The organism is Chromobacterium phragmitis, from assembly GCF_003325475.1.
Classification (GTDB): Bacteria; Pseudomonadota; Gammaproteobacteria; order Burkholderiales; family Chromobacteriaceae; genus Chromobacterium; species Chromobacterium phragmitis.
In genome coordinates, this window is record NZ_CP029495.1 from 115,343 (window position 1) to 223,774 (window position 108,432).

The 108,432-nt window shown below is 64.9% G+C and carries 115 protein-coding genes, 12 tRNA genes and 2 riboswitches (2 of these 129 only partly in view); of the genes, 71 read left to right on the forward strand and 56 right to left on the reverse strand.

Features of this window, described 5'->3' with window-relative positions; all coding sequences use genetic code 11:
- From fliQ to DK842_RS00620, 17 genes are all read right to left on the reverse strand, one after another.
- Nucleotides 1-196 carry the 5' portion of a flagellar biosynthesis protein FliQ gene (gene fliQ, locus DK842_RS00540; protein WP_114059613.1) on the reverse strand. 74 nt of this gene lie to the left of the window's left edge, so only the first 196 of its 270 coding nucleotides appear in the window; its start codon is at nt 194-196; its stop codon lies beyond the left edge, outside the window.
- Nucleotides 193-693: a GNAT family N-acetyltransferase gene (locus DK842_RS00545; RefSeq protein ID WP_114059614.1), complete on the reverse strand. Its 501-nt coding sequence runs from the start codon at nt 691-693 to the stop codon at nt 193-195. Before DK842_RS00545 ends, fliQ begins: the two co-directional genes overlap by 4 nt.
- Complete coding sequence (fliP, locus tag DK842_RS00550) at nt 690-1,442, reverse strand: flagellar type III secretion system pore protein FliP (RefSeq protein WP_408608689.1); 753 nt, start codon at nt 1,440-1,442, stop codon at nt 690-692. Before fliP ends, DK842_RS00545 begins: the two co-directional genes overlap by 4 nt.
- Nucleotides 1,442-1,852: a flagellar biosynthetic protein FliO gene (gene fliO, locus DK842_RS00555; protein ID WP_198414604.1), complete on the reverse strand. Its 411-nt coding sequence runs from the start codon at nt 1,850-1,852 to the stop codon at nt 1,442-1,444. Before fliO ends, fliP begins: the two co-directional genes overlap by 1 nt.
- A 56-nt stretch (nt 1,853-1,908) precedes the next feature.
- Entirely contained in the window at nt 1,909-2,352 is a 444-nt protein-coding gene (gene fliN / locus DK842_RS00560; protein WP_114059615.1) for a flagellar motor switch protein FliN, read from the reverse strand.
- Nucleotides 2,349-3,353: a flagellar motor switch protein FliM gene (gene fliM / locus DK842_RS00565; RefSeq protein WP_114059616.1), complete on the reverse strand. Its 1,005-nt coding sequence runs from the start codon at nt 3,351-3,353 to the stop codon at nt 2,349-2,351. Before fliM ends, fliN begins: the two co-directional genes overlap by 4 nt.
- A gap of 7 nt (nt 3,354-3,360) precedes the next feature.
- Nucleotides 3,361-3,879, reverse strand: coding sequence for a flagellar basal body-associated FliL family protein (locus tag DK842_RS00570; protein WP_114059617.1), 519 nt, complete (start codon nt 3,877-3,879; stop codon nt 3,361-3,363).
- A gap of 108 nt (nt 3,880-3,987) precedes the next feature.
- Nucleotides 3,988-4,935: a flagellar hook-length control protein FliK gene (locus tag DK842_RS00575; RefSeq protein WP_114059618.1), complete on the reverse strand. Its 948-nt coding sequence runs from the start codon at nt 4,933-4,935 to the stop codon at nt 3,988-3,990.
- A gap of 54 nt (nt 4,936-4,989) precedes the next feature.
- Entirely contained in the window at nt 4,990-5,442 is a 453-nt protein-coding gene (gene fliJ / locus DK842_RS00580) for a flagellar export protein FliJ (RefSeq protein ID WP_114059619.1), read from the reverse strand.
- A gap of 9 nt (nt 5,443-5,451) precedes the next feature.
- Complete coding sequence (fliI, locus tag DK842_RS00585; RefSeq protein ID WP_114059620.1) at nt 5,452-6,849, reverse strand: flagellar protein export ATPase FliI; 1,398 nt, start codon at nt 6,847-6,849, stop codon at nt 5,452-5,454.
- The gene (locus tag DK842_RS00590; RefSeq protein WP_114059621.1) at nt 6,830-7,708 is read right to left on the reverse strand and encodes a FliH/SctL family protein; all 879 of its coding nucleotides are present in this window, start codon (nt 7,706-7,708) and stop codon (nt 6,830-6,832) included. Before DK842_RS00590 ends, fliI begins: the two co-directional genes overlap by 20 nt.
- On the reverse strand, nt 7,689-8,687 hold the full coding sequence (gene fliG / locus DK842_RS00595; protein ID WP_114059622.1) for a flagellar motor switch protein FliG: 999 nt from the start codon (nt 8,685-8,687) through the stop codon (nt 7,689-7,691). Before fliG ends, DK842_RS00590 begins: the two co-directional genes overlap by 20 nt.
- Complete coding sequence (gene fliF / locus DK842_RS00600; protein ID WP_114059623.1) at nt 8,680-10,416, reverse strand: flagellar basal-body MS-ring/collar protein FliF; 1,737 nt, start codon at nt 10,414-10,416, stop codon at nt 8,680-8,682. The genes fliG and fliF overlap by 8 nt, the downstream gene beginning before the upstream one ends.
- 53 nt (nt 10,417-10,469) lie before the next feature.
- Nucleotides 10,470-10,793, reverse strand: a complete 324-nt coding sequence (fliE, locus tag DK842_RS00605) for a flagellar hook-basal body complex protein FliE (RefSeq protein WP_114059624.1) — start codon at nt 10,791-10,793, stop codon at nt 10,470-10,472.
- A 2-nt stretch (nt 10,794-10,795) separates the two neighbouring features.
- Nucleotides 10,796-12,172 (reverse strand): sigma-54-dependent transcriptional regulator, encoded by a 1,377-nt coding sequence (locus tag DK842_RS00610; protein WP_114059625.1) that lies wholly within the window; start codon nt 12,170-12,172, stop codon nt 10,796-10,798.
- 24 nt (nt 12,173-12,196) lie between these two features.
- Entirely contained in the window at nt 12,197-12,892 is a 696-nt protein-coding gene (locus DK842_RS00615; protein WP_114059626.1) for a chemotaxis protein CheB, read from the reverse strand.
- Nucleotides 12,893-12,968: 76 nt separating this feature from the next.
- Nucleotides 12,969-13,484, reverse strand: coding sequence for a low molecular weight protein-tyrosine-phosphatase (locus DK842_RS00620; protein WP_114059627.1), 516 nt, complete (start codon nt 13,482-13,484; stop codon nt 12,969-12,971).
- A 567-nt stretch (nt 13,485-14,051) separates the two neighbouring features.
- Here DK842_RS00620 and DK842_RS00625 point away from each other — a divergent pair.
- Nucleotides 14,052-14,393, forward strand: coding sequence for a lectin (locus DK842_RS00625; RefSeq protein ID WP_114059628.1), 342 nt, complete (start codon nt 14,052-14,054; stop codon nt 14,391-14,393).
- Nucleotides 14,394-14,446: 53 nt separating this feature from the next.
- Here the strand turns inward: DK842_RS00625 and DK842_RS00630 are convergent, their stop codons facing one another.
- The gene (locus DK842_RS00630; RefSeq protein ID WP_114059629.1) at nt 14,447-15,358 is read right to left on the reverse strand and encodes a LysR family transcriptional regulator; all 912 of its coding nucleotides are present in this window, start codon (nt 15,356-15,358) and stop codon (nt 14,447-14,449) included.
- 91 nt (nt 15,359-15,449) lie between these two features.
- On the opposite strand from DK842_RS00630, the gene DK842_RS00635 reads away from it, so the two are divergent.
- Entirely contained in the window at nt 15,450-16,418 is a 969-nt protein-coding gene (locus tag DK842_RS00635) for a bile acid:sodium symporter family protein (RefSeq protein WP_114059630.1), read from the forward strand.
- Nucleotides 16,419-16,461: 43 nt separating this feature from the next.
- On the opposite strand, the gene DK842_RS00640 is transcribed toward DK842_RS00635, so the two are convergent.
- Genes DK842_RS00640 through DK842_RS00650 form a run of 3 tightly spaced genes read right to left on the reverse strand, consistent with a single transcriptional unit; the run spans nt 16,462 to nt 20,712 of the window.
- Complete coding sequence (locus tag DK842_RS00640) at nt 16,462-17,205, reverse strand: aspartate/glutamate racemase family protein (protein WP_114059631.1); 744 nt, start codon at nt 17,203-17,205, stop codon at nt 16,462-16,464.
- A complete protein-coding gene (locus DK842_RS00645) occupies nt 17,202-18,395 on the reverse strand; it encodes a DUF917 domain-containing protein (protein WP_114059632.1) in 1,194 nt (397 codons plus the stop codon). The genes DK842_RS00640 and DK842_RS00645 overlap by 4 nt, the downstream gene beginning before the upstream one ends.
- Complete coding sequence (locus tag DK842_RS00650) at nt 18,385-20,712, reverse strand: sigma-54-dependent transcriptional regulator (protein ID WP_114063550.1); 2,328 nt, start codon at nt 20,710-20,712, stop codon at nt 18,385-18,387. Before DK842_RS00650 ends, DK842_RS00645 begins: the two co-directional genes overlap by 11 nt.
- Before the next feature lie 274 nt (nt 20,713-20,986).
- Between DK842_RS00650 and DK842_RS00655 the strand changes: the two genes are divergently transcribed.
- Nucleotides 20,987-21,688: a hypothetical protein gene (locus DK842_RS00655; protein WP_114059633.1), complete on the forward strand. Its 702-nt coding sequence runs from the start codon at nt 20,987-20,989 to the stop codon at nt 21,686-21,688.
- Between the two features lie 3 nt (nt 21,689-21,691).
- Here DK842_RS00655 and bla read toward each other — a convergent pair whose 3' ends face one another.
- A complete protein-coding gene (bla, locus tag DK842_RS00660) occupies nt 21,692-22,462 on the reverse strand; it encodes a subclass B2 metallo-beta-lactamase (protein WP_232538564.1) in 771 nt (256 codons plus the stop codon).
- Nucleotides 22,463-22,641: 179 nt separating this feature from the next.
- On the opposite strand from bla, the gene DK842_RS00665 reads away from it, so the two are divergent.
- Complete coding sequence (locus tag DK842_RS00665) at nt 22,642-24,201, forward strand: hypothetical protein (protein WP_114059635.1); 1,560 nt, start codon at nt 22,642-22,644, stop codon at nt 24,199-24,201.
- A 66-nt stretch (nt 24,202-24,267) separates the two neighbouring features.
- On the opposite strand, the gene uvrB is transcribed toward DK842_RS00665, so the two are convergent.
- A complete protein-coding gene (gene uvrB / locus DK842_RS00670) occupies nt 24,268-26,280 on the reverse strand; it encodes an excinuclease ABC subunit UvrB (RefSeq protein ID WP_114059636.1) in 2,013 nt (670 codons plus the stop codon).
- Between the two features lie 294 nt (nt 26,281-26,574).
- Here uvrB and DK842_RS00675 point away from each other — a divergent pair, with 294 nt between their 5' ends.
- On the forward strand, nt 26,575-27,444 hold the full coding sequence (locus DK842_RS00675) for a serine hydrolase (protein WP_114059637.1): 870 nt from the start codon (nt 26,575-26,577) through the stop codon (nt 27,442-27,444).
- A gap of 41 nt (nt 27,445-27,485) precedes the next feature.
- Here DK842_RS00675 and DK842_RS00680 read toward each other — a convergent pair whose 3' ends face one another.
- Entirely contained in the window at nt 27,486-28,424 is a 939-nt protein-coding gene (locus tag DK842_RS00680) for a LysR substrate-binding domain-containing protein (protein WP_114059638.1), read from the reverse strand.
- A 90-nt stretch (nt 28,425-28,514) separates the two neighbouring features.
- On the opposite strand from DK842_RS00680, the gene DK842_RS00685 reads away from it, so the two are divergent.
- Nucleotides 28,515-29,012 carry a GNAT family N-acetyltransferase gene (locus tag DK842_RS00685; protein ID WP_114059639.1) on the forward strand — a complete coding sequence of 166 codons (498 nt, stop codon included), beginning with the start codon at nt 28,515-28,517 and terminating at the stop codon, nt 29,010-29,012.
- Here the strand turns inward: DK842_RS00685 and yidD are convergent, their stop codons facing one another.
- Nucleotides 29,013-29,399, reverse strand: a complete 387-nt coding sequence (yidD, locus tag DK842_RS00690; RefSeq protein ID WP_168191765.1) for a membrane protein insertion efficiency factor YidD — start codon at nt 29,397-29,399, stop codon at nt 29,013-29,015. It lies immediately after the preceding gene.
- Between the two features lie 156 nt (nt 29,400-29,555).
- On the opposite strand from yidD, the gene DK842_RS00695 reads away from it, so the two are divergent.
- On the forward strand, nt 29,556-30,101 hold the full coding sequence (locus DK842_RS00695; protein ID WP_114059641.1) for a kinase inhibitor: 546 nt from the start codon (nt 29,556-29,558) through the stop codon (nt 30,099-30,101).
- A complete protein-coding gene (locus tag DK842_RS00700) occupies nt 30,101-30,901 on the forward strand; it encodes a helix-turn-helix transcriptional regulator (protein ID WP_114059642.1) in 801 nt (266 codons plus the stop codon). Before DK842_RS00695 ends, DK842_RS00700 begins: the two co-directional genes overlap by 1 nt.
- 14 nt (nt 30,902-30,915) lie before the next feature.
- On the opposite strand, the gene DK842_RS00705 is transcribed toward DK842_RS00700, so the two are convergent.
- On the reverse strand, nt 30,916-31,320 hold the full coding sequence (locus DK842_RS00705; protein ID WP_114059643.1) for a VOC family protein: 405 nt from the start codon (nt 31,318-31,320) through the stop codon (nt 30,916-30,918).
- Between the two features lie 171 nt (nt 31,321-31,491).
- On the opposite strand from DK842_RS00705, the gene DK842_RS00710 reads away from it, so the two are divergent.
- Complete coding sequence (locus DK842_RS00710) at nt 31,492-32,019, forward strand: MarR family winged helix-turn-helix transcriptional regulator (protein WP_114059644.1); 528 nt, start codon at nt 31,492-31,494, stop codon at nt 32,017-32,019.
- Here DK842_RS00710 and DK842_RS00715 read toward each other — a convergent pair.
- The 4 genes from DK842_RS00715 to DK842_RS00730 form a co-directional block, all read right to left on the reverse strand.
- Nucleotides 32,009-32,968 (reverse strand): ABC transporter ATP-binding protein, encoded by a 960-nt coding sequence (locus tag DK842_RS00715; RefSeq protein WP_114059645.1) that lies wholly within the window; start codon nt 32,966-32,968, stop codon nt 32,009-32,011. The genes DK842_RS00710 and DK842_RS00715 overlap by 11 nt on opposite strands.
- Nucleotides 32,943-34,508 carry an ABC transporter permease gene (locus DK842_RS00720; protein ID WP_114059646.1) on the reverse strand — a complete coding sequence of 522 codons (1,566 nt, stop codon included), beginning with the start codon at nt 34,506-34,508 and terminating at the stop codon, nt 32,943-32,945. The genes DK842_RS00715 and DK842_RS00720 overlap by 26 nt, the downstream gene beginning before the upstream one ends.
- Nucleotides 34,505-35,056, reverse strand: coding sequence for a GNAT family N-acetyltransferase (locus DK842_RS00725; protein WP_168194791.1), 552 nt, complete (start codon nt 35,054-35,056; stop codon nt 34,505-34,507). Before DK842_RS00725 ends, DK842_RS00720 begins: the two co-directional genes overlap by 4 nt.
- A 66-nt stretch (nt 35,057-35,122) precedes the next feature.
- Nucleotides 35,123-36,139 carry a thiamine ABC transporter substrate-binding protein gene (locus DK842_RS00730; protein WP_114059648.1) on the reverse strand — a complete coding sequence of 339 codons (1,017 nt, stop codon included), beginning with the start codon at nt 36,137-36,139 and terminating at the stop codon, nt 35,123-35,125.
- Nucleotides 36,140-36,189: 50 nt separating this feature from the next.
- A riboswitch (TPP riboswitch) is annotated at nt 36,190-36,284 on the reverse strand.
- 124 nt (nt 36,285-36,408) lie between these two features.
- Here DK842_RS00730 and DK842_RS00735 point away from each other — a divergent pair.
- Both DK842_RS00735 and DK842_RS00740 read left to right on the forward strand, forming a co-directional pair.
- Nucleotides 36,409-37,854, forward strand: coding sequence for a DUF1800 domain-containing protein (locus DK842_RS00735; RefSeq protein ID WP_232538565.1), 1,446 nt, complete (start codon nt 36,409-36,411; stop codon nt 37,852-37,854).
- A 10-nt stretch (nt 37,855-37,864) separates the two neighbouring features.
- A complete protein-coding gene (locus tag DK842_RS00740; protein WP_114059650.1) occupies nt 37,865-39,043 on the forward strand; it encodes a DUF1501 domain-containing protein in 1,179 nt (392 codons plus the stop codon).
- Nucleotides 39,044-39,094: 51 nt separating this feature from the next.
- Here DK842_RS00740 and DK842_RS00745 read toward each other — a convergent pair whose 3' ends face one another.
- A complete protein-coding gene (locus DK842_RS00745) occupies nt 39,095-39,883 on the reverse strand; it encodes a substrate-binding periplasmic protein (RefSeq protein ID WP_168194792.1) in 789 nt (262 codons plus the stop codon).
- Nucleotides 39,884-40,006: 123 nt separating this feature from the next.
- Between DK842_RS00745 and DK842_RS00750 the strand changes: the two genes are divergently transcribed.
- Nucleotides 40,007-40,834 carry a hypothetical protein gene (locus DK842_RS00750; protein ID WP_114059651.1) on the forward strand — a complete coding sequence of 276 codons (828 nt, stop codon included), beginning with the start codon at nt 40,007-40,009 and terminating at the stop codon, nt 40,832-40,834.
- 87 nt (nt 40,835-40,921) lie between these two features.
- On the opposite strand, the gene DK842_RS00755 is transcribed toward DK842_RS00750, so the two are convergent.
- Nucleotides 40,922-41,431 carry a winged helix DNA-binding protein gene (locus DK842_RS00755; protein ID WP_114059652.1) on the reverse strand — a complete coding sequence of 170 codons (510 nt, stop codon included), beginning with the start codon at nt 41,429-41,431 and terminating at the stop codon, nt 40,922-40,924.
- Nucleotides 41,432-41,580: 149 nt separating this feature from the next.
- On the opposite strand from DK842_RS00755, the gene pxpB reads away from it, so the two are divergent.
- The 6 genes from pxpB to pcp are packed head-to-tail and all read left to right on the forward strand — an operon-like array spanning nt 41,581 to nt 46,223.
- The gene (pxpB, locus tag DK842_RS00760) at nt 41,581-42,243 is read left to right on the forward strand and encodes a 5-oxoprolinase subunit PxpB (RefSeq protein ID WP_114059653.1); all 663 of its coding nucleotides are present in this window, start codon (nt 41,581-41,583) and stop codon (nt 42,241-42,243) included.
- A complete protein-coding gene (locus DK842_RS00765) occupies nt 42,243-43,169 on the forward strand; it encodes a 5-oxoprolinase subunit C family protein (RefSeq protein ID WP_114059654.1) in 927 nt (308 codons plus the stop codon). The genes pxpB and DK842_RS00765 overlap by 1 nt, the downstream gene beginning before the upstream one ends.
- Nucleotides 43,159-43,896: a 5-oxoprolinase subunit PxpA gene (pxpA, locus tag DK842_RS00770; protein WP_114059655.1), complete on the forward strand. Its 738-nt coding sequence runs from the start codon at nt 43,159-43,161 to the stop codon at nt 43,894-43,896. Before DK842_RS00765 ends, pxpA begins: the two co-directional genes overlap by 11 nt.
- Before the next feature lie 28 nt (nt 43,897-43,924).
- Nucleotides 43,925-44,626, forward strand: coding sequence for a DUF969 domain-containing protein (locus tag DK842_RS00775; protein ID WP_114059656.1), 702 nt, complete (start codon nt 43,925-43,927; stop codon nt 44,624-44,626).
- Nucleotides 44,626-45,579: a DUF979 domain-containing protein gene (locus tag DK842_RS00780; protein WP_232538566.1), complete on the forward strand. Its 954-nt coding sequence runs from the start codon at nt 44,626-44,628 to the stop codon at nt 45,577-45,579. Before DK842_RS00775 ends, DK842_RS00780 begins: the two co-directional genes overlap by 1 nt.
- 11 nt (nt 45,580-45,590) lie before the next feature.
- The gene (gene pcp, locus DK842_RS00785) at nt 45,591-46,223 is read left to right on the forward strand and encodes a pyroglutamyl-peptidase I (protein WP_114059657.1); all 633 of its coding nucleotides are present in this window, start codon (nt 45,591-45,593) and stop codon (nt 46,221-46,223) included.
- Nucleotides 46,224-46,268: 45 nt separating this feature from the next.
- Here the strand turns inward: pcp and phhA are convergent, their stop codons facing one another.
- Nucleotides 46,269-47,162 carry a phenylalanine 4-monooxygenase gene (gene phhA, locus DK842_RS00790; protein WP_114059658.1) on the reverse strand — a complete coding sequence of 298 codons (894 nt, stop codon included), beginning with the start codon at nt 47,160-47,162 and terminating at the stop codon, nt 46,269-46,271.
- 129 nt (nt 47,163-47,291) lie between these two features.
- On the opposite strand from phhA, the gene DK842_RS00795 reads away from it, so the two are divergent.
- On the forward strand, nt 47,292-47,771 hold the full coding sequence (locus DK842_RS00795; protein ID WP_232538567.1) for an Lrp/AsnC family transcriptional regulator: 480 nt from the start codon (nt 47,292-47,294) through the stop codon (nt 47,769-47,771).
- A 189-nt stretch (nt 47,772-47,960) separates the two neighbouring features.
- The gene (locus DK842_RS00800) at nt 47,961-48,530 is read left to right on the forward strand and encodes a cysteine dioxygenase (protein WP_168191768.1); all 570 of its coding nucleotides are present in this window, start codon (nt 47,961-47,963) and stop codon (nt 48,528-48,530) included.
- Between the two features lie 58 nt (nt 48,531-48,588).
- Here DK842_RS00800 and DK842_RS00805 read toward each other — a convergent pair whose 3' ends face one another.
- Complete coding sequence (locus tag DK842_RS00805; RefSeq protein ID WP_114059661.1) at nt 48,589-49,935, reverse strand: OmpP1/FadL family transporter; 1,347 nt, start codon at nt 49,933-49,935, stop codon at nt 48,589-48,591.
- A 242-nt stretch (nt 49,936-50,177) separates the two neighbouring features.
- Between DK842_RS00805 and DK842_RS00810 the strand changes: the two genes are divergently transcribed.
- From DK842_RS00810 to DK842_RS00820, 3 genes are all read left to right on the forward strand, one after another.
- Nucleotides 50,178-50,735, forward strand: coding sequence for a peptidylprolyl isomerase (locus tag DK842_RS00810; protein ID WP_114059662.1), 558 nt, complete (start codon nt 50,178-50,180; stop codon nt 50,733-50,735).
- 35 nt (nt 50,736-50,770) lie between these two features.
- Nucleotides 50,771-51,262, forward strand: a complete 492-nt coding sequence (locus DK842_RS00815; RefSeq protein ID WP_114059663.1) for a peptidylprolyl isomerase — start codon at nt 50,771-50,773, stop codon at nt 51,260-51,262.
- A gap of 69 nt (nt 51,263-51,331) precedes the next feature.
- Nucleotides 51,332-52,048: a UDP-2,3-diacylglucosamine diphosphatase gene (locus DK842_RS00820; protein ID WP_114059664.1), complete on the forward strand. Its 717-nt coding sequence runs from the start codon at nt 51,332-51,334 to the stop codon at nt 52,046-52,048.
- 4 nt (nt 52,049-52,052) lie between these two features.
- On the opposite strand, the gene DK842_RS00825 is transcribed toward DK842_RS00820, so the two are convergent.
- Nucleotides 52,053-52,994, reverse strand: coding sequence for a LysR family transcriptional regulator (locus DK842_RS00825; RefSeq protein WP_114059665.1), 942 nt, complete (start codon nt 52,992-52,994; stop codon nt 52,053-52,055).
- Between DK842_RS00825 and DK842_RS00830 the strand changes: the two genes are divergently transcribed.
- The 7 genes from DK842_RS00830 (at nt 52,974) to DK842_RS00860 (ending at nt 58,408) form a co-directional block, all read left to right on the forward strand.
- Nucleotides 52,974-53,705, forward strand: a complete 732-nt coding sequence (locus DK842_RS00830) for an alanyl-tRNA editing protein (RefSeq protein WP_198414605.1) — start codon at nt 52,974-52,976, stop codon at nt 53,703-53,705. The two genes, DK842_RS00825 and DK842_RS00830, sit on opposite strands and share 21 nt — an antisense overlap.
- A gap of 22 nt (nt 53,706-53,727) precedes the next feature.
- Entirely contained in the window at nt 53,728-54,498 is a 771-nt protein-coding gene (locus DK842_RS00835; RefSeq protein WP_114059667.1) for a 2OG-Fe(II) oxygenase, read from the forward strand.
- 1 nt (nt 54,499) lies between these two features.
- Nucleotides 54,500-55,135, forward strand: coding sequence for a LysE family translocator (locus DK842_RS00840; RefSeq protein WP_114059668.1), 636 nt, complete (start codon nt 54,500-54,502; stop codon nt 55,133-55,135).
- A 131-nt stretch (nt 55,136-55,266) separates the two neighbouring features.
- Entirely contained in the window at nt 55,267-56,019 is a 753-nt protein-coding gene (locus DK842_RS00845; protein WP_114059669.1) for a VWA domain-containing protein, read from the forward strand.
- A 26-nt stretch (nt 56,020-56,045) separates the two neighbouring features.
- On the forward strand, nt 56,046-56,636 hold the full coding sequence (locus DK842_RS00850; protein ID WP_114059670.1) for a TerD family protein: 591 nt from the start codon (nt 56,046-56,048) through the stop codon (nt 56,634-56,636).
- A gap of 1 nt (nt 56,637) precedes the next feature.
- Nucleotides 56,638-57,306 carry a hypothetical protein gene (locus DK842_RS00855; protein ID WP_114059671.1) on the forward strand — a complete coding sequence of 223 codons (669 nt, stop codon included), beginning with the start codon at nt 56,638-56,640 and terminating at the stop codon, nt 57,304-57,306.
- Nucleotides 57,307-57,313: 7 nt separating this feature from the next.
- Nucleotides 57,314-58,408, forward strand: a complete 1,095-nt coding sequence (locus tag DK842_RS00860) for a toxic anion resistance protein (RefSeq protein WP_114059672.1) — start codon at nt 57,314-57,316, stop codon at nt 58,406-58,408.
- Nucleotides 58,409-58,434: 26 nt separating this feature from the next.
- Here the strand turns inward: DK842_RS00860 and tilS are convergent, their stop codons facing one another.
- On the reverse strand, nt 58,435-59,778 hold the full coding sequence (tilS, locus tag DK842_RS00865; protein WP_114059673.1) for a tRNA lysidine(34) synthetase TilS: 1,344 nt from the start codon (nt 59,776-59,778) through the stop codon (nt 58,435-58,437).
- A complete protein-coding gene (locus DK842_RS00870) occupies nt 59,750-60,715 on the reverse strand; it encodes an acetyl-CoA carboxylase carboxyltransferase subunit alpha (RefSeq protein ID WP_114059674.1) in 966 nt (321 codons plus the stop codon). Before DK842_RS00870 ends, tilS begins: the two co-directional genes overlap by 29 nt.
- Nucleotides 60,716-60,927: 212 nt before the next feature.
- On the opposite strand from DK842_RS00870, the gene DK842_RS00875 reads away from it, so the two are divergent.
- The 14 genes from DK842_RS00875 to DK842_RS00940 all read left to right on the forward strand — a co-directional run bounded on the left by DK842_RS00875 (nt 60,928) and on the right by DK842_RS00940 (nt 65,419).
- Nucleotides 60,928-61,003 (forward strand) — tRNA-Val (locus tag DK842_RS00875).
- 12 nt (nt 61,004-61,015) lie between these two features.
- Nucleotides 61,016-61,092 (forward strand) — tRNA-Asp (locus DK842_RS00880).
- Between the two features lie 26 nt (nt 61,093-61,118).
- A tRNA-Val gene (locus tag DK842_RS00885) sits at nt 61,119-61,194 on the forward strand.
- Between the two features lie 12 nt (nt 61,195-61,206).
- A tRNA-Asp gene (locus tag DK842_RS00890) sits at nt 61,207-61,283 on the forward strand.
- Between the two features lie 26 nt (nt 61,284-61,309).
- Nucleotides 61,310-61,385 (forward strand) — tRNA-Val (locus tag DK842_RS00895).
- A gap of 12 nt (nt 61,386-61,397) precedes the next feature.
- A tRNA-Asp gene (locus DK842_RS00900) sits at nt 61,398-61,474 on the forward strand.
- A 27-nt stretch (nt 61,475-61,501) separates the two neighbouring features.
- A tRNA-Val gene (locus DK842_RS00905) sits at nt 61,502-61,578 on the forward strand.
- Nucleotides 61,579-61,584: 6 nt separating this feature from the next.
- Nucleotides 61,585-61,661, forward strand: a tRNA-Asp gene (locus DK842_RS00910).
- A 26-nt stretch (nt 61,662-61,687) separates the two neighbouring features.
- Nucleotides 61,688-61,763, forward strand: a tRNA-Val gene (locus DK842_RS00915).
- Between the two features lie 12 nt (nt 61,764-61,775).
- Nucleotides 61,776-61,852: transfer RNA gene (locus tag DK842_RS00920), tRNA-Asp, on the forward strand.
- Between the two features lie 27 nt (nt 61,853-61,879).
- Nucleotides 61,880-61,956, forward strand: a tRNA-Val gene (locus DK842_RS00925).
- Between the two features lie 6 nt (nt 61,957-61,962).
- Nucleotides 61,963-62,039 (forward strand) — tRNA-Asp (locus tag DK842_RS00930).
- A gap of 161 nt (nt 62,040-62,200) precedes the next feature.
- A complete protein-coding gene (locus tag DK842_RS00935) occupies nt 62,201-63,733 on the forward strand; it encodes a FecR family protein (RefSeq protein WP_114059675.1) in 1,533 nt (510 codons plus the stop codon).
- A 9-nt stretch (nt 63,734-63,742) separates the two neighbouring features.
- A complete protein-coding gene (locus DK842_RS00940; protein ID WP_114059676.1) occupies nt 63,743-65,419 on the forward strand; it encodes a CHASE2 domain-containing protein in 1,677 nt (558 codons plus the stop codon).
- 13 nt (nt 65,420-65,432) lie between these two features.
- Here DK842_RS00940 and DK842_RS00945 read toward each other — a convergent pair whose 3' ends face one another.
- The 5 genes from DK842_RS00945 to pmbA form a co-directional block, all read right to left on the reverse strand.
- Entirely contained in the window at nt 65,433-65,930 is a 498-nt protein-coding gene (locus DK842_RS00945; RefSeq protein ID WP_114059677.1) for a disulfide bond formation protein B, read from the reverse strand.
- An 89-nt stretch (nt 65,931-66,019) separates the two neighbouring features.
- Complete coding sequence (locus DK842_RS00950) at nt 66,020-67,159, reverse strand: patatin-like phospholipase family protein (protein WP_114059678.1); 1,140 nt, start codon at nt 67,157-67,159, stop codon at nt 66,020-66,022.
- A 71-nt stretch (nt 67,160-67,230) separates the two neighbouring features.
- Entirely contained in the window at nt 67,231-68,130 is a 900-nt protein-coding gene (locus tag DK842_RS00955; RefSeq protein WP_114059679.1) for a DNA-3-methyladenine glycosylase 2, read from the reverse strand.
- Between the two features lie 4 nt (nt 68,131-68,134).
- Nucleotides 68,135-68,782, reverse strand: a complete 648-nt coding sequence (gene alkB / locus DK842_RS00960) for a DNA oxidative demethylase AlkB (RefSeq protein ID WP_114059680.1) — start codon at nt 68,780-68,782, stop codon at nt 68,135-68,137.
- A complete protein-coding gene (gene pmbA, locus DK842_RS00965; RefSeq protein ID WP_114059681.1) occupies nt 68,779-70,122 on the reverse strand; it encodes a metalloprotease PmbA in 1,344 nt (447 codons plus the stop codon). Before pmbA ends, alkB begins: the two co-directional genes overlap by 4 nt.
- An 84-nt stretch (nt 70,123-70,206) precedes the next feature.
- Here pmbA and yjgA point away from each other — a divergent pair, with 84 nt between their 5' ends.
- From yjgA to DK842_RS00990, 5 genes are all read left to right on the forward strand, one after another.
- Nucleotides 70,207-70,752: a ribosome biogenesis factor YjgA gene (gene yjgA / locus DK842_RS00970; RefSeq protein ID WP_114059682.1), complete on the forward strand. Its 546-nt coding sequence runs from the start codon at nt 70,207-70,209 to the stop codon at nt 70,750-70,752.
- Complete coding sequence (gene mog / locus DK842_RS00975) at nt 70,752-71,330, forward strand: molybdopterin adenylyltransferase (RefSeq protein WP_114059683.1); 579 nt, start codon at nt 70,752-70,754, stop codon at nt 71,328-71,330. The genes yjgA and mog overlap by 1 nt, the downstream gene beginning before the upstream one ends.
- Nucleotides 71,327-72,286, forward strand: coding sequence for a YheT family hydrolase (locus DK842_RS00980; RefSeq protein ID WP_114059684.1), 960 nt, complete (start codon nt 71,327-71,329; stop codon nt 72,284-72,286). Before mog ends, DK842_RS00980 begins: the two co-directional genes overlap by 4 nt.
- A gap of 68 nt (nt 72,287-72,354) precedes the next feature.
- A complete protein-coding gene (locus DK842_RS00985; RefSeq protein WP_114059685.1) occupies nt 72,355-72,891 on the forward strand; it encodes a PaaI family thioesterase in 537 nt (178 codons plus the stop codon).
- Nucleotides 72,888-73,445 (forward strand): hypothetical protein, encoded by a 558-nt coding sequence (locus tag DK842_RS00990; protein WP_232538568.1) that lies wholly within the window; start codon nt 72,888-72,890, stop codon nt 73,443-73,445. Before DK842_RS00985 ends, DK842_RS00990 begins: the two co-directional genes overlap by 4 nt.
- 6 nt (nt 73,446-73,451) lie before the next feature.
- Here the strand turns inward: DK842_RS00990 and DK842_RS00995 are convergent, their stop codons facing one another.
- Nucleotides 73,452-74,612: an HD-GYP domain-containing protein gene (locus tag DK842_RS00995; RefSeq protein ID WP_114059686.1), complete on the reverse strand. Its 1,161-nt coding sequence runs from the start codon at nt 74,610-74,612 to the stop codon at nt 73,452-73,454.
- Between the two features lie 180 nt (nt 74,613-74,792).
- On the opposite strand from DK842_RS00995, the gene DK842_RS01000 reads away from it, so the two are divergent.
- Nucleotides 74,793-75,647, forward strand: a complete 855-nt coding sequence (locus DK842_RS01000) for a dienelactone hydrolase family protein (RefSeq protein WP_114059687.1) — start codon at nt 74,793-74,795, stop codon at nt 75,645-75,647.
- 94 nt (nt 75,648-75,741) lie between these two features.
- Here DK842_RS01000 and DK842_RS01005 read toward each other — a convergent pair whose 3' ends face one another.
- Nucleotides 75,742-76,848 (reverse strand): HD domain-containing phosphohydrolase, encoded by a 1,107-nt coding sequence (locus tag DK842_RS01005; protein ID WP_114059688.1) that lies wholly within the window; start codon nt 76,846-76,848, stop codon nt 75,742-75,744.
- Nucleotides 76,849-77,152: 304 nt separating this feature from the next.
- On the opposite strand from DK842_RS01005, the gene DK842_RS01010 reads away from it, so the two are divergent.
- The gene (locus DK842_RS01010; RefSeq protein WP_114059689.1) at nt 77,153-77,356 is read left to right on the forward strand and encodes a cold-shock protein; all 204 of its coding nucleotides are present in this window, start codon (nt 77,153-77,155) and stop codon (nt 77,354-77,356) included.
- 92 nt (nt 77,357-77,448) lie between these two features.
- Nucleotides 77,449-78,003, forward strand: a complete 555-nt coding sequence (locus DK842_RS01015) for a DUF1415 domain-containing protein (protein WP_114059690.1) — start codon at nt 77,449-77,451, stop codon at nt 78,001-78,003.
- Nucleotides 78,004-78,062: 59 nt separating this feature from the next.
- Here DK842_RS01015 and DK842_RS01020 read toward each other — a convergent pair whose 3' ends face one another.
- Nucleotides 78,063-78,632, reverse strand: a complete 570-nt coding sequence (locus DK842_RS01020) for a lysophospholipid acyltransferase family protein (protein WP_114063554.1) — start codon at nt 78,630-78,632, stop codon at nt 78,063-78,065.
- A gap of 250 nt (nt 78,633-78,882) precedes the next feature.
- On the opposite strand from DK842_RS01020, the gene DK842_RS01025 reads away from it, so the two are divergent.
- From DK842_RS01025 to DK842_RS01045, 5 genes are all read left to right on the forward strand, one after another.
- On the forward strand, nt 78,883-79,104 hold the full coding sequence (locus DK842_RS01025; RefSeq protein WP_114059691.1) for a glycine zipper 2TM domain-containing protein: 222 nt from the start codon (nt 78,883-78,885) through the stop codon (nt 79,102-79,104).
- A gap of 93 nt (nt 79,105-79,197) precedes the next feature.
- Nucleotides 79,198-80,559: a deoxyguanosinetriphosphate triphosphohydrolase gene (locus DK842_RS01030; protein ID WP_198414606.1), complete on the forward strand. Its 1,362-nt coding sequence runs from the start codon at nt 79,198-79,200 to the stop codon at nt 80,557-80,559.
- Nucleotides 80,560-80,578: 19 nt separating this feature from the next.
- The gene (locus DK842_RS01035) at nt 80,579-81,220 is read left to right on the forward strand and encodes a histidine phosphatase family protein (protein WP_114059692.1); all 642 of its coding nucleotides are present in this window, start codon (nt 80,579-80,581) and stop codon (nt 81,218-81,220) included.
- 154 nt (nt 81,221-81,374) lie between these two features.
- The gene (gene msrB, locus DK842_RS01040) at nt 81,375-81,785 is read left to right on the forward strand and encodes a peptide-methionine (R)-S-oxide reductase MsrB (protein WP_114059693.1); all 411 of its coding nucleotides are present in this window, start codon (nt 81,375-81,377) and stop codon (nt 81,783-81,785) included.
- A 214-nt stretch (nt 81,786-81,999) separates the two neighbouring features.
- Complete coding sequence (locus DK842_RS01045; protein WP_114059694.1) at nt 82,000-82,476, forward strand: FKBP-type peptidyl-prolyl cis-trans isomerase; 477 nt, start codon at nt 82,000-82,002, stop codon at nt 82,474-82,476.
- A 354-nt stretch (nt 82,477-82,830) separates the two neighbouring features.
- Here the strand turns inward: DK842_RS01045 and DK842_RS01050 are convergent, their stop codons facing one another.
- From DK842_RS01050 to DK842_RS01055, 3 genes are all read right to left on the reverse strand, one after another.
- Complete coding sequence (locus DK842_RS01050) at nt 82,831-83,352, reverse strand: hypothetical protein (protein WP_114059695.1); 522 nt, start codon at nt 83,350-83,352, stop codon at nt 82,831-82,833.
- Nucleotides 83,353-83,499: 147 nt separating this feature from the next.
- Nucleotides 83,500-83,817, reverse strand: coding sequence for a hypothetical protein (locus DK842_RS22840; RefSeq protein WP_145963947.1), 318 nt, complete (start codon nt 83,815-83,817; stop codon nt 83,500-83,502).
- 359 nt (nt 83,818-84,176) lie between these two features.
- The gene (locus DK842_RS01055; protein WP_145963948.1) at nt 84,177-84,599 is read right to left on the reverse strand and encodes a DUF7684 family protein; all 423 of its coding nucleotides are present in this window, start codon (nt 84,597-84,599) and stop codon (nt 84,177-84,179) included.
- 1,255 nt (nt 84,600-85,854) lie between these two features.
- Here DK842_RS01055 and DK842_RS22845 point away from each other — a divergent pair.
- The gene (locus tag DK842_RS22845; protein WP_168194793.1) at nt 85,855-86,307 is read left to right on the forward strand and encodes a BON domain-containing protein; all 453 of its coding nucleotides are present in this window, start codon (nt 85,855-85,857) and stop codon (nt 86,305-86,307) included.
- A gap of 22 nt (nt 86,308-86,329) precedes the next feature.
- Here DK842_RS22845 and DK842_RS01065 read toward each other — a convergent pair whose 3' ends face one another.
- A complete protein-coding gene (locus DK842_RS01065) occupies nt 86,330-86,812 on the reverse strand; it encodes an Lrp/AsnC family transcriptional regulator (protein ID WP_332835395.1) in 483 nt (160 codons plus the stop codon).
- A 126-nt stretch (nt 86,813-86,938) separates the two neighbouring features.
- Between DK842_RS01065 and DK842_RS01070 the strand changes: the two genes are divergently transcribed.
- From DK842_RS01070 to DK842_RS01095, 6 genes are all read left to right on the forward strand, one after another.
- Nucleotides 86,939-87,556 carry a LysE family translocator gene (locus DK842_RS01070; protein ID WP_114059699.1) on the forward strand — a complete coding sequence of 206 codons (618 nt, stop codon included), beginning with the start codon at nt 86,939-86,941 and terminating at the stop codon, nt 87,554-87,556.
- 142 nt (nt 87,557-87,698) lie between these two features.
- Nucleotides 87,699-88,631: a LysR family transcriptional regulator gene (locus DK842_RS01075; protein WP_114059700.1), complete on the forward strand. Its 933-nt coding sequence runs from the start codon at nt 87,699-87,701 to the stop codon at nt 88,629-88,631.
- Between the two features lie 82 nt (nt 88,632-88,713).
- Complete coding sequence (locus tag DK842_RS01080) at nt 88,714-89,337, forward strand: LysE family translocator (protein ID WP_114059701.1); 624 nt, start codon at nt 88,714-88,716, stop codon at nt 89,335-89,337.
- A gap of 17 nt (nt 89,338-89,354) precedes the next feature.
- Complete coding sequence (locus DK842_RS01085) at nt 89,355-89,807, forward strand: aminoacyl-tRNA deacylase (protein ID WP_114059702.1); 453 nt, start codon at nt 89,355-89,357, stop codon at nt 89,805-89,807.
- A 79-nt stretch (nt 89,808-89,886) separates the two neighbouring features.
- Nucleotides 89,887-90,492: a hypothetical protein gene (locus DK842_RS01090; RefSeq protein ID WP_114059703.1), complete on the forward strand. Its 606-nt coding sequence runs from the start codon at nt 89,887-89,889 to the stop codon at nt 90,490-90,492.
- Nucleotides 90,493-90,581: 89 nt separating this feature from the next.
- Nucleotides 90,582-91,985, forward strand: coding sequence for an MFS transporter (locus DK842_RS01095; protein ID WP_168194794.1), 1,404 nt, complete (start codon nt 90,582-90,584; stop codon nt 91,983-91,985).
- 3 nt (nt 91,986-91,988) lie between these two features.
- Here the strand turns inward: DK842_RS01095 and DK842_RS01100 are convergent, their stop codons facing one another.
- Nucleotides 91,989-92,768 (reverse strand): HAD-IIA family hydrolase, encoded by a 780-nt coding sequence (locus DK842_RS01100; protein WP_114059705.1) that lies wholly within the window; start codon nt 92,766-92,768, stop codon nt 91,989-91,991.
- Between the two features lie 320 nt (nt 92,769-93,088).
- Nucleotides 93,089-93,253: riboswitch (M-box (ykoK) riboswitch) on the forward strand.
- A gap of 78 nt (nt 93,254-93,331) precedes the next feature.
- On the opposite strand from DK842_RS01100, the gene DK842_RS01105 reads away from it, so the two are divergent.
- Entirely contained in the window at nt 93,332-94,357 is a 1,026-nt protein-coding gene (locus DK842_RS01105) for a magnesium transporter (RefSeq protein WP_114059706.1), read from the forward strand.
- On the opposite strand, the gene DK842_RS23760 is transcribed toward DK842_RS01105, so the two are convergent.
- From DK842_RS23760 to DK842_RS01120, 3 genes are all read right to left on the reverse strand, one after another.
- Nucleotides 94,341-94,850: a phage tail assembly protein gene (locus tag DK842_RS23760; protein WP_168194795.1), complete on the reverse strand. Its 510-nt coding sequence runs from the start codon at nt 94,848-94,850 to the stop codon at nt 94,341-94,343. The two genes, DK842_RS01105 and DK842_RS23760, sit on opposite strands and share 17 nt — an antisense overlap.
- Before the next feature lie 139 nt (nt 94,851-94,989).
- Nucleotides 94,990-95,940: an ornithine cyclodeaminase family protein gene (locus DK842_RS01115; RefSeq protein ID WP_114059707.1), complete on the reverse strand. Its 951-nt coding sequence runs from the start codon at nt 95,938-95,940 to the stop codon at nt 94,990-94,992.
- Complete coding sequence (locus tag DK842_RS01120; protein ID WP_114059708.1) at nt 95,927-96,892, reverse strand: threonine/serine dehydratase; 966 nt, start codon at nt 96,890-96,892, stop codon at nt 95,927-95,929. Before DK842_RS01120 ends, DK842_RS01115 begins: the two co-directional genes overlap by 14 nt.
- A 258-nt stretch (nt 96,893-97,150) precedes the next feature.
- Between DK842_RS01120 and DK842_RS01125 the strand changes: the two genes are divergently transcribed.
- Nucleotides 97,151-97,795 (forward strand): helix-turn-helix transcriptional regulator, encoded by a 645-nt coding sequence (locus DK842_RS01125; protein WP_198414607.1) that lies wholly within the window; start codon nt 97,151-97,153, stop codon nt 97,793-97,795.
- A 103-nt stretch (nt 97,796-97,898) separates the two neighbouring features.
- Nucleotides 97,899-99,620 carry a GGDEF domain-containing protein gene (locus tag DK842_RS01130; RefSeq protein WP_114059710.1) on the forward strand — a complete coding sequence of 574 codons (1,722 nt, stop codon included), beginning with the start codon at nt 97,899-97,901 and terminating at the stop codon, nt 99,618-99,620.
- A gap of 278 nt (nt 99,621-99,898) precedes the next feature.
- Here DK842_RS01130 and DK842_RS24040 read toward each other — a convergent pair whose 3' ends face one another.
- Nucleotides 99,899-100,747 (reverse strand): pirin family protein, encoded by an 849-nt coding sequence (locus DK842_RS24040; RefSeq protein WP_114059711.1) that lies wholly within the window; start codon nt 100,745-100,747, stop codon nt 99,899-99,901.
- Nucleotides 100,748-100,865: 118 nt separating this feature from the next.
- Here DK842_RS24040 and DK842_RS01140 point away from each other — a divergent pair, with 118 nt between their 5' ends.
- From DK842_RS01140 to DK842_RS01150, 3 genes are all read left to right on the forward strand, one after another.
- Nucleotides 100,866-101,771: a LysR family transcriptional regulator gene (locus DK842_RS01140; RefSeq protein WP_114059712.1), complete on the forward strand. Its 906-nt coding sequence runs from the start codon at nt 100,866-100,868 to the stop codon at nt 101,769-101,771.
- A 113-nt stretch (nt 101,772-101,884) separates the two neighbouring features.
- Nucleotides 101,885-104,128 carry a M9 family metallopeptidase gene (locus DK842_RS01145; RefSeq protein WP_114059713.1) on the forward strand — a complete coding sequence of 748 codons (2,244 nt, stop codon included), beginning with the start codon at nt 101,885-101,887 and terminating at the stop codon, nt 104,126-104,128.
- 170 nt (nt 104,129-104,298) lie between these two features.
- Entirely contained in the window at nt 104,299-105,054 is a 756-nt protein-coding gene (locus tag DK842_RS01150) for an AraC family transcriptional regulator (protein ID WP_232538569.1), read from the forward strand.
- Here DK842_RS01150 and DK842_RS01155 read toward each other — a convergent pair.
- On the reverse strand, nt 105,005-105,964 hold the full coding sequence (locus tag DK842_RS01155) for a LysR family transcriptional regulator (RefSeq protein WP_114059714.1): 960 nt from the start codon (nt 105,962-105,964) through the stop codon (nt 105,005-105,007). The genes DK842_RS01150 and DK842_RS01155 overlap by 50 nt on opposite strands.
- A 266-nt stretch (nt 105,965-106,230) precedes the next feature.
- Nucleotides 106,231-107,337 (reverse strand): agmatine deiminase family protein, encoded by a 1,107-nt coding sequence (locus DK842_RS01160; RefSeq protein ID WP_114059715.1) that lies wholly within the window; start codon nt 107,335-107,337, stop codon nt 106,231-106,233.
- A gap of 242 nt (nt 107,338-107,579) precedes the next feature.
- Here DK842_RS01160 and DK842_RS01165 point away from each other — a divergent pair, with 242 nt between their 5' ends.
- Nucleotides 107,580-108,432: the 5' portion of a sensor histidine kinase gene (locus tag DK842_RS01165; protein WP_168191771.1), read on the forward strand. It continues 593 nt past the right edge of the window; 853 of the gene's 1,446 nt are visible here — the first part of the coding sequence; its start codon is at nt 107,580-107,582; its stop codon lies off the right edge, out of view.

A 108,432-nucleotide genomic window follows, 5' to 3' on the forward strand; every position in this document is an offset into this window, starting at 1 on the left:
CGGCCAGCACCAGCACCAGAAACATAGACAACAGCTTGGGGATGAAAGTCAGCGTCATTTCGTTGATCTGGGTGGCCGCCTGCAAGATGCTGATCAGCAAGCCCACCAGCAGCGACGTCAGCAATACCGGCGCCGACACGATGATCAGCACGTACAAGGCGTTCTGTACGATGCTGATGACCAATTCCGGACTCATGCGCCCTCCTCCCGCCAGCCGCCCTTGGCCAGCAAGCAATTGTCGATTTCCACGCCAGCCCGCTCGATCCGGTTGGCGCGCAGCAGGACGTAGCCGGCCCGTTCGAAAACCGGCCGCGACGCATGGCTTGCCCAGGCATGCAAGGCCGTCACGCCGCAGGCCGACGCTTGCGCCTCCAACAGCGCCACCATCCGGCCGCCCAGCCCTTGCCGACCCGCCCAGGGCGCGACAAACAACATGTCGAACTCGCCATCGAGTTTCAGCCAAGCGAAACCGGCCAGCCGGCCGTCGCTCGCCACGGCCTTGCACGACCACGCGCCGGCCAGGCGAGCCAGCCATGCCCGCTCCACATCCCCGTCCCAGGCGCGCGGCGGCGCCCAGGCTTCGCACTGCGCCATCGTGTACGCCCCGCCCGCCAAAGCGAGAACGCTTTCGCGGAACAGGCTGAAACAGGCAGGCAGATCCTCCGGCGACAAAGCCTCCAGACGCGCGCTCATCCTGTGTAGAAGCTCTGCACCAGCGAGCCCATCAACAAGGTCCAACCATCCACCAATACGAACAACATCATTTTGAACGGCAAGGAGATGGTCACCGGCGACACCATCATCATGCCCATCGCCATCAGGATGCTGGCGACGACGAGATCGATGATCATGAAGGGGATGAACACCATGAAGCCGATTTGGAACGCGGTTTTCAGCTCGCTGATGGCGAAAGCGGGAATCAGGGTCTTCATCGACACGTCTTCCTTGCTCTGCGGCTTCGGCGACTGCGAGATCTCGATGAAGAAAGCCAGATCCTTCTCCCGCGTCTGGCGCAGCATGAAGGCCTTCATCGGCTTGCTGCCTTCATCCAGGGCCTGGTTGAAGCTGATCTTGTCGTCGGAAAAGGGCACCCAGGCCTTGTTGTAGACTTGGTCGAAAGTCGGCCCCATCACGAACAGCGTCAAAAACAACGCCAATCCCACGATCACCTGATTGGGCGGCGACTGCGTCGTGCCCAGCGCCTGCCTGAGCAGCGACAGCACAATTATGATGCGGGTGAATGCCGTCATCATCAACATCATCGCCGGGATGAAAGTGAGCGACGTCATGAACAGCAACATCTGCAGGCTGAGCGAATAGCTTTGCCCGCCGCCGGCCGCTGGCGTGCTGGTCATCAGCGGCAGCCCCCCCGCGGCGTCCGCCAGCAGCGGCATCAGCAACGCCCCGCCTGACAGCAGGGCGCTCATCATCTTTTTCTTCATCATTTGTCCTGCCGCCGCTGCTGCGCCGCGCGGCTCTTGTCCAGCGCGGCCTTCAGCCAGCGCGCGAAGGGATCGGCCGGCAGCGACGGCTCCGCGTCGGCGTCTTCCGGCCGCGGCATCTTGCTGAGCAGATTGACCTGCTGCGGGGTCACCCCTAGCACTAGCCATTCGCCCTCCAACTCGACGATCACCACGCGCTCCTTCTGACCGACCATGGTGCCGCCGACGACACGGACCCGCCCCGCTCCGCCCAGCACCCCGCCGGACAAACGTTTGAACAGCCATGCCACGCCGACGATGGCGCCCAGCACCACCGCCAGCCCCAGGATCACCTGCACCAAGCTGGCGAATGGTGACGGCGCGGCAGCCGGCACCGGCGCGGCTGCCGCCCATAGCGGCGAAGAAGCCATAAAACAAAGCGCGCCCCGCAGCGCCAGGCGCGCTCTCGCGATTGTGCCCATATCCATTATTTCTGCAATCGCCGTATCCGTTCGGCCGGCGTGATGATGTCGGTGAGGCGGATGCCGAACTTGTCGTTGACCACCACCACTTCGCCCTGCGCGATCAGGCAGCCGTTGACCAGCACATCCATCGGTTCGCCGGCCATGCCGTCCAGCTCCACCACCGACCCCTGGGCCAACTGCAGCAGGTTGCGGATGGCGATCTTGGTTCTTCCCAATTCCACGGTCAACTGGACCGGAATGTCCAGAATCATGTCCAGATTCGGCGGCCCGCCAGAGATCGCGCCCGCGCCGATCTCCTGAAACAGGCCCTGGGCGGGCGTAGCCTCGGACTCAGCCGTCTGCGCGCTGTCCACCACTTCCTGTTCCGCCATCGCGGCGGCCCAGTCGTCCATCGACACTTCCTCTTCGGCGCCGGCCGCGCCGCCCTGCAGCTCTTCTTCGCTCATTGCTCATGCTCTCCGGGGGACTCCAGAAATTCGTTGGTCCCCGCCAGTATCTTTTCCACCTTCAACGCGTAGCGGCCCTGCACCGTGCCGTAACTCGCCTCGAACACCGGGATGCCGGATACGTCGGCCTCCACGCGCTCGGGTATGTCTATCATCACCACGTCGCCGTTCTTCAGATTCAGAATCTGCCCCAGCGTCACCTTGGCGTGCGCCAGGCTGGCCACCAGCTCCACCTCTGCCGCCTGCACTTGATGGGTCATCAGATTGACCCAGCGGTTGTCCACCTCGGTGCGGTCGGCCTGCATGGTGCTGGACAGCAGGTCGCGTATCGGCTCGACCATGGAATACGGCAGGCAGATATGGAAGTCCCCCCCTCCCGCGCCCAACTCGATATGAAAAGTCATCGCCACCACCACTTCGGTAGGCGTGGCGATGTTGGCGAACTGGGTGTTCATTTCCGAGCGCAGGTAGACGAATTCTATCGGGTATACCGGCTCCCATGCCTTCTGGCACTCGGTGAACACCACCTCCAGCAAACGATGGATGATGCGCTGCTCGGTAGGCGTGAAATCGCGGCCTTCCACCCGGACGTGGTAGCGGCCGTCGCTGCCGAACAGGTTGTCGACGATCAAGAACACCAGATCCGGATCGAAAATCAGCAAGCCCGTTCCACGCATCGGTTTGACGTGGACGAGGTTCAGGTTGGTCGGCACCACCAGATTGCGGATGAACTCGCTGTATTTCTGCACCCGGACCGGGCCGACCGAAATTTCCGCGTTGCGCCTCAGGAAGTTGAACAGGCCAATGCGCAAATTGCGCGCGAAGCGCTCGTTGATGATCTCCAGGGTCGGCATCCGGCCGCGAACAATCCGCTCCTGCCGACCGATGTCATAGCCCCGGACACCCTGGCCATCCTGCCCGCCCTCCTCGTCCTCGTCCTCGCCGGAGACGCCCCGTAATAGCGCGTCTACCTCTTCCTGGGACAGAATATCGTCGCCCATGGCGCGCCTACTGCTTCTGGATGATGAAGGATGTGAAGAGGACGCTTTCGACCACGGGCTCGTCGCCCGAGTCCATCGCCTCGTTGATGATTTGTTTGACCTGGGCCTTCAGCTTGACCTTGCCCTCGGCCGTGCTGACTTCCGCCGCCGTTTTGGAGGACAGCAACAGAATCACCGCGCTGCGGATCTTGGGCGCGTAGTCGGTGAATTTCTTCTTGGCCTCTTCATCGCCCAGTTGCGCCTGCATGTCCACCTGCAGCAGACTGCCGTCGTTGCCTGCCAGATTGACCACGAAGGTGTCCATCTTCTCGAAGATCGGGGGGCCTTCATGTTTTTTCTTGGGTTTCTCCTGAACCTGATCAGCCTGGGCGCCGCCTGCTTTGTTCATATTGGTGAACATGTAGGCAGCCATCCCCCCCACGGCAGCCAGCACCAGAACCAGCAGCAGAACGACGAGCAGCATCAGCTTGTTGCCGCCTCCGCCCGCCTTTTTTTCCGTCTTGTCCGCCTTTTTATCATCCGACATAAGTTATGACCTGTTCTTTTATGGAGTTCCTAGTGAAATCTTAAACGATTTCCCGGCCATATTTTCCTGTTTTATCGGCCTGCTGAACAGTGTCAATCTCAAATCGGGTCAAGCAAAGATGCTGAGTATGCCACGCGCGGTCTTGATGGCGCTCAACGCATCCGCGCCATCGACCTCCCCGATGACCGGCATGTCGCGTCCCTTCTTCTGCTGGAAAGCCTGTTGCTGCCGCCCGGAATTGCCGCTGGAAACCTGCGAGTCGGTCAACTGGATGCCGCTGGAAGACAACATCGAGCTCAAGCGATGCATATTGTTTTCCAACGCCTCGCGCGTCGCCGGCACCGCCGCGGTGAACAATACTTGCGCCTGGTCCGTGCCGTTCATTTTCAGCGTCACCTCGATCGGTCCCATTTGAGGAGGGTTGAGCTGAATCTGCGCCTTGTCCATCTTCAGGCTGACCATGCTGAGCATCTGCTCGCCCAAGGCCTTGCCCCAGTTGGGGTCGGCCAGCGTTTGCGAAAGGTTCAGCTGGGGAAGGGCGGCATTGGCCGCCTGCGCGTGAACAGGTTGCTGCGCCTGAGGTTGCAATTGCTGAAGCGGCAAGAATTGCGCGGCGTTCGCGTCGGCATCCGGCAATTTTTGCTGCTCGCCTCGCCAGTTGAAGCTTTGCTTCGTCGCCACTTGCAGCAGCAGCGCGGGATCTATTTTCGCGGAAGCCGCCTGCTGGCCCAGCAAATCCTGAGTAGGTGATGCGGGCTTCGCCTCCATCGTCTGCGGCTGGGCTTGCAAGGCCGCCAGCATGGGCATCGCCAGCGCGGCCTGCAGCGACGCGTCTTCATCGTCGCTCTTGGCTGCTGTCGGCTTCTCCTCCGCCGGCTGGCCACCGTCGCCGCCATCGCTCAGTCCGGGCAGCATCGCGCCAATCGCGCTCATCTGGATGCCAAGCAGGCTGGCGAACAAATCTCCGGCGCCGCCGGCATTGCCCGCGGACGACGCGCTCCCCGCGGTTGCCGCCGCGCCAGCGTTCGCTGCCGGCGTATTGACGATGATGGTCATGACGATGCCTCGACTGAGTGTAACGAGGCCAGTTCAAGCAAGGAACGTGCCAACTCAAGCATCGCCGCCATGCGTCCGATCCCAGAACTGGCGCGTGGCGAATTCGTCGGTTTGCTTCTGCTGCCGCTTCGCCTCTTTCTGCGCCTCGCGCTCACGCTCGCGCTGCAACAGCTTCTCGTAGGCCTTGAACTTCTTGTACTCCATCTGCCAGGCCTGGCGCTCCATCACGAAACGCTGCGCGCAACGATCCGCATCCTGCTGCTGCTGGACCATGGCATCGTCCAGCCGCGACAGGAAGCGCCGAAAATCCTGATACTGGACGATGGAAATGCCTCGCCCGCTCCCGCCGACCAGACGCTGGCGATACTCTTCGCGAAACGCGTCCAATTGCTCCAGCCGCGCGCGCGATTCCGCCAGACGATTCTGGGCCAGGCTCATTCGCTCCGCCGCCGCCTGCTGGCGCTCTTCGGCGAGATGGATCAACAACTCGTATTTGCTAGCCGCCATGGCTCAGGCTCAGGCCATCACGCCGGCCAACTGCTCGCAGCAAGAGGCGTAATCATGCGATTCATGCATGGGCTGGGTCAGAAAACTGACCATGGGCAACTGGCGGCGCATCGCGTCGTCCAGCACCGGATCGGAGCCCGGGACATAAGCGCCGACGCTGATCAGGTCGCGGTTGCGCTGGTAACGGGAGTACAGCTGCTTGAAATGGCGGGCCAAGTCCATTTGCTGCTGCGGCACCACGTCCACCATCACCCGGCTGATGGACTGTTCGATGTCTATCGCCGGATAGTGGCCGGCTTCCGCCAGGTCCCGCGACAACACGAAGTGCCCGTCCAGGATGGCCCGCGCCGAATCGGCTATCGGATCTTGCTGGTCATCGCCCTCGGACAAGACGGTATAGAACCCGGTGATGGAGCCGCCGCCTTCCTCGCCATTGCCGGCGCGCTCTATCAGCTGCGGCAGGCGGGCGAATACCGATGGCGGGTAGCCCTTGGTGACTGGCGGCTCGCCGATGGCCAGCGCGATCTCCCGCTGCGCCATCGCATAACGGGTGACAGAGTCCATCAGCAGCAACACATCGAGGCCCTGGCTGCGAAAATATTCGGCCAGCGCAGTGGCGTAGGCGGCGCCGTGCAGACGCATCAGGGGCGGCATGTCGGCCGGAGCGGCCACCACCACCGAGCGGGCCCGCCCCTCCTCGCCCAGGATGTTTTCGATGAAATCCTTCACCTCCCGGCCCCGCTCGCCTATCAGCCCCACCACCACCACATCGGCCTTGGTGAAGCGAGCCATCATGCCCAGCAACACCGACTTGCCGACGCCGGAGCCGGCGAACAAACCCAGGCGCTGACCGCGCCCGACCGTGAGCAGGCCGTTGATCGACCGCACGCCGACATCCAGCACATCGTGCACCGGGGTGCGGTGCAGCGGATTCATCGGCTGGCTGTACAGGGGAAACCAAGCGTCGGGATGGACGGGACCCAAGCCGTCCAGCGGTCGTCCAAGCGAATCCAACACCCTGCCCAGCAGGCTGGCGCCCACCGGCACCTGGCGGCCCGCCGCCGCGCTGGCGGCCATCATCAGGCCGTTCCCGCCGCCATAGGATGGAGGATGAAACGAAGGCAACGGCAAAACCGGCGTGCCAGGCAACAGCCCATGGACATTGGTGAGCGGCATCAGGAATACCTTGTCGCCGGAAAACCCCACCACTTCCGCCTCAACCGAGTGATCGTCAGCCAGCATCACGCGGCAGGCGCTGCCCACCGGCAGCTTGATGCCCACCGCCTCCATCACCATGCCGGTGACGCGCACCAGGCGGCCACAGGGCTGCCACAAGCTGGCCGCCTCGGCGGCGGCGGCGCACGCCGACAACCAGCCCCTCTGTCTCTCAATCAGGCTGCCGCTCATCGCCACTCTCCAGCCCCAGCGCGCGGCTCATCGCCGCCAGCCGAGTCTCCAGCGTCAGATCCAGCCTCACCGAACTCGCATCTATCACGCAGCCGCCGCGGCTCATCTGCGGATCCTCCATCCACTGCCATACCGTCTCCGGCATCTCCTGCTGCAGAAAATCGCGCGCAACGGCCAAGTCTGCAGGATGAACGCGCAAGCGAGCATTCGCCAGCGTGGAAGGCAATTCCGCCAGCGCCGCCTGCAGCAACGGCAACAACGCCTGCTCGTCCACTGCCATTTTCTGTTGCGCGAGCTTCTGGGCCAGCCCCCAGGCCAGCTTCAGCACATCTTGCGCCAACTCTCGCTCCACCCTCCCCAGCTCCGCGGAAAAATCGGCGCCCATGCTCCGCAAGGCCTGCCAGGCCTCTTCCAGCCTAGGCAGCTGCTCGGCGCGCGCCTCGGCCGCGCCTTGCTCCCTGCCCGCCTGCAAACCCTGTTCGAAACCCTCGGCCCGCCCGGCCTCCTGGCCCGCGTCATGCCCGGCCTGCCAAGCCTCTTGATGAATGGCCTCCAGCTCAGCCGCCGTGGGATAACCTAGCGCGGCAGGGACCTCCTCAGGTTCGGCCGGCGCATCCTGCTCGACTTGCTCGGCCTGGGCTTCAGCCTCCGCCAAGGGCACCGGAATGGAGGCATCCGGCTCCGCGGCGGCGATGCGCTCGGCAAGACTCTGGCCGGGTCGGCGCATCTGCGCCATCGCCACCAGTTGAGCCGGGGACAAGGCCTGGGTGAAACCATCGAGAGAGACTGGGCTCCAACTGCTCCAGCCTTCCAGCTCCTCTCCGGGAATGATCGAACCGCTACTCGATGAGGCCTTCATCGCCGCCCTTGCTGCCTAGCACGATCTGGCCGTCGTCGGCGAGCTTGCGCACCACCTTGAGAATTTCCTTCTGCTCGGCCTCGACCTCGGACAGCTTGACCGGCCCCTTGGACTCCAGGTCGTCGCGCAGCATTTCCGCCGCGCGCTGGGACATGTTGCGGAAGATCTTTTCCTTCAAATCGGTGCTGGTGCCCTTCAGCGCGATCACCAGCGAATCGGACTGAACTTCGCGAAGTATGGTCTGGATCGAGCGGTCGTCGATGTCCAGCAAGTTTTCGAACACGAACATCTTGTCCTGGATCCGCTGGGCCAGTTCGGGATCATATTCGCGGATGAAGCTGAGAGCCGACGCCTCGACGTTCCCGCCCATGAAGTTGAGGATTTCCGCCGTGAGCCCCACGCCGCCGGACGCGCTCTTCTTGATGCGATCGGAGCCGGACAGCAGTTGGGTCAGCACGTCGTTGAGCTCGCGCAGCGCCTGCGGCTGCACGCCCTCCAGCGTCGCGGTCCGGATCAGCACCTCGTTGCGCATCCGTTCCGGGAAGAAGGCCAGGATGGAGCTGGACAGATCCGGCTCCAAATGCACCAGAATGGTGGCGATGATCTGCGGGTGCTCGTGGCGGATCAAGTCGGCGGCGGAGGACGGGTCCATCCACTTCAGGCTCTCGATGCCGCTGTGGTCGTTGCCCTGCATGATCTTGTCCAGCAGGTTGGCGGCCTTGTCCGGGCCCAGCGCCTCGATCAGCACGTTGCGCAGATATTCGTCCGAAGCGCCGATGCTGGCGCGGGCGTTGCACTCGTTGCGGAATTCGGCCACCACCTCGTCGATCTGCTCATAGCTGAGGTTGTTGATCGCCGCCATCGCCAGCGAGATTTTCTGCACTTCCTTGGGGCCGAGGTACTTGAATACCTCTACCGCTTCGTTCTGGCCGAGGCTGAACAGCAGCACGGCGCTTTTACGGACTCCGTTCTCACTCATCGGCAGTTATCCATTCCTTGATGATCTGGGCTGCCATGCGCGGATCAGACTTCACCAGCTCGCGCACCGCTTCCAGGTTGCTGCTGTATTGGCGTTTCTGCGCTTCGCGCGGGTCCTCGCCACCCATCGCCGAGATCATGCCCGGCTCGCCCTCTTCTCCGGCCACGCCAAGCAGACGTCCGCCGGCGCTCGCAGCGCCAGCCTCTCCCGCCTCGCCCTCGGCTCCGGCTCCGGCCGGAGCCGGCGGCTTGACCAGATCCCGCATGATGGGGCGCACCACGCCGAATAACAGATACAGCACCGCTATCGCCAACAGGCCGTACTTGACCAGGCTGGTGCCATTGCCGCTGACGTAATCCATCACCCGCTCCTGCATGGTGACAGGCTGGGCGTTGTCGGCGAAGGCGGCATTGACGACATTGAGCGTGTCGCCGCGGCCGGTGTTGTAGCCCATGGCCTCCTTGACCAGATTATTGATCTGCTGCACTTCCTGAGGCGTCAACGGCGTCGGCTTCATCTCGCCGCTCTTGTCCGGCATGCGGCGGTAATTGACCACCACCGCCGCGGACAAGCGTTTGACCACGCCGGTGGGCACCTTGGTGTGCTGTATGGTCTTGTCGACTTCGTAATTGGTGGTGATGTCGCGCTGCAGCGTGCCGCTGGCGCCGACGCCCAGGCCGGACAGGTTGGCCGTCCCCGGCGCGGCGCCCGGCGGCAGCGTGATCGGCGCCGAGGCCGCCGACGGCGGCTGATTGGACAACGCGCCCGGCACGCCGCTGGGGTTGGCCGAACCGTTGACCAGCTTTTCGCTGATCTGCTGGCTGCGCGTGGCCGAGGGATTCGGAGTGGAGTTGGGCCGGTATGTCTCCGAGGTCTGCTCGGTTTCGGAGAAGTCGACATTGGCCGTCACTTGCGCGCGGGCGTTGCCGCGGCCGAAAATGGGCTCGAGAATGTCCTCGATCCGTTTGACATAGCCTTCCTCGATCTGGCGCACAAAACCCAGCTGACGCTGGTCCAGACCCGAATTGTCGTCCGGACCTGACTGCTTGGACAGCAGATTGCCGTCTTGATCGACGATGGTGACGTTCTTGATAGGCAAATTCGGCACCGAGCTGGACACCAGGTGCAATATGCCGGCGACCTGACCTCCATCCAGCATCCGCCCCGGATAGAGCTGCAGCATCACCGAGGCGGTGGGCGCTTGCTGCTCGCGCACGAACACGCTCTGCTTGGGGGTGGCGATGTGGACGCGGGCGCTCTGCACCGAAGATATGGCCTCGATGGTGCGGGCGAGCTCGCCCTCGATCGAACGCTGGTAATTGACTTGCTCGGCAAACTGGCTGATGCCGAACTTCTGGTTGTCCATCAGCTCGAAACCCACGCCGCTCGCCTTGGGCAAGCCCTGGGCCGCCAGCTTGAGCCGCACGTCGTAGACGCGGTCGGCCGGCACCGAGATCACGCCGCCCTCGCCCAACTGATAAGGGATATTCATCTGCTGCAGCGCGGCCGTGACCTGGCCGCCATCGCGATCGGCCAGATTGGAGAACAGGACTTTATAAGATGGAGTGCGGTTGAGAACCACCGCGCCGACGACGACGGCGAAAATCGCGGCCAACGCCGTGAGAAACAGGATTTTTCGGTTGTTGGGCAGCGCCTTGAAGCGGTCACCCGCCTCGTTCAGTCGCGCGCGCCAAACTGGAGTAGCGTTTTCTTCTGCCAGATCAGCCATACGGTGGTTTGTGGTTTAGGTCCGCCGCCGCCGGGCCGTGGCCGCCGACAGCGTCAGACTTGGGTATTCATGATTTCCTGATACGCGGTGACCAGCTTGTTCCGCGCCTGAACCATCGTCTGGAACGACAGGCTGGCTTTCTGCAGGGAAACCATCACGTCCTGCAGATTGACTTCCTTGTTGTCGCCCAACTGGAACTGCTTCTGCATCTCCTCCGAAGTCTGCTGCGCCGAATTGACCTGCTCAATCGTCGATTTGAGCACGTCGGAAAAGTCGACCTGCGGCGTTTGCTGCGCCGCCGGCGCCTGCTTGCCCGAAGCCAGCGCCGCCGCGCTTTTCAGTTCGCCAAGCAACTGGTCGATGTTATTGACTGACATGGCTACTCCGTGCCATCGCTCTCCGGAACATTTCCATCGGCATCCGCAGCTTCCTCATCGCGGTAACGCTGCAATTTGTAGCGCAAGGTGCGCTCGCTGATGCCCAGCTTTTCGGCCGCCAGCCTCTTTACGCCGCCGGCCGCCGCCAATGTTTCCAGAATATGGCGTTTTTCAAGTGTTTTCATGTCGGTTTCACCCGACGCCGAACTGTCCATTTCGGACTCCGCCCGGGTAAACTGCCCCACGCCAGCAATATCGTCCAGCATCAAGTCGGCGGCAATAATTTCCGCCCCGGCGGCAAGAATCACCGCCCGCTGCACGACATTATCCAGTTCGCGGATGTTACCCTCCCAACTATAGGCCGTCAAATGACGTTCCGCATCCTTGGAAAACACCAGGGACGCGCGGCCCGCGGCCTCCGCATGTTTTTTAAGCAGGAATCGTGCCAAAGGCAGAATATCGTCTCGCCGCTCCGCCAGAGCCGGAATTTTCAGCGGAAAGACATTCAGGCGGAAATACAGGTCCTCCCGAAAATTGCCCGCCTCCACCGCCGCCTGCAGATCGCGGTTGGATGTGGCCAGCACCCGGATGTCCAATTTGATGGCGCGAGTGCTGCCAATGCGCTCCACCTCACGCTCCTGCAACACTCTCAGCAGCTTGGCCTGCAAGGGCAGCGGCATCTCGGTCACCTCATCCAAAAGGATGGTGCCGCCCTGCGCCTGCTCGAACTTGCCGGGCAATGCCTGCGCCGCGCCGGTGAAGGCGCCCCGCTCATGGCCGAACAGCGTGGACTCCAGCAGATTGTCAGGAATCGCCGCGCAATTGACCGCGACGAACGCGCCCTCACCGCGTCGGGAGTGCCGGTGAATGTACCGGGCCAACACCTCCTTGCCGCTGCCGCTGGGGCCGGAAATCATCACGCTGGCCTCGCTCTGCGCCACCCGTCCCGCCAGCGCGAACAACTGCCGCATCGCGGCGGACTCCGCCACCACTTCGCCGCCATCGTCCTCCGGCATCGCCAACAGATGCTTCCCCACTTCCGCCAGCAGATTCTGCGGCTCGAAGGGCTTCAGCAGGTAATGCGCGGCGCCGGCGCGCAGCAGTTCGATCGCCCTCTCGATCACGCCATAGGCGGTCATCAGAATGAAGGGCACGCCCGGATAACGCCTCTTCGCCTCCTCGAACAGCTGATAACCATCCATCGGCGCCATCTGGGCGTCAGACACGATCAGCCCAACCGGCTCCTGCGCCAGCGTCTGCAAAGCGCTGCCGCCATCGGCGGCCTCCAGCGTCGGATAGCCGGCCAGAGACAAGGTGTCCACAATGGCCTCGCGCAGGTCGGCGTCGTCTTCGACCACCAAAATCGGAAGATACTTCATACAGTCCAATGCTTCTTATTATGGTTATACCGATGGCTGGCGCTGATGAGCCAGCACGACCAGCCTCTGGGCGATGCTGGGCAAACCCAGCACCTCATGGGTGGCGCCGATGGCGATCGCCTCCTTGGGCATGCCAAACACCACGCAGCTCGCTTCGTCCTGGGCGATATTCCAGGCACCGGCCTGACGCATTTCCAGCATGCCGTTGGCGCCGTCGCGCCCCATGCCGGTCAGCATGACGCCTATGCTGTTCTTGCCCACCAGATTGGCAGCCGAACGGAACAACACATCCACCGATGGCCGGTGGCGATTGACTGCCGGGCCATTGTTCAACGAGGTGCTATAGCCTATCGTCGGCGCGCTCTTGATCAATAAATGGGAATGCCCGGGCGCGATGTAGACGGTCCCCGCCTGCAGCCTCTCATTGTCTTCCGCCTCCTTCACCCGCAACCGGCACAGCGAATCCAGCCGCTGGGCGAATGAATGGGTGAACATTTCCGGCATGTGCTGGGCGATCAGGATGGGCGGCATATTAGCCGGCAGCGAAGTGAGCAGCGTGCGCAGCGCCTCGGTGCCTCCCGTGGAAGAGCCGATGACGATCACGGTCTGGCTGGCCAGCGGCGTCTTGGTCGGCTGGCGCGGCAGAATCACGTCCGCGCTATGGCTGGGCACGATTTCCAACGGAGTCTTGTTCGCTCGCTCGCGCGAAGTCAAGGCCATGTTTTTCCCTTGCGGACAGGGTGCGCTCGGCTGCCAATGGCGGCCCGCCGGGCGGCGCGGGGTTGTTTCAGATAGCTTAGCAGGCGAGCGGCGTCCGGTCTGCCGGACCTCGGTGCGGATCTTCGCCCAAGCGGAACAGCCAGGCGTCGCAGGCGGCCTCCAGCAGATCGAGCACCTGTTCAAAACCGCGCTCACCACCGTAGTAGGGATCCGGCACCTCCCGCCCCTCGCCCAACGGCTCCAGCATCAGGCGCAGACGCCCCGCCATTTCTGGCGGGCAGCGGCGATGGAGATCGGCCAGATTGTGGCAATCGGCCGCAAGGATAAGGTCAAAGCCGGAGAAATCCGCGTCTTCCACCTTGCGCGCCCGCAGCGCTGACAAATCATAGCCGCGCCCGGCCGCGGCCCGCGCGCTGCGCGCGTCCGGCGCTTCGCCCACGTGGTAGCCGTGCGTGCCGGCGGAATCAATGCGGAAGCGCGCTTGCCAACCACGATGCGCGAGCTTTCCTCGCATCACGCCCTCCGCGGTGGGAGAGCGGCATATATTTCCATGACATACAAAAAGGATAGAAAAAACATCCTTTTCGATCATACAGTTCCCCTTGATTCAAACCTCGCGCCGCCCTGTCCGGCCATTCATCAGAATCAGGATTGCCATTGATGAAATTATCGCGCGACACTCGCATCTTGACACGAAAACCACATCGCAGCCAGCTACGCCAATGCGCGGCCAAACCACTCCCACGCCAAACACGCTTCGAAAGTTTTGCGCGGCACCTGTCTGGCGAAAAAGCAGAGGCCATAAAATCATCCTCTGGTCGATAATTCCGTCTTACACTAAATGCCATGCCAGCCCACCATGCCGCAGCACCAGAAAATGGCAATTCATCTACTGTTCACGCCAAATCAAAATGAGATAGGAATTAACCTAGCTGAAATACAACAAAAAACTGTCCCTTATGCCACGAACAACACATTAATAGCGCCAATATATAAATCGAAATCAGTCATATATTGCTATGCAATGCCTCTGCAAATAAAATTTGCCCAGCATGTGAATGACGACATGTCGACACAAGAATAAAGCCGGCCTGCGCTATCCACATCGCTTTACTGCCTCAAGCTTTCCCTGACACATTCATTTCAAGGAGCGGCAATCATGGCAAACACTCTTCTCCCCAACCAAGTTTTGGGCATCAACGAATACTTGCTGTCCACCAACGGCGCCTACCAACTGATTCTGCAAAGCGACGGCAATCTGGTGCTATACCGGATGGCCAACCATCATCCGCTGTGGGCTTCCAACACCAATGGCAAGGACGCGATGCGCGCCATCATGCAGACCGACGGCAACTTTGTGCTGTACGACTTCCACGGCAAGCCGCTGTGGGCCTCCGGCACCAACGGCAAGCCGGGAAGCTTCGTCACCATGCAGGATGACGGCAATCTGGTGATCTACGAGCCCAAGATTCCGGTCTGGGCCTCCAATACCGCGCAATAAGCCGCTCCCCCCGCCCGGACTCGCCGATACGGCGGCGTCCGGGCCGGCGCCTTCTACGCTGCAGGTGCTAGCGTCTCCAGCAGCTTCCGCATCTCCAACACCAGACACCAAACCCGTTCCGCAGCCGGAGACAGCGTCCGCTTGCGTCGGCGGATCAACACGATTCGGCGCCCGGCTCTCGGCACCAGCGGACGCGCCGTCAGGCCGCAGCCTTCCGGCAGCGGCATGGCAAGACCCGGCGACACGCTGACGCCGATGCCAGCCGCCACCATGCGGAATACCGAATGGGAATGGCCCATTTGCTGCGCCACCGGACAATCCAGTCCATGCTCGCGCAGCAACCGGTCTATCAATGGCCGGCTGCCGGAGCTGCCGTCCAGCAGCACCAGCGCTTCGCCGTCCAGCTGCCGCCAGGCCACCCGCTCCCGCGCGGCAAGCCGGTGGTCGGCCGGGCATACCAGCCAGAAGTCGTCGGTCAGCACCGTTTCCTGCTCCAGATCTTCGCAATCCTCGGGCTCCACCACCAAGCCGAAATCCACCTCGCCGCCGCGCACCGCCGCCACGTTCAACCGCTGCACCTGATCGTGCAGCGACAGTCCCAACTGCGGATAGCGCTCGCGGCAGGCGGCGACGATGGCCGGCATCAGGCTGGCCGACAGGGTCGGGCTGCTGGCGACATGCACACTGCCCAGGGCCTGTTCGCCCTCCTTGCGCGTCTCGTCCAGCACCTCGTCCAGTTCCGCCAGCGCTCGCCTGAGCTTGGGCAGCAGCCGCGCGCCGGTCGAAGTCAGCGCCACTTCGCGGGTGGTGCGGTCCAGCAGGCGCAGTTCCAGCGCCTGCTCCAGCTCGCGCACCGTACGGCTGACCGCCGGCTGGCTCAGGTTCAGCTCATCGCCGGCCCGGCTGAAACTGGCATGCTCCGCCACCATGCAGAACGCTCGCAGTTGCCGCAGCGTGAAATTCATATATTTTTCACATCAATTCATCAGATAAATACATTTGTATTCTTAATTGATCCGCGTTTCAATAGCCGCGTCGATATCTCCTTTCCACGCCATGAAACTGCTGGATTCCTTCACTGCCGGGCTACTGGCCACTGTCGCGCTGGCCAGCCTAGTGCCCTGCTCCGGCCAGGCCGCGCAGATCCTCAACCTGGCCACCAATCTGGCGATCGGACTGCTGTTTTTCCTGCACGGCGCCAAGCTGTCGCGCGAGGCCGTGGTAGCCGGCGCCGGCCACTGGCGGCTGCACCTGACCGTGCTGGCCTCCACTTTCGCGCTGTTCCCGCTGCTGGGCCTGCTGCTCAAACCGGCGCTGACGCCGCTGGTGACGCCGGAGCTGTACCTGGGCGTGCTCTATCTGTGCATGCTGCCGTCCACTGTGCAGTCGTCGATCGCCTTCACCTCGATGGCCCAGGGCAATGTGCCGGCCGCCATCTGCAGCGCCACCGCGTCCAACCTGCTGGGCATCTTCATCACCCCGCTGCTGGTGGGCTGGCTGGTGGCCGGCCACGGCGGCGCGGCGCAAAACATGGGATCGGCGCTGGACATCGTCTACCAGTTGCTGCTGCCCTTCATCGCCGGCCAGATCGCCCGCCGCTGGATAGGCGGCTGGGTGGACCAGCACAAGGCCTTGCTGAAATACGTGGACCAGGGGTCGATCCTGATGGTGGTGTACACCGCGTTCAGCGCGGCGGTGATCAGCGGGCTGTGGCGGCAGACGCCGGCGGCGGCGCTGGCCGGCCTGCTGGCGGTCAACGCCATCCTGCTCGGCCTGCTGCTGGCGATCACCTCGCTGGCCGGCCGCAAGCTGGGCTTCAGCCGCGAAGACCGGATCACCATCTTGTTCTGCGGATCGAAGAAGAGCCTGGCCAGCGGCGTGCCGATGGCCAAGGTGCTGTTCGCCGGCCACGCGATCGGCGCCATCGTGCTGCCTTTGATGCTGTTCCACCAGATCCAGCTGATGGTGTGCGCGATGCTGGCCCAGCGTTTCCGCAAACGGCACCTGGCCGAAGCCCGCGCCTGAAAGAAAATCCCCGCCGCAGCGGGGATGGTTCATCGGCAAACCGTCAGGCCTGCCGCGACAGCGAGGTGATCACCGGCAGCGACTCCTTGCCGTAACACAGCCGGCTGGGGCGCACCCGCATCCTCACTAGCGACAGCAGCAGGCTGAAGCCGGCCTGATTGGGATCGATCACCGGCACGTAGCAGCCCAGTGTCGCCTCCAGCAGCTGCTCCACCCGGCGCGCCACGCCGACGAAGCCGGTGCAGCCAAGCAGGATGGACTGCGCGCCGTCGCGGCGCACCGCCTCCAGCGCGCACTCGTACACCTTGGGCACCACCACATCCATATTGGACAGCTGGTCCACCGGGCAGTCTATCGCCCGGATCGAGCTGAACGAATCCTGCAGGCCGTAAGCCTGGACGTGGCCATGCTGCATCGCCAGCGTGGACTGCAATACGGTGACGATGGAGAAGCGCTGGCTGAGCAGCAGCGCGCTGAACGCCGCCGTCGGAAAGCCGCCGACAATGGGGATGTTCACCGCCTCGCGCGCGGCCTCGACGCCGCACATGTCGAAATCGCTGAGCCAGATGCCGTCGAAACCTTCGCGCTCCAGCTGCAGCGCCGTCTCCACCACGGCCAGGCCATTGGCCAGCCAGTCTATGCGGTCCTGGATGTGGCTGGTGCCGCGCGGCAGGTTGCGCACCTCCACCTCGACGTCGGCCGGGATCACCGGGCGGATGGATTCCAGTATCGGCTGGTTGAAGGTGTCCACGCCCACCGGCACCAGCACGCAGACGCGCAAGCTCATCGCGCGCCCTCCGGATTGGCATCCACCGGCGCGTACGGCCCCAGGTAGCCAAGCTGCGCCAGCTCGTCGGCGAAGCTTTGCAGGATCAGGCCCTTGCGCAGCGGCGCGGCGGCCGGCAATGCGATCACCGCCGCCTTGCGGCCGCGCACGGCCGGGTCCAGGCCATGGTCATCGCCCGACAGGTCGCCGTTGCTGAACACATGCTGGCCATCGCCTTCGACGAAGTAACTGATGGCGTCCGGCGCAGTCGCCAGCGGATGGGAGACCGCGCTGTCCCAAGCCAGCAGCGATTCGTTCTGGTACAGCACCGTGCAGCGGCGCTCGCCGTCCTCCAGGCTCACCTTGCCCAGGTCGAAGCCGCCGGCGGTGGCCACCTCGGCCGACGCCAGCGTCGCCGGGCCGAACAGCAGCTTGCCCTTGATATCGAGCTCGCGGCGCAGGAAGTCCAGCATCGCCTCCGCGGTCTTCACCTCGCCGCCTTGCAGCGCGCGGCCCAGCTTCAGCGCCCGGCTCAGGGTGCCGCGCACCGGCAGCGCGCCGCCCAGTTGTTCCGGCGACATGATCCACATCGCCAGGCCGCCGAATTGCCCGAACTGCGGATTGGTCAGAATGGGACGCAGCATCTGCTCCACCACGGTGGAAACGTCTTCCTGCGGCTGGCCGTCCGGCGGCGGCATGCGCACGCCCAGCTCCACGCACAAGCCGCTCTCCCCGGCCAGAAAGGCCGGCGTCGGCGGCACGCCGGCGGCGGCGTAGGTCAGCATCGGCAAAGACGGCACCGCGCGGCCGGCGCCGTCGGCGTCCACCACCGCCAGCCCCAGCTTGGCCGCCACCAGGCTGGCCACCACGAAACCCAGCGCGCCGCTTTCCGGCGCCGCCACGTAAGCCAGCTTGCGCCCCTGCGACTCCAGCCGTTGCTGCGCGGCGCGCGCGGCCTCCACTGGCCCGTTCGGCCATTGCACCTGGTTGATCGCGTCCGGCGCGCCCATATAGGCCACCATCACGCAATCGCCGTCGGTCGCCTCGTCCACGTCCACCACCCGCACCTTGTCGGTCGGGTAATATTCGCCGCGCTGGAAGTTAGCCGCCAGGTGGCGGGCGGAGATCATGGTCCCGCCGCCGCCGCTGCCGAAAAAGCACGCGCCTTGCAGCAAGGGCTCCAGATCGCGGGAGGATAGTTCAAAAGCCATGGTTAGCACCTGTTCTCGCGTTGTAGTCGGCGCGTCCGCCCGGCAAGCTGCCCAGCAGCCGACGCGCCCTTTGCAGCACGGGATGAGCCGGCTCCATGCGGCCGTCGCAGGCCCGCAAGGCATTCGCCAGCGCCGCCCGCGCCTGTTCTTCCCTGCCCGACGCCGCCAGCATTCCGGCCAGGCGCGTCGCGGCCTCCACTCGGGACGGGGCCGCGCCCAGCGCCTCTGCCATGGTCAGCGCGCTGCGCAGGCCCTGCTCGGCGCCAGCCTCGTCGCCCAACGCCCGCAACGCGGCCGCGCGCGCGATCAACAGCTCTCCCAGATAGGCGCGCTCCTTGTGCGCCATCGCCAGCTCCAACGCGTGCTCGGCCAGTTGCCGCCCCTCGTCGGCGCGGCCGGTAGCCAGCAGCAGCTCGCAGCGCTTCCATGCGTAAACCGAGTGGAACAGCTTGCCGCCATGGCGCAGCATCTGCCCGCGGTATCCCTCCTCCATCGCCGCCTCCGCCTGCGGGTGCTCGCCGCGCCTGGCCAGTTCGCAGCCCTGGAAAAACTGGGCGATGCCCAGGTAGAAAGCAAAGCCGTGCCGGCGCGAAAGCTGTTCCATCTCTCCGGCCAGCTTGCCCAGGCTATCGTCCTCGAACAGGCAGGCCAGCCACACCGCGCCTTGCAGCGCGATGGCGTAGCTGAAGGGTTGATCTTCCTCCGGCCGGCGCGCCAGCAACGCCTCCAGCGCCAGCCTGGCCCGGCTGAAATGCCCCAACTGGAACGCGGACAGCCCCTCGAAAGTCAGCACCAGCCCGCTCAGGTCGAAACCCTGGGTGCCCATGCGCCGGCCCGCTCCGCCGCGCAGCAAGCCGCCGCGATCCAGGCAAGCCAGCACCTCGGCGTGATCGCCCAGCCAGAACAGCGTGTTGGCCATCGCGAAATGGGCGTCGGCCAGGGCGCTGCCGTCGCCGGTGGCCTGGCCGCGCTGCAGCATTTGCTGGGCAGTGCCGCGCGCGCGGTCCAGCTCCAGCGACATCAGCTGGCTGGTCCAGATGCCAAACAGGATGGACATGATTTCCGGCTCGCACTCCAGCCCCTTCCCCACCGCCAGCGCCGACTCATAGCAGGACATCGCCTCGGCGCTGGACCAGCCGTGCTGGGCGCTGTGGCAAATGCCGAGCTGGCGCAACAGATGGAAGTGCTCCTCTTTCGCCTCCCGCTGCAACGACGCGCCCTCCAGCAGCGACAACCCACGCGACAGCTCGCGCGCGGCAGCGGCGAAATCTCCGCCGTCGATCAGGCGCCCACCCTCGGCCAGGAGCTCGCGCAGCCGCTGGCGCTGGTCGGCGCGGGCGCCCAGCCTGCGCTCCACCACCTTGCGGCCGACGCCCAGCATGCGCGCCGCGGCGGTCTTGTTGCCGTGGCTCAGCTGCAGCGCCCGGTTCAGCAACAGCGTCTCCGCCGCCTCCAGCTTGTTCTCGCCCGGCAGCGCCAGCAGAGCGTCGGCCAACTCGCCGGCATCGGTCTGCCACGGGTGGATCTGCGGCTCCAGAAACTCGCCCAGCATGTCGGCGGTGATCAGAGGACCGTCGGCCAGCACCCCCAGCCGGTCCACCAAGCTGCGCAGCTGGCGGACGTTGCCGGGCCAGCGGGCCTGCCGCAGGCGGGATACCGCGTCGGAGGAGAAGCGCAGCGGCCGCGGCTGCATCGCGGAAAAATGATCGATCAGGGCGGGGATGTCGTCGCGGCGCTGATCCAGGCCAGGCAGACTGAGCACGAACACCGACAGGCGGTAAAACAGATCTTCGCGAAAACGCCCGTCGCGCACCGCCGCCTGCAGGTCCCGGTGGGTGGCGGCGACCACGCGGCCGGCGAAATGTTGGCTTTCCACCGAGCCCAGCGGCCGGAAGCTGCGCGTCTCCAGCACCCGCAGCAGCTTGGGCTGCAGCGCCAGCGGCAGCTCGCCTATCTCGTCCAGGAACAGCGTGCCGCGGCCGACCTGGGCCAACAGCCCCACCCGGCTGCCCTGGGCGCCGGTGAAGGCGCCGCGGGCATGGCCGAACAGCTCCGCTTCCATCAGATGCTCGGGGATCGCCGCGCAATTGAGGTCGATGAAAGGCTGGCCCGCCAGCCGGCTGTGGCGATGCAGCTCATGGGCGATCACCTCCTTGCCGGCGCCGGTCGGCCCCCATATCAGCACGGTCTTGTCGGTGGGCGCCACCCGCCGCACCAATTGCAGCAGGCGCTGGAAGACGGCCGACTGGCCTATCACCCGTTCAGCCGGATCGGCTCCGATCCGCGGCTGGGGTGCGTCATGCGTGGGAATGTCCATGGCCACCTTGCGCAAGCGGCGCGCCCGGCGGGCGCGCTCGACACGGCAGGGATTATGCCAATGCCCTTGCGAATGGCAAGCCCGCCGACGCGCCGTTTCGTCCGTGTCCAAATCATGAACCGGACGAAACCGTCCACTTCGACGGCTAGCGGACCAGGACAAGCGCAATGAATACAATCATTTACAAACTGGCACGCTTGCTGCTGTAGACAGCGGATGCCGCGCAGCCGCGGCAGGCCGCCAAGCGGTGAAAAACACACACCCGGAAATGGGAATGAACGCTCGCTACACCATCAATATCCTCAACAACAGCCAACGCACGCAGGATTTCTTCCTGTTTCAGCAACCCGCGCGCTACGCCGGCGCCGAGGGGCCGGTTTACAGCAACAGCCTTTACCACCGCGCGCTGCCGCCCATCGCGGAAACCGGGGCCATCCTGATCCTGGAGCTGTTGCCGTCTTGCTTCGCCGCCGCCCAGGCCAGAATTGAGCCTTGGCCGCTGTCCGACATGCCATCCGGCCAGGCCCTGTCCTGTCAGCCGGTGCGCGCCAGCCGCCGCGGCCAGCCTGCGCCCAACGCCGTCGCGATGCGCCTGGAGCCCGAGCCCGAGTTGAGCCCCGCCCGCCACCTGGCCGATGTCGGCGACGATGCCTTCCGCATCAGCATTCCCGAGTACGACGCCGCGCGCCGCCTCTGCAACGTCGGCCAGGCGGTGCGCACCGGCGATGGCCGCATGGTGTTGTCCAGCTTCATCGACGCCCGTCCCGGCCTCGACGTCGATTGCGCGCCGTTGCCGCTGTTCTACGCCGGCGTCGGCCTCCACCGCGCGGGTTCGGTCATCGATTTCGCCGGCTGCAGGGAAGGCGCGGCCGTCTGCGACGCCCGCCAGGGACACGCCACCTTCAACCTGATCTACGGCCGCCGCGGCGACTGGACCGTAGAGGCCGTGCAGGGCCTTCCCGCTTGGCAGGAATGAGCGTCAGCGCGGCCTCGCCGCGCCAGCCGAGGCTTCCCGGCGCAGCAACTGGCGATAATGGCCGATCAGTTCCGGCCCATGCAGCGCGTCCAGATGGCCGGCGATGATGGTGTCGATGTCCAGGCCGCTTTGTTCCAGCCTGTCCAGCGTCTTGGGATATTCGGCTAGATCGGCTTCATGCAGATTGCCCAGCTCCCGCTTCAGGATGCAGTTGCCGTACAGCACTTTCTCTTCCGGAAAATAAACGAAGATGCCGTCCCGGGTATGCGCCGCGCCCAGATGAAAGGCTTTCACCCTGCCGCCCTGCAGCTCGAAATCGCCGGGATATTCCCGATCCGGCAATGAGGCCGGCAGCGCCGGGTAATCCGGGAAACTCTGGCGGGTGAAAGCGACGATGTCGTTCCAGCCGCGGCGCATCGCTTCCGCCGTCTGCCGGGTGGAAACGATGCGGGCGCCGATCGACTTCCAGTACGCATTGCCGCCGGCGCGGTCGGTATGGTAGTTGGGATTGATCACCTCAGTGATCGGTTTGCCGGTGACCGCGCGTATCTTGTCCGCCAACTCGCGGGCGGTGTCCGGCGTCCAGGTGGCGCCCACCACAGTCACGTGCTTCGCGCCAACATACACCGCCGAGTTTTCTTTCGCGAAATAACCGTCTTCCGCCAGGTAAACGCCGCCCTTCACATGCTTGAGACTGATGCCGCCCGCCGCCCAGCCGCTGGCCGCCAGCGCCACGCCCAGCAGCGCGCCGCCAAATTTAAATAATTTGCGCATTTTGATTTCCATGAATTTTACAAATCCAGACGCAACGCCGCGCGCTATCCAATGGGAACTTGCCGCTCACCCGCCGCTCAAACCGCGAGTCCCTGCCAGGCCGCGATCTTGGCAAGATTCTAGCCAGCCAGGCCTGCCGAGGTAAACCGCGCCGGTCGTAACCTCCGTAACTCCAAGCCATGAACGCCCCCATCCGCTTCGAACTGTCCGCCCCGTATCGCCACGCCGGCAAACCCGCCCGCTTCCAGTCGCTGTGGCTGCTGGTTCGCCTCTGCCATGCCGCCCGGCACGAGGACGGCATGGTGTCGATCCAGACGCTGCGCCAGCGCTTCCCAGCCAGCCGCACGCCGCGGATGCTGGTTTCGCGCGCCTTCGCCGACTTCGCCGCCTGGGGCGTAACGGTAGGCTGGGGCGCGCCGCGGCGCGAGCCTGTCGCCCTGCTCAACCCGGACGGCCGCAGCCGCGGCCCGTTCTGGCTGAGCGCCGATGCCTGCGCCCGACTGGACTTCCTGGTGAACGGGCACGCCGCCGACCGCTGGCAACTGGAGCGGTTTCTGGGCCTGGAGGCCGAGCCTCCTTGCGCGCCGGACGCCATCGCCCAGATGGACGCGCTGACGCGCGGGCTGGACTATTGGAGCCGGCTCAGCCAGGCCATCCGCGACGAGCGCGACGGCATGGGCCGGCTAGCCGGCCCCCAGGTGGCCGCCTCCTTCCACGCCGCCAGCCTGGACGCGCGCGACGACTTCCAGCACGCGTTGGCCTTGACCAAGGAATGCCTGGCCTGGCGCCGCAGCGCGCAATTCGACGACAGCCGGCTGGCCTTGAAAAAATTAGGCCGGGTGCTGGACGGCCGCCGCTTCGAAACCGCCCAGCCCACCTTCGCCGCGATGGCCTGCGTCGCCCGCGCCTGGGACCATTACGCGCGCGGAGAAACCGATGGCGCCGAAGCCTGCCTCGCCCAGTTAAGCGGCCCAGGCGAGTTGCAACCTGTCTATCGCTACAACCCGCGGGTCCGCTTCGAGTGCCTGAATCTGGGCGCACTGCTGCACAAGCAGGCCGCCATCGCCGGGCAGAACCCGGCGCGCGCGGCAGCCGCGCTGCGGGACCTGGCCGAGGCGCTGGAAGCCGCCTACGAAGCCGACTCCATCGACGCCGCCCAGCACGTGGCGGCCAATCTGGGCTGGTGCCTGTGGCTGTTCTGGAAACAAGGCCTGACCGATCCCAAGCGCGCGCTGGCCGCGGCGGACATGCAAAGCCTGGCCATGCGCTGGCTGGGTTTATCCGAGTGGATTTGCGACCGTTTCGGCGTCGGCAACGGTTCAGCCTGGAACGTCGTCTTCCTGCTGCGCATCGCCCGCGGCGATTGTCCGCAGCGCAAGCGCCCGCCGCTGGCCGCCTTCCAGGCCGCGCGACCGTTTCCGCCGCAGGCGCTGCGCGACGCGCTGGCGCTTTCGCCCAGCCCCTTTTCCGCCGCCAAGGGTTACCGCAGCTGGGCTGGCGCAGCGGAGGCGACCTTAGAGGAACACGACCAAGGGCGGCTGCCGCTAACGCCGCTGCAACTGGCCAACTTGCTGCTGGAGGCGCTGTGGTTCGAGGCCTGGGAGCACGGACTCAGCCGCCAGGCCTGCGCCCATGCGCATCAGCTTCAGCAATTGCTGCCGCAATTGCGGCGCGGCGAGCGCAGTTTCTTCCGCGCCGAACTCGCCATGCTGCCGCCGGAATTGCTGGAGCACGGCTGAGCCGCGCAAAACAAAAGCCCGCGCGGATATCGGCGCGGGCTGGGAAGACAGACGCGAGGCAAGCGCTCACAAATCGTTGAGCCAGGCCTTTTCCTTCAGTTGCTTCAATTCGTCGCGGATGCGCGCGGCCCGTTCGAACTCCAGATTGCGCGCCGCCTCCAGCATGTCCTTCTCCAGCCGCTTGATCTCCTTGGCCAGCGTCTTTTCGTCCATCATCGCCACCGCGGCCTCGTCCACCAGCTTCTTGCGCTCCGCCTCGACGCTGTAGACGCCGTCGATGATGTCCTTGATCTTCTTCTCCACGCCCTTGGGCGTGATGCCGTGCTCGGCGTTGAACGCCATCTGCTTGGCGCGGCGGCGCTCGGTCTCGTCCATCGCCTTCTTCATGGAGTCGGTGATGCGGTCGGCGTACAGCAGCGCCTTGCCGCGCAGGTTCCGCGCCGCGCGGCCTATGGTCTGGATCAGGCTGCGCTCGCTGCGCAGGAAACCTTCTTTATCGGCATCCAGGATCGCCACCAGGCTCACTTCGGGAATGTCCAGGCCTTCGCGCAGCAGGTTGATGCCGATCAGCACGTCAAACATGCCCAGGCGCAGGTCGCGGATGATCTCCACCCGCTCGACGGTATCGATGTCGCTGTGCAGATAGCGCACCTTGATGCCGTGCTCGGTGTAGTAATCGGCAAGTTGCTCGGCCATGCGCTTGGTCAGCGTGGTGACCAGCACCCGCTCGCCGCGCGCCATGCGGTCGCGGATTTCGGACAGCAGATCGTCCACCTGAGTCGCCACCGGACGGATCTCGATCTGCGGGTCCACCAGGCCGGTCGGCCGCACCACTTGCTCCACCACCTGGCCGGCGTGCTCCTTCTCATACACTGCCGGCGTGGCCGACACGAACACGGTCTGCGGCATCAATTGCTCGAACTCGTGGAATTTCAGCGGCCGGTTGTCTGCGGCGGACGGCAGGCGGAAGCCGTACTCCACCAGATTCGCCTTGCGCGCGGCGTCGCCCTTGTACATCGCGCCCACCTGCGGCACGGTGACGTGGCTCTCGTCGATGAACATCAGCGCGTTCTTGGGCAGATAGTCGATCAGCGTCGGCGGCGGATCGCCAGGGCCGCGTCCGGAAAAGTGGCGCGAGTAGTTTTCGATGCCCTTGCAAAAGCCCATCTCGTACAGCATTTCCAGGTCGAAGCGGGTGCGCTGCTCGATGCGCTGCGCCTCCACCAGCTTGCCCTCTTTCTGATACCACTCGATGCGGCGGCGCAGCTCGTCCTTGATTTCTTCGCAGGCGCGCAGCACGGTGTCGCGCGGCGTCACGTAGTGGCTGGACGGGAACACGGTGAAGCGGCCGACGCGTTGCTTGGTCGTGCCGGTGAGCGGGTCGAACAGGGTCAGCGTTTCCACTTCGTCGTCGAACAAACTGACGCGCAGCGCGGTGTCGCTGCTTTCCGCCGGGTAGATGTCGATCACGTCGCCGCGCACGCGGAAGGTGCCGCGGCCGAAGTCCATGTCGTTGCGGCTGTACTGCATGGTGGTGAGGCGGCTGATGATGTCGCGCTGCGGCGTGGTTTCACCTTCCTTCAGATGCAGAATCATCTGGTGGTAGTCGGACGGATCGCCGATGCCGTAAATCGCCGACACCGTCGCCACGATGATGCAGTCGGGACGCTCCAATATCGACTTGGTGGCCGACAAGCGCATCTGCTCGATGTGCTCGTTGATGCTGGAGTCTTTCTCGATGAACAGGTCGCGGCTGGGGACGTAGGCTTCCGGCTGGTAGTAATCGTAGTAAGAGACGAAATACTCCACCGCATTATGCGGGAAGAACTCGCGCATCTCGCTGTACAGCTGCGCCGCCAGCGTCTTGTTGTGCGCCATGATGATGGCCGGCCGTCCCGTCTGGGCGATGACGTTGGCCATGGTGTAGGTCTTGCCGGAGCCGGTCACGCCCAGCAGCGTCTGGTAGGACAGGCCGTCGGACAAGCCCTCCACCAGCTTCTCGATGGCGGACGGCTGGTCGCCGGCCGGCGGGAAAGGCTGGTTCAGCTGGAACGGACTGTCGGGGAAAGTAAGCAGCATGGCGGGTCCGGGCGATGGCGAAAAGATTGATTTTACGCCCATATCCGCCCGACCTCACCATCTTGCGCGCCGCCGTTTGCTCCCCGCCGCCGGATACCGGCGATTTCGCGCATTTTTCCCTTGTGGAACACCGTTTTTTTGCTCTACACAGAGCAGTGACATTGTTTAAAATGCAAACAGGACGCAACGGGTGTCTACAGCAAATGATGTCAACATCTTGACCGATTTTGCGGGACGATGCCATGACGATGCTGTCCGGTTCCCTCCAAAAATAAGCGCACAATGGAGTGACGCATGATCAAGAAAATCGCAAGCCTGCTGGTATCGGCGGCGCTGGCCATGCCGGTGCTGGCGGCTTCGCCTCAAGGCGTGTTGGTGGCCAGCGAAATGGCGGGCTACACCATTCCCAGGCTCAACTCGCACTCGGCCCTGATACTCAACGGCCTGACCGGCGAAACTCTCTACGAAAAGAACGCCCACCAGCGCATGCCCATCGCCTCCATCACCAAGCTGATGACCGCGATGGTGATGCTGGATTCCGGCGTGCCGCTGGATCAGGACGTCACGGTGTCAGACGCCGAGATCGACCGGGTCAAGCACACCACCTCGCGGCTGGCGGTCGGCACCACGCTCAGCCGCCAGGAAATGCTGCTGCTGGCGCTGATGTCGTCGGAAAACCGCGCGGCGGCCACGCTGGCGCGCACCACCTTCCCCGGCGGCACCTCCATCTTCATCGAGCGGATGAACCACAAGGCCCGCAGCCTGGGCATGACGGAAACCATCTTCCACGACCCCACCGGCCTCGACGTGCGCAACACCTCGACCGCCGCCGATCTGGCCAGGATGGTGCAGGCCGCGCAGAAATACCCGCTGATCCGCGAATTCACCACCACCGAGCGCCACCAGATCGTCTCGGTGCGCAACCGCGTGCTGCAATACAAGAACAGCAACGCGCTGGTGCGCGAAGGCGACTGGGACATCGCGGTGCAGAAGACAGGCTACATCCAGGAAGCCGGCCGCTGCATGGTGTTGCAGGCCACTGTCGGCTCGCAGCCGCTGATCTTCGTGCTGCTGGACGCCGGCGCCAGTTCCGCCCGCGTCAACGACGCCAAGAATATCAAGCTCTGGCTGGAATCCCACCCCGGCAGCTGGCTGGCCGGATAGCGCAGAAAAAACCCATCCAGGCCGGCCATGCCGGCCTTTTTTCATGCCGCGTCGCCGCTCAGCCCGCAACCCGTCAACTGCGTCCACACCCAGTCGTGCGCGGCCGATCCGGCATGCCGGCGATGGCGGTACAGCTTCAAGCGATATGGCGGGACAGAGAACGGCGGCGGATACAGCCGCACATCCGCCGCCTCCGCCATGCGCAGCGCGGCCCGCCGCGGCAGCGTCATGACCCACTCGCCGCCGCCGATGATGAAAGGCGCCGCCAGCACCGAAGGCAGTTGCAGCGCCACCTCGCGCGCCAGGCCCATGCGCTCCAGCACTTGGTCCACCACGCCGCGCGGCTCGTTCCACGGCGTCACTACCGCGTGCCGCTCCGCCAGGTAGCCCTCCAGACTCAGGTGGTCCCCGATGCGCGGGTGGCCGCGGCTGGCGATCGCCACATACTCCTCCTCCGGCCAATCGAACTCCTCGACGTCGCCCGACTGCGCGCCGCCCTCTTCCGAATAGCCGAGCGCGAAATCGATGCTCCCTGCCAACAGTTCGTCCAGCGGCACTTTGCGCTCCGCCTGCACCACCCGGAAGCTGAGCCGCGGCGCCAGCGCCTGCATCCGGCTCAGAAAGCCCGGCAGCACGGCGAAAGCGGTGTAGTCGGTGGCGGCCAGCACGAATTGCCGCTCGCTGCTGGCCGGATCGAAACCGGCCCCGCGCCGCAAGCCATCTGACAACAGCGCCAACGCCGCCTCCACCACCGGCGCCAGCTGCTCCGCCCGCGGCGTGGGGCGCATCCGGCCGCCCACCCGGATGAACAGCTCGTCGCTCAGCGCCTCCCGCAGCCGCGACAGCGCGTGGCTGCAAGCGGACGGGCTGATCGCGAGGCTGTCGGCGGCGTCCCTCACCGAGCGAGTGCGGTACAAGGCCTCCAGCAGCAATAGCAGATTCAGATCCAGGCCGCGCAGATTTGGATGAATAATTTTCATATTTCACTGAAAACAATGCACTGTTTTCATTCTAATGCGTGCACTAAGATGTCCGAAACTGACATTTCAACTATTCAGGGAACACGACGCATGCAGATTTCCATCACGCCGGCCCAGCCGCAGGACGCCGCCGAGATTCACCGCTTCATCACCGAACTGGCCATCTACGAGCGGGCCGAGCACGAAGTGAAAGCCGGCGTCGCCGACATCGAGGCCACGCTGTTCGGCTCTGCCGCCAAGGCCCAGGCGCTGATGTGCAGAGTAGACGGCCAACTGGCAGGCTTCGCCGTCTATTTCTTCAGTTACTCCACCTGGCTGGGCAAGAACGGTCTGTATCTGGAAGATCTTTACGTAACGCCGGAAAGGCGGGGCGCGGGCGCAGGCAAGGCCCTGCTCAAGCACCTGGCGCGTCTGGCCTGCGAACGGGACTGCGGCCGTTTCGAATGGAGCGTGCTGGACTGGAACCAGCCCGCGATAGATTTTTATGAATCGATAGGCGCCAAGCCGCAGGCGGAATGGATACGCTACCGCTTGGCCGGCGACGGCTTGCGCCGCTTCGCTTACGGCGAGAACGCGGTCACCGCTTGATCAATCGCCGGCCTCCCGCTCCCGGCGGCGGCTCCGCCGCCAGTCCGGCCAAATATGCGCCAGGCATTCTCCGGAGCGGCAGGCCGCCTCTCCCCAGCACCCATCGCAACTTTCCAGGCTCAGGCAGTCCGGACCGCATGGCGGATCGCAATAGCCAGCCTGCCGCCGCCGAGCCGCCGGCATATTGGCCGCGGCCGAGCAACGCAGCAGACGCGCGCGCGCGATCCTGCAGCCGCGCCACGCGCCATAACGTCGTATCGCCCGGTACGCCAGCCCGGAACACCCCGACCGCCCGGTCGCGCCGCGGTAGGCGCAGCCAAAGCCCTTGCGCGGCGACAAATGCCGCTGGTACACCCGGATCAGGCTCAACGCCAGCCGTTTCAACATATGTTCTCCTCCCTGCGCGGGCATCATACCCATTCCGCAGCCGCGCTGCTAAAGTCGACGGCGAGCGCGCCCGCGCCGCCAACGAGCGTTTCGGCACAGCCGAGCCGCGCGCCGGCACTTAAGATGTGCCCACAACCTAGCCACAGGAGAACCGATATGCGCACCGCCTTGATGATCGCCAGCCTGCTCGCCCTGCCCCTGGCCGCCCATGCCGACGCCTTCAAGCTGTCCAGTTCCAGCATCGCCGACGGCAAGCCGCTGAGCCTGAAACAGGTCTACCGCGGCTTCGGCTGCGAAGGCGGCAACGTCTCGCCGCAGCTATCGTGGAGCGGCGCGCCGGCCGGCACCAAAAGCTTCGCCGTCACCGTCTACGACCCGGACGCGCCCACCGGCAGCGGCTGGTGGCACTGGACCGTGGTCAATATTCCGGCCAATGTCGGCTCGCTGCCGGAAGGCGCCGGCGGACAAGCCGGCAAGCTGCCGGAAGGCGCGGCTCAAGGGCGGACCGACTTCGGCGAGGCCGGCTTCGGCGGGGCCTGCCCGCCGGTCGGCGACAAGCCCCACCGCTATCAATTCACGGTATGGGCGCTGAAGACCGACAAGCTGCCGCTGGACGCCAACGCCAGCGGCGCGCTGGTGGGCTACATGCTGAACGCCAACGCGCTGGGCACGGCCCGGATCACCGCCACCTACGGCCGCTGATGTCCGAAATCGCCCACCGCGAAAGCCGTGTCGAGGCTGGCGAAGTCCGGGCCCGGCTGCCGCAACGGATCCGCCGGGTGCCGATATTCACGGCGACGCTGTGCCATGTCCGCAGCGGACGCAAGCGGATCTGGCTGGGCGAGCGGGACATGTCGGCCGGGGCGGAACAACTGATTCTGCTGCCGGCGGGACTGGAGCTCGACATCGCCAACCTGCCGGGAGCAGACGGCTATCTGGCCGACATGGTCAGCCTGCCGCAGGCTTTGCTGGACCGCTTCCGCCAACGGCACGGCCCCTTGCTGCTGCGCCAGCGCCCGGGGCTTGAGCTATGCCCCGCCATGGGCGCGCGGCTAGCCGCCGCCTGGCGTCTGCTTACCGACAGCCTGCGCGAGCAGGCGCCGCCGGAAATCCGCGAACATCACGCGGAAGGCGCGCTGCTGGCCCTGGCGCTGGACGGCGCCGTCGGCCCGCTGCTGCGTCCGGCAGCGCCGGAACTGGCGCAACGCCTACGGCAATTGCTGGCGCTGGACCCCTCCGCCGAATGGCGCGTGGAAGCCGTAGCCCGCCGGCTCAACCTGGGCGCGTCCACGCTGCGCCGCAGGCTGGCCGCAGAAGGCTGCGGTTTTCAACGCGTGCTGGAAGAGGTGCGCATGGGACATGCGCTGCAGCAGGTGCAAGCGGGCCTGCTGCCCATTGCCCGCATCGCCGAGGCTAGCGGCTACGCGTCAGCCTCCCGCTTTTCCGCCCGCTTTCGCCAACGCTACGGCCTGACGCCCAGCGAACTGCGGCGGACGCTCTGACATCCGCGCGCGGCTCAGTCGGCGCCTTGCCTCAGCTCCAGCAAATTGCCCGCCGGGTCCCGGACGAACAGCTGCTCCAGCCTGTCCGCCGCCACGCTGCGCTGGCTGAAGAAGGCGATGCCTCTCTCCTTCAGTTCCGCCGCCGCCTGCTCCAGGCTGGCCACCGTCAGCGCGACATGGTTGCTCACCGGGTCTTGCCCCTCGCCCTGCGCGTACGGCGACACGCCGTCATTGCCCATGATGTGCAGCTGGGTGGCGCCCGGCAGATCGAGGAAGCAGCCGGGCACACCGGGGATGCGCCAGCGCGACGGATCCGCCTCCAGACCGAACAACTGGCCATAAAAAGCTTGCAACGCCTCCACCTGATGCTTGGGCACGCTGAAGCCGACATGATGCAAAGCCTGCACTTCGATAGCCATCTCCGTTCCTTTTCCATGTGAAGCCGGCGCATGCCGGCGCCACATAATACGACAAACATATAATTAGTTAAACTAATAAAATATGCGGGAACGGAGTTCGACTCGCCGCGTCTTTTCAGCTAGCATCATCGCGGCCCATCACATAGCCACAACCCAGCCAGGCGAATCCTCATGGACGCACGACACCCGCAAGACGCCAGCGCCGCGATGGCGCCCCATCTGCAACTGATGGCGGACACCGCCGACGCCGGCACGCCGCAGGACGCCGCCGCCGCGGGCCTCTTGCTGCTGTGGCTGGGCGACGATGTGCTGCTGCGCCTGAACCAACACCTGTCGCCGCTGGGCATTTCGGAAAACAAGCTGCACGTGCTGCTGCTGTTCCGCCTGTTCGAAGACGGCAGGCTGGGCGCGGAGCCGCCGACGCCGTCCAGCATCGCCGATTATTTCGGCATCACCCGCGCGTCGGCCACCGGCCTGCTGGACTGGCTGGAAAAGCGCCGGTTGATCGCCCGCCACCCCCACCCCGCGGATCGCCGCAGCCTGCAGCTGAGCCTGACGCCGGAAGCCCGCTCGCTGCTGGAGCAGGCGCTGCCGGATTTCTGGCGCGCCTGCGCCGGGCTCACCGAGCACCTGGACGCTCAGGAGCGGCAGCAATTGCTGCGCCTGCTGGCCAAGGTGTGGGGACAGGTCAAGAACTGAGCGAGGAAAAGCGCAGCAAGCGTGATTCGTCGACGCCGACGCCCAGCGTTCCGCCGACGAACAGCGCGTCCCCCTGCCACTCGGCCTCCCGCGCCGACAGCATCAGCGCCAGCGGGCCGGCCTGGGCCTCCACCCTCATCCGCAGGCCGTCCGCCAGCGGCGTCAGTTCGACGATGCGCGCCGGCGGCTGATCGTCGCCCAGCAAAATCGCCCCCGGCGGCACCGCCGCATGCTCCAGCACGTTGTCGAAACCGATGAAGCGCGCCAACCAGGCATCGGCCGGCGCGGCCAGCAATTGCCGCGGCGCGGCGCATTGCAGCAGCCTGCCGTCCTTGAACACCGCCACCCGGTCCGCCAGCGCGAACGCCTCGTCGCGGTCGTGGGTGACGATGATGGCCGGAATGCCCGCCTCCCGCAGCAGCGCGCGGAATTCGCGCTGCAGCAGGCGGCGCAGATCGGCGTCCAGGCTGGAGAACGGCTCGTCCAGCAACAGCAGCCTGGGCCGCGTCACCAGCGCCCGCGCCAACGCCACCCGCTGCTGCTCGCCGCCGGACAGCGTCCACACCTTGCGCGCGCCGTGCTCGGCCAGGCCCACGCGGGCCAGCATCGCCTGCGCGCGTTTAGCCGCGTCGCGCCTGGAGACGCCCTGTTCGATCAAGCCGAACATCACATTGCCCAGCGCGTCCAGATGCGGAAACAGCGCGAAGTCCTGGAACATCAACGCGAAGCCTCGCCGCTCCGGCGGCACCCGGGACAAATCCTCGCCGTCGAAGGCCAGCGCGCCGCCGTCCGGCCGTTCCAGGCCGGCGATCATTTTCAGCAGCGTGCTCTTGCCGCAACCGGACGGCCCCAGCAGAGCCAAGGTCTCGCCAGCCGGCAATTCCAGCGACACGTCGTCAGCCACCACGCGTTCGCCGAAGCGCTTACTCAGGTTTCGCAGCGTCAGCATGGCCGCTCTCCTCCGGGCCGGCGCCGCCGGCGGTTTCGATGATCCAGAAAACAATGAGCGCCAGCAACATCAGCACGCAGGAGAGCTGCATCGCCGCGTCGGCGTTCGCTTGGCCGGGACGCCCCAGCCGCTGGTAAATCAGCGTGGTCAGCGTCAGCCACTCCGGCCGCGACAAAAACAGCGTGACGGCGAACTCCCCGACCGCGGTGGCGGCGGCGAAAGCCAGCCCGCGCCGCAGCGCCGGCTGCAGCAGCGGCCAGGTGACCCGGCGGAAAGTCCGCCACGGACCGGCGCCCAAGCTGCGGGCGGCGGCCCGCCAGTGCGGCGGCTGGCCGTCCAGCGACGCCAACGCCGCCTTGGCCACCAGCGGATAAGCCAGCAACGCGTAGGCCGCCATCAGCAAGCCCAGCGCCCCGCTCCATTGCGGATACAACAGCAGCAGGCCGAAGGCCACGCACACCGGCGAAGCGACGAAAGGCAGGAAGATGGAAGCGCGCAACGCCAGGCTGCGCCCGCAGGCCAGCGCATGGGCGAGGCCCAACGCGCCGGCGGCCAATACGGTCATGCCGGTGAAACGGGCGCTGTTCCACAAGGCCAGCCGGCTTTCCTCATCCCATAGCGCCAGCCAGGACGACTCCGCGCCCAAACCGCGCCACAGCACCGCCAACAGCGGCAAACCGCTGCACAGCAGCAGCATGGACAGCGCGGCGCCCAGCGCCATCCTCTCCCCCACGCTTTCCGCCGCGCGCAAGGGCAAGGGCTCCACCTTGGCCGCCGTGGCCAGCCGGCGCGCCAGGGCGGCGTAGACGGCGGCGATGCCGCCGCACGTCAGCAGCACCAGCAAGGCCAGCGCGCCGGCGTCGGCCAGATTCAGCTCGTAAGCGACCAGGGTGTAGATCTCCACCTCCAGCGTCGCGTAGCGCTGGCCGCCCAGCACCAGCGCCAAGCCCAGGCCGGAGAAGCAGTACAGGAACACCAGACACAGGCTGGACAGCAGCCACGGCAGCGCCGCCGGCCACTCCACCCGCCAGAATGCCCGCCAGCGTGTGGCCCCCAGCGTGCGCGCGGCGGCCAGCCGGCTGGCCGGCACTAGGGAAAAGCCGTCGCAGCCGGCGCGCACCACCAGCGGCAGATTGAAGAACAGATTGCCGTACAGCAGCAGCCACGGCGTGTCCTGCAGATCGACGCCGAACACGCCGCGCGGCCCGAACAGCGCCAGCACGCCCATCGCCGCCACCAGCGTCGGCATCACGAAGGGCAGCATCAGCAGCCGCAGCAGCAGCGCGCGGCCGGCAAAGCGGTAACGGGCCAGCACCCAGGCCAGCGGCACGCCCAGAGCCAGACACAGCAGGCAGCTGGCCGCGGCCTGGATCAGCGACCACAACAGCCGCCAGCGCAGGTAGTCATCGGCCAGCAAGGCGGGGTTGAACTGCAGGCCGCCTTCGGCCAACAATCGGGCCAGCGGCGCGACGGCCAGCAAAAAGAGAAAGGACAGCGGGAGTCCGGCCAGGATCAGCCGGGGCACGGCGGATGGCTTCAAACAAAAGCTCCAGGCAACGGCCAATCAGCCGTCAGCACGTCTTCGCAACCGTCGTCGTCGCGCACTTGGCCCACCTTGGCGAAGCCAAGCTGGGCGGCCAGCGCCTGCGACGGCAGATTGCCGGGTTCGATCGACAACACCAGCTTCGCCACGCCGCCGCTTTGCGCGGCCCAGCCGGCCATCGCCAGCAAGGCCTCGCGGGCATAGCCCTGGCGGCGGAATGCGGGATAGACCGCGTAGCCGAGCTCCACGTCGCCGTAGCCGTTCAAATAAGGATGGCCGGGCCGCGTGTGGAAGTTGATGTGACCGACCATGGCCAGATCGTCGCGGCGCAGCAAGGCCCGCACCGACCACGGCGCGTAAGCGGGCTCCGCCGCCATGTCGGCCAGCCGCATTTCCATCAGCGCCGTCTCCTCCATCCAGCCGTTGGCCGGGCGGCAGCCCAGCCGCGCCGCGGCGGCGTCGATGTCGCCGCATAGGCAGGATTCGAGAAAATCCGCGTCCAGATGGCGCAGGATCAGGCGGGGGCTGGCGATGTCATCGATCATGAATGAGCTTCCAGGTGAACTTGCCCGGATCATAACAGAGGCGAAACCGGGCAAGTCATCGCCGGATCACTGTCCTGACTTCAGCACCACCCGCGTCCAGCGGCCGACCCAGCCGCGCTGCTTGGCGGCCAGCGTCGCGCTGTCGGGGGTGTCGTGCGCGGCCGGTTGCTCGGCGTGCTTGTAGACCGGGTCCAACGGGATGTTGTCCATCGCCGGGTACATCCACATCCGCGTCGGAATGTCCTTCTGCACCGCGTCCGAGCGCAGGAAGGCGATGAACTGCCGGGCGAGCTTGGGCTCCTTGCCGCCCTTGACCAGCGCCGCGCCCTCCACCTGGCGGAACACCGAGCCCGGCAGCAGCAGATTGGCAGTCGGCGCGTCGGCCGGCTTGTCCTTGCTGTAGAACACCTCGGCCGCCGGGCTGGCGGCGTAGCTGACCACGATGGGCCGGCTGCCGCCGTTCTTGGAGAAGTCGGTGTAGTAGGCCTCGGTCCAGCCCTTGCTCACTTTCAGGCCGTTGTCGCGCAGCTTGCCCCACAAGGCGAAGGCCTTGTCCTCGCCCAAGGCATGGATGGTGGCGGACAGGAAAGCCAGGCCCGGGCTGGAAGTGGCCGGATTTTCCACCACCAGCAGGTTCTTGTAGGCGGGCAGCGCCAGGTCGTTCAGGGTCTTGGGCAGCGGCAGCTTGTTCTTGGCGAACCAGGCCTTGTCGTAGTTCAGCGTCACATAGCCGTAATCGACGGCGGCCGCGCCCGGCAGGCTCACCTTGCCGCCCTTCGCCAGCTCCGCCGGCAGCGGCGCCAGCGCGCCGGCTTGCTCGGCCTTGCCGATCAGGCTGTTGTCGAGGCCAAACACCACATCGGCGATCGGGCTGCCCTTAGTCAGGATCAGCTTGTTGACCATCTCGCCGGCGTCGCCGGCCTTGATGATGGACACCTTGGCGCCGGCCTGCTTTTCAAACGCGGCGAGCAGCGGCTTGTCGACGCTGAACGAACTGTGCGCGAGCACGCGCAATTCGGCGGCCTGGGCGGATAGGCCGGCCAGGCTCAAAGCGACGACGACGAGTTTGGGGAACAGCTTCATAGACAATCTCCGCGCGGTACGGCCACGGAGCAAGCAGGCAAGGCGGACGAGGTTCCGCTTCATCACGCTCCCTCCGCTGGCATGATCCAGATCAGGTTCTCAGGGTGTTTCTCAGCCCGTTTGCAGGGCACCCCCGGTGACAGGGCGACAGTATAGCCCAGATGCGCAAACAACTTAACACTCTGGCTGGTCCGCTTAATACCGGAGCGAAGACTGCCCTCTATGCTCACAATCAATCGCTTATGCAAACGGATTGCCGCGGTGAACCCATGATCAAAAGAATACTGCTCGCTTCCGCCCTGCTCGGCCTGCCGCTATGCTCGCTGGCCGGCATCGGCGCGGACGGCGCCCGCCACCTGCTGACGCGCACCGGCTTCGGCGCCAATCCTGCGCAGATCGAGGGGCTCGCGCCGCTCAGCCGCGAGGCGGCGGTGGACAAGATACTGGCCGGCGCGCGCACCCAGGCGGCGACGCCGCCGCCGGGCTGGGCCAACGAGCCGTTCGAGCGCCCCGGTCAACCCGGCCTCACCGAGGAACAGAAAAAAGCGCTGCAGCAGGAGCGCAACCAGCACGTGGTCGAATTGCGCAGCTGGTGGCTGGCCGAAATGCGCGACACCCCGTCGCCGCTGACCGAGAAGATGACCCTGTTCTGGCACAACCATTTCGTGTCGGCGCTGGACAAGGTGCGCTCGCCACAGATGATGTACCAGCAGAACCTGCTGCTGCGCCACTACGCGCTGGGCGACTTCGGCCAGCTCTTGCATGCCGTGGCGCGCGATCCGGCGATGATGCGCTACCTGGATACCGCCAATAACCGCAAGGACCAGCCCAACGAAAACTTCGCCCGCGAGGTGATGGAACTGTTCACGCTGGGCGAAGGCCACTACAGCGAGCAGGACATCCGCGAGGCGGCCCGCGCCTTCACCGGCTGGGGCCTGGACCGCGACGACCAGTTCATCGTCCGCCCGCGGCTGCGCGACGCCGGCGAGAAAGTCATCTTCGGCCAGCGCGGCGACTTCAACGGCGACGACGTGATCGACCTGTTGCTGCAACAGCCCAGCACCGCGGTGTTCGTCACCAACAAGCTGTGGCGCAACTTCGTGTCGCCGACGCCCGACGCCGCCACGGTCAACAAGCTGGCCGCCGACTTCCGCCGCAGCCATTACCAGTTGAAGCCCTTGATGCGCGCGCTGCTGTTGACGCCGCAGTTCTGGCGCAGCCAGGGCCAATTGGTCAAATCGCCGGTGGAGCTGACCATAGGCACGCTGGTGACTTTCGATCTCAATCCGCCGGACTGGCGAGTGATCGCCGGCCTGAACCGCCAGCTGGGCCAGGACGTGTTCGCGCCGCCCAACGTCAAGGGCTGGCCCGGCGGCGAGGCCTGGATCAACAGTTCCACCCTGCTCACCCGCAAACAGTTTCTGGACCGCATCGCCCGCGACGCCGCGCCGGCGCGCGACGCCTACGCCCAGGCCGACGGCAGCCTGAACGAAATGGCCGGCCGCGAGGCGCGCATCCGCCGCTTCGTCGGCAACAGGCTGAACTCGATGAAGCTGCAACCTGATGAATGGGCCGCCGTCTACGGCGTCCGCACCGCCGCCGACGCCGCGCGGCTGCTGCTGGCCGTGCCGCCGGCCAACCCCTTGCCGCCGAACGCCAGCGGCGCCAAGGCCATCGCCCAACTGCTGCTGGACCCGGCCTATCAGGTGGAATGAGGAGCCCGCCATGTTCAAACGACGCGAATTCCTGAAAGCGGCCGGCGCCGGCCTGATGCTGACCGTGCTGCCCAATCTGTCTTGGGCGCTGGCGCCCGCCGGCTACAAGCGCCTGTTGGTGCTGGTGGAGCTGAAGGGCGGCAACGACGGCCTCAACACCGTGGTTCCCTACGGCAGCGCCGACTACTACCGGCTGCGCCCCGGCATCGCCGTCGCCCGCGAGCAAGTGCTGCGGATCAACGGCGACATCGGCCTGCATCCGTCGCTGGCGCCGCTGATGCCGCTGTGGCAGGACAAGCAGCTGGCGCTGCTGCAGGGCGTCGGCTACCCCGACCCCAACCTGTCCCACTTCCGCTCGATCGAGATCTGGGACACCGCCTCGGCCAGCCAGCAATACCTGAGCGAAGGCTGGCTGACCCGGCTGTTCCATGAGCAGCCGACGCCGAAGAACTTCGCCGCCGACGGCGTGGTGCTATCCAGCCAGGTGCTGGGGCCGCTGGACGGCGGCGCGCGCGCGGTGGTGCTGTCCAATCCGCAAGACTTCGCCCGCCAAGCCAAGCTGGTGGCCGACCAGCCGCCCGGCCACGCCGGCTCGGCGCTGGAGCATATTTTGAAAGTGGAAGGCGACATCCGCCAGGCCGCCGCCAGCCTGGCGCCGCTGCCGCGCACCGCGCCGAGCGAAGCCCCCACCGCCGGCCCCAAGCCCAAGGGCGGCTTCGGCGTGGCGGTGCGCACGCTGACCGACACCCTGGCCCGCGGCGTGGACATCGCCGTCGCCCGCATCACGCTGACCGGCTTCGACACCCACGGCAACCAGCAGCCGACACAAGGACGGCTGCTCGCTGAACTAGCGGACGGATTGGCGCAGTTGAGAAGCGAGATGACGCGGCTGGGCCGCTGGGACGACACGCTGGCGCTGACATACGCCGAATTCGGCCGCCGCCCGCGAGAGAACGGCAACCGCGGCACCGACCACGGCACCGCCAACGTCCATTTCGCGCTGGGCGGCCGCGTCAACGGCGGCTTGTACGGCCAAACGCCGCAGCTAGCCGGCGTCAGCGAGGGCAATCTGCCGCACGCGATAGACTTCCGCCAAGTTTACGCCACGGCGATAGACGGCTGGTGGGGCAAGGACAGCCGCAACGTGCTGGGCGGCCGCTTCGCCACGTTGCCCTTGCTGCGCACCTGAGGCCGGCGCCTTTCGATCGCGCAGCGGCCAGCGGCGCAATGGCGCGGACGCTCAGGGATCGGGATAATCGATGGAGAAGTAGGTCCGGTACAGACGGCCCACCGTGCCATCCTGCCGCAACGTCTGCAGCGATTTGGCGAAGGCCTGGCATACGGACTCGGGCACGCTGCGTTTGCTGAACGCGTATTCGCCCTCTCCCGCCCGCCACTTTGGCGCCAGCGGCTCTATCCTTGGCTCCGCCGGCAAGCGGGCGAGTTCGCGCGGCGCGGTCGCCATCGTGGCCAGTTGCATGTCCGTGCGCCCCAGTTGCAACTTGCGCAGGCTGATTTCCAGCGTCTCGCTGATATCGACATGGACGTTGGCCGGCGGCGTCTTCAGCCATTGGTCTATCTGCGCGCCGTAGCTGTCTCCTCGCGTCACGCCCAGCCGCAACTCGCCTTGTCCGGCCATATCGCTGAGTTGGCGGATGGACCAGCGGCCGGCGGCGTCCCGCCGCGTCCACAACCTAACGATGGTGGGGCTGTAGCCGGGGGCGAAACAAGCAAAGGCCTCCCGCTCCGGCGTTTTCAGCGCCTGCATCGCAGCGTCTACCTGCCCCAGACGCAACTGCTGCATCGTGCGCGGCCAAGGCAGTTTCCGGTAAACAAGCTCGCAACCCAGCCTGTCCGCTGCCAGGTTCAGCAACTGCACCGCGTAGCCCGAAGGCTGCCCGCTGCGGCCCTGGTAATGATAGGGCGGCCACTCGTCCCACCCTACCTGAATCGGCTTGCCGCACGCCTCTCCGGCCACCGCCGGCAAGACCCGGCACGCCAGGAATGCGAAAAAACCGATGTACCGCACCGCAACCTCCCGCTCTCGGCAAGCGCAAGCGCGCTCCCCTACAATGTAGGATAGAATCCGCATGCCCATGGCTTTGGCGCGCCATGCAGGGCCAGGCAAACGAATACCAGCGACAGAGCGTACATGACTGCGAACAACACCAAGAGCAATGAACATCCCCAGCCGACGGAAGACATTCCGCTGCCGCCGCCGGAAAGCGAAGTCACCCTGGCCACTCTTGCCCTTCCTCTTGGCGAAACCATATTGACGCTGAACGGCGATGGCCGTCCCATCTACGGCATCCTGCAACGCAGCCGGGCGATGACCGCCCAGTCGGACTACTTCCGCTTGCAGTTTCGCGGCTACGCACGATCGGACGGCACTCACTGGCAACCGCTGGAGGGCGACGACAGCCGCTTTCATGCGGTTTACAACCTCGCCTGGGTGCGGGTGGACCGTCCCAGCAAGACCGTCACCTTCGGCCCCAAAGCCGGCGTGCAGGCCAGCCCCGGTCTTGCCGGTTGCGGCCTGGACACCTATTTGTTCGCCAACGTCATCGTATGGGCCAAAAGCGCCTGCCCCGAATACGCGATCAACCCCGGCATGATCACCATGGGACAAAACCATAGCGAGGAAGAGCGGCTGCAATGCCACGCGTTCTATGCCGGGCAAGGCTTCCAGTTCGATTGGCAGGACCCCTCGCAACGCACCGCGCTCTACTTCAAGGATAAGGTGAACAAGCTGCTGGGGGTGTGGAACAAGGAGGCGGTGAAGGAGTTCGGCGGAGAGGAGATGCTGAAAATGCTGGCCGGCCAGGATGAGGCCCGTTCCCAGCTTCAACTGCAGCTGGACAAGCTGGAAAGCGCGAACGACAGCATGAAGCGCGCGTTGCAGAAGGAAAAAAGCACGTCCCAGATTCTGACCGGCGTGCTGATACTGGCCGCCATCTTCGCGATCTGGGCCGTCATCTAAGCGCCGGCCCGATTCAGCTTGCCGTCGGCTCGTCCGGCTGGCGGTGGCCGCCGCCGGAAACGCATGGGGCGGCCACCGGCGCCTTTATCAGAATGAGGCTCCCGCCCTGGCCGCCTGGTCGTAAACGCCGGCCAGCGTGCGCATCAACTGGGCGATGTCGCCGATCAGCGGATTGGCGATGCCGCCGTCGCCCAACGTCGCCATCAAGCACTGCTCTCTCACCTGGCGATAGCGCTCGCACAACTGGCGGCCGCTTTCCGTGGTGGAGAACAACACCTCCTTGCCGCTTTTCTCGCTCTTCACATAACCCATTTTCACCAGCTTCTTCAACGCGTAGGACACTACATGGGTATCCTCCATGTTCAGCACGAAGCAGATGTCGGCCAGTTTCTTCTGCCTCCCTCTATGATTGACGTGATGCACCAGCAGCACTTCGGTCGGCGTCATATCCTTCTCGCCCGCCGCGGCCATGCAACGCACCATCCAGCGATGGAAAGCGTTGTTGACCACAGTCAGGCTGAACTCGAACTCCGACAGCTCCGGGCTGCGCTCGGAAACCAGATGCTGCGAGGACACGATCTTCGGCGAATCTTGCATCGTTGACACCCATTCTCTCCATATTGCGCCACCAAGCGGCGGCGAAGCCCATTCAAGACAAATTGACGAGAAATTCTCGACATTGCATCATCACCGCAAACTAACCCATTATCATAACCATATTCTGAATTCACGCCATCCCGCACGCGATGCCTTCCGACTCTCCCTCATCTCCCCTCATTCACTGGCTGGGCGGCCAGGCGCTGACGCTGGAGTTGCCGCCTCCCGCCACGCTGCACCTCCAGCGCGGCATCTGGCGCTTGGCCGAACAACTGCAAGGACATGCGGATCTTAGAGAAATCATTCCCGGCATGAACAATCTGACGCTGGAATTCCATCCGGGGACAAATCCCGCGGGATGGCCGGCGCGCTTGCGCCGTCTCTGGCGACAAGTCGACGCCCTGGCCGAAACCTCCCGGGAAGTGGAAATTCCGGTCCGCTACGGCGGCGCCTCAGGCCCCGACCTGGAAACCGTGGCTCGCCGTTGCGGCCTGGATCCGGCGGATGTCATCTCCCGCCATGCGGCAAGCCGCTACACGGTATTCTTCATGGGCTTCCTGCCTGGATTCGCGTACCTGGGCGGAATGGACCCGGCGCTGGCCATGCCGCGCCGGGACACGCCACGCCCCTGCGTGCCTGCCGGTTCCGTCGCGATAGGCGGCGATCAAACCGCGGTTTATCCGGCGGCCTCTCCCGGCGGCTGGCACATCATAGGCCGCAGCGACATGCGGCTGTTCGACCCCGCGCGACAGCCCCCCTGCCCGCTGCGGCCGGGCGATCGGGTTCGTTTCATTCCCATGGAGCTTGGATAGTGCTGGAAATCACCAAGGCAGGCCCGCTGGCCACCGTGCAGGATCAGGGCCGTTTCGGCTCTCGCCATCTCGGCGTGGGGCGCGCCGGCGCGATGGACGGCTTGGCGCTGGCCGTGGCCAACTGCCTGGCAGGCAACCCGCCTGACGCTCCCGGCCTGGAAATCACGCTTCCTCCCGCCGGTTTCCTGCTGCACCGGGACGGCATGCTGGCGCTGGCCGGCGCCGACTGTGCCGCCACCCTGGATGGAATGCCGGTATGGCCGGGCTGGCGCACGCCATTTCGCGCCGGACAGCGGCTGGCGCTGCAAGCCCCGCGCAATGGCATGCGCGCCTATCTGGCGCTGGATGGCGGCATCGACGTGCCCAAACTGATGGAGTCCGCCAGCACCGATCTGATGGCCGGCTTCGGGGGATGGCAAGGCCGCGCGCTGCGCGATGGAGACCGGCTGCCACTGGGAGAACCGCGGCTCTCGAAGCCGCGGCTGGGGGTCTGGCTGCCGCAACCGGGCAACCGGATCCGCATCCGGCCAGGCCCGGAGTACGCCAGGCTGCCCGCCCCCGACCGCGAACGGCTCTGGAACCACCCCTGGCAGCTCACCGCGCGCAGCAACCGCATGGGCTATCGCTTGGCGGGCCCGACGCTGCGCCTGGAGCAGCCCATGGAAATGCCGTCCCACGGCGCGTTGCCAGGATTGATTCAGTTGCCGCCCGACGGCCAGCCCATCATGCTGATGGCCGATGCCCAGGCCACCGGCGGCTACCCGAGGCTAGCCATGGTTCTCGCCGCCGATTTATGGCAATTAGGCCAGGCCAGGCTGGGGAGTCACTTGCACTTCCTCCTCGCCAGCCGCGAGGATGAAGTCCGGGCCGAACAGGAACTGCGGCGCTATCTGCGCCGAATCGAAAGGCTGTGCGATGAAAATTGATCTCAATGCCGACCTGGGAGAAGGCTGCGGCGGCGACGACGCCCTGCTCGACCTGGTCAGCTCCGCCAACATAGCCTGCGGCTGGCATGCCGGCGACGCGGCCTCCATGCAAGCCACCGTCCGACTGGCGATATCCAAGGGCGCAGCCATCGGCGCCCACCCCAGCTATCCCGACCGGGAAAACTTCGGCCGGCTCGAAATGCGCTTGCCGCTGGATGCGGTCCGGGCCGGCCTGCTGTACCAGTTGGGCGCGCTGGACGCCATTGTCCGCGCGGAGGGCGGCGTCCTGGCCCACGTCAAGCCCCATGGCGCGCTGTACAACCAGGCGGCGCGCGAACCTGAGCTCGCCCACGCACTCGCACGGGCGATACGCGACTTCAATCCTTCGCTGCTGGCTGTCGGCCTGGCGGGCGGCTGCTTCATCGACGCTTGCCGCGCCGAAGGCCTTGCGGTTCGGCAGGAGGCCTTCGCCGATCGGGGTTATCGCGCTGACGGCAGCCTGGTGCCGCGCGGCGCCCCCGGCGATCTTCTCAGCGACGACGGCGCCATGCTGGCCCAGGCTGAAAGCCTGGTCCTGCGCGGCGAAGTCATCACGCAGGACGGCGTCCGCGTCGCCGTCCTCGCCGACACGCTGTGCCTGCACGGCGATGGCGCGCACGCGCTGCGCTTCGCCCGCCTGCTGCGCGCGAGGCTGGAAGCCAGAGGCGTGGCAATCCGCTCAAACTGAAGCCGGCCTGGACCGCCAAGGACAAGACATGGATCAAACCATAAACCTGTGGCCGCTATTGGGCATCGCCGCCGTCATCGCCGGCTTCTTGCTGCGCGGCAATCCGCTGCTGGTGGTATGTTGCGCCGGCATTGTCACCGGCGCCGCGGCCGGCCTGGCGCCGCAAGACATTCTGGCCAAAGTGGGAGAGGGTTTCCTGAAAACGCGCGGCCTGTCCGCCGCCTTGCTTCTGGCCTTGCTGGTGGTGGGCCTGGCGGAACGCCATGGCCTGCGCGAACGCGCCTATCGCTGGATACAGGGCATAGGCGACGCCACCGCCGGCGGCCTGCTCATCGTCTACCTGCTGGCCCGCCAGCTATCCGCGGCGCTAGGCCTCTCTTCACAGGGCGGCCAGGCCCAGGTGGTGCGGCCGATCCTGGCGCCGATGGCCGAAGGCGCCTGGGAAAAGCTGCACGGCAAACTGGAGGCGGCCCAGCGCATGCGCCTGCGCGCGATGTGCGCCGCCACCGACAATGTCGGCTTGTTCTTCGGCGAAAACCTGTTTGTCGCCTTCAGCGCCGTCATCCTGATGCACGCCTTCCTGCGGGAGAGCGGCCATCCGCTGGACCCCCTCTACCTGGCGCTATGGGGCGTGCCCACCGCGATGTTCGCCTTCCTGATCCACGCCGGCCGTCTGGCCTGGCAGGAGTATCGCCGCAATGGCGGCGCACGCGCCAAAGGGGGCGACTGATGCTGCGCCTGCCACTTCTTTACAGCCTGGTCGGCGGCATCTTGCTGCTCGTCGCCGGAATGACCCTCAAGGACGCCGGCAATCCGCGCCGCCTGGGCAGCGCGGCTTTCTGGGGACTGTTCGGGCTGCTGTTCCTGATCGGCGACCTCATCCCCCCCGCGCTGGCCGGCGCCATGGTGCTGGCCATGGTGTTGCTGGCCGGGCTGGGCCGACTGGCCCCCGGCCGGCACGAACGCCTGTCAGCCGAACGGCTGGAACAGAGCCTGGCTCGGCTGGGCAACCGGATTTTCCTGCCTTCGCTGCTGCTGCCGGTAGCCACCGTGTTGTTAAGCGTCGCCGTCCAACGATTGAGCATTGCCGACGCGCCCCTGCTCGACGCCAAGAACATCACGCTGATGGCGATGGGCATCGCCTGCCTGGCCTCCACCGCGCTGGCCTGCCGCCTAACCGGCGAAACGCCGCTGCAGGCGGTGCGGGAAACCCGCCGCCTGCTGGACAGCGTAGGCTGGGCCTTCCTTTTGCCCCAGGTTCTGGCGCTGCTTGGCCTATTGTTCGCCGATGCCGGCGTCGGCAAGGCCATCGCCCACCTGGCCGCCCAATATCTGCCGCTGGACACCCGCTGGCTGGCGGTGCTGACCTACGTGCTGGGCATGGCGCTTTTCACCGTGTTGATGGGCAACGCCTTCGCCGCCTTCCCGGTCATGACCGCCGGCATCGGCCTGCCTTTCCTGGTGGGAACGCACCACGGCGATCCAGCGGTGATGGCCGCCATCGGCATGTTCTCAGGCTACTGCGGCACGCTGATGACGCCGATGGCAGCCAACTTCAACCTCGTGCCGGCGGCGCTGCTGGAACTGCCGGACCGGAATGCCGTCATCAAGGCCCAGTTGCCCACGGCGCTGGCCTTGTTGGCGGTCAATGCCGTATTGTTGAACTGGTTGATGTTCCGCTAAGGAAAAACAGCATGAAAACCGTTCTGCTGACCGGCTTCGAGCCCTTCGGCGGCGAAACCGTGAACCCATCCTGGGAGACGGTCCGACGGCTGGATGGCGAAATCATAGCGGGCGCGCGCGTGTCGGCGCGCCGCCTGCCATGCGCCTTCGGCGCCGCGCTGGACGAGCTGCGCCGCCAGTTGGACGCGTTGCATCCCGATGTCGCCATCGCCGTCGGCCAAGCAGGCGGCAGAAGCGACATCGCCGTGGAGCGGGTGGCCATCAACATCGACGACGCCCGTTTTCCCGACAACGATGGCAAGCAGCCGATAGACGTGCCCGTGATTCCGAATGCCCCCGCCGCCTACTTCTCCACGCTGCCGATCAAGGCCATCGTCGCGGCGCTGCGCGAGCGCGGCCTGCCCGCCACGGTGTCGCAGACTGCCGGAACCTTCGTTTGCAACCACGCGATGTACGGTCTGCTGCATCATGGCGCGCCCCAGGCCGGCTTCATCCACCTGCCCTTCCTGCCGGAACAGGCGGCGCGCCATCCAGGCGCGTTCAGCCTGAGCCTGGACGACGGCGTGGCCGCGCTGCGCATCGCCGTGGAAACATCCTTGAGCCGCGCTGACGATCTCGTCCTTTCCTGCGGCGCCACGCACTGAAGAAAAAAGCCCGGCAAAACCGGGCCGCTCCCAGCGCCTTCGGATTCAAACGTCGTCGGTCTCCGCCCAGCCCTGGCGATCTCCCTCGTTGATCACCACGTCGCTCGGCGCGATGTCGCCAGCGCCCCACGGCGCGCTGTCGGCCAATTCGCGGTACAGGGGCGCGAAATCCGGCGCGGTGGCGTCAAACAACTGCTTGAAGCTGTCGATGACGAAGTAAGTCTTCTGGAAGGTGTCGATCCGGTAGCGCGTGTTCATGATGCGCATCAGGTCAAAGCCAACGCGGTTGGGACTGGCGCTGTCCAGGCAATAGATGGACTCGGACTTGCTGGACACGATGCCTGCGCCGTAGATGCGCATGCCGGCCGGCGTATTGATCAGGCCGAACTCCACCGTGTACCAGTACAGCCGCGCCAGCATAGGCAGCGCGCCCAGCGCCTTGGCCTTGATGCCGCCTTTGCCGTAGGCCTCCAGATAGTCGGCGAACACCGGGTTGATCAGCAGCGGCACGTGGCCGAACAGGTCGTGGAACACGTCCGGCTCCTGCAGGTAATCCAGCTGGTGCGGCTCGCGCAGCCACCAGGTGACCGGGAAGCGGCGGTTGGCCAGATGCTCGAAGAACACGTCGTCGGGAATCAGCCCCGGCACCGCGACGATCCGCCAGCCGGTGGCGGCCATCAGCTTCTCGTTGAGCTTCTCGAAATCCGGCACCCGATCATGGTCCACTTCCAGATCGCGCAGGCCCTGCAGGAACTCGTCGCAGGCGCGGCCCGGCAACAGCTTGCTCTGGCGAGCATACAGCGTGGCCCAGGTGGCGTGGTCTTCCGCGGTGTAGCGCTCCAGCGGCTGCGGCAAAGTGTAGTCGTTGGCGTCGTGGCTCAATCCGACATTCTTGCGCGTGGTGATGTCGGGCACCACAAAGTCGGCGCGGTCGTTCATTGCTGGGCTCCATGGAATGTGGCGATTTACTCTAGTGTAGCCCGCCGACCATGCGGAAAGACCGCATAATTTGCCTTTAAACAGTTTTTTTCGCATACTTGCCGCACAAAACGTCATAATATGCACGATATGCGCAAAATTGAACTAGACCGCTTCGACCTGCAGATCCTGCACCTCTTGCAGCAGGATGCCCGCGCCACCCACCAGAAGCTGGCGCAGGCCATCCCGCTTTCCGCCTCCCAGATCGGCCGCCGCATTCAACGCATGGAGCAAAGCGGCGTCATCCAGGGCTATCAGGTTGCGCTGAATCCGGAACATGTCGGCCTGTCGGTGATGGCCTTCGCCAATGTCAGCCTGGAACGGCACAACGAAGCCGCGCTGCAGGACTTCGCCCAATCCATCGACAAGCTGCCCGAGGTGCTGGAATGCTACGCCGCGGCAGGCGAAGCCGACTACCTGCTGCGCATCGTGGTGCCGGACCTGCCCTCGTTGTCCGCCTTCGTGATGAACAAGCTGATGCAACTGTCGCTGGTCCGCAGCGTCAAATCCACCATTGTGCTCAACGCGATCAAACAGACGATGAAGCTGCCGTTGTCCTCGCTGCCTTGAAGTTCCCGCGGCGGCGCTGACCGTTTTGTCCGTCTCGAGCTTATTTCCAGGTAGCTATACCGGATGGCGGCCTTGTGATCTTTTCACATGCCTTATTCCAAAGTACATATAAGACAGCCATTTAATATCGCGCAAAATAGTCGATATCTAGACATAGCCGCCCCTCACTCAGGAGCCAAGGAGAAGCTGATGGAAGCGCTTAAAGACACTTACCTCCCTCCGCCGGGCGTCCTCACCCCCAACTTGGCGGCGTCCCTGCGGCAGCTGTCCCTACACGACGCCAGCCTGAGCCTGGAGCAGATCCGGCAGTTCCATCGCTCGCTGCGACTCTCCGCTCAGGATCTGGCGCCGTTTCGCCATTTCGACGACGAACGCTATCGCCGCAACCGCATCTATCGCGACGAGCGCTGCGAGCTGCTGCTGCTATGCTGGCGCAACGGCCAGCGCAGCCAGATCCACAACCACAAGGGCAGCCTGTGCGGCGTCAGGGTGATAGAGGGCGTCGCCACCGAGACCGTGTTCGAAACCACGCTCGCCGGCCAGTTGGCCGCGCGCGAAACCCGGGAGCTCGCCGCCGGCAGCCTGGTGATCAATGGCCATCTGGACATCCACCAAGTGGCCAATCTGCAAGATGGCGGCGAAGACCTGGTCACTCTGCATCTCTATTCGCCACCGCTGTCCAGAATGGAGTTATTCGGCATGGAGCCGCGGCAAAGCCGGGTGCCCTTGCTGGAGGACTGTCTGGAATATCAGATCTGATCCGGCCAAACAAAAAGGCGCGGCCTAAGCCGCGCCTTTTCTCATATCCGGACGGATATCAGAAGCGGTACTGCATCTGCACGCCCAACAGGTGGCCGGTGATGGACGAGTACTCGCCCTGCAGATGGCTAGATGTGCCGAACGGGCTGTGGGTCGTGTTATCGATCTTCTTGTCGCCCAGCGCGCGCAGATAGGCGTAGCCGACATCGACGCTGGCCTGCTTGCTGATCTTGTAGCTGGCGCCCAGGCTCAACCACAGGCGGTTGGCGTCCGGGATCAACGCGTTGCGGTCCTGCGCGCTCGGCACCGGGGTGGTTTCGTAGCCCAGGCCGCTGCGCAGCGTCAGCGCGTCGCTGTAGAAGTAATCGCCGCCGACCGAGAACATCCAGCTGTTCTTCCAGTTGTTGGGGATGCGGGTGGTGGTGTCGACCGTTCCGGCCGGCAGGGTCACCGCCGGGCTGCCCTTGACCACCAGCTGGTCAAAACGGCTCCAGCGAGTCCAACGCGCGGTGGCGCCGACGGCGAACTTGCTGTTCAGCTTGCTGTAGCCGCTCAGCAGCAGCGACTCCGGCGCGGTCACCTCGGCGGAGCCGGCGAAGGTGCCGTTCAGCCGCTGGCCCAGCGGCGCCAGCGGACCGGTAGTCGGGAAGCCGGAGTTGGTGTAGTCGCCATCCGCCTTATGGTGGATCTTGGAACGGTAGGACAGGCCGACGCGGCTATCCTGGTTGAACGAGTACATCACGCCCAGGTTGTAGCCGAAGCCCCAGCTGTCAGCCTTCAGCTCGCCGGTGGCGCCCGGCAGGTAAGCGCCCTTCTTCAGATCGGCCTGCGCGTACTGCGCCGACACGCCAGCGCCGAAGCTCCAGCGGTCATCCAGCTTGTAAGCCAGCGACGGATTGATGTCCACGGTCTTGATGGAGCTGGAGATGCCGTTGTCGCGGCCGCCCCAGTTGTCGCTGTAGCGCGCCCCCAGGCCGAACGGCGTGGTGATGCCGATGCCGGCGTACAGCTTGTCGCTGATCTGATGGGTCAGGTAGGCGTTGGGGATGAACTCGCCCGGCGCGCGGCCGTTGTCGTTGGCGGAAACCGTGCTCATGCCAATGACAGTGCCAGTCACAGGATTGACTGTCGTAGTCGTATTGCTGCCGTTGAACGGCGCGTCGATTTCGGCGTAGGTGAAACCGCCCTGCACGCGGGTGCCGGACAGCAGGGTCATGCCGGCCGGATTGTAGAACACGGCGGACAGATCGTCGCCGGCCAGACCGGCGCCGGCGTAGGCGCGGCCCATGCCGAGCACGCTTTGCTCGGTCAACTGGAAACCGGCGGCGTGCGCGGCGGGCGCCGCGGCGAACAGGGCGGCGATGGAAACGGACAACAGACTCAGGGAGCGGGGTGCGGCTTGCATTGTATTTTGGATTCCTGAAATGAAGCGCGCCGGACAGGCCGGCGCCTCATGCAAACAGAATAAAAAGATAGTGCTTGCATCTTTTAGTGCGTGGAGTCTAAGCTCGAATTCTTCTCGCCGCAAGAGAAAGACATGCCTTTGTGAAGAGCTGTTAATCCGCTCCCGGCACGCGCGCCCATCCGCCGCGGACGGCTGTGCTAGAATCGGCGCCCTGTCCAACAAGCCTGCAAAGCCATTCAACGATGAAGAAACTGATCAGCAGCCTGGCTCTCGCCGCCCTGCCCGCCCTGGCCTTCGCCGCGCCGGTGGCGGAGGTGGCCACCAACAAGGGCAATATCGAAATCGCGCTGGATTCGGCCAAGGCGCCCAAGAGCGTGGCCAACTTCGTCGCCTACGCCAAGGCCGGCCATTACAACGGCACGGTATTCCATCGCGTGATAGACGGCTTCATGATCCAGGGCGGCGGTTTCGACGCCAAGCTGAACCAGAAGCCGACCCGGGCGCCCATCCCCAACGAAGCGAACAACGGCCTGAAGAACGACATCGGCACCATCGCGATGGCCCGCACGTCCGATCCCAATTCCGCCACCGCGCAGTTCTTCATCAACGTCGCCAACAACGACTTCCTCAATTACAGTTCGCCGACGCCGCAGGGCGCCGGCTACGCCGTGTTCGGCAAAGTGACCAAGGGCATGGATGTGGTCAACCGCATCGCCAAGGCACGCACCGGCAGCATGAGCGGCATGCAGGACGTTCCGTTCGAGCCGATCATCATCCAGAAAGTCACCATTAAACCGTAAGGCCGTCCCGCGGCTGCATCGCAAAGGAAAACGCAATGATCAAACTGACGACCAACCTCGGTGAAATCACGCTGGAACTGAACCACGAAAAGGCGCCGAAAACCGCCGCCAACTTCGAGCAATACGTGAAGAGCGGCCATTACGACGGCACCGTCTTCCACCGCGTCATCAATAACTTCATGATCCAAGGCGGCGGCTTCGATGCCGACATGAACCAGAAGCCGACCCAGGAACCGATCCAGAACGAGGCCAACAACGGCTTGTCCAACAAGACCTATACCGTCGCCATGGCCCGCACCATGGATCCGCATTCGGCGTCGGCCCAGTTTTTCATCAATGTCTCCGACAACGACTTCCTGGACTTCAAGTCGGAAAGCACCCAGGGCTGGGGCTACGCCGTGTTCGGCCAGGTTGTCGCCGGCCAGGACATCGTGGACCGCATCAAGACCGTCCGCACCGGCCGCAGCGGCATGCATCAGGACGTGCCGGTGGAGCCGGTGGTGATCCAGAAGGCGGAAATCGTCTAAGCCCGATTCGCCGAAAATCCAGCCGGGGCCCCGCCCCGGCTTTGTCTTGCCCCGGATAAAACAGCAGCCATGGCCATTCACTTCATTTCCGACCTGCACCTCGCCGACGACACCCCGGCGCTCAACCAGCTGTTTCTGGATACGCTAGCCGACTGGCGCGGCCGGATAGGCGCGCTGTATATTCTGGGCGACTTGTTCGAATACTGGGTCGGCGACGACGACGACTCTCCCTATCTGGAAGCGCCGCTGGCGGCGATGCGCGCCTTCGCCGCGCAAACCCCGCTCTACGTGATGCGCGGCAACCGCGACTTCCTGCTGGGCGCAGGCTTCGAAGCCCGCAGCGGCGCCAGGCTGCTGGACGACCCGACGCAGATCGACGCTCATGGCCAGCGCATCCTGCTCAGCCATGGCGACGCGCTGTGCACCGACGATGCCGCCTACCAGCAGTTCCGCGCGATGAGCCGCAGCCCGCAATGGCAGCAGGCGATGCTGGCCAAGCCGCTGGCCGAGCGCCACGCCATCGCCCGCCACGCCCGCGCGCAAAGCGAGATGAACAAACGGCAGACCGGCCTGACCGGCATTTCCGACGTCACCGAGACCGCGGTGCGCGAACTGCTGGCCGCCCATGGCTGGCCGACGCTGATCCACGGCCACACCCACCGCCCGGCCCATCATCGCCATGACGCCTCCAGCCGCTGGGTGATCCAGGACTGGCATGGCGCGGCCGGAGGCTATCTGCAGCTGGACGACGCCGGCATCCGCCCCCTGCCGCTGCAAATACGCTAAGGCCTCACCCCACCTCGATGCCAGCCGCGCCGGCGCCGCCTTTCAGGCAGTCCAGCAGGTGATCGATGAAAACCCGCAGCTTGGGGGAGGGAAATCGGCTAGGCGAATACAACATCCAGGCGGTGCCGTAATAGGACGCCAGGAACGTCCAGTCGGGCAACAACTGCACCAAGCGGCCATCAGCCAGCGCTTCGCGCGCGGCGAAGCCGGGCAGGCTTCCCACCCCGATTCCCTTCAACGCGGCGTCCAGCCGGATTCCACTGTGGTTGGCGGCATATCGCCCCCGCACCGTCACCATCGTGGCCTCATCTCCACGCATGAATTTCCAGCGGTTATCGTTGACGTCTTCTCCCAGATAGATGCAATCATGCCGCGCCAGATCGCGCGGATGGCTGGGCGCGCCCCGTCTCGCCAGGTAGTCCGGGCTGGCGCACACCACATGGTCCACATGCATCAACGGCCTGCCGGCCAAGCCCGGCGGCGGCCGATCCGTGATCCTTATCGCCAGGTCGATATTCCCGCCGATCAAATCGACATGGCCGTCATCCAGCAGTAACTGGACATCAAGCTTGGGGTAACGCTCCAGAAACGCCGGAATATGCGGATGCAGAACACGATGCCCAACCGCCTTGGGCACGCTGACCCGCAACAGCCCCTGCGGTTCGCTGCAGAGCTGCCCGCCGACATCCATCACCGAGCGAGCGGCCTCAACCATCTGCCGACACCTGCGGCAAGCCTCCACTCCGCTCTCGCTCAGCCTCAGCTTGCGCGTGGTCCGCTCCAGCAAGCGAACGCCCATCGCCTTCTCCAAGCGCGAAATCTGTTTGCTGACGGCCGATGGCGTGGTGCCCAGCTGACGCGCCGCGGAGGAAAAACTGCCGCTATCCGCCACCCTGACGAATGCGGCCATTTCCTGCAACAACGCTTGATAATCATTCATGCCCATGAATCACAATTCTTATGCCGAGATGCGCAATTATCAAGCAGCATAAACAATTGCAAATACATATTTGTCATTAAAACAAACCATGCTATGCAACAACGCCTGTATTACCTGAGCGACGAAACCGAGTGCGACTCAGCCATCGTCAGCAGCGGCGAACAAGATGGCAGATTCTTCGCCATCCTCGCGGCTACCCTGTTCCATCCTCGAGGCGGAGGCCAGCTTGCTGACGGCGGCTGGATCGATGATTGCAAAGTGCTGTCGGTTGAGTCCTTGGGGGAAGCCATCCTGCACGTGACTGAGCGCCTGCTGCCTCCGGGCCCGGTCCGCTTGCGCGTGGATGCGGACAAGAGAGCCCTGCATTCACGCCTGCACTCCGCCGGGCATCTGATCGGCACCGTCGGCATCGACCTGGGCCTGCGGCCCGACAAGGCCCAGCACTGGCCGGAGGCCAGCCGCGTCGTATTCCGGATGGAAGAGACGGCGCCGCCGGAAGCCGGCGAATGGGAGGACAAGGTCAACCATATCGTTGCTCAGAATCTGCCGCGCCAATGCGGCATTCAGGATGGCGCCAGGATGGTGGGATTCGGCCGCCTGCCGGCGTTTCCCTGCGGCGGAACGCATGTGCGCTCGCTGGCGGATATCGGCTGGATCCGCATTCTTTCGGTCAAAACCAAAAAAGACACTGTCACAGTCAATTACGACATCCTCTAAATCCCTCTTCAGACGAAACGCCATGTTGTTCGAAACCGACAAACTGAATCAGGATGCCATCGCGCGCCTGGCGGATGGCCAAGCCATGGCCATCCGCGTCAAAAACTACCTTCCTCGCGAACAAGCGCTGAAAGTCGCGGACAAAATACTGAGTCCCGGCTACGCCCATTACCTGAACGCCCCCAGCATTGGCCGCATCGGCATGGCCTTCTACGAGGCGGAAAACCGCCCAGACATGCTTGACGCGTATTTTGAGCAAGCAGCCATCAACATCGACGACCTGCGCCAACGCTGCGCGCCCTATGCATCTCCGATAGATCGGTTGCGCTGTGAACTGGACGAGGCTTGGCCGGCAGGAGCCCACCTGGAAAAACTGTATGGCAAAAAGATGTTCATCGGCCTATCCCGCGTGGTGGAGCCCGACGTGTACTTCCTCGCGCATCACGACATCTTGGCCAAGGATGCCCCCGACAGCTATCAAGCGCGCAGCCTGGAGGCCCAGTTCGCCTGCAATCTCTACCTCGACATGCCCGAGGACGGCGGGGAGCTGGAGATCTGGCAACGCGAACTGCCGCCCGACGAGTTCGACGCCATGCGCGGCGACAGCTACGGCATCGATCCCGCCCTGCTGGGCGAACCCTCCTTGCGCATCAAACCGGAAAGCGGCGAACTGGTCATTTTCAACTCCCGGAAAATGCACGCGGTCGCGCCCAGCAAGCACAGCTCGCGCCTAAGCCTGTCCTGTTTCATCGGCTATCGCGGCGCCCATTCGCCGCTGACCTTCTGGAGTTGAGATGATCGCTGCCTACTTGCCTGAATTCATCGCGCTGGCGACCGTCCACTTCCTCGCGGTGGTCGCGCCGGGGCCGGACTTCGCCGTCACAGTAAGCCAAAGCGTCCGCCACGGCAGGAAAACCGGCCTGCTCACCGCGCTCGGCATAGGCTGCGGCATTTCCGTTCATGTCGCCTACACCTTGCTGGGCATAGGCGCGCTGCTGCACGCATCCGAGCACCTGATGCTGGGCGCCAAGTTGCTGGGGTGTTCCTATCTGGCGTGCCTGGCGATCAAGCTGCTGCGTGCCCGTCCGGCCGCCTCGGGGCTTGAGCCCGCTGCCGACGCCCCGTCCCCCGGCCCGACCGGCGCCAAGGCGTTCAGCACGGGCTTTCTGACCAACGCCACCAATCCCAAGGCGACGCTGTTCTTTCTCGCCATTTTCACCACGCTGGTCAGCGCCGACACGCCGCTGAAAGTGCAAACCTTTTACGGAGTCTGGATGTGCGCGGTCAACGCCGCCTGGTTCGCCTTGGTCAGCCTGCTGTTTTCCAAGGCTTCGGTGCGGGCCGCCTTCATCCGCATGGGCCATTGGTTCGAACGGATGATGGGCCTGATCCTGGTCGGCTTCGCCGTCCGACTCGTCCTCTCACTCTGACGCCCCCCAGACCGCCTCGCCGGCGGTCGAGACTGTCCGTTTTGTATTATCAGAGCCAGGCGATATACTGACGCCCCGGCGAATGCATTGTCATTCGCCCCTTCGCCAAAACAATACAATGGAGTGCATGCATGAGCCTGCCCATGGTCAAGGAACGGGAGAAGGTTCGCCTGGTTCTGCAAAAACAGGACATCGCGCCCACGTTCAAGATCAACGTCAAGCTATTCGCCGATGTCAGCGGCTCGTTCCGCGACGAGTTCACCCAGCCCCTGCCCCAAGGCGGCTACGTAGTGGATCCCTTCTTCACCGCCGCGCTTGCCATCGCCGGCGAGATCGACCCCGACCGCAACATCCAGATCATCGGCTTTTCCGACCGCGCGCTGGACACAGGCGACTATTCGCTGGACCACGCCGACAATCTGCGCGCCGAATTCCTGAACCGCGCCCGTCCCATCCTGTGGGGCAGCACCGACTACGGCCGCGCGCTGCAAGCCTTGCTGCAAAGCGAAGGCATGGCCGGCATGCTGGGCAACGCGCTCAAGAGTCTGTTCGGCTTCGGCAAGAAGGCCGAGCCCGCCGCCAAGAAGGAAGCCTATCTGGTGCTGTTCATTTCCGACGGCGAAGACCTGGGCTCCCACGAACACTTCATCAGCCAGCTGAAGCAGTTGGCCGAGATGGGCACCTTCACCGTGCTGATCGGCGCCAACTCGGACCACGGCGTCAAGTTCGAGCGCATGCGGCAAGCCGCCGAGCAAGTGGAAGGCTGCACCTTCCATCGCCTGACCGATCTGGCCAAGCTGGGCACCAGCCAGCTGTACGAGCGCGTCTTCGACACCGAGTTCAAGCGCTGGTACCAGCAACTGCCGGCTGAACTTCGCCCCTGACCCCTCACCAGACATAGGAAACCATCATGCTACCCATGCAAAAAGGCGGCCGCCTGCCGCTGACCAAGAACAGCGCCCCGCTGAAGGAAATCCGCCTGGAGTTGTCCTGGACCCCGCCGCAAAACAACGGCAAGGGCGCTTACGACCTGGATACCAGCGCCTTTCCGCTGGACAGCAAGGCTGGCGGCGCGATGGGCGCCATCGCCGCCGTCGAGCACATCTGCTACTGGGGCCAACAGAAAACCCCATCCATGGAGCACCTGCTGGGCGACTCCCGCACCGGCGACGCCGAGGGTCCGGACGAAGCCATCCTGATACGCCTGCACGCGTTGCCCCGCAATTGCGACGTGGTGGCGCTGGTCGGCTCCATCGACAAGGCGCTGGCCCGCGGCCAAACCTTCAACGAGGTTGCCGACGCCACCATGCGCATCTTCAACCACGAAAACGACGAACTGCTGGGCCAGGCCAAGCTGGCGGAACTGGACGCCGGCTCTACCGGCTGCCTGTTCGCCAGCCTGCGAAAGCAGGGCGAGGTATGGTCGGTGGAAAACGTCAGCCAAGGCTATCCGGGCAAAGAGCTGCCGGACTTCTTCCATCTGTTCGGCTACCAGGAATGATGTGAGCGATTATCGCGACCTGTTCGGCCCATCGCGGCCGCGCGCGCGCGACTTGTTCGGGGCGCCGGCCAGCCAGGCGCCCTCCGGCCCGGCGCGCGGACGCGCCTGCGCGCCGGCCAGCATCGCCACGCCCGCGGGGCTGGCAAGCCGCCATGGAGAATTGCAGCGTCAGCACGAATCCATGACCCACCGGGTGATAGACCTGACGCAATCGCTGAAGCTGCGCGAAGCCAAACTGAACCAGATGTTCGGCCAAGCCAAGCGCCAGGCGGACGAACTGCAGCAATGCATGCGGCCCAAACGCCTGCTGTCCTGGCTGCGCCCGGATGCGGACAAGACCCGCGCCCACCAGTTGGTAGACGAATTGCAGGCCTTCATGCGCAGCGAATGGAAGCCCGACATGTTCCTGGTTCAGGACATGAACGAGCTACTTGACCAAACCGGCTATCTGGAAAGGTTGTCCCTGGCGCTGCGAAACGACGCCGAAACCCTGCTCCCCGCCGAAAACGAGCTGCTGCAGGATATCCTGACCCAATGCCACGTCCTGTCGCTGCAAGCGGCCTCCAGCCGCCAGCTGACCGATCAACTGCGCCGGCAACTGCGCGACATGGACGACTGGCGCACCCATTTTTTGTCGCTGCTGGTGGTGGACATCCAGCAGCGCTTGTGAGAACCCCATGTCGCAATACCAGAACCTGTTCGGCCAGCCCCAGGCCGCCCCCGTGCCGTCGCCCGCAACAGCCGCCCACCCCGCTCTGGCGCAGGCCGTCTCCCCGCCTTCTCACGCCGTCGATCCCGCGCTGCTGGCCCAGCTGCGCCAGATCGCGTCCGAGAGGCTGGACGAAATCGGCGGCGGCCAGACCAAGCAACTGCTGGTCTTGTCCGATCAACTGTTGGCCAAAACCCGCGCCAGCGACACCGGCGCCTTCGGCCGCGGCATGAACGACGTGCTGCGCCTGATGAGCACCGTGCAATTCGAGCAATTGGGCGAAGCCGGCGGCGTATCCGGACTGGTGGACAAGATCCGCCGCGGCCTGCGGCTGGCCAAGGTGGACCTGACCCAGGCCTTCGACAGCGCCAAGGGACAGATAGACAAGATTTGCGACGATCTGCGCCAGCGCCTGCGAGTGCTGCAGGCGGACAATCAATGGCTGGGCAGCGCCTACGGCGCCAACCTGAACGACATGCGGGAGCTGGAAGACATCCTGCCGGCATTGGAGGCCCTGCACGAAGAAGAAGCCGCCAAACTAGCCATCGTGCAGCAGGAAGACCCGATGCAAGCGGCGGAGCAGCGCCAGCGAGTGGATCGGCTGGGTCGCCGCGCCGAAGCCATCGCGCTGCAAATCCACCAGGCCAAGCTGCGCGCGCTGCAGATCAAGGGGCTGGAAGACGCCAACCGCGGCATCCACGACGATTTCCGCGCCTTGCTGGAAAACGCCATTCCCGCCTGGAGCACCGAAATCAGCATGGGGCTGCTCAGCCTGCGCCAGAAGGCCAATATCGAGATCAGCAACAAGGTGAAGGATCAGATCCAGGCTTCGATGAAGCGCGCCGCAGACCAGATTCACGACAATGTGCTGGGCGCCGAACGCGCGCTGCAGCGCCAGGCCGTGGACGTCGCCACCTTGCGCCAGGTGCAAGATAAGACCCTGGCGATGATACGCGCCAAGATCCAGCTGGTGGAACAGCGCGGCCAGCAGCGGCTGCAGACGGTGCAGGAGCTGGCTCGAATGGATGAAGAACTGAAACAGGCGCTGCGCCAGCCGGCGTAAACAGCCCCGCCTCGCGGGAGGATGCGTTACCAGTCCACCCGCGACGGCCGCCACAGCGGCCACCAGCCGGGACCGGCGGCATGGCGAAAAGCCACCGCCACGCCCGGCACCGCCAGCAGTTCGCCATCGGCCGCGCAAAGCAGGGGCCAGCGCTTGCGCAGCAAGGGCGGCACGCCCGCCTCGCGCAGCAAGTCCTTCACTTCGCGCCGCCCCGCTCGAGCGGACAGCTTCTCGCCGCCTTGCCGCGGCGCCAGCGTCGCGCCGCTGGCCAGCAGCGCGTCCGGCAAACCGCTCTCCCGCCATTCCCAAGCCAGTTCGCCGCCCCACTCAGACATCAGCTGGGCGTTGCCGTCACGCCACAACAGCGGTGTGGCGGCGGGCGGCGTATCCAGTACTTTTGGCCAGGCCTGCAAGGTATCGGCGAAGCGCAACAAATAGCCGCTCGACAACGTCAATACCGGGCTCGCGCCCTTTCCAGCCTGCTCAGCTTGCCGCAAAAACTCCATCAACGCGCCAGGCTCCGGCGCCGGCCAGCCCATGGCGTCCAGCCAGGCCAGCAACAGTTGGCGGCGGCGCGGCGGCGACAAGGCCCGCAGCCTCGCGCACTCCAGCCCGTCGCCTGCGCGGCAAGCCTGCAGATCCTGCCGCGCCACCTCGTCCAGCATGGCGGCGGCATCCGCCTGCAGCATGGCTGCGCGCGCCAGATGGCTGCGGTAATGAGGCAGCGCTTTCGCCAGCAGGGGCAGCACGTCCTGTCGCAACAGGTTGCGGCGGAAGCGAGTGTCCCGGTTGCTCTCATCCTCCACCCAGGACAACCTCCGCTCGCGGACATAGGCCTCCAACCGCTCGCGCGTGAAGCCCAGCAGCGGCCGCCACAGCAGCGTGCCCGGCGCCAACTCCCGCAGCGCCGGCATCGCCGCCAACGCTCGCGGGCCGCCGCCGCGCAGCAATTGCAGCAGCACGGTCTCCGCCTGGTCGTCCTGATGGTGGGCCAGCGCCACCACCTGCGCCCGCGAGCGGCGATACACGGCGTAACGCGCGTCACGCGCTGCCGCCTCGACGCTCTCGCCCCCGCCGGCGCTCACACGCACCCGCTCAATGCGAAGCGGCACTTGCAGCGCGCCGCACAAGGCCTGGCAATGCGCGGCCCAGGCATCGGCATTGGCACTCAGTCCATGATGGACATGCACGGCAGACAGTTCGAATCCTGGCCGGCGCTGCCTCACTTCGCATAGCAGCGACAGGAGCGCCACTGAATCCAAACCGCCGGACAGCCCGACCTCAAAAGCGAAAAGGCCGGACATTTCGTCCGGCCATCGCTTGATCAGGCTATCCGCCAGCTCAGGCTGCGTCTTCCTTGAAGCGTCCATAGCTCATCAGGCGGTCAAAGCGCTCCTTCAGCAGCACGTCCATCGGCTTGCTCTGCACATCCTTGAGCTCGTCCTGCAGCGCGCGCTTCAGCGTGGTCATCATCTGCGCGTGGTCGCGGTGGGCGCCGCCTACCGGCTCGGTGACCACGCGGTCGATCAGGCCCAGCGTCTTCAGCCGCGGCGCGGTGATGCCCAACGCCTCGGCGGCGTCGGAGGCGCGCTCGGCGGTCTTCCACAGAATGGATGCGCAGCCTTCCGGAGAAATCACCGAATACGTGGCGTACTGCAGCATGTTGACGTGATCGCCCACTGCGATGGCCAACGCGCCGCCGGAACCGCCTTCGCCGATCACGGTGACGACGATGGGCACCCGAAGATTGGTCATTTCGTACAGATTGCGGCCGATCGCCTCCGACTGGCTGCGCTCTTCGGCGCCGATGCCGGGCCAGGCGCCGGCGGTATCGACGAAGGTCAGCACCGGAATGCCGAACTTCTCGGCCAGCTTCATCAGGCGCAATGCCTTTCTATAGCCCTCCGGATGCGGCATGCCGAAGTTGCGGCGAATCTTTTCCTTGGTGTCGCGGCCTTTCTGATGCCCGATCACCATCACCGATTGGCCGTTGAAACGGGCAAGGCCTCCAACGATGGCAGCATCGTCCGAGAACGCGCGGTCGCCATGCAATTCCTCGAAATCGGTGAAGATGGCCTGGATGTAATCCAGCGTATAAGGACGCTGCGGATGGCGAGCCACCATCGCGATCTGGGATGGCGACAGCTTGGCGTACAGAGTCTTGGTCAGTTCCAGACTCTTCTTCTGCAGGCGGGCGATCTCTTCGGAGATATCCAATACGGAGTCGTCCTGCACGAACCGCAGCTCTTCAATTTTGTTCTCGAGCTCGGCAATCGGCTGCTCAAAATCGAGAAAGGTCGGCTTCATTCTTAACAATCATCCGTCAAACCTAATCGCGGCATGATACATGAGGCGCGAAGCCGCCGTCACCCGCAGACCCTTCAAAAAGCCAAAAAATTGGAGCAAATATTCCAGATCACGGCATTTCGCAAAAAAACTTCCCCCCGACCCTTGCGCAAGCTTAAACCCTGTGCTTTAATTCGCCTCCTCGCTGAAACGCACATGGCGAAACGAATTCAGGGCGTTTAGCTCAGTTGGTAGAGCGTCTGCCTTACAAGCAGAATGTCGGCGGTTCGACTCCGTCAACGCCCACCAAAGTTTGCGGTTGGAGTGGTAGTTCAGTTGGTTAGAATACCGGCCTGTCACGCCGGGGGTCGCGGGTTCGAGTCCCGTCCACTCCGCCAACAGTTTCAAGCAGTACCCGAATATCGGGCGTTTAGCTCAGTTGGTAGAGCGTCTGCCTTACAAGCAGAATGTCGGCGGTTCGACTCCGTCAACGCCCACCAAAGTTTGCGGTTGGAGTGGTAGTTCAGTTGGTTAGAATACCGGCCTGTCACGCCGGGGGTCGCGGGTTCGAGTCCCGTCCACTCCGCCAACAGTTTCAAGCAGTACCCGAATACCGGGCGTTTAGCTCAGTTGGTAGAGCGTCTGCCTTACAAGCAGAATGTCGGCGGTTCGACTCCGTCAACGCCCACCAAAGTTTGCGGTTGGAGTGGTAGTTCAGTTGGTTAGAATACCGGCCTGTCACGCCGGGGGTCGCGGGTTCGAGTCCCGTCCACTCCGCCAACAGTTTCAAGCAGTAAACAGTTTTCCGGGCGGTTAGTCTCAGTTGGTAGAGCACTGCCTTCACACGGCAGGGGTCGCTGGTTCGAGTCCAGTACCGCCCACCAGAAAACGGAGTGGTAGTTCAGTTGGTTAGAATACCGGCCTGTCACGCCGGGGGTCGCGGGTTCGAGTCCCGTCCACTCCGCCAACAGTTTCATGCAGTACCCGAATATCGGGCGTTTAGCTCAGTTGGTAGAGCGTCTGCCTTACAAGCAGAATGTCGGCGGTTCGACTCCGTCAACGCCCACCAAAGTTTGCGGTTGGAGTGGTAGTTCAGTTGGTTAGAATACCGGCCTGTCACGCCGGGGGTCGCGGGTTCGAGTCCCGTCCACTCCGCCAACAGTTTCAAGCAGTAAACAGTTTTCCGGGCGGTTAGTCTCAGTTGGTAGAGCACTGCCTTCACACGGCAGGGGTCGCTGGTTCGAGTCCAGTACCGCCCACCAGAAAACGGAGTGGTAGTTCAGTTGGTTAGAATACCGGCCTGTCACGCCGGGGGTCGCGGGTTCGAGTCCCGTCCACTCCGCCAACATAAAAAGCAGCCTTCGGGCTGCTTTTTTGCATTTTCCGCGCCACATCCTCCTTTGCTTTTTCCTCATGCCTTAACCCTATCCGCATGTTGCAGTTGCAAAATGCCTTATAGCTGGCAATACTGTCAGACTTTTAAAAATTTATATCAAGAGATTTCACATGAACAAGACAGCCCTGCTGGCGCTGTGCCTGAGCAGCCACGCCTCCTGGGCCGGCAGCGGCAGCGAAGAGGCCACATGGCAATACACTGTTCAGGCAGGCGATACGCTGTGGTCCTTCGCCGCCAAGCACCTGATTTCGCCCGCTTATGTACCTAAACTGCAACAGCAAAACGGCATCGCCAACCCCTACCGGCTGACGCCGGGCAGCTTGCTCGCCGTGCCCTACAGCTGGACCCGGCAGAACGACTCTACCGTCACCATCGAATCGCTGTCCGGCTCCGTGCATGTCCAGGATGCGGACGGGCAAGCGCTGAAAGCCGCTCCCGGATTGCGCCTGGTCGCCGGCAGCCGCCTCTCCACCGGCAAGGATGCCATGCTCAAGCTGCGCATGGCGGACGGCTCCACATTGCAGTTGTGGTCCAACAGCAAACTGACGCTGGGCAAACAAGTGTTCTACCCCACCACCGGCGCCATCCAGTCGCTCAACCAGCTGGATCACGGATCGGCCAGCAACGCGGTCGTGCCCAAGCAACTGATGCCCAACCGCTACCAGATCTATACGCCGTCGGCAGTCACCACCGTGCGCGGCACGGAGTTCAGAGTGCGCAGCCTGGATGGCCAGCACACCGCGGCCGAGGTGCTGCGCGGCAAAGTCAGCCTCGCCTCCGGCGGTCAACAGCTGGACATCCCGGCCGGATTCGGCGCCCGCAGCGGCGGCCGGCAATCCGCCGCCTTGCCCAAACCGCCGTTGCTGGACGGCATGCCCGCGACCAGCCCTTTCAATCCGCCGCTGCTGGAGTGGCATAGGCAGGATGGCGAAGCGGGCTATCATCTCTCGCTGTCTGACGCGCAGACGCAGCGGCAGCTGCTGGATCGCATCGTGGATTCGGCGCGCTTTTACCCGAAACTCCCGCAAAACGGCAGCTATCTGCTCTCTGTCCGCGCCAGCGACGCACAGGGCATAGAAGGCTTCGACGCCAGCCGCGGCTTCACGCTGGCGGCCACCCCGCTGCCGCCGCTGATTTTCAGCGACGGCCGGCGCGCCAGCCAGCGCGCGCAAATTTTGTGGATAGGCAGCAGCGCCAGCCCGGAGCGTCCCGCCTGGCTGCAAGTGGCCCGCGATCCCGCCTTCTCCGACATCTGGTACCAGGGCCGGCTGGAACAGGACGAATTCGCCCTCAGTCTGCCGGACAAAGGCAAGTGGTATTGGCGGCTGGCCTCGCTGGACGACAAAGGGCAAAGCGGCCCTTACGGCAACACTCAGGAAACCCGCGTCAAGGCGTGGTACGAACTGGGCCTGCCTGCCGACCGCAAGCTGCAATCGCGGCGCTACCCGGTCGCCAATGCCCGCTACACGCTGCAGCTGGCCCGGCCTGACGAACCATCGAATGTTGTCTGGCAGCAGAGCGCGGCGGAGCCCAGCTGGCCATTGCTGCGCCTGCCCAGCGGGCGCTTCGCCATCACCATCCTGGTGGACGGCGACGGCGGATATCATGCCGAAGAGCGATATCCCACCCTGCTTTTGCCGTAAAATCCCATCATGCGTTCCGTCCAGATCTCCCGCTACAGCAGGGGCATTCCCCTGCTGCTCGCCTTGCTCGGCCTGCTGCTCATCGCCAGCCAGCTGCTCGGCCGACTGGATTTCTGGCTGTACGACAGTCTGACCCGGGCCAACCCCTTCCACCAGCCCGACCAAAATCTGATCGTCGTCGCCATCGATGAGAAAAGCCTGTCCGAGCTGGGCCGCTGGCCGTGGCCACGCGCCTACCACGCCCAGTTGCTGGACAAGCTGGGCGGCGCGCACGCGGTCGGCTTCGACATCGCCATCGCCGAGCCCTCCCGCGACCATCCCGAGGCCGATAAACATCTGGCCAACGCCATTCGCCGCAACGGCAAGGTAGTCGGGCCGGTTTTCCCCGAACTGCAGGGCGGGCAACTGTTGGAAACCCGCCCCTTGCCGGCGATGGCCGCGGCGATGGCCGCGCTCGGCCACACCGACTACGAGCGCGATGAGGACGGCACCATACGCCGCGTCTACCTGCGAGCCGGCCTAGGCGCCCCGCGCTATCCCAGCTTCGCCGCCGCCGTGCGCGCGGTGGCGCTGGGACAGCGCGAAACCATCCCGCCGCCGCAGCGCCCCAGGCCCGGCCAGGCCTGGCAGCGGCGCGATCTGGCGATGGTGCCGTTCAGCAGCGGCCCCAAGCCATTCCACACCGTGTCTTACAGCGACGCGCTCGCCCGATTGCCGCCATCGTTCTTCGAAGACAGCATCGTGCTGATAGGCGTGACCGCCAACGGCCTGGGCAACCAGCAGCCGACGCCGGTCTCCGCCAACAACACCGGCATGCCCGGCGTGGAGATCGACGCCTACATGGTGCACGGCCTGCTTACGCATCAACAGATCCGACCGATGCCGCTGCCATGGGAGAGCCTGCTGGGCGCCCTGCTGCTGGGGCTGGGCGACTGGCTGCTGTCGCGCCGCCTGCGGCCGCGGCGCCTGCTCACCGGTTACGCGCTGGCCTCCGGCGCCACCCTGCTCGCCTCGGCCTCCCTGCTCTATTTCGCCTCGCTGTGGGCCGGCGGCAGCGTAGTCGCCATGCTGCTGCTGCTCAGCGGCACCTTGCGCTATGTCAGCGGGCAGGCGCAGCTGTTTTCGCTGGCCTTCACCGACAGCCTGACCCGGCTCTACAACCGCCGCCACTTCGACGAGGCCTTCGCCCACGCCTTCGAGCAATACCGGCAAAGACACAAGCCGCTGGCGCTGATCATTCTGGACATCGACCACTTCAAGAAATACAACGACCACTACGGCCACTACGCCGGCGACGAAGTGTTGCAGAAAGTGGCCCGCGCGCTGCGGGATGGCTTCCGCCAGAAAGGCCAGCTGGTGGCGCGTCTGGGCGGCGAGGAGTTCGGCGTGCTGCTGACGCCCAGCGACGCGCCGCAGGCCTTCGCCGCCGCCGAGCGCTTTCTCGGCCAACTGGCGGCGATGGAGCTGCCCCACTCCGCCAGCCCGCTGGGCCAGGTCAGTTGCAGCATAGGCGTATGCGCCTGCATTCCCGGCCCCACCGACAGCACCCGCAGCCTGTTCGAACAGGCCGACCAGGCGCTGTACGAAGCCAAGCGCGGCGGCCGCAACCGCGTCAGCCTCTACCACCTGCCGCGGGACGCCGGCGCGAAAAAAAACGCGGACGATGCGTCCGCGCTGCTGGATTGACCCTACCTTGCCGTCAGCCGCGGCGACGGCTCGTCAGCCACAACGTCCAGACGATCACGCCGGCGAAAAACACCGCCACCCAGAACGGCATGGTCATGCCCAGAAAGCGGCCATGGATCTCGGCGCACTCGCCGCTGCCCTTCAGCACCTTGGACAGCACCTCCCATAACGGGAACGACTCCATCAAGAACTCCAGGCCCGGACCGCACTGCGGCACCTGATCGGCCGGCAGGCTCTGCAGCCATAGCTGGCGCAGCGAGACGCCCATGCCGGCCAGGCTGGCCAGCGTCACCAGGCCGCCCCACGCCCTGGCCCCGGCCCTGCCGGGATTATGCAGCGCCGCCAGCAAGGCCAGCGCGCCCGCCGCCATCACGCCGATCCGCTGCAGAATGCACAGCGGGCACGGCTCCTGGCCTAGCTGATATTGCGCGAACAGCGCGAAACCGATGGCGCCGGCGCACGCCGCCGCCACCAGCAAGAAACCTTGACGGTTGCTGATATTCAAACCCATCCCCCTTGACCTTTCCTGGTATGTCTTATGAGTGAACGCAGTGTAAACGGAAAAGATGAGATTGGGGCGGCTCGGCAAAGTTCCGAAGCTTACAGTTCCAAAAACTCCCGGATCGCCTGCTTTTGCTGCAAGGCGTCGCGATAACCCAGCGCGATCAGCTCGCGGCAATAGGCCGGCTCGAACAAAAGATAGGTGGCGAGCGCGGTGCCGCGCTGCCGGGTGGCGCCGGTGCCGCGCATGATGAAGCGCAGGATCGGCGGAAACAGGTGGGTGTAGCGGTAGACGATGCCTTCCAGCGACTGGCTGGGATTCAGCTGGAAAATATCCACCTTCTTGAGCTGGGTCTTGCCAGCCAGTTCCTCGCTGCTTTGCAGCAGCGATACCGTATGGTTGATCCGGGTCAGCCGCTCCATGTCCACCGCCATGCTGTCGATGAACACGCTGTTGAGCAGATGGCCGAAAATCTGCGCCGGCATCGGGTAAGAGCCGACGTTGCGCCGCTCGATGGTGTCCGGCCGCTTGCTGGCCAGCCCCACCACGAACAGCTTTTCCGCCCCCAGGTGCAGCGCCGGCGACAGCGGCGACAGCTGGCGCACCGCGCCGTCGCAGTAGAATTTCTCCCCTATCCGCACCGAGGGGAAGATCAGCGGAATGGCCGCCGTGGCCATCAGATGATCCAACCCTATCCGCTCGCGCACGCCCAGCCGCTGGTAGCGATTCCATTCCCCCAAACTGTCGTCGCCCTGGAAAAAGGTGACCGACATGCCCGTGGTGTAGCAGGAGGCCGTCAGGGCCAGCGCCTGCAGCGCGCCTGAGTTGATGGACGGCGCGATGCCGTCGAAAGGCATCATCCGCCCCAGCGTCTGCCTCAACGGCGCGTTGTCGAGAAAGCTCTGCGGATTGGGCCAGGCGTGGCCGGCGCTCAGCAGCGAGACGCCGAAATGGAGGAAGGTTTTGACGAAGTAACGAGTGCTGACATCGTAAACGTCGGTGATGTGCAGCTGCTTCCACACCTTGGCCAGCGCCCCCACCGCCAGCTGGTAGTTGCCGGCGCCGGAAGCCAGCGCCACCGCGTTGATCGCGCCCGCCGAAGTGCCGCAGATGATGGGGAAAGGATTATGTTTGGGGTCCGGCAGCATGCGAGCGATGCCCAGCAACACGCCCACCTGGTAAGCCGCGCGGGCGCCGCCGCCCGACAGTACCAAGCCCACCCTGCTCCGCCCGCCCATGCTCGTCTCTTTTCCGTGCGCCGTATTCGTTCTATTTAGGCATAGTCAAAAATACGGAGAGACCGCAAGCGTCAGAATCCGCCCGCCTGCAATAAAGCCCATAAATGCGCGGCCACCAGCGCGCGCCAGGGAGAAAACGGCTGCAGCCAGTCCTGGGTCTGCCGCGCGTCGGGCTTGTCGGCCTGCCCGAGCGCGATGCCCAGCGCCTTGCGCACCGCCACGTCGCCATGCAGCGAGCCATCCAGCCAGCCATAGCCGCGCAGCAAGGCATAGCTGACCGTCCATGGACCGATGCCCGGCACCGCCAGCAAGCGCTCGGACACTTCATCCGCCGGCGTGCCGTCCAGCCAGGCGTCGAGCGGCAACTCTCCGCCCACCGCCGCCTGGCTCAAGGCCAGCAAAGCGCGGCTTTTGGCGCGGGAAAACCCGGCTTCGCCCAGTTGGTCGGCGTTCAGCGCCGCCACCCGCGCCGCATCCGGATGGCACAGCAAGCCGGAGGAATGGCGGCAATCGCACAGCGACAGCATGCGCCGGCGTATCGTCACCGCCGCCGCCACGCTGATCTGCTGGCCGGTGATAGCCCAGGCCAGCGCCTCGAACGGGGTCGCCGTCTGCGGCACCCTGAGCCCGGCGCGAGCGGCGATCAGCGGCCCCAGTTGCGGATGCCCGCGGTACTGGCGCTCGAAAGCCTCCACCGGCTGGTTCAGCCCCAGCATGCGGCGGCCCATGCCCTCCAGCGCCGCCTCCGCTTCGCCGCCGGCATCGCCGTCCACCGCCAGCGCCAGCCGCGCCCGGCCGGCGGCGAAGCGCAGGTCCAGACAGGCTGGCCGGCCCCGCCACAACAGGCCCTTGCTCAAGCCGTCGTCGTCCACCTGTTCGGCCAGACGCTCGCCGTCGCGGCGATGAAAGGCCAGGATGTCATGGGGACGAAAACCGGCGGGCAGGAAAATATCGCAATGAATGACGGACATGGACTCAGCGGGCCTTGCGGAAAGTCAGATTGATGCGGCGCGCGCCGAGCAAGGGATGGCTGCCGGGCTGCACCGGCCGCACGCCGTGATAGCGCATGCGGTCCGGCCCGCCCCACACCAGCACGTCGCCATGGCGCAACAGGATGCGGAATGTTTTGTCGGCGCGGCGCAGGCCGCCCAGCAGAAACGCCGCCGGCAGCCCCAGCGACACCGAGACGATGGGCGCGGAGAAATCGCGCTCGTCCTTGTCCTGGTGCAGGCCCATGCGGGCGCCGGGCAGATAGCAGTTGATCAGGCAGGCGTCGGGATCGAAGCCGGCGAAACCGGCCTCCGCCGCCGCGCCGCGCGCCAGGTCTCGCAACGCGTCGGGCATCGCCGGCCAGGGATGGCCCGAAACGGGATCCGCGGCGGCGTAGCGATAGCCGCGGCGGTCGGACACCCAGCCCCAATCGCCGCAACTGGAGGTGGCGACGGACATGGACTGCCCGCCCGGGGTTTCCATTCCCCGCAGCGGCGCCTGTTCCAGCACCGCCTCCACTTCGGCCAGCAGGCGGACATCGTTCGCGCAAGCCCGGCCGTGCAGCAGCGCGGCGCCAGCCGACAGCCGCTCGATCCAGGCCCCCCCGCCGGGCGCGAACAGGCTGTCGCTCACTCCTCGCCGGCCACCATCATGCCGCCCACCAGCACCGAGCCGATGCGGCGGCCGCCGCGGTCCAGCGTGTCGCTGCCGACCGCTTCGATATTGAGGAACATGTCGCGCAGATTGCCGGCGATGGTGATTTCCTCCACCGGATAGGCGATCACGCCGTTCTCCACCCAGAAGCCGGCCGCGCCGCGCGAATAATCGCCAGTGACGGTGTTGACGCCCTGTCCCAGCAGTTCGGTCACCAGGAGGCCGCTGCCCATTTGCGACAGCAGGTCGGCCTGGCTTTCGCCGGTGGAGTGCACCACCAGATTGTGCGCGCCGCCGGAATTGCCGGTGGTCTGCATGCCCAGCTTGCGGGCGGAATAGCTGCTCAGGAAATAACCCTGCAGCACGCCGCCATCCACCAGCCTGCGCGCCTGCGTCGCCACGCCCTCGTTGTCGAAAGCGCTGCTGGCGAGGCCGCGCAACAGGAAAGGATCTTCATCTACCGTCACCCGGGACGACAGCACCGGCTTGCCTAGCGCGTCCAGCAGAAAAGACGACTTGCGGTACAGATTGCCGCCGCTGATCGCCGCGGCCAGATGGCCCAGCAGCGACATCGCCACCGGCGCCTCGAACAGAACCGGGTACTGCCCGGTCTTGACCCGGCGCGCGCCCAGACGGCGCACCGCGCGCTCGCCGGCGATGCGGCCGATCTCCTCCACCGCCGCCAGATCGTCCTGATGGCGGGCGGCCGAATACCAATAGTCGCGCTGCATCACGCCGCCTTCTTCCGCCACCACCGCGGCGGACAGGCTGTGGCGGCTGCCGGCGAAACCGCCGTGGAAGCCATTGCTGTTGGCGTAGACAAACTGGTTGGCCTGCGCCGACACGCTGGCGCCCTCGGAGTTGCGGATGCGGGCGTCCACCGCGCGCGCGGCGTCCTCGCAGCGGCGCGCCAGCGCTATCGCCTCCTCCACCGGCAGCCGCCAGGGGTGGAACAAATCCAAGTCCGGCAGCTCATCCGCCATCAGCTGCGGATCGGCCAAACCGGCGCAATCGTCCTCCGCCGTGTAGCGGGCGATGTCAAGCGCGGCGCGCACGGTGTCTGACAGCGCCTCATCGGAAAAGTCAGAGGTGCTGGCATGGCCCTTTTTCTGGCCCAGATAGACAGTGACGCTGACGCCCTTGTCCTGGTTGTATTCAATGGTTTCCACCTCGGACAGGCGCACGCTCACGGTCTGGCCGACGCCCTCGGAAACATCGACCTCGGCGGCGCTGGCGCCCTGCTGGCGCGCCAGCTCCAGCACGCGGCCGGCGATGCCGCCGAGAATGTCGGAACTGAAACTGAATGTCTGATCTGCCATTATTATCTTTCGGAACAGTGGAAACGGCCGATGGCCTTTTCCGGTATCATACCAGCCTTGAAAACCGATTGAGACCTAGCAACAATGACCGACCACCAGAACGACGATGGCTTCGTCAGCAAGTCCCAGCGCAAGCGCGACATGGACGCGCTGCAGGATCTGGGTAGCGAACTGGTCGAGCTGTCCAAGGATACGCTGAAGAAAATGGCGCTGCCGGAGGATTTGCTCTCCGCGCTGCTGGAACACAAACGCTTGACCGCGCATGGCGCCATCCGCCGCCAGCTGCAATACATCGGCAAGCTGATGCGCAATGTCGATCCCGAACCGATCCAACAGTACCTGCAGATTCTCAAGGGAGAGTCGTCCGAACACATCGCCTGGCAGAAACTGCTGGAGCGCTGGCGCGACAAGCTGATGGCCGATGACGCCAACCAGCCGCTGTTCCTGCAAAGCTTTCCCAAGACCGACCCCAAGCAGCTGCATTCCCTGGTGCGCCAATCGCGCAAGGAAAAACAGGACAACAAGCCGCCTAAGGCCTTCCGCCAGCTGTACCAGCTGATCAAGGAACAGATCCCCGAGCCGGGCAAGCCGCGCATCTGGCAAAAGGATGAGGAAGAGGACGACGCGTGATGCTGAAGATAGGCCTGGTTTCCATCTCCGACCGCGCGAGCCAGGGCGTGTATGAGGACAAAGGCCTGCCGGCGCTGCAGGATTGGCTGGCGCGCGCCGTCGCCACGCCGTTCCAGGCTGTGTGCCGGCTGATCCCGGACGAGCAGGCGGTGATCGAGACCCACCTCAAGGCGCTGGTGGACGACGAGGGCTGCCAACTGGTGCTGACCACCGGCGGCACCGGCCCGGCCCCGCGCGACGTGACGCCTGACGCCACCCTGGCGGTGGCCGACCGCGTGATGCCCGGCTTCGGCGAACAGATGCGCCAGATCAGCCTGCGCTTCGTGCCCACCGCCATCCTGTCGCGCCAGACGGGCGTGATCCGCAAGCAAAGCCTGATCCTGAACCTGCCAGGCCAGCCCAAGGCCATCCAGGAAACGCTGGAGGGCCTGCGCGGCGCCGACGGCAAAGTGGAGGTGCCCGGCATCTTCGCCGCCGTGCCCTACTGTCTGGACCTGATAGGCGCGCCCTACATTGAAACCGACGAGACGGTGGTGAAGGCCTTCCGTCCCAAATCCGCCATCAAGCCGGCGCCATGAACTATCAGCCACCGCGCTGGCTGCGAGGCGGCCACGCCCAGACCATCTGGCCGGCGCTGGCCGTCAGGCAGGACGCCCCCTCCTACCGGCGCGAGCTGTGGGACACGCCGGATGGCGCCAGCATCGCGCTGGACTTCGTCGACGGCCAGCCCGGCGCGCCGCTGGTGGTGCTGTTCCACGGTCTGGAAGGCAGCAGCGCCAGCCATTACGCCAAGGCGCTGATGCAGGCGCTGGCCGCCCGCGGCTGGCACGGCGCGGTATCGCATTTCCGAGGCTGCGGCGGCGTGGACAACCCGCTGCCGCGCGCCTACCACGCCGGCGACGCCGCCGAGGTGCGCTGGATTCTGCAACGCCTGTCCAGCCGCTACGCCGCCATCGCCGCCGTGGGCGTGTCGCTGGGCGGCAGCATGCTGCTCAACTACCTGGCGGACGACGGCGAGGCCGCGCTGCCGCTGGCCGCCGCCGCCGTCTCCGCGCCGCTGGACCTGGTGGCCGCCAGCACCCGGCTGGACCGCGGCCTGGGCAAGCTCCTCTACACCCGGATGTTCATGGACACGCTCAAGCCCAAGGCGATGGCGTCGCTGCAACGCCATCCGGGCCTGTTCGACGGTGCCAGACTGAGCCGCGCGCGCACCTTCATCGAGTTCGACGATCTGGTCACCGCGCCCATCCACGGCTTCGGCACCGCGCTCAACTACTGGACCCAGGCCAGCAGCAAACCCAAGCTGGCCCGCATCGCCCGCCCTACGCTGGTGCTGAACGCGCGCAACGACCCCTTCCTTCCGGAAAGCTCGCTGCCGGACGCCAGCCAGGTATCGGCCGCGGTGACACTGGACTTCCCCGACGACGGCGGCCACGTCGGCTTCGCCACCGGCCCCTTCCCCGGCCGCATAGACTGGCTGCCGCAGCGCTTGCTGGAGTTCATCGCACCGCATCTGCGCGGCAAAAAAACCTAACGGCATCATCATTGACGATTCGCCTCCCCCAATGGCAAGTTTGAGAGCTAGCCACCAGGGAGTCGTCCATGCCTCACTCAAACGCCGATGAACGCCGTCTCACCGTCCAGTGGGACGATCCGATGATAGGCGCCCGCGCCGCCCAGACCCTTAGCGGCCTGGAGTACTTGAGGGAAATGGCCGACGGCCGCATCCCGCCGCCGCCGGTAATGAAGCTGCTCGGCTTCGAATTCGTCCGCGCCTCCGAAGGCGAGGTCGAATTCGCATTCCTCCCTCACGAATCCCATTTCAATCCAATAGGCAGCGTCCACGGCGGCGTGATCAGCACGCTTCTCGATTCCGCGATGGGCTGCAGCATTCACTCGCGGCTGCCCCGCGGCAAAGGCTACACCACGCTGGAGCTGAAAGTGAATTTCGTGCGTGCGGTCCTGCCCCGCCACGGCAAGCTGCTATGCCGCGGCCAGGTCATCCATGCCGGCGGCCGCATGGCCACCGCCGAAGCCCGGCTGCAAGACGAATCGGGCAAGCTGTACGCCCACGCCACCACGACCTGCATGATCTTCGACGCAGCGAGCGACCCGCTCGCGAAAAAGGAAAAACCATGATCCGCTCCTCGCTGCTATGCTGCGGTCTCGCTCTGCTCGCCGGCTGCGCCAGCATGGCAGACCGTCTGCGGGGATCGCTGACCCCGCCGCCGGGCCAGGCTTACGCCATCGTCTCGCTGACCGGCAAGGCCTTCGAGCCGGACCGCGCCACAATAGGCCTGACAGTCAACAGCGCAGGCGGCCGCATTGCCGCGCAGGACATCGCCAGCCTGCTCACCGACACCGTGTTCGGCGAAGAAGGCATGTCGCCGGCGGAGGGCAAACTGGTGCTGCTGACCTTGCCGCCGGGCGACTACCGCCTGGGCGAGGTGAGGGGACGTTGGGACGAAGACGGCGCGTTCGGGCTGGATCGGCAATTCCGCCGTTTCAAACTGAACGCCCCATTCCATCTGGACGAGGGCGAAACGGTGTATCTGGGGCAGGTGCAGCTGGAAATGTCCTTCCTGCCGGAAGTGAGGCTGTCCGATGAGCGCAGGCGGGATTTCGGCCATATGCGCCGGGTGTGGAAGGTAAACGATCTCGGCCGGGTCCAAATCCGCCCGCTATCGCCTTGAGGCGGCTCAGGGCTTATACCACAGCTTGTACAAATAGGCAGGCTTCACCGCCGCCACCGCCGCGCTCACCGGCTCCAGCACCTGATAAGCCGACTGCCGGCAGTCTCTCAGCAACGGATCGGCATACGGCGGACCGTCCAGCTTGCGCAGCGCCGCCACCCTGGGCGCGTTCGCCTTTTCGCCGCGGTGCGTCACCACCGCCACCTCGTTGCTGGCCAGTCTCACAAAACTGCCCGGCGGATAAATGCCCATCTCCTTCACCAGCAAGGACACGTGTTGCGGTGGAAAGCTGCCCAGCTCGCCGCGGAACAGGCTGCCCAGCACCAGCGCCGGCAATTGCGGCTGGGTATTGTGCACGCAACCGCACACCAGATCTGCTATCTGCAGCAGCAAGGCGTCGGTTTCAATTTCCTCGCCGGCCAAGCCCTGCGGATAGCCGCTGCCATCCAGTTGTTCATGGTGCTGCTGCACCAGCAGATGCCAGTACTCGTCATCGATCCCGGCCTCGCGCAGCATCGCCGAGCCCAGCGCCGGGTGGGCGAATATCGCCTCCTGCTGCGCCAGGTCCATCGGCGCGCTCTGCGCCGCCAGTTGATTGAGCAGCCCGGTGACGGCGAGATTCATGCTCAAGGCCGCGCCCAGCATCGGGCGCAGCTCGGCGTCGGACAAGCCAAGCCGTCGCCCCAACACCGCCAGCACCGCCGCCACGTGCACGCTCTGCGCGCTGCCGAAACACTGGAACGGCAATAGAAACACGCTGGCCAGCACGCCATCCGGATGGCGCCGGCTCAGCGCCAACAGCCCCTCGGCCATGCCCAGCAAGCTGCCGGCCAGATCCCGGACAGCGAGGCCATGCTGCAACACGCCTTCGGCGCGTCGCAGCAGAAAGGCCATTTCCTGCAGCGGGTTGGCGCTATTGCGCTGCTGTTCGGCCTCCTTCTCCCGCAGGGCGGCGCGCTCCAGCCGTTCGCGCTCCAGCCGGGCCTCCACCTCCTCGCTTTCGCCATGCCCAAGTTGAGCCAGGCGGTCGCGCTGCTCTTCCGTCAGCACATACAGCCCCCTCTTCAGCAACAGCACGCCATTCTTGGCGTACACGTCCACCGGAGCTTGTTGGCCGGCGCGGAGAAAGTTGCGCGGCAGTTTTACCTTTGCAGACGAATCCGTCATATTTCACTTGCATGCGTTGCGCCGACCTGCCGCCGGCTATGGCTTCAAACATCCGAGCCCGTCCAGGCGGGACCTCTACGATTTTTGTTAGTTCTACTTTGAGCAGTTGGCAGATTTTATTCAAATTTTATCGAAAACGGGCCAGGATGCCAGCCTGCCGCCCGCAAAGGGAGAGCCCGCATGAGCAACAACGCCTCTTTTCCCCGCCGCGCCTTTCTGGCCGGAGCCGGCACGCTGGGTTTCGCCCTGGCCGCGCGCCCCATCGCCGCCAGCGCCATTCATACCGACAGCCAGGCGCTGCGCGCCGGCCACGCCGTCATCGACACCGGAGGCAGTCCCATGCCAGGCTACTTCGCTCGCCCTGCCGAAGGCGACGGCCCATGGCCGCTGGTGATCGTGATACAGGAAATCTTCGGCGTGCACGAACACATCCAGGACCTGTGCCGGAGGCTGGCCAAGCGTGGCTATCTGGCCGTGGCGCCGGAATTATATTTTCGTCACGGCAACCCCGCGCAGGCGCCTGACATAGACAGCCTGCTGCGCGACATCGTCTCCCAGGTGCCGGACCAGGAGGTGCTGAACGATCTGGACGCCACCTGGCGCTGGGCAGGCGAAAACGGCGCCGACCTGAACCGCGCAGCCGTCACCGGCTTTTGCTGGGGCGGACGCCAAAGCTGGCTGTATGCCGCACACAACACCAAGCTGAAAGCCGCCGTCGCCTGGTACGGCAAGCTGGAAGGCCCCGCTACGGCCAATATGCCCAAGCAGCCATTGGATATCGCCGGCCAATTGCGGGTGCCGGTATTGGGACTCTACGGCGGCAAGGACCAGAGCATTCCGCCGGCCAGCGTGGAAAAAATGAAATCTGCGCTCAACGCGGCGGGAAACCACAGCCAGATCGTCGTGTATCCGGATGCCGGCCACGGCTTCAATGCCGACTACCGCCCAAGCTATCGCGCACGCGACGCGGAAGATGGCTGGCTCCGAATGCTGGACTGGTTTGCCCTGCATGGCGCGCCCGCTCAAGGGCGTTAACAGCGCTCCGTCTCAAGCCTGAGCCAAGGCGCGCCGACGCCAACAGGGCGAGCGGCGCCGGCGCCACTCAGCATCAAGACTTTTGTTCGCGGCCCTAAGCGCCTCCCACCACGCTGCCCAGCTCCAGCCGGGTACGCACCACCTGATTGAACAGCTGTAGCCAGTAAGAATCGAATTGCCGCTCGGACGCGTTCAGTTCCGCCACCGCACGCAGCATCGAGCGGCGCTGGCCCTGCTGGGCATGCTTGAGCATCACCGACTCGAACGCGTCCACCAGCGCCAGCACGCAAGCGCCCGGGCAGATGGCCCCATCTCTCACGCCATCCGGATAGCCGCTGCCATCGGGCCGCTCATGATGCTGGGCCACCATTCTCGCCGCCTCCTGCCAATCCGGCATCCGCTCCAACAGCCCCGCGGCCCAGCCCGGATGGGCGGACAACTGCCGCCGGTCCTCCACGCTCAGGTTACCCGCCTTCAGCCACAAAGACTCGGGCAACAGCATCATGCCGATATCGTGCATGTAGATGGCGGCCGCCAATTGCTCCATCGGTACCGGCCGTTCTGACAGGCGGTTGGTTTCCAACGCCAGCGCCAGATTGCGTTCGGTTCGGCCGGAGAAGGCGGGCAGACGCTGCTCCAGCTGCGCGGCCAGCGAACGGAAGAATTGCAGATCCGCGAACCGGTGGCCGCCATGCCCATTGCCGGCCTCCTGCGTCGGCGCGGGCACTGACGGCGCCTGCCCCATCATGCTGGACACCAGCCAGGCGCAAGCCTGAGGCAAATCCTCTGGCTTTTTTTCCAGCAAAGGCTCCAACCGTATCCGCAGCGCGTCCATCCTCAAATCGTCCAGGGGCAAATCCTCAGCCACCGCGTCCAGCATCAACACCAGCCGGTCCATCACCAGCAGCAGCACATCGCCCAGCACATCCAGATACGGCAGCTCCTTGTGCCTGACTCTATCCAGCAAATGCTCCAACACATTCATGTACGGCTCGAAAAAATGCACCTGGCACAGGTTGGCATCTCCTTTGATGCTATGCAGGATGCGAAACAACTGGGCGATTTTTTCCTCGTTGCCGCTGCCATCCTCCAGCTGGCATACCAGCTGTTCCAATTGCGGCGCGTAATCTGACAAAGCGTCTCTAAAATCTTGAAACGCGATGGGATCGATGATTTCCGGCGTCAGCTGTTTGGTGGCCATCTGCTATCCCTTTCGGATTGCCGTTTTATCCAGTATATGCGAACCAGTCCATTCCGCTTCCCCAGAGGAAAGCCTCTTCATCCTATGTAAATACCCTGTACTTACGTATTAAAGATTCGTAAAAACAGGCGATTCCTGAAGAAAACGCTTGCCATGGCGGGCAACTAAAGGCACTATGCCTCCCGCAGGATGCTCAAGTTGTGTGATGTGTAGTTGTCGTAGTGGCAATAGCCGTACCTCAGTCGCCATTTCCCTTGATCTTCGTGCCTTTTATTCAACTGCTCGTTTTGAGGAATTTAACAAAATGGCAACCGGTACCGTTAAGTGGTTTAACGACTCCAAAGGCTTTGGCTTCATCACCCCGGACGAAGGCGGCGACGACGTATTTGCTCACTTCTCCCAGATCAACGCCAAGGGCTTCCGCACTCTGGCTGAAAACCAGCGCGTAAGCTTCGACATCGTCGAAGGCCCGAAGGGCAAGCAAGCCTCCAACATCCAGCCCATCTAATCTCCTCACAGAGATCATTTGGCAGTGATGAGAAAACCCGGATTCGTCCGGGTTTTTTGCATTTTGACAACACTCGCCCTCCGGAGCCGTCCATGTCCGACCAACACGAAGCCGTGATCGCCGCCACCCGCGAGTGGGTGGAGAAAGCCGTGATCGGCCTCAACCTGTGCCCGTTCGCCAAATCCGTGTACGTGAAGAACCAAGTGCGCATCCAGGTGAGCGAGGCCGCCAATCCGCAACAGCTGGCCGAGGAACTGGCCGCGGAGCTTAAGCTGCTGGCCGAGACCGACCCGCAGGAAATCGACACTACGCTGCTGGTGCACCCCAATGCTCTGACTCGATTCCTGGATTTCAACGAATTTCTGGACATCGCCGACGCCATCATCGACGACCTGGAGCTGGATGGCGTGCTCCAGGTGGCCAGCTTTCATCCCAAGTTCCAGTTCGAAGGCACCGGCATCAACGACATCGACAACTACACCAACCGCTCGCCCTACCCGACGCTGCACCTGATCCGCGAGGCCAGCATAGACCGCGCGGTGGAGGCGTTCCCGGAAGCGGAAGCCATTTACGAGCGCAATATCGAAACGCTGCAGAGGCTTGGCCTGGCAGGATGGAAAGCCCTGTTCGCGCCCAAGCCGGAATAAAACGCCAGCCCCAATAAAAAAGCGCAGCCACTTGGCTGCGCTTTCGCATGAGGACCCGCTCAACGCGGATAACGCCCCTGCTTGTCCGCGTAGAAGGCCCTGATCTTGGGCAGATCCGCCTCGATATCGCCGCTGGGCTCGAACATCGGCCCGAAGCCGCCTTCCCTGCGGCCATAGTCCAGGTAGGCCAGCGCGATGGGCACCCCCGCGCCGCAGGCGATGTGATAAAAGCCGGTCTTCCATTCCGTCACCGCCTTGCGCGTGCCCTCCGGCGGAATCGCCAGCACCAGCCTGTCGCTGCGCTGAAACACGTCCACCATCTGCTGCACCAGCGAATTGTTCTGATGCCTCACCACCGGCACGCCGCCCAGCCAGCGCATCACCGGCCCCATCGGTCCCTTGAACAGCGTGTGCTTGCCCATCCAGTAGATCTTGGCGCGCGCGGCGAAGCACAGCCCCAGCGTGATGGGAAAGTCCCAGTTGCTGGTATGCGGCGCGCCTATCATCACGTACTTGTCCAGCGCGGGGAACTCTCCCTTCAGCTTCCAGCCGCACAGCTTGAGCATGACGATGGACAGCCAGCGAAACAGATCGCGGACGATGGGGGTGTCGAAGATGGTGAAATGCATGGCAGCCTTGGGCAACGGCGCCATTCCGCGCGCAGGAACGGCTTTGGACGCGCGCCCCAGCGTCGGGGCAGGCGCCAAACACGTGGAAGGCGCAGAATGTACTAAATGAAACACTATCAAGTAAAGCTCAATATGCGCGCCCGCGCCCAACTGCCCTGCGCAATTGATAACAAACGGTAACATGCGGACCGGAACTGTATTTCAGATAGGCTGCCTAAGCCCTATCTACCCCTCTGTAGGACCCAAGACCATGAACACCGCCAAAACCAGCCTGAAGCTCGCGGCCTCCGGCCTGATCGCCATCACCCTGCTGTCCGGCTGCGCCAACATGTCCCACCGCCAGCAAAACACCGCCATCGGCGCGGCCGCCGGCGCGGTGCTGGGCTCCGTGCTCACCGGCGGCGACGCCATCGGCACCGTCGGCGGCGCCGCCGTGGGCGGCGTGATCGGCCATCAGACCGGCAAGCGCTGATCCCGTCGCCCGACAGAGCCAGCCCAGCGCTGGCTCTTTTGTTTTGAGGCCCGCGCCCATATCATCCAAATGGAATCCACACCGGGCCTAGCCATGAGCCAAACCATGAACTGGGAGAGCCTGCTCTCCACCCGTCGCTTCAAGATCATCCAGGGCGAAGTAAAGGAAACGCGCACCCCGGCCACCCAGGAGGGCGGCTCCGGCCTGCGCACCGATTTCCACATCGACCACGACCGCGTGGTGTTCTCCAGCGCCTTCCGCCGGCTGGGCCGCAAGACGCAGGTACACCCGCTGGCCCGGCACGACCATACCCACAACCGCCTCACCCACAGCGTGGAGGTCGCCAGCGTAGGCCGCAGCCTGGGCAACCGCGTGGGCGTGATGCTGGAACACGCCGGCCAACTGCCGGCGGGATACACCCCGCACGACATCGGCGCGGTGGTGCAGGTGGCCTGCCTGGCGCACGACATCGGCAACCCGCCCTTCGGCCATACCGGCGAGGACGCGCTGCGCGACTGGTTCCGCGACGCGCGCAACGCGCGTTGGCTGGACGGCCTGAGCGACGCCGAAATACGCGACGTGCAAACCTACGAAGGCAATGCCCACGGTCTCAGAATGCTGGCCACGCTGGAAATGTACAACAGCGAAGGCGGCATGCGCCTCACCTCCGCCGCGTTGGGCACGCTGATCAAATACCCGTGGACCGCCGACGCGCCGCCGGCTTACGAGCGCGACAAGTTCAACCTCTACCGCACCGAGCTGCCCTATTTCGAGCGCGTGGCTGCCGAACTGGGCCTGCTGCGCCAGGGCCCGCTGCAATGGAGCCGCCACCCGCTGTCCTACCTGATGGAAGCGGCCGACGACATCTGCTACGCGATACTGGACCTGGAAGACGCGGTGGAGATCGGCATCCTGGATTTCAAAGAGTTCGAAACCCTGTTCTCCGGCTTTTCCGAGCACGAGCGCGTCTGGGGCGTGCACGATATCCGCCAGAAATGCGGCACCTTGCGCGGCGTGGCGATAGGCCGCTGCGTCACCGAGGTGGCGGAAAAGTTCATGCTGCACCACCCCTCGCTGCTGCGCGGCGAATTCCCGGCCAAAGACCTGATCAACCTGTGCGATCCGGCGGTGCAGGACGCCCTGCTGCAAGCCAAGGACCTGGCCAGCAACAAGGTATACCGCCACCGCACCAAGCTGGTGACCGAGCTGGCCTCCTACCCCTGCATCGCCACCATCCTGGATGTGCTGGTGCCCGCCGTCCATGCCTGCGTCAGCCGCGAAGGCAAAGGCCTCACCCCGCGCGAGCACCTGGCGATGGGCCTGCTGGAAGGCCATATTCAAACAGGCGACAGCCTGTACCAGGCCTATATGAAGGTGCTGGACTTCGTCGGCGCCATGACCGACAACTACGCCGCCAACCTGGCGCGCGAGCTGTCCGGCGTCGGCATCCTGTAATACTCAGAGAAAGGCGACAATGACTCAGCCCGTTACCCGCTTCTGCCTGGTTCGCCACGGCGAAACCGACTGGAACCGCGAATACCGGCTGCAAGGCCACACCGACATCCCCCTCAACCACACCGGCCTGGAACAAGCCAGCCAACTGGCCCACGCCTTCAGACCCGATCACGCCTTTCAGGCGCTCTACGTCAGCGACCTGATCCGCACCCGGCAAACCGCCGCCCCGCTGCAAACCCGCCTGCAACTCAACGCCCACTACACGCCGCAGCTGCGCGAGCGCCACATGGGCGCGCTGCAGGGCCTCACTTACGCCGAGGCCGCGGACCAAATCCCGGACATCTACCGCCGACATCAGGCCCGCGATCCGGACTTCGACCTGGACGGCGGCGAAAGCCTGCGCCGCTTCCGCGCCCGCATCCTGGACAGCCTCGCCAGCATCGCCGCCGTCCATCCCGGCGAAAACGTGCTCATCGTCACCCACGGCGGCGTGCTGGACATCATGTACCGCGCCGCCACCGACAAGCCGTTGCGCGACAAGCGCGACTTTCCCATACCCAACGCCGCGCTGAATTGGCTGGACTATCATGACGGCGGCTGGACGCTGCGCCGCTGGGCCGACGAATCCCACCTCAGCGGCGCGCTGGACGAAATCCAGTAATCCCGCCCTGAAGCTTGCCCGGGACCGCGCGGCCCGGACAGGGCCCTCCACGCGCCCGCGGGAATTTGCTAGTCTCCGGTAAGAAAACCGTCCCCGCGGCGACCCATCGGCATGGGGCCAGCCCGCCGGGCAGGACGACACCAGGAAAACCGCCATGACCATAGAGAAAACCGACGCCGAATGGCGCGCCCAGCTCACGCCCGAGCAATACCGCGTGGCCCGCCAGTCCGGCACCGAGCGCCCGTTCAGCGGCGAACACTACTTTCACAACAAGCAAGGCGACTACTTCTGCGCCTGCTGCGGCGCGCTGCTGTTCCACAGCGACACCAAGTTCGACGCCGGCTGCGGCTGGCCCAGCTTCTGGGCCGAGGCCGCCGGCGCCAGCATCGCCCGCCTCGCCGACACCAGCCATGGCATGGTGCGCGTGGAAGTGCGCTGCTCCAACTGCGACGCCCACCTGGGCCACGTCTTTGAAGATGGCCCGGAGCCAAGCGGGGAAAGATATTGCATCAACTCCGTCTGCCTGGACTTCAAGGCCAAGCAAACCGGCGGCAACACTGGCTAACGCGATACAACATCGCGTCAAGCCAATCAGCGAGGGGCGCCCCCGCCTCTCGCCGATATTCGGATACATGCCCTGCCAGCCGTTTCTCGGCCTGAACGGCTATTCGCTCCATTGGACCAAAATAGCGACACCCGGCAAACCAAGGGCGATTCAGTTGACACTCCCACGCCGAACTGCGACCCTTCCCGCTTCAATTTTTTCGCCGCATCCCATCATGAAAATCACCGCCAACACCGCCGTCACCCTGCGCATGAAAGTCACCGACAGCCAGGGTCTGGTTTACGACGACGGCAAGCACCCCGTCGCCTACCTGCACGGCGACTACGACAACCTTTTCCCCAAGCTGGAAGCCGCGCTGGAAGGCCAGGAATCTGGTTTCCAAACCACGCTGGAACTCACTGCCGAAGACGCCTTCGGCGAGCGCGACGAAGCGCTGGTCACCACCATGCCCAAAGCCGAATTCCCGCCCGGCGTCAAAGTAGGCGGACAGATTCAACGCCCCGGCCCGAACGGCGAGCCGCGCTACTACTTCGTCACCAAGATCAAAGGCCCAACCGTATTGCTGGACGGCAACCACCCGCTGTGCGGCAAAACCCTGCGCTTCGCCCTCAAAGTGATGGACGTGCGCGAAGCCACCGCCGAAGAGATTGCCCACCAGCATGTGCATGGCGAGCACGGGCACCAGCATTAACGCTTTCCGCCCGACAAAAAAAGCCCTTCCGACATCAGGAGGGCTTTTTTTTGCCATGGGCTCCCCCTGGCAGTAGCGGAACGACGCCACCCGGCATTGAGCAGAACGTGCGAATTCAGCGGCGCCGTCAGGCGTCCACTGGAATGAAGGATTAGGCCTTTGCATCAAGTATTCAGGCAGCGGCCCAATCTCGACAGGGAAGGCGCGGTGTGCACAAAATCAAGCGTGTGCATCGGCCAAAACGTTTGAGGCTTGACCAGCCAGTTAGATGTAGAAGTTCAGACCTTCCCTAGTCGGCGTCGGCTTGACCTGCTAGTTAGGTCGTTGCGAGGTGCGGCCCGCTTGAAAGCAGATCTATTCGTATTGAACATCATGCGACCTAGAGATCGCTGAGTCGTACTGGCTCATAAAATCGAGTAAGGACCGAGAGCCGTCCCACAAGCCCGCAATGTAGTCAAACTCCTCATCAAAAGGGCCTTGAAAGTCCGGTACATCAGTTGCGTACTCGCAATTCCTTGCAAGCATCATAAGCCAGTCAGGCATCGCCAAATCGTAGTAGCGCCGCCACAGCTTTGGCTCAATCGAGATGGCAGTTTCCTTGCCGCTCTTATAAGCCCGATGGAGTTCTACGATCCATTTTCCTGCGACCAACTCGTCGTTTAATGCATCGTCTCCAAGGTAGCGCTCTGCAATCTGTACAACTAAAAGTTGCACTTCATCAGGTAATGTGGCCGCTGCCAACATCACAATATCAAGGTCGTCTCCTTCATCATCGCATCTGAGACGGTCAATTGCCCAGTTGATGTAATCTTGCCAGTGTGCCTCGCCCACTTGCGCCTTAAAGTAAATCTCTCGCAGTTGCTCAATATTCTTCATGAGCGGCCTAACGTTTGGACGAACCGGATGGACTGCCTGCAGCGAAGCCACAGGCAGGCCGGTCCGGGTAAGTTAGAAATTAGAGAAACCATTAAAAACAACCAGCTACAATCTGCCTCTCTAAGCATTAAATAACTAACTCAAAATTTATTTTTGCCTTAGATACTCAACAAACGAAGCAACCGCATAAATCCAGACCGCCGCGGCCGCGGAATAGCCAAAAGCCGCGAAGTAAACATTTAAAACTTGCTTCCAACTTAAAGGAATCGGCACGCTATCCAACGCCTGAAATGACATAGCGCTATTCCCCTCCGCTGGACCATGAGGCATTACAATGAATGACCCTATCGGAATTATTGGAAAGTACGCAATGATAATAAATTTTGTAGTTATATAGCTGCCATTCTCATCAACATCTCTTTTCCCATAATAGGTTGTACCAATTCCATTAAATGAAAATGCCATGATGTGCCTACACCTCTAACGTGTGGATTCAGCAGGCGCCGAAGGCGACACGCTGCAACAATAGGTTGGACTGAGTGATGAAGAATGACGCATAACACCCCTTAAACCCAAACTAAAAAATGATGGATGATTTTAAAGCTGGACGATAAGAATAGCAACGAGCTTGCAATATGTTTGCTAGTTGGAAAAACTGGAAAGTGCAGCGAGCTCAGCGTAAAATTTTGAATACTGTGTTTTATCGACGAACACAAAACACGCTAAATCAAAGCATTGCCTAACGTGGAGCTAACCGGCCGCCGGAGCCGAAGGGGGAGGGACGCTGCAAGCGCAGCTTGTAGGCGGTCCGGTTGAACGTAAAGTTATGCATCGACATACGCGCTGAGTAGCTTGGCAGATTTGTTGAACGGACTGATGTGGACCAGCAAGCTACGCTCAAGATCGACCGAAGGATGAACCCCGTTGTTCTTCGAGAACCAGAAGACATCATGCAATGGGTCGTTGGCATGCCAAGTTGTCATGACGAACTTGTCTTCAGGTATTTCCCCAAAGGAAAATTCTTTCAAATTGGCGTGGTCGACTGAGTCGTCCCAAGAGCTACAGTTCCTTCCCCAAGCCATCATGTAAAGGCACCCAGACTGAACCAGCCAGTCGCTAACTAATGCCTGCCATTCTGGCATTACGTCTCCTTCGACAATCACAACAGCCAGAAATGGGGTGTTCTCCGTCACGGGAGGTAAGATCGCCCCAGGTACAAGCTGTAGGTATTCAATATTGACAGTCACGATACATAACCTTGGAGTTACGCCGCACCAAAATAGTGCAGCGACTTAGGGAAGTTCAAAGCCTAGCTTTGGGCTATCCAGCTGACTGAAAAGTTAGGAAGCTGTCAGCATATAGCTAGCTTCCAATCCGTACAGGCTGCAGAATTGAATGTGGGAAATTTTATAAAATGCGTATGAAAAAGGAGCCAACCCTGATTTAACAATATTGCCCTTTACAGTTGCCTTTCCCGCAAAGGCAACCTTTGAACCACCATAAACTGGAATTTATTTTATAGATTTCTCGACAATACCCGGAGCTAAGAAAAGAATTGCTTTTTCCTGTTCTTTTTTGGGACAAAGAGAGAAAAGTGAGATGCCGAAAAACAGTAAGGAATCCATTAATTTCATAGGCATCGCTGTCGCCGCGACCAATTCCACAAGAATAGATATCGCTGACAGTCAGCGAGTCTTGCCTCCCAACATAAAATATACACCTATGCAGGTGTATATTCGGCTTGTTTGTTCGTACAACATGACATGATAAGCGGCTTTTTCATTGCTCTTCAAGCATGCGGGGGTGATGATGCCTGCAAGTACACCGCCAGCTGAGACTGCCGCGCCGCGCGTGCTCGATGCTCTGCGCGAGACGCTGCGAGTCAGGCATTGCCGCCTGCGCACCGAGCAGCAATACGTCCGTGCGGCGCTTTGTGCGCTTTCGCCATTATCGGCGTCCCCGCGAGATAGGGGCTGCGGAAATCGGTGGTTTTCACCCCCTCTAGCCGTGGAAGGCCAGGTGTCTGCATCCACGCAAACTCAAGCATTGTCTGCGTTGCGGCTCCTCTATCCCGGTATGCTGATGCTGAACTTGCCTGGCTGGAAGAGGCGGTTCGAGCCAAACCATCCAAACTTCCCAATGTCATGCAGGCGCTGCGGGAGGTGGCGGCACGCTAGCGCGAGCCGATGGATTGCACGCGCTGCAGCTGAGCTTGCCGTACAGCTCCGGCATGCGGCTGATGGAGCGAATGCGCCTGCGGGTCAAGAACATCGACTTCGAATGACATCAATGCCATCGACAGGCCGCGCTGGCCGAAATACAGTCATTGGATTATCCCAAACCCAAGCCTGACTTTTGGCTAAAATGGCAGACAATCCCGTGTTTTCACCCGATATGCGCGATATCTTCCCTGGGCATGCGAAAAGGCGGAAAGCGTCTTGCCTAGCGAGCAAGGCGGCTTCCCAGCCCCGCCGCGCCTGGAGCCTGGGCATCAGCCTGCTTTTGGCAAGCGCGGCAGCGTTTGCCTCTCCGCCGCTCAAGAACTGGTTTGGCGACCCGTTTTTCCAGGCGCGCGGCCGGATAGCCGGCTGCCCGATGCCGCGGGGGCCGTTCGCCACCGAGGCGGAAATGAAACAGCAGGCGCATTCGCGGATCGAACGCGGCACCAGCTGCTGGCTGGCCGGGCAGTGCGCCAAACCCAATGCCTATCTGTACGATGCCGACATCGCCGCCGATCTGCGCCGCCGCTTCGCCCATAGCCGACGTTTCTCCGACGCCAGCCTGTGGCTGACCGTGCAGCGCCGATTCGTCTACGTGGAGGGTTGCATCCGCAGCTGGCGCGCGGCCGCCGGGATGGAGGCCTTCATCAAGCGAACGCCCAATGTGCAACTGGTGGTCGCCAATCTCATCGTCGGCGTAGGCAAGCCAAACTATCCGGCGATGCCGACGCAGTGACTCCGCCGCGCCCCGGGCTCGTCTAACCGCGCCCCAGCGGCAAGCGGACCGACTCCTTCACTTCCCGCAGCGACAGGCTGGAGCGGATGGACGACACCCCGGGCAGCTCGCGCAGCACGTCGCGCACGAAAACGCCGAACGCTTCCAGGTCTGTGGCCACCACTTGCAGCAGATAGTCGCATTCGCCGGTCAGATTATGGCAGGACAGCACTTCCGGGATGGACTGCAGCATGGTCTCGAAACGCAGCGGCGCGTCGCCGGTGTGGTTGCCAAAGCCTATCTGCACGAAGGCGAGCACGCCGAAGCCTAGCTTCTTGCGGTTAAGCGCCGCCCGATAGCCCGAGATGTAGCCGTCTGCCTCCAGCCGCTTCAGCCGGCGCCAGCACGGCGTTTCGCTCAGCGAAACCTGCTCGGCCAGCTTGGCGTTGGACAGCCGCCCGTCCTTCTGCAGCAGGTCCATCAGGGTCAGATCCACATCGTCCAGCTCTGATTTTGGAAGAGTCATTTTCATCAAGCCAAAATTAAGAAAGAGTCTTTTAAAATTTAGCCACATTGCGCAAGACAAAGCAAAGCAATTCCATCCGCGCCGGCGCACACTAAACGCATCGTTTCCTCTGCACCGGAGCCTGCCATGCTGCCATTGTCCGTGCTGTCGCTATACCTTGCCGCCCTGGTCGCGGTTTATGTGCTGCCAGGGCCGGACATGGCCTTGGTGATGGCCACCTCGGCCGGCCGCGGCATCCGCGCCGGCCTGCAAACCGCGCTTGGCATCGCCGCCTCGCGCTTTCTGCACGTGATGATGTCCGGGCTGGGCCTCGCCGCCCTGATGGCCACCCACCCCTTGCTGTTCGACGCGGTGCGCTGGATCGGCGCCGGCTATCTGTTGTGGCTGGCATGGAAGGTGATCCGCGCCCAGCCGGCGCCGGATGGCGGCCCCGTCGCGACCGAGTCCGGCCGGGCGGCGATCGCCCGCGGCTTTCTGACCAATCTGCTCAATCCCAAGGCCTTGATGTTCTGCGCCCTGTTCCTGCCCCAGTTCGTATCGCCGGCACACGGCGCGATGCTGCCGCAGTTCATGCTGCTGGCGGGCATTCTGGTCTCGGTCGGACTGTGCTTCGACGCCGTCTACGCCTTCGCCGCCTGCGGCATCGCCCGCCGGCTGAAAGGCCGCCGCCCGATGGCCAGGCTGCAGAAAGGCTTGCTGGGCGGCGTGTTCGTGGCGATGGCCGGCCGGCTGATCCTGGGCTGACCGCCCTCCCGCGCCCTTCTCCGCATCCGGCTATTCCCTAAACGCGGCGGCCGCCCCACAATCGACAGGTATCGCATAACAAACGGGCGCGCCGCGCCGGGTCTCCGCCCGGCGGCATCCGCCCGAGAATGACGGATGCCTCATGTCTCTTCCTCTGAATCTGAATCTGCTGCGCTCGCTGGAGGCGCTGCTGGAAACGCGCAACCTCACCCATTCCGCGGCCAGGCTGGGCCTGACGCAATCGGCGATGAGCCGCCACTTGGTGCAGCTGCGCGCGCAGTTCAAGGACCCGCTGCTGCTGCGCGAGGGACAGCGCTTCGTGCTGACCGAGCGGGCGGAGGAGCTGCGCGGCCAGTTGCGGGCCGTGCTGGGGCTGGTGGAGCAGTTGTACCAGCCGCCGCGATTCGACCCGTCCGCCTGCGAGCGGGAGTTTTCCTTCGCCGGCTCCGACTACCTGGCCGAATACATGCTGCCGGACATCCTGGACCGGGTGCTGCCGCAGGCGCCGGCCATGCGGCTGAAATTTCTCCCGTGGCAGGCGGGCCGCTTCGACATGCTGGTCGATGGAAGCGCGGATCTGGTCTCCACCATCGCCGACGAAGTGCCGGACAACATCTACGGCAAGCCGCTGGGCCAGGACAAACCGATGTGCGTGATGGCGGACAACCACCCGCTGCGCGGCAAGCCGGGTCTGACGCTGGACGACTACCTGGCCTGGCCGCACGCGCGCGTCAGCTCCGCCAGCGACAAGGACGGCTTCGTCGACATCCAGCTGGCGCGCGCGGGCCTGGGCCGCCATATCCGCATCGCCACGCCCTATTTCGTGTCGGCGCTGAGCATCGTCTCCCGCAGCCATCTGCTGCTGACGCTGCCGGAGCACCTGGCCGGCCGCTTCCAGCGCCAGTTCCCGGTCCAGGCCAGACCCATGCCTTTCATCGACTACACCTACCGCTACTGGCTGCTATGGCACGGGCGCGCGGACAAGGACCCGGCGCACCGCTGGTTCCGCGGCCACGTGTTCGACGTGCTGCATCACTCCATCCACGGCGTGAGCAAGTATGCGGGAGACGCATAGCGGCTATCTCCCGATGGCGGTTCCGCCCCGTCGGGCCGGCTCATAGACTCTGTCCAGACTGTCATTCGACAAGGAGACAATGATGACCTGGACGATCTGGCTGCAATTCGCCGGCGTATGCATGCTGGGCGCGATGTCGCCCGGACCCAGCCTGGCGATGGTCTTGCAGCAAACCGCCCGCGGCGGACGCGCCGGCGGCCTAGCGGCGGCGGCAGGGCACGCGCTGGGCGTGGGCCTGTACGCGCTGGCCGCCGCCAAGGGGCTGGCGCTGGTGATGGCGGCGTATCCGCTGCTGTTCAGGATCGTCGCCTGCCTCGGCGCGGCTTACCTGGTATGGCTGGGCGTGCAGGGCCTGCGCGCGGCGGCTCGTCCTCGCGCCGCCTCCGGGGCGGCCGCCGCCGCCGCCGCGCCGACCTCCTCTTGGAAAGCCGCCCGCACCGGCCTGGCCGTGGCGCTGTCCAATCCGCACCTGGCGGTGATGTTCGTCGCCCTGCTCAGCCAGTTCGTCACCGTCGACATGCCGGTCAGCGGCCAGCTGCTGCTGATCGGCACCGCGATAGGGCTGGATTTTGGCTGGTACGCGCTGCTGACGCTGCTGATCTCCCGCCCCGCCATCCTGACCGGCCTGCATCGCAAGGCCAGGTGGATAGACGGCTGCGGCGGCGCGCTGATGCTGCTGTTGGGCCTGCGCATCCTGGTGGTTTGAGCCGAGGAAAGACCACCATGCCATCCAAACGGGACATCGCGGCCGCGCTGGCCGCCCGCCACGGCGGCGAAGTGCTGGAACACAGCCAGCCGCTGCGCTCTGCCCGGGAGGGCGCGGCCCACTTCGGCATCGCCATGGAGCAAACCGCTCCCACGCTGATCGTGGAGGCCGACGGCGACGTCGTCGCCTGCATCCTGTCAGGAGGACGGGACGGCGTGGATTGGGACAGGCTCGCGCGGCTGCTTGGCCGCGGCCGGGCCCGACTGGCCGACCGCCGCCGCGTCCGCGACATCACCGGCTGCGAGGCCGGCGCGGTGCCGCTGCTGGGCCTGGATCTGCCCTGCGCGATGGACCGCTCGCTGCTGGCCCACGATTTCATCTACGGCGGCGCCGGCGATCCGCTCAGGACGCTGAAGATTCCGCCCCGCGCCGTGGCGGCGCTGAACCGGGTGTCGATCTGGTACGAGTGACTCCGCCAACCGCGATTACGCTTGCATTCCGCGCGGCCCATGCGCGAAATTGTCGGCACCTCCCCAATGGACCCCATCGATGAAGACCCTCCTCATCCGGCTGCTGCTCCCCTTGCTGGCCGCCGCGCCCGTCCTCGCCGACACCCAGACCCTGGTCATGTTGCGCCATGGCGAAAAACCGGAAGGCGGCTACGGCCAGCTCAGCTGCAAGGGGCTCAACCGCTCGCTGGCGCTGATCAAGGCGCTGCCGGCCAAGTACGGCAAGGCGGACCAAATCTACGCGCCGTCCACCGCCAGCCAGAAACGCGACCCGGCCGGCACCTTCAACTACATCCGCCCCTTGGCCACGATAGAGCCCACCGCCATCTCCCAGGGCCTGCCAGTGAACACCGCGTTCGATATGCTGGCGATAGACGGTCTGCAACAACAGCTGGTCAATCCGGTTAGCCACGGCAAGACGGTGTACATCGCCTGGGAGCACAAACTGCTGCGCGAGATGGCGGCCGACATCATGCGCCGCTACGGCGGCAAGGATGGCGCCGAGCAGGTGCCCGCCTGGGGCAAGAACGACTTCGACAGCCTCTACGTGATCGCCATCGATTACGGCAAGGGCAAACCCGTGGCCCGCTTCCGCCATGACCGCCAGGGACTGGACGATCTGCCGGACACCTGCCCGGGCATGTGAGCCCCGGATGCCGATATCGGCGTGCGCTTGACTTAAAGCGCGCTTTAACATTCATGATGACGGCTGTTACCGCAACAAGAGCGTTTCCCATGCCGCAAGCCGTCAACCATGAAAGTCTTTTCAGCCAGGGCCGGGTCGCCGCCAGCCTAGGCGCCATCGCGCTGATCTCGCTCCTGGCCTTCGAAGCCATCGCCGTCGCCGCTGCCATGCCCGCGGTAGCGGCCGCATTGGGCGGCCTGGATTTCTACGCCATCGCCTTCGGCGGCACGCTGGCCACCTCGGTGGTGGGCATGGTGCTGGGCGGGGAGGTGTGCGACCGCCACGGCCCGGCGCGTTCCGCCGCGCTGGGCCTGGCCGCCTTCATTTCCGGCCTGCTGGCAGCGGGCGCGGCGCCGGACATCTACACGCTGGTGTTGGGACGCCTGCTGCAGGGCCTGGGCTCCGGCCTGCTGGGCGTGGCCATCTATGTGGGCATGTCGCGCGCCATTCCCTCCGCGCTGCATCCCAAGCTGTTCGCGATGTTCGCCGGCGCCTGGGTGGTGCCGGCGCTGGTGGGCCCCAGCATCGCCGCCGGCCTGGTTCATGTTCTCGGCTGGCGCGCGGTGTTTCTGGCGGTGGCCGTGGTCGCGCCCATCGCCGGCGCCATGCTGCTGCCGGCGCTGAACCGGCAGCGCGGCCACTCCCGCCGCGCCGAGCCCCTGCGCTGGCCCTTGCTGGGCTGGAGCCTGCTGGCGGCGGCGGGCGCGCTGGGCCTGCACGGCGGCAGCCATCTCCCGGCCTGGCCCTGGATGCCGCTGGCGCTGGCCGCGGCCGCGGCATGCACCGCGTTGGCCGCGCGGCGGCTGCTGCCGGCAGGCGCCATGCGCGCCAAGTGCGGTCTGCCGTCGGTGGTGGCGATGCGCGGCCTGATCGCCGCGGCTTTCTTCGGCAGCGAGGCCTTCATTCCGCTGCTGCTGACCACGCGCTACGGCTGGAGCCTGAACGCGGCCGGGCTGGCGCTGACCGCCAGCGCGCTGATGTGGAGCGCCGGCAGCGCGATCCAGGCGCGGCTGAAGGGGCAGTGCGCGCGCCGCCGCGGCCTGACCGCCGGCTTCGCCGCGATGGCGGCCGGGCTGAGTGTTTCCTTGCTGAGCGTGGCGATGGGCTGGCCGCCCTTGCTGGCGGTGGCGGGATGGGCGCTGACCGGCCTGGGCATTGGCCTGAGTTTCCCGATGCTGTCGGTGCTGACCATGCAGCTGTCCCGCCCCGACGAGCAAGGCCGCAACGCGTCGGCGCTGCAATTGAGCGACGCGCTCGCCTCCAGCGCCGCGCTGGCCCTGGCCGGCCTGCTGCTGCACGCGCGGGCTCAGCCATCCGCGCCGCCGGACACGCTGCCCATCCTGGCGATGTCCATTCTGCTGGCGCTAGCCGGCGCCTGGATCAGCCCGCGCGCGTTCGGAGCGGGCGCGAAGGCCGAAAGCGGCCTGGAAGCCGCCTCCCGGCAGAAGGCTTGACGCTTACAGCGCCTGCGGATCGATGTCGGCCACGCTGTTGAAAATGTAGTCCGGCTGGTAGGGAAACTGCTCCATCGACTCCAGGGTGGAAACGCCGGACAACACCAGCGCGGTGCACATGCCGGCCTCCAGGCCGCCGACGATGTCGGTGTCCATGCGGTCGCCTATCATCACCGCCTCTTCCGGATGCACGCCCAGCTTGCGGGTGGCCAGCATCATCATCAGCGAATTGGGCTTGCCCACGATGTAGGGCTTCTTGCCGGTGGCGGCCTCTATCGCCGCCAGCAGCGTGCCGGCTGCCGGCTCATAGCCGCCCCCCTCTATCGGGTCGATCATGTCCGGGTTGGTGCCGATGAACTTGGCGCCTTGATCGATGAAGCGCACCGCCTTCTTGATTTGTTCGAAACTGAAAGTCTGCGACTTGGCCACCACCACGTAGTCCGGATGGGATTCGGAAATGGAAAAGCCGACGTTGTAGAGCTCGTTGATCAGGCCGGCGCCGCCCACCACGTACGCGGTGGGCATCGCCTTGCGGGTCTGGCTTTTCAGGAACATCGCCGTCGCCATCGCGCTGGTGATGAAATTGTCCTCGGTCAGGCCGGGTATGCCCAGGCCTTCCAGCTTCAACCGCAAGTCCAGCGGCGTCTGCTCGGCGTTGTTGGTCAAAAACAGGAAGGGCGTTTGGGTATCGATCAGCCGCGTGATGAATTCGCGCGCGCCGGGAATCAGCTGCTTGCCACGGTAGATCACGCCATCCATGTCGGAAATGATGCTCTTGCTCATACGGTGTATCCAGAACACAGGTGCCGGCTGCGCGGGCACGGTCGCGGGCTGCGGCATGCCGCCGCAACGGCCACAGCATAGCATGGGCGGATGGCGGATTTGTTCGCGCCGGAACAATGCGCCTCAACCATCCCGCCCACCCCCTGGCCATATGCGAACATTTTTCGCATGCGAATGCGATTTATTGTCAAAAAATGAAAATTTCTTGGAACAAATGTGACTTTTCACATTCAGACCGTCAGTCCGGCCATCGTCCAGCGCGCTGGCGGACGGGAAGCCCGGCCCCCTGGCCGCGGCTTCCGTTTTGCTTACTTAAAGATGCAGTGTCTCGTTCGGCGAGGCTCCTATGCAAACACAGGTCACTGATCTGACGACGTCGAGAGACGCCCAAGGTTAGGACAGGCTTTATCGGATTAAGGTTTAGCCCAAAGTGACTTCCAACGGATACGTTGCATAGTGCCAAAACCTAGACGCGGAGATCGCTTTCTGCACTCTCCTTCCTGGTTGTCGCCCCCATTGAGAACTGTTTGCGGTTTAAACAGCTAAACGGGGAGTTTCTCACCATGACTTATGTCGCCACCCACACCCTCGCCGCCGGCAACGCGGCCGATATCAAACTGAAGGAAACCGTAGCCGCCTACATGAGCGTGTCGCTGATCACGCTCCGCCGCGACATGAAAGCCGCCGCCGCCCGCGCCCACATCCTGGGCCAGTTGCGCGACGACGACGTGCCGGCCCAGCTCTTCGTCACCGACGACAGCGGCTTCCTGCACGGCAGGCTGTCGCTGAAGACCCTGCTCACCGAGCAGGATGACGCCCGCCCGGTCTCCGCGCTGATGCAGCCGATAGACTATTCGGCCACGCCGGACATGTTGCGCCGCGAGATCGCGCCGGAGCTGCAGGAAAAGGCGCTGGACATCGTGCCGGTAGTCCGCGGCGGCAAGCTGGCCGGCGCGCTCTACGAGCGCGAGATCGCCGCCCTGCTGCGCGATGAGGAAACCGACGACGCACAGCGCCAGGGCGCCAGCCTGCCGCTGGACACGCCCTATCTGGATTCCAGCCCGTGGGCGCTGTGGAAGAAGCGCTTGCCCTGGCTGCTGCTGCTGTTCGCCGCCGAGGCCTACACCAGCACCATCCTGAAAGTGTTCGAGGAGCAATTGGAAGCCGCCATCGCGCTGGCCTTCTTCATCCCGCTTCTGATCGGCACCGGCGGCAACAGCGGCACCCAGATCACCTCCACCCTGGTGCGGGCGATGGCGGTGGGCGAAGTCGGCCTGCGCAATCTGGGCGCGGTGCTGCGCAAGGAGGTGACCACCTCGGTGATGATCGCGCTGGCCATCGGCCTGGTGGGCCTGTTTAGGGCCTGGATGCTGGGGGTGGGCAACGAAGTGGCGCTGGTGGTGTGCCTGACGCTGGTGGCCATCACGGTGTGGAGCGCCATCGTGTCGTCCATCATCCCGATGGTGCTGAAGAAAGTGCGCATCGACCCCGCCGTGGTGTCCGCGCCCTTCATCGCCACCTTCATCGACGGCACCGGCCTGGTGATCTACTTCAACATCGCCAAGCTGCTCATCACCGATCTGGCCTGATGAGCCCGCGCCGGGCATCCGCCCGGCACGGCTTCCACCTCGTCCGAGCAATGGGAGGCGATGGCGGCGAATGCGTCGAAACCGGCCAGAAAACAGTCCGCCAGCTCCGGCTGGAGCGGGCTGCCGCGGCCGGCGGCGATCGGCACATCCTGTGCGGCTGGCTTGTTGGTGGCGGCCGTGCTGGCTGTGTACCGCCGCGCGACGCACTCCGGCTCTTGAGCTCCCGCTCGCCCCCCCAGCACCAGTAATCCGCCATCTCCATTCCGTCGATCTCGGCGGGCTGCATCCGTAGCGCAATCAACTGCACCTCATCCAACGGCGGCAGTCTGCTCCCCGGCGCCCACCATTGCGCGAAACAATCCGACAACGCCTTGCTGTCGGCGATGTCCAGCTGGCCGATGTCCTCCAGCGTCAGTCCGGCCATGCGGGCGAACAGGAAGCCTTCCTGGCCGGCATCCTCCTGGCGGTGACGGCTGGCCCTGGTCCAAGCCATGACGCAATCGGAGCCGGAAAACAGTTAAGACCCGCTAACAAAACCCCTGATCCTGCGTTGCGCCTCCTTGTCGTGCTCTCTGTACTGCCTGCGTCGGCGCGCCTTGGCTCAGGGACTCTGCGCGGTTTTGTTAGCGGTTCTAAGACTGCGATCCTCCACCCAGCACGCTGGCTGCGATGGCCGCGTCCTGCGCCGCGATGCCGGTCAAATCAGCCAGCGTGATCTGCTGGGCGTCTTGACGCAAACGCCCGCCGGCGGCCAATGCCGCGCCCAGCTCAATCAGGCTGGACGGGTCGCGCAAGCCGGCCCTCACCGCATGGGAGGCCTCGCCGTAAGCCGCGCACTGCGCCAGCGAGTCCACAGCGACAATATCCGCCTCGGCGACGATGGCCGGATCCAGCTCCTGCTTGCCCGGTCCGTCTGCGCCCAGCGCAGTGATGTGCGTGCCCGGCCGCAGCCAGCCGCGCCGCAGCAGCGGCCCGCGCGACGGCGTGGCCGTGACGATCAGGTTCGCCTCCGCCGCCACCGCGCGCGGATCGGCCGCCGCGAGCGCGCGGAAGCCGAGTGGCGCGGCGAAGGCGCAGAAGGCAGCGGCCTGTTCCGGCTGCCGGCTCCATACCCGGACTTCGCGGCAGTCGGTTACCGCCCGTAGCTGCTCCAACTGGGCGCGGGCCTGTTCGCCCGCGCCCAGCAGGCCTATCGCCTCCACCCGCGACGGCGCCAGCAAGTCCGCGGCGAGCCGCCCGGCCAGCGCGGTCCGCATCGTGGTCAGCCAGCCCTGGTCCTGCAGCAACGCCAGCACCCGGCCATCCGTGGCAGACAGCGCCAGCACCAAGCCGTCGTTGCTGGGCAACCCGCGCGACGGGTTGTCGTAGAAGCCGGTGGAGATCTTGACCACCAGCGCCTCCTCGCCGGCGATATGCGCCGATTTGACGCAGCAATCGCCGTTGGCGCCGGCGAAACGGAAATTCTGCACCGGCGCCGACTGGACTTCGCCGCGCGAGTAGGCGATGAAGCCGGCCTTCACTTCGGCCAGCGCGCGCTCCACATCGAAGCGCGCGATGATGGCGTTCTTGTCAAGCAGCCTCATGGCACGCCTCCAGGAAAGTCTCCAGCTTGATGTTGCGGCCGCACAGCACCACCGCCACCGGCCGGCCGCGATATGCCTCGGCCAGCTGGAACAGCCCCGCCATCGCGACGCCGGCCGCGCCCTCCACCATCCAGCGCTCGGCCTCGGCGATCTTGCGCATCGCCGCCTTGATCGCCGCCTCGTCCACCAGCGCGGTATTGTCTATCACCCGCCGCGCGATGGGCAGGGTGACGGCGCCCGGCTCCACGCCGCCGGCGGTGCCGTCGGAAATGGTGTCCCGCTCTTCGTATTCGACGATCTCCCCCGCCAGCATGCTCTGGTACAGCGCCTGGGAATGGCGCGGCCAGCAGCCTACGATCTCGGTCTCCGGACTCTCCGCCTCCAACGCGGCGCCGATGCCGGAAATCATGCCGCCGCCGCCCACCGACGCGAACACCGCCGCCAGGCCGGGATGCTGTTCGGCCAACTCCATCCCTATCGTGCCCTGGCCGGCGATGACATCCACGTCGTTGTACGGCGAGACGAAGGGCAGTCCTTCACGCTCGGCGCGCCGCGCGGCCTCCAGCTCCACTTCCAGCATCGGCGCATCGATGACGACCACCTTCGCGCCGTGGGCGCGGATCGCGTCCAGCTTCATCGCGGAGGCCGCCGCCGACGCGTACACCGTCACCGGCACGCCGGCCAGCTTGCCGGCCAGCGCCACGCCCAGGCCGTGATTGCCGCTGGACACCGTGGCCACGCCCAAGCGGCGCGCGGCATCCTCCAGCAGCCGCATCTTGTTGCTGGCGCCACGGAATTTGAAAGAGCCGGTGTGCTGCAGATGCTCGCACTTCAGGTACACCTCGCAGCCGGTCAGCGCCGACAACGCGGGACTGTGGCTCAGCGGGGTGACGGCCACCTGCGGCCGCAAGGCCTGGTGGGCGTCGACGATTTGACTATATAGATCGCGCATGTCGGGATCTCCTGGCATGGGTCAGGCGGCGCCAGCCGCCGGAATGGGAATGAAAGCGTTCTCAAAATATAGACAAAAATTACAAAATAGACAATAAATATAAAAAATGAACAACAAGACATTGATCAAGATAAGCGTAAAATCCTGATGCATCCTGTCTTATCAAGCCAAGGCGTATCGCGGCGGAAAAACAACGAACATCCAAAAATGAGACAAACTGTCTATAATCTTAGCCATTCCGCCCCTGACTGGACCGCCATGCGCCGAATCGCCCCCTCGCCTGTGAAGGATTTGCTGCTCAACCGCTATGCCCATATCGCCGACGCCATCGCCACTCTGTTCCACCCCTATGTCGAGGCGGTGATCCATGACCTGCATGACCAGACCGTGCTCCACATCGCCAACAACCTGTCCCGGCGCAGCCCGGGAGACGATTCGGCGCTGGAGGAGATTCCCGGCGCGGCGCGCGACCGTGTGGTCGGCCCTTACGAAAAACTCAACTGGGACGGGCGCAGAATGCGCAGCGTCAGCGCGGTGCTGTTCGACGACCAGGCCCGCCCCGCCGGCATGCTGTGCCTGAACTTCAATATCGCCGTGTTCGATGAAATGCGCGGCGCGCTGGATATCCTGCTCAAAGGCGCCGGAGTCAGGCCGCAGCCGGCCGAGCTGTTCCGCGACGACTGGCAGGAACGCGTCAACGTATTCCTGCACGGCTGGCTGCGCGAACGCGGACTCGGCCTCAACGGACTGGGGCGCTCGCACAAGCGGGAACTGGTGGACGCGCTGCATGCCGAAGGCGCGTTCAGCGGCAAAAGCGCGGTCAACTACGTAGCCAACGTGCTGGGCATGGGACGGGCCACCGTCTACAAGCGCATCAAGGAACTGCGCGGCGGGATGGACTGAAGCGCCCCGCGGCAAAGTCCCCAACCGCGCCCCTGCGCGCATATACTCAATCTTGCACAGCGCTTTTGCTGGCAATGGCATCCCGTTTGCACTGATTGACACGATGCGCCTGTCCAAGACATTCACTCTGATCACCATCGCGCTGCTCATCCTCGCCTGCTTGCCGCTGGCCTGGATCATCAATAGCGAATGGACGGTTTACCACGCGGCGGACGAAGGTCTGAATTCGATCCAGATCGCACACCTGGCGATGGTGGCGGTGGAAAAGATCTCCTTCGAGCGCGGCCCCGCCAACGCCTTGATCGGGGCGTCGGCCACCCCTGCCGCGCGCGAAAGGCTGCGCCTGGCCCGGCAAACCAGCGACCACGCGCTGCGCGACCTCGTCGCCGCGCTGTCCCCATCGCGCTCGGCCTATCATCAGCGGGCGCTCTCGTCCGCCCGCGTCGCGCGGCAACGGCTGAGCGAGGCACGCCGCGGCATGGACCGCGTCATCGGCTCGCCGGCTCCGTCGTCAGCGGAAATCATGGCCCCGATCAAACAGATGTTCGATGTGGTGCCCGCCATTCTGGAGGCGGTCACCTCTTTGTCCACCCTGGCATCCAACGCCTATCCGCAGTTGTCCAACCCGCTCAGCGGCGCCCGTTTGGCCACCGAACTGCGCGAATACGCGGGCCGGATGGGATCGACCCTCACCGCCGCGCTGGCTGAGAAACGTCCGCTGACCGAAACCGAGGCCCGGGATGTCTTCATTCTGCGCGGCCGCATCGAACAATTGCGCGGCACCATACGGCTGCGGCTGAACGTCCCGTCTTCCCAGAGCGGCCCTCGGCTGGCGCTGGACAGCATGCAGGCGAGGTATTTCCAGGATGGCCTGGCTCAGGTGGACCTGGTATTGGATGCCAGCCGCCGCGGCCAGCCGTATGCGGTTAGCCTGGAAGATTTCACCGCCGGCTATGTGCCCACCCTGTACAGCATCGTGGAGCTGCGCGATGCGATGCTCACCGCGGCGGCCGTCGAGGCCCGCGCCCAACAGCGCGCGGCCTTCCGCCACCTGCTGGGCGCCATCGGACTGGGCGTGGTCGCGCTGATTGCCCAACTGGCGCTGCTGGCCTTCATCCGCCGCCGCATCGCCAGACCGCTGCTGGCGGCCTCCCGGCTGCTGACCGACATCGCCGACGGCAAGCTGGACGCCAAGCTGCCCGTGAACGACAGGAAAGACGAGGTGGGAGATCTGCTGCGCGCCATCGCGATCTTGCGCAGCAACAGCCAGGAAAAACGCCGCCTGGAACAGGAGCGTCTACGGCTGATAGAAGAACTGACAGAAGTGTCCCGTCTTGACTTCCTGACCGGCATCGCCAACCGGCGCGCCTTCACTCAGGCGGCCCACGCCGAAATCGCCCGCGCCCGGCTGGCGCGGGAGTCGGCCACGCTGATCCTGTTCGACATCGATTACTTCAAGCAAGTCAACGACCAATACGGCCACGATGCCGGCGACGCGGTGCTGGTCCATGTCGCAGCCATGCTGAACCGCGCCTGCCGCGACGGCGACCTGGCCGGGCGCTACGGCGGCGAGGAGTTCGTGCTGCTGGCCCGCCACGGCGGCGCCTCGCCCGGCGACGCTTTGGCGGAAAGACTGCGCGCCGGCATCGAGGAAACGCCGTGCGCGCTGCCTTCCGGCGAATGGCTGGCAGTGACCGCCAGTTTCGGCGTCGCCGCGCTGAACGATATCCGCCCCACGCTGGAGCAGATGTTGCAAGCGGCGGACCGCGCGCTGTACTCGGCCAAGCGGCAAGGCAGAAACCGCATCGTGATGGCCGAGAACTGACGCGCCGCATCAAGCAAGGAGCCCTCCAGACAGGCGGCTATCCAACCACAGCCCAGTCCCGTATCGGCAACCGCGTTCGTCGTGCCGAATTACGGCGCCGGCCTAGCGCTCGGCAAGGCGCTGCCAAAACAGCCCGCCGACAGCCCAAACCCAGGATGCCGAACACCACGCCGCTGGCTAACGCCAGATACAGGCTCCATGAGCCCTCCATCAGCATGGCGACGCTGGCGCCCGATTGCACGCGGAGGCGACCCTGCCATCAGCGGCCTTGCCCTTGCCTACAATCGGCCACGCGCCCGCAGCGCCTCGCCCAAGCGGGCGATTTCCGCCTCGCCCGCCGCCAACGCCTCCGCGCTGGTATGTACCGAGTAGTATCCCGTCGCCAGTTCGTGCAGGTGCCGCGGCGAGGAGCCCAGCACGAAGGCGGCGTCACCGACCGCGGTGAACGAGACGGCCTCGCCGGATTCGGCGAAAGCCGCCATTTCGCCTGCCTCCAGCGGCCGAGCCTCTCCCGCCGCGTTCAAGGCGCCGGCGTTCAGCGCCACCCAAGCCACCTCGTGCCCTGCCGGCGGGACAAAAGTCCAACGCTCTCCATCCTTCAGCGACACCGCCAGATAACTGACGCCCTCCGGCGACGGGATCGGGCTCCTGGCCCCGGCGTACTCGCCCAACAGCACCTTGGCCGGCCCGATCTGCGGAATCCGCTCCGGCGCCAGATACACGCTCTCGGCCGGCGCCAGCTCCAGCTCGGCCGGCAACGCCAGCCACAACTGGAAACCGGCCATCCGGCGCGAGCCCGGCGCCGGCTCGCTGGCATGCCATACGCCCTTCCCGGCCCGCATCCACTCCACGCCGCCCGCCGGCAACAAGCCGCGCGCCCCGGTGGTGTCTTCGTACGCCGCCTCGCCCGCTATCAACCAGGTGAAGGTGGCGATGCCGGAGTGCGGGTGCAGGCCGAAACCCTGCTGGCCATCGCTCAGGTCCATATCGAACCAGTCCAGAAAGACGAAAGGCTTCAACTGGCGCCCCATCCGGCCCGGGCTCAGCAGCCGGGTGATGGGTCCGTGCGCGGCGCCGCGGGTGCGGTGGACGATGGCGCGAGGGGAGGCAAGCGTGGCGGCGTTCATGGCGTATTCCTTGTCGATAGCAGTCGGATGGCGATGAACCCAGCTTACCGCCATCGCCATTGCCGAACTAGACGGTATAATTGTATTTAATTCATCCATGTATGTAAGGAATAAGGCGATGCTGGATCTGAACGACGTGGCGCTGTTCGTGCAAGTGGCGCGCCAGGGCAGCTTCACCGAAGCCGGCCGCCGGCTGGGCTTGCCGCCCAATACCGTCAGCCGCCGCGTACAGCAGCTGGAGGACGCGCTGGGCAGCAGGCTGCTGCAACGCAGCACCCGCAAGCTCAGCCTCACCTCCGCCGGCGAAGCCTTCTACCAGCGTTGCGCCGCCGCGGTGGACGGGCTGCTCGACGCCGGCCAGGCGCTGGCTAGCGCCGGCGGCGAACCCAGCGGCCTGATCCGCGTAGCCGCCACCGCCGATTTCTTCGATTTCCTGCCGATGGAATGGGTAGCGGAATTTCTGGACGCGCATCCGCGGGTAAGAATCGAATTCGCGCTCAGCGACGCCCGGGCGGACTTGATCGCGGAGCGGATAGACGTCGCCTTCCGCGGCGGCGAGCTGGCCGACTCCAACTATGTGTCGCGCCGGCTGCCGGTCAGCGGCAACGCCGGCCTGGTGGCCAGCCCCGCCTACTTGGACCGCCGCGGCGCGCCGGCGACGCTGGCCGAACTGGCGACGCACGACTGCGTGACTGGCGCGGCCCCGGGCGAGCGCGTCGCCTGGAAGCTGCTCGCCCCCGACGGCAGCGAGCAAGAAGCGCTGGTAGGCGGCCGCTTTCGCGGCAATACCGCCCAGGCGCAGCGGCGGGCGGCGCTGGCCGGCCTCGGCATCGCTCTGCTGCCGCCGGCGTTGGCGCAACTGGACCTGGCGGCCGGCCGGCTGCTGTCGGTGCTCCCCGGCCATCGCCGCCCCGGAGCGGGACTCAGCGTGCTCTATCCCAGCCGCAAGCACCTGCCCGCGGCGGTCAGCGCCTTCGTCGCCATGGTGGTGGAGAAACTGGAAGGGAACGCGCCGGCAAGCTGAACGCATTTGGCAAATCTGCGCGCGCCGGCGCGAAGCCGCGCCAAGAAATGCGCGGGCGCGCTTGGCATGATCGTCCGGGTCAGGGAGACGCCCTGATATTCCGGAGACAGAATATGCGAAGCATCCCTCTCGCCGCGCTGTGCCTGGCCCTGGCCTCGGCGCTGGCCGCGCCGGCCCATGCCGCGCCCAAAACCTATAAAACCCCGCACCTGGCCAAAGCCCAGGCCAGGCAGCCCGCGCCGCCGCGGCTGTGGCAACAGCGCCCGCCAACCGACTTCCAGGCCCGCTACCGCTTGCAGGACAACCGCACCGTGATAGGCAAGCCGCAGAAAAAACTGGTCCGCCACGCGGCCACGCCGCAGTGCCAGGACATGAATGCGCTGGCCAGCCACAGCGGCGCCGATCTCGCCAACTATCTGGTCAGCCTGCCCGACTACACCTGCACCTACGGCTTGTTCGCGCTGGACAAAAATCTGGCCGCCTCCATTTACAGCGCCGGCAACCTCAACGCCGTCGCCAGCCGCTTCGCCCAGGAAGCCGCCGGCTACAACGCGTCGTCGATGGCTCTGGTCAACCTGACCCTGTATCTGCGCGCCGGCTATTACCTGGCCAGCACCGGCGCGCTGCCGGCGCTGGACCCCAGCCTGCAAAGCGCGCTGCGCCCCGGCATCAAGCAACTGGCGGCGGGAACGGCGCTGTTCGCCGCCAACGCCCAGGCGCCCACCACCGCGGGCGAGGTGATGACGCTGATCACCAATATGGCGGACGAAGCCTATTACCTGCCGTCCGTCCGCACCATCGTCCAGCGCTACACCAACACCGCCGCCAACCCCAACGCCGCGCAAAGCCTGCGCGAAACTACCGCCAGCCAGGGCTTCACCGGCGCGCTGACCGTGTTCTTCTACGCCCACGGCCGCGCCAACGCCGCGCCGCTGCTGCAGAACGACGGCAGCTATTCGGCGGCGCTGACCCAATTCGTCCAGGCCAACAAGGCCAGCCTGCTTGGCACCGAAACGGCCTACCAGCTGGGCGACGCCACCCGTGAAGGGTTGCGCTTCATGCAATATCCGGCGCTGCTGCCCGCCATCAAGCCGCAGGCCAAGGCCATCCTCGCCGCCAGCAGCATGACCGGGGCCGACAACGAGCTGTGGCTGGCGGCGGCGGAAGCGGTCAAGTACTACGACAACGCCAACTGCGCCGAATACGGCACCTGCAATTTCGAAACCAAACTGGCCGACGCCGTCCTGGTCAACCGCTACACCTGCAGCCCCACCATCCGCATCCGCGCGCAGGAAATGACCACAGACCAGATGCAGTCGTCGTGCGCACTGCTGCAAAAGGAAGAGTCCTACTTCCACCAGATGCTGCAAACCCGCAACCAGCCGGTGGCCAACGACAACAACGCCTCGCTGGAAGTGGTGGTGTTCGACGACTACAACAATTATTCCAAGTACGCCGGCGTGATCTACGGCATCTCCACCGACAACGGCGGCATGTACCTGGAAGGCAACCCGGCCGATCCGGGCAACCAGGCCCGCTTCATCGCCCACGAGGCCTCGTGGCTGCGCCCGGCGTTCAAGGTGTGGAACCTGGAGCATGAATACATCCATTACCTGGATGGCCGCTTCGACATGTACGGCGACTTCTCCGCCGCCACCCAGCAACCGACGGTGTGGTGGATAGAGGGCCTGGCCGAGTACCTGTCGCTGCGCAACGACAACCAGACCGCCATCGACGTCGCCAAGACCGGCACCTACCAGCTGAGCCAGATCTACGGCAACACCTACGACATGTCGGACTACGTCACCCGCGCCTATCGCTGGGGCTATATGGCCACCCGCTTCATGTTCGAGCGCCACCGCGCCGACATCGACGCCATGCTGCCCCTATGGCGCAAGGGCGACTACGCCGGCGGCTATGCGGGGCTGATGCGCCAGATCGGCAAGCGCTACGACGCCGAGTTCGCCGGCTGGGCGCAAAACGCCACCACCGCTGGCCAGCCGCCGCTGCCGCCATCCACCGGCTTGCCGGCCTGCAACGAAGGCTCGCCGGAGCGGCTGGGCAAGAATTGCTCGATTTCCGGCCTGTCCTCCTCCTACGCGGCCTATGCCGCCATCTGGATGCCGGCCGGCGCGCATAATCTGAAGCTGTGGACCAGCGGCGGCAGCGGCGACGTGGACCTCTACGTAGCCATTGACCGCTACCCGACGCCGGCGAACTATGACTTCTCGTCCGTCTCCGCCGGCAACGACGAATCGGTCGCCATCGCCGCGCCTCAGAGCGGCCACTGGTATTACCTGACGCTGCAGGCGAAGCAGCCGTTCTCCGGCGTGTCCGTCAGCGCCAGCTACGAGTAGCGACTCCGCCAATGCCCGCGGCGGGCTCCGGCGGCCACTGCGGGCATTTCTTGCAAAATGCATACAGATGGACCATCTTGTCTTAAACAATGCCAAAAGAATAATCGGCAACGATGGCACCATTACCTCGCCCGCGCGGCGAGCGACATTTGCGCAAGGATCGTCGCCTCATGCATATGACCATGCAGCAGCCGCATCTTGTCTGCGACCTGGCCGCAGTCGGCGCGATGGCCGCCCTGTTCGACCATCTGCCGGATGTGGTGTTTTCGGTGAAAGACCCGGATAGCCGCTACCTGGCCATCAGCGAAGGCTGCGTGCCCCGCTGCGCGCTGCGCAACCGCGGCCAGGCCGAAGGCCGCACCGCGCACGAGCTGTTCCCGCGGGACATGGCCAACCGCTACCGGGAACAGGACAGTCTGCTGTTCGCCGAGCGCGCGCCCTTGCGCAACCGGCTCGACCTGACCATCTACCCAGACGGCGCGCCAGGCTGGTGCCTGACCAGCAAGCAGCCGCTGCTGCATCCGGACGGCCGCCTGCTGGGCCTGGTCTGCATCTCGAAAGACCTAGCCGACCTCACCCGCGAAAAGCTGCTGGACGCGCGCTTCGCCGCCTGCGTCGACCACATCCAGGCCCATTACCACCGCCCGCTGCACCTTGAGGAGCTGTGCGAGCTGTCCGGACTCAGTATCGGCCAGCTGGACAGGCGCATGAAGCGTGTATTCCAGCTATGCGCCGGCGACTTCATCCGCCGCACCCGGATGGAAGCGGCCTGCCACGCGATACGCCACAGCCGCCGCCCGCTGGCCGACATCGCCGCCGGTTGCGGCTTTTCCGACCAGAGCGCCCTCACCCGGCTGTGCCGCCAATTGCTGGGCCTCAGCCCCCGCCAGCTGCGCATGCAGGCGCTGGCCGCGCGGCAGAGCTAAGCCATTCGAACATCCGCTCCATCGCGTCGCTGCGCAGCGCGTTCATGGGGCGCGACAGCCACCACTGCGCGCCCGGCAGCCGCGGATAGCCGGCCAACGCGCGCAACCGGCCGGCGCGCAGATCGTCGTCCACCGCCAGCAAAGACAAGCAGGCGACGCCGTGACCGCGCAGCGCGGCGTCCCGCGCCAGCTGGGCGTCGTCGTAAATGGCCGCCACGCCCAGCCGCCGCTGTTGCCGCCGCACCTCCGCGTCGACCGCGTCCGGCAGGCCGGCTTGCTCCAGCCGCAACAGCCGCGCCGCCTCGTTCTGGCGTTCGAACGGCAGCGCCGCCAGCCTGTCGGCCAGCTCGGGCGAAGAGACGAACAGCCACTCGTCGCGCAGCCAGCGCGCGTCTTCCCAGCCCTCCGTGGCCAGCGGCCGCGGCGAAATCAACAGGTCCAGGTCCACTTCGTCCGCCAGGCCCGGCTCCTCGTCGGTGGACAGCAGGGGAATAATGTCCGGGTGCGCGGCATGGAGTCCGGGCAGGCGCGGTTGCAGCCAGCCCTGCAGCAGAAAGGCCGGCCCCACCAGCACCACCAGGCCGGGATCGGTATAGGCGGCGATGCGGTCCAAACCGCGGCGCAGGGTGTCCAGCGCGCGCCCCACGCTCTGCCGCAGCAGCTCGCCGGCGAAAGTCAGTTCCACGCCCCGCCCCACCCGATGGAACAGCGGCTGGCCGACGAACGCCTCCAGTTGCAGAATCTGGTGGCTGATCGCCGACTGCGACAGATGCAGCGACTCGGCGGCGCGGGAAAAGCTGCCCATTCTCGCCGCCGCCTCGAAGCCGGCCAGCAAGCGCAGCGAGGGCAGCCGCGACTCGCCGGCGGCTTCCTCCGGGGCAGCCTCCCGCTTCTCCCGATACTCCGTCATGAGCCTCTCCTTGCCGCCGGCGCCCTGCCGGCTCGCGGCGATGCTATCGCCGATGTCCCGCTTCCGACCGACATCGCGCGCGGCCAGCGCTCAGCGGCAACCTTCGCCGCGCGGCGGCAGGCCGCGATCCGCTCCCAGGCTTCTTCCATGGCGGTTTCCGGCCGCGTCATCTCCGAACGTCCTTGCCGGCGCAGCGGCCGGTGGCGATCACCACGGCGCCACCTTGCCGCGCAGGGAGAAGGCACTCGGTTCATTCGCATCGCCTCCTACGCCGGCTGCTGCTGGGTCGCGCAGTGGATGCCGCCGCCGCCCGCGGCGATGGCGTCTATGTTCAGCTGCGCCACCTCGCGCCCGGGAAACAGCTCGCGCAACGCGCTTAGCGCATTGCGGTCGGCCCGCGCGTCGCCGAATTCGGGCGCGATCACCGCGCCGTTGCACACATAGAAATTGATGTAGCCGGCGGCCATCTCGTCGCTGCCGTGCGCGGGCCGGACCTGGGTCGGCCCCGGAATCGCCACCACCTCCAGTTTCCGGCCGCGCGCGTCGCGCGCCTGGCGCAGAATGGCCAAGTGACGACGGGTCAGCGAGTAGTCGTAGGAGTCGGGATCGGCCTCCAAGCCGGCCGCCACGATGCCGGGCGCGGCGAAACGGGCGTAGAAGTCGGTGTGGCCATCGGTGATGTCTCTCCCGGCGATGCCCGGCAGCCAGATCACCTTCTCCACGCCCAGCGCGCGGCGCAGTTCTTGCTCGCACCGCTCCTTGCTCCAACCCGGATTGCGATTGGGGTTGAGCACGCAGCTCTCGGTGATGATGGCGGTGCCTTCGCCGTCCACCTCGATGCCGCCGCCTTCCAACACCAGCCTGGAGCGCAGCGGCGGCGTTCCGGCCTTGGCGGCGACGAAGCCGGCCACCTTGGCGTCGCGGCCATGCGCCTGCTTGCCTCCCCAGCCGTTGAAGTTGAAATCCACGGCGGCCATGCGGCCTGCGTCGCTCCTGACGAACACCGGCCCGCTGTCGCGTATCCACAAATCGTCCAACGGCTGCGCGATCAGCTCCACGCCGGGGCCGCACAGCTTGGCCGCCATCTCCAGTTCGTTCTCCCGCGCCAGCATCCGGACCGGCTCGAAGGCGGCGATCGTCGCCGCCACCCTGGCCAGATCGCGGCGCACCGCCGGCAACAGACTCTCCCCCCACACAGCCAGGCTGGGCCCGAAAGCCATCCACGTGGCCGCATGGCGGTCGCCTTCGTCCGGCATCCGATATGCGGCCCCGGCGCTCGGCGTCGCGCCGACGCCGCCTGCCAGCGCCTTGCCCGCCAACAGGCTGGCCGCCGCCCATGCGCCGCCGCCCAGGAATTGTCTTCGGTTAGCCATCGCCTTTTACTCGCTTGATTTGGAAAGGATAGATTGTCCCGGCAATATATCATTCTGAAAATTGATTAATTTTCAGCAAATTAATCAATTTTTCTCATACAAGACTCATCACCAATCGCTCCAACCCCGCTTGCAAGATGTCCGTACAAATACTGTGCCGATGGCATGGAGCCAGCATTAACCCTATAACGGGATTGGTTTTTGCCAACACGCCCATGTGCAACCTCCCGGACTTTCCCGCCATGTTCAATTGCACGAAGGAAAGCAAGAAACCCGCCGCCGGCCCCGTTCCCCTGCCGGGAATCAAGGAAAGCGACATCTGTTTCCAGCTGCTGACTCATTACGTGGAGGATCACGGCATCTTCCTGCTGGATACGGATGGTCTGATACGCAGCTGGAACGACGGCGTGGAGCGCATACACGGCCACTCCGCCTCGGAGGCGCTGGGCCATCACTTCAGCAGTCTGCTGCCGCCATCGGATGACGCCTATCTGCAAGCGGCGCGGCAACTCGGCCTGGCTCGCCAAAGCGGACGCTACGCCTGCGAGCAATGGCACCTGAGACGGGATGGCAGCCGCTTTCTCGCCGAGATTCTGCTGGTGCCGCTGCACGACGACGGCGGCACGCTGCGCGGCTATGCCAAGCTCACCCGCGATCTCAGCCCGCGCAAGCGGCTGGAGGAGAGATTCCACCAGGTGGTGCAGGAGTCGCCCAACGCGATGGTCATGATCAACGGCGCCGGCTCCATCATCCTGTTCAACCGCCTGGCCGAATCCATGTTCGGCTACGACGGCGACGACCTGCTGGGCATGCATATCGAAAAACTGATGCCGGAGCGTTTTCGCGGCCATCACGGCCAACTGCGGCAGGGCTTTCTGCGCCACCCGGAGGCCAGGCCCATGGGGGTGGGGCGGGAGCTGTTCGGCCTCCGCAAGGACGGCGCGGAATTTCCGATCGAGATCGGCCTCAACCCGATAGACACCGAAGCCGGCCCCATGGTGCTGGCCGGCATCGTCGACATCACGGCCCGCAAGCAGGTTCAGCATCAGCTGGAAACCGCGCTGCAGGAAAAAACCACGTTGCTGAACGAGGTTC

Bases quoted from the DNA above. Each gene is read 5' to 3' on its own strand.
- DK842_RS00545 (WP_114059614.1), bottom strand. From the start codon at position 693: ATGAGCGCGCGTCTGGAGGCTTTGTCGCCGGAGGATCTGCCTGCCTGT.
- fliP (WP_408608689.1), bottom strand. From the start codon at position 1,442: ATGAAGAAAAAGATGATGAGCGCCCTGCTGTCAGGCGGGGCGTTGCTG.
- fliO (WP_198414604.1), bottom strand. From the start codon at position 1,852: ATGGCTTCTTCGCCGCTATGGGCGGCAGCCGCGCCGGTGCCGGCTGCC.
- fliN (WP_114059615.1), bottom strand. From the start codon at position 2,352: ATGAGCGAAGAAGAGCTGCAGGGCGGCGCGGCCGGCGCCGAAGAGGAA.
- fliM (WP_114059616.1), bottom strand. From the start codon at position 3,353: ATGGGCGACGATATTCTGTCCCAGGAAGAGGTAGACGCGCTATTACGG.
- DK842_RS00570 (WP_114059617.1), bottom strand. From the start codon at position 3,879: ATGTCGGATGATAAAAAGGCGGACAAGACGGAAAAAAAGGCGGGCGGA.
- DK842_RS00575 (WP_114059618.1), bottom strand. From the start codon at position 4,935: ATGACCATCATCGTCAATACGCCGGCAGCGAACGCTGGCGCGGCGGCA.
- fliJ (WP_114059619.1), bottom strand. From the start codon at position 5,442: ATGGCGGCTAGCAAATACGAGTTGTTGATCCATCTCGCCGAAGAGCGC.
- fliI (WP_114059620.1), bottom strand. From the start codon at position 6,849: ATGAGCGGCAGCCTGATTGAGAGACAGAGGGGCTGGTTGTCGGCGTGC.
- DK842_RS00590 (WP_114059621.1), bottom strand. From the start codon at position 7,708: ATGAAGGCCTCATCGAGTAGCGGTTCGATCATTCCCGGAGAGGAGCTG.
- fliG (WP_114059622.1), bottom strand. From the start codon at position 8,687: ATGAGTGAGAACGGAGTCCGTAAAAGCGCCGTGCTGCTGTTCAGCCTC.
- fliF (WP_114059623.1), bottom strand. From the start codon at position 10,416: ATGGCTGATCTGGCAGAAGAAAACGCTACTCCAGTTTGGCGCGCGCGA.
- fliE (WP_114059624.1), bottom strand. From the start codon at position 10,793: ATGTCAGTCAATAACATCGACCAGTTGCTTGGCGAACTGAAAAGCGCG.
- DK842_RS00610 (WP_114059625.1), bottom strand. From the start codon at position 12,172: ATGAAGTATCTTCCGATTTTGGTGGTCGAAGACGACGCCGACCTGCGC.
- DK842_RS00615 (WP_114059626.1), bottom strand. From the start codon at position 12,892: ATGGCCTTGACTTCGCGCGAGCGAGCGAACAAGACTCCGTTGGAAATC.
- DK842_RS00620 (WP_114059627.1), bottom strand. From the start codon at position 13,484: ATGATCGAAAAGGATGTTTTTTCTATCCTTTTTGTATGTCATGGAAAT.
- DK842_RS00625 (WP_114059628.1), top strand. From the start codon at position 14,052: ATGGCAAACACTCTTCTCCCCAACCAAGTTTTGGGCATCAACGAATAC.
- DK842_RS00630 (WP_114059629.1), bottom strand. From the start codon at position 15,358: ATGAATTTCACGCTGCGGCAACTGCGAGCGTTCTGCATGGTGGCGGAG.
- DK842_RS00635 (WP_114059630.1), top strand. From the start codon at position 15,450: ATGAAACTGCTGGATTCCTTCACTGCCGGGCTACTGGCCACTGTCGCG.
- DK842_RS00640 (WP_114059631.1), bottom strand. From the start codon at position 17,205: ATGAGCTTGCGCGTCTGCGTGCTGGTGCCGGTGGGCGTGGACACCTTC.
- DK842_RS00645 (WP_114059632.1), bottom strand. From the start codon at position 18,395: ATGGCTTTTGAACTATCCTCCCGCGATCTGGAGCCCTTGCTGCAAGGC.
- DK842_RS00650 (WP_114063550.1), bottom strand. From the start codon at position 20,712: ATGGACATTCCCACGCATGACGCACCCCAGCCGCGGATCGGAGCCGAT.
- DK842_RS00655 (WP_114059633.1), top strand. From the start codon at position 20,987: ATGAACGCTCGCTACACCATCAATATCCTCAACAACAGCCAACGCACG.
- bla (WP_232538564.1), bottom strand. From the start codon at position 22,462: ATGCGCAAATTATTTAAATTTGGCGGCGCGCTGCTGGGCGTGGCGCTG.
- DK842_RS00665 (WP_114059635.1), top strand. From the start codon at position 22,642: ATGAACGCCCCCATCCGCTTCGAACTGTCCGCCCCGTATCGCCACGCC.
- uvrB (WP_114059636.1), bottom strand. From the start codon at position 26,280: ATGCTGCTTACTTTCCCCGACAGTCCGTTCCAGCTGAACCAGCCTTTC.
- DK842_RS00675 (WP_114059637.1), top strand. From the start codon at position 26,575: ATGATCAAGAAAATCGCAAGCCTGCTGGTATCGGCGGCGCTGGCCATG.
- DK842_RS00680 (WP_114059638.1), bottom strand. From the start codon at position 28,424: ATGAAAATTATTCATCCAAATCTGCGCGGCCTGGATCTGAATCTGCTA.
- DK842_RS00685 (WP_114059639.1), top strand. From the start codon at position 28,515: ATGCAGATTTCCATCACGCCGGCCCAGCCGCAGGACGCCGCCGAGATT.
- yidD (WP_168191765.1), bottom strand. From the start codon at position 29,399: ATGTTGAAACGGCTGGCGTTGAGCCTGATCCGGGTGTACCAGCGGCAT.
- DK842_RS00695 (WP_114059641.1), top strand. From the start codon at position 29,556: ATGCGCACCGCCTTGATGATCGCCAGCCTGCTCGCCCTGCCCCTGGCC.
- DK842_RS00700 (WP_114059642.1), top strand. From the start codon at position 30,101: ATGTCCGAAATCGCCCACCGCGAAAGCCGTGTCGAGGCTGGCGAAGTC.
- DK842_RS00705 (WP_114059643.1), bottom strand. From the start codon at position 31,320: ATGGCTATCGAAGTGCAGGCTTTGCATCATGTCGGCTTCAGCGTGCCC.
- DK842_RS00710 (WP_114059644.1), top strand. From the start codon at position 31,492: ATGGACGCACGACACCCGCAAGACGCCAGCGCCGCGATGGCGCCCCAT.
- DK842_RS00715 (WP_114059645.1), bottom strand. From the start codon at position 32,968: ATGCTGACGCTGCGAAACCTGAGTAAGCGCTTCGGCGAACGCGTGGTG.
- DK842_RS00725 (WP_168194791.1), bottom strand. From the start codon at position 35,056: ATGATCGATGACATCGCCAGCCCCCGCCTGATCCTGCGCCATCTGGAC.
- DK842_RS00730 (WP_114059648.1), bottom strand. From the start codon at position 36,139: ATGAAGCTGTTCCCCAAACTCGTCGTCGTCGCTTTGAGCCTGGCCGGC.
- DK842_RS00735 (WP_232538565.1), top strand. From the start codon at position 36,409: ATGATCAAAAGAATACTGCTCGCTTCCGCCCTGCTCGGCCTGCCGCTA.
- DK842_RS00740 (WP_114059650.1), top strand. From the start codon at position 37,865: ATGTTCAAACGACGCGAATTCCTGAAAGCGGCCGGCGCCGGCCTGATG.
- DK842_RS00750 (WP_114059651.1), top strand. From the start codon at position 40,007: ATGACTGCGAACAACACCAAGAGCAATGAACATCCCCAGCCGACGGAA.
- DK842_RS00755 (WP_114059652.1), bottom strand. From the start codon at position 41,431: ATGCAAGATTCGCCGAAGATCGTGTCCTCGCAGCATCTGGTTTCCGAG.
- pxpB (WP_114059653.1), top strand. From the start codon at position 41,581: ATGCCTTCCGACTCTCCCTCATCTCCCCTCATTCACTGGCTGGGCGGC.
- pxpA (WP_114059655.1), top strand. From the start codon at position 43,159: ATGAAAATTGATCTCAATGCCGACCTGGGAGAAGGCTGCGGCGGCGAC.
- DK842_RS00775 (WP_114059656.1), top strand. From the start codon at position 43,925: ATGGATCAAACCATAAACCTGTGGCCGCTATTGGGCATCGCCGCCGTC.
- DK842_RS00780 (WP_232538566.1), top strand. From the start codon at position 44,626: ATGCTGCGCCTGCCACTTCTTTACAGCCTGGTCGGCGGCATCTTGCTG.
- pcp (WP_114059657.1), top strand. From the start codon at position 45,591: ATGAAAACCGTTCTGCTGACCGGCTTCGAGCCCTTCGGCGGCGAAACC.
- phhA (WP_114059658.1), bottom strand. From the start codon at position 47,162: ATGAACGACCGCGCCGACTTTGTGGTGCCCGACATCACCACGCGCAAG.
- DK842_RS00795 (WP_232538567.1), top strand. From the start codon at position 47,292: ATGCGCAAAATTGAACTAGACCGCTTCGACCTGCAGATCCTGCACCTC.
- DK842_RS00800 (WP_168191768.1), top strand. From the start codon at position 47,961: ATGGAAGCGCTTAAAGACACTTACCTCCCTCCGCCGGGCGTCCTCACC.
- DK842_RS00805 (WP_114059661.1), bottom strand. From the start codon at position 49,935: ATGCAAGCCGCACCCCGCTCCCTGAGTCTGTTGTCCGTTTCCATCGCC.
- DK842_RS00810 (WP_114059662.1), top strand. From the start codon at position 50,178: ATGAAGAAACTGATCAGCAGCCTGGCTCTCGCCGCCCTGCCCGCCCTG.
- DK842_RS00815 (WP_114059663.1), top strand. From the start codon at position 50,771: ATGATCAAACTGACGACCAACCTCGGTGAAATCACGCTGGAACTGAAC.
- DK842_RS00820 (WP_114059664.1), top strand. From the start codon at position 51,332: ATGGCCATTCACTTCATTTCCGACCTGCACCTCGCCGACGACACCCCG.
- DK842_RS00825 (WP_114059665.1), bottom strand. From the start codon at position 52,994: ATGGGCATGAATGATTATCAAGCGTTGTTGCAGGAAATGGCCGCATTC.
- DK842_RS00835 (WP_114059667.1), top strand. From the start codon at position 53,728: ATGTTGTTCGAAACCGACAAACTGAATCAGGATGCCATCGCGCGCCTG.
- DK842_RS00840 (WP_114059668.1), top strand. From the start codon at position 54,500: ATGATCGCTGCCTACTTGCCTGAATTCATCGCGCTGGCGACCGTCCAC.
- DK842_RS00845 (WP_114059669.1), top strand. From the start codon at position 55,267: ATGAGCCTGCCCATGGTCAAGGAACGGGAGAAGGTTCGCCTGGTTCTG.
- DK842_RS00850 (WP_114059670.1), top strand. From the start codon at position 56,046: ATGCTACCCATGCAAAAAGGCGGCCGCCTGCCGCTGACCAAGAACAGC.
- DK842_RS00860 (WP_114059672.1), top strand. From the start codon at position 57,314: ATGTCGCAATACCAGAACCTGTTCGGCCAGCCCCAGGCCGCCCCCGTG.
- tilS (WP_114059673.1), bottom strand. From the start codon at position 59,778: ATGGACGCTTCAAGGAAGACGCAGCCTGAGCTGGCGGATAGCCTGATC.
- DK842_RS00870 (WP_114059674.1), bottom strand. From the start codon at position 60,715: ATGAAGCCGACCTTTCTCGATTTTGAGCAGCCGATTGCCGAGCTCGAG.
- DK842_RS00935 (WP_114059675.1), top strand. From the start codon at position 62,201: ATGAACAAGACAGCCCTGCTGGCGCTGTGCCTGAGCAGCCACGCCTCC.
- DK842_RS00940 (WP_114059676.1), top strand. From the start codon at position 63,743: ATGCGTTCCGTCCAGATCTCCCGCTACAGCAGGGGCATTCCCCTGCTG.
- DK842_RS00945 (WP_114059677.1), bottom strand. From the start codon at position 65,930: ATGGGTTTGAATATCAGCAACCGTCAAGGTTTCTTGCTGGTGGCGGCG.
- DK842_RS00950 (WP_114059678.1), bottom strand. From the start codon at position 67,159: ATGGGCGGGCGGAGCAGGGTGGGCTTGGTACTGTCGGGCGGCGGCGCC.
- DK842_RS00955 (WP_114059679.1), bottom strand. From the start codon at position 68,130: ATGTCCGTCATTCATTGCGATATTTTCCTGCCCGCCGGTTTTCGTCCC.
- pmbA (WP_114059681.1), bottom strand. From the start codon at position 70,122: ATGGCAGATCAGACATTCAGTTTCAGTTCCGACATTCTCGGCGGCATC.
- yjgA (WP_114059682.1), top strand. From the start codon at position 70,207: ATGACCGACCACCAGAACGACGATGGCTTCGTCAGCAAGTCCCAGCGC.
- mog (WP_114059683.1), top strand. From the start codon at position 70,752: ATGCTGAAGATAGGCCTGGTTTCCATCTCCGACCGCGCGAGCCAGGGC.
- DK842_RS00980 (WP_114059684.1), top strand. From the start codon at position 71,327: ATGAACTATCAGCCACCGCGCTGGCTGCGAGGCGGCCACGCCCAGACC.
- DK842_RS00985 (WP_114059685.1), top strand. From the start codon at position 72,355: ATGCCTCACTCAAACGCCGATGAACGCCGTCTCACCGTCCAGTGGGAC.
- DK842_RS00990 (WP_232538568.1), top strand. From the start codon at position 72,888: ATGATCCGCTCCTCGCTGCTATGCTGCGGTCTCGCTCTGCTCGCCGGC.
- DK842_RS00995 (WP_114059686.1), bottom strand. From the start codon at position 74,612: ATGACGGATTCGTCTGCAAAGGTAAAACTGCCGCGCAACTTTCTCCGC.
- DK842_RS01000 (WP_114059687.1), top strand. From the start codon at position 74,793: ATGAGCAACAACGCCTCTTTTCCCCGCCGCGCCTTTCTGGCCGGAGCC.
- DK842_RS01005 (WP_114059688.1), bottom strand. From the start codon at position 76,848: ATGGCCACCAAACAGCTGACGCCGGAAATCATCGATCCCATCGCGTTT.
- DK842_RS01010 (WP_114059689.1), top strand. From the start codon at position 77,153: ATGGCAACCGGTACCGTTAAGTGGTTTAACGACTCCAAAGGCTTTGGC.
- DK842_RS01015 (WP_114059690.1), top strand. From the start codon at position 77,449: ATGTCCGACCAACACGAAGCCGTGATCGCCGCCACCCGCGAGTGGGTG.
- DK842_RS01020 (WP_114063554.1), bottom strand. From the start codon at position 78,632: ATGCATTTCACCATCTTCGACACCCCCATCGTCCGCGATCTGTTTCGC.
- DK842_RS01025 (WP_114059691.1), top strand. From the start codon at position 78,883: ATGAACACCGCCAAAACCAGCCTGAAGCTCGCGGCCTCCGGCCTGATC.
- DK842_RS01030 (WP_198414606.1), top strand. From the start codon at position 79,198: ATGAGCCAAACCATGAACTGGGAGAGCCTGCTCTCCACCCGTCGCTTC.
- DK842_RS01035 (WP_114059692.1), top strand. From the start codon at position 80,579: ATGACTCAGCCCGTTACCCGCTTCTGCCTGGTTCGCCACGGCGAAACC.
- msrB (WP_114059693.1), top strand. From the start codon at position 81,375: ATGACCATAGAGAAAACCGACGCCGAATGGCGCGCCCAGCTCACGCCC.
- DK842_RS01045 (WP_114059694.1), top strand. From the start codon at position 82,000: ATGAAAATCACCGCCAACACCGCCGTCACCCTGCGCATGAAAGTCACC.
- DK842_RS01050 (WP_114059695.1), bottom strand. From the start codon at position 83,352: ATGAAGAATATTGAGCAACTGCGAGAGATTTACTTTAAGGCGCAAGTG.
- DK842_RS22840 (WP_145963947.1), bottom strand. From the start codon at position 83,817: ATGGCATTTTCATTTAATGGAATTGGTACAACCTATTATGGGAAAAGA.
- DK842_RS01065 (WP_332835395.1), bottom strand. From the start codon at position 86,812: ATGACTCTTCCAAAATCAGAGCTGGACGATGTGGATCTGACCCTGATG.
- DK842_RS01070 (WP_114059699.1), top strand. From the start codon at position 86,939: ATGCTGCCATTGTCCGTGCTGTCGCTATACCTTGCCGCCCTGGTCGCG.
- DK842_RS01075 (WP_114059700.1), top strand. From the start codon at position 87,699: ATGTCTCTTCCTCTGAATCTGAATCTGCTGCGCTCGCTGGAGGCGCTG.
- DK842_RS01080 (WP_114059701.1), top strand. From the start codon at position 88,714: ATGACCTGGACGATCTGGCTGCAATTCGCCGGCGTATGCATGCTGGGC.
- DK842_RS01085 (WP_114059702.1), top strand. From the start codon at position 89,355: ATGCCATCCAAACGGGACATCGCGGCCGCGCTGGCCGCCCGCCACGGC.
- DK842_RS01090 (WP_114059703.1), top strand. From the start codon at position 89,887: ATGAAGACCCTCCTCATCCGGCTGCTGCTCCCCTTGCTGGCCGCCGCG.
- DK842_RS01095 (WP_168194794.1), top strand. From the start codon at position 90,582: ATGCCGCAAGCCGTCAACCATGAAAGTCTTTTCAGCCAGGGCCGGGTC.
- DK842_RS01100 (WP_114059705.1), bottom strand. From the start codon at position 92,768: ATGAGCAAGAGCATCATTTCCGACATGGATGGCGTGATCTACCGTGGC.
- DK842_RS01105 (WP_114059706.1), top strand. From the start codon at position 93,332: ATGACTTATGTCGCCACCCACACCCTCGCCGCCGGCAACGCGGCCGAT.
- DK842_RS23760 (WP_168194795.1), bottom strand. From the start codon at position 94,850: ATGGCTTGGACCAGGGCCAGCCGTCACCGCCAGGAGGATGCCGGCCAG.
- DK842_RS01115 (WP_114059707.1), bottom strand. From the start codon at position 95,940: ATGAGGCTGCTTGACAAGAACGCCATCATCGCGCGCTTCGATGTGGAG.
- DK842_RS01120 (WP_114059708.1), bottom strand. From the start codon at position 96,892: ATGCGCGATCTATATAGTCAAATCGTCGACGCCCACCAGGCCTTGCGG.
- DK842_RS01125 (WP_198414607.1), top strand. From the start codon at position 97,151: ATGCGCCGAATCGCCCCCTCGCCTGTGAAGGATTTGCTGCTCAACCGC.
- DK842_RS01130 (WP_114059710.1), top strand. From the start codon at position 97,899: ATGCGCCTGTCCAAGACATTCACTCTGATCACCATCGCGCTGCTCATC.
- DK842_RS24040 (WP_114059711.1), bottom strand. From the start codon at position 100,747: ATGAACGCCGCCACGCTTGCCTCCCCTCGCGCCATCGTCCACCGCACC.
- DK842_RS01140 (WP_114059712.1), top strand. From the start codon at position 100,866: ATGCTGGATCTGAACGACGTGGCGCTGTTCGTGCAAGTGGCGCGCCAG.
- DK842_RS01145 (WP_114059713.1), top strand. From the start codon at position 101,885: ATGCGAAGCATCCCTCTCGCCGCGCTGTGCCTGGCCCTGGCCTCGGCG.
- DK842_RS01150 (WP_232538569.1), top strand. From the start codon at position 104,299: ATGCATATGACCATGCAGCAGCCGCATCTTGTCTGCGACCTGGCCGCA.
- DK842_RS01155 (WP_114059714.1), bottom strand. From the start codon at position 105,964: ATGACGGAGTATCGGGAGAAGCGGGAGGCTGCCCCGGAGGAAGCCGCC.
- DK842_RS01160 (WP_114059715.1), bottom strand. From the start codon at position 107,337: ATGGCTAACCGAAGACAATTCCTGGGCGGCGGCGCATGGGCGGCGGCC.